The sequence below is a fragment of the Rhodospirillaceae bacterium genome (assembly GCA_018662005.1).
Lineage (GTDB): Bacteria > Pseudomonadota > Alphaproteobacteria > Rhodospirillales > JABHCV01 > JACNJU01.
Genome location: JABJHA010000022.1, coordinates 1 through 115,343, shown reverse-complemented (window position 1 = coordinate 115,343; position 115,343 = coordinate 1). Strand labels below are relative to the sequence as shown.

The following is a 115,343-nucleotide window of genomic DNA, read 5'->3' as shown; positions in this document are numbered from 1 at the left end:
CGCCACGGATCAAGTCGTTATCTGCTGCCGTTTTCAAGGCCGGTTCCAGGGCCAGACACGCCTCCACATCAAGGAGGGATCGATCAAGTCCCAGATCATTCATCATCCGCACCCGTGCGCTTGCGGCGTCAAATACCTTTTTATCACGGTAGATGTGGAGAATCCCGGTGCTCAGTTGATCATACTCAATACCGGTGTCATGGCGCAGGTCTGCCAGCAAATCGCGGCTGTACAGGGCAAGGCGCAACATTCGTTCGGTGTTGATATCGGCGCGACCCTTCGTGCAATTGACCAGAAACCTCAGGCACCAGGACCAAAGGGCGGGATCAGCTTTCAGGCGGAATTTCAGGGGAGCGTCGTCGCGGCCCAGCCATTTGATGATTTCGGGGAAATTTGACGGGCTTGCCCAGGGTTCTGTGTGGCTGGCGGAGATCTGGCCACCATTGGCGAAACTGGTCTCCAGCGCCGGGCCGGGCTGGCGGTCAATAACGACAACCTCGTGACCGGCCCGGGCCAGATAGTATGCGCTCGTGACGCCGATGACACCGGCACCGAGAACCAACGTGGTCATGCTTTCTATTCCCTTTCGATAAGCCGTAAAGGTTCTAGATCATGTTAGGCCTGAATGAAACACTGTATGATAGCTTCATGTTGAACAATGCCCTCCTGAGTGTTTCACAAATGACGATGGCCGATAACGCCGCCATTGCTGCCGGGATTGCGGGCGTCCGGTTGATGGAGGCGGCTGGTAAGGGCGCTTGTGACGCGATCACCAACCGTTGGCAACCGCGCCCCGTAATCGTCCTGTGCGGGCCAGGAAACAACGGCGGGGACGGCTTCGTCGTCGCCCGCCTGCTGGCGGCCAGTGGCTGGCCGGTGCGTCTGGCGTCACTCGGTGATGTAAAAAACCTGAAAGGGGACGCGGCGATCAACGCAGAAGCCTGGACGGGGCCTGTTTTGCCCCTTGATCCCGAACTTCTGGGTGATGACGATCTGGTTGTCGATGCCCTGTTTGGCGCCGGTTTGTCGCGGCCTCTTGAGGGGGAAGCAAAGGACGTCATCAATGCTATCAACCAGCAAGGGCTGGACTGTGTCGGCATTGATGTTCCAAGCGGTGTAGATGGTGATAGTGGAGAAATCCTCGGGAGTGCTCCCAAATGTGTCCTGTGTGTGACGTTCTTCAGACGCAAACCGGGACATTTGCTGTTGCCTGGCCGGGAATTGATGGGCGAGGTTGTGGTCGTTGATATTGGTATTCCCGAGACTGTGCTGGAACAAATCAAGCCTGACATTTTCGCAAATGGGCCGGGTTTCTGGCTTTCTCGTTTCCCGCGGCCGCAAGCCGGTGACAACAAGTATGATCGGGGTCATGCCCTGATTGTCGGTGGGGCTGAAATGACAGGGGCGGCCCGACTGGCGGCAACGGCGGCGCGCCGAATCGGCGCGGGACTTGCGACGATTGCCGCTCCCGCCGCAGCCATAGAAGCCTACGCCGCCGGTGACCCCGGTAATATTATCAGCAGTGCCGAAGGTGTTGAGGCATTTGAAGAACTTCTGTCCGACAGGCGAAAAAATGTGGTTCTGATCGGACCCGGATGCGGACGAGGCGGACGCACCCGCGATCTGGTTCTGGCCGCCCTTGGGTCGGGCAAAGCGACAGTTCTTGATGCCGATGCCTTGAGCGTTTTTAGCGACGATCCTGAAACCCTGTTTGCCGCCATTGCTACTGCCGGGATTGTTTTATTGACGCCACATGATGGAGAATTTAGGCGTATTTTCAATATTAAAGACGATAAACTTAAACAAGTACGTGAAGCATCATTGCAGAGCGGTGCGGTCGTTTTATTAAAGGGAGCTGACACCGTCATCGCCGCCCCGGATGGCCGTGCGATTATCAACGAAGGTGCGCCGCCGACATTGGCGACGGCGGGCTCCGGGGACGTTCTGGCCGGTTTTGCCACCGGTTTGCTTGCTCAGACAATGGACGCTTTCGATGCCGCCGCTGCCGCCTGCTGGCTGCATGGACAGGCGGCTATGGCCTTTGGCCCGGGCCTGATCGCCGAAGATCTGGCCGCAGCCTTGTCTGGCGTCTTGCGCGGTCTGGAAATTGATGGCAACAATCAGTCATGAGCGAAGAAAGTAAATCCGGGTTTTTAGAGCGCACGTTGAAGAATTTGCGCCATGCCTGGCAAGGAATTGCCGGGTCCGAATATGACGAATCGGCGGCCAGTCTACAGCCGGACCTACCTGAAACCGACGCCGCGCGTTTGCTTGAGCAAATGCACGCTTGTCTTGAAACCCGCGGTGGCGAGGTTTCGGCGCGGGCCCGCGCGGCGGCGCTGGGGCGCGCTTATCTGGCCCTCAATAAGACTGGAAAGGTCAGGTTTTTAACGGTTTTGGCCGAAAACTTTGACGTTGATCACGGTGCCGTCGATGCCGCCGTGCTGTCCCTGCAACAGGCATCAGATCAGGCGGCGCGCCTTCAGGCGGAAGCGGATTTGCGAAAAGTCCTGGAACCGCCCAGGTTAAAACTGCTGACCCAGTTCAACGCCTTGCCCGAAGGGGTCAAGTTCCTCGTCGATATGCGGGCCGACCTACTTGCTGCAAACGGTGGCGATTCGCTTCTCAACGGTCTTGAACAGGACTTAAAAGGGCTGCTGATAACCTGGTTTGATGTGGATTTCCTTGAACTGCGCCGTATTTCCTGGGACAGCTCATCGGCCAGCTTGCTTGAAAAACTGATCGCCTACGAAGCTGTCCACGCCATCGAAAGCTGGGATGACTTGAAAAACCGCCTCGATTCCGATCGCCGTTGTTTTGCCTATTTTCATCCCCGTATGCCCGATGAACCCTTGATATTTGTTGAAGTTGCCCTGGTTGATGGGATGTCTGACAGCATTCAGGCATTGCTGGATGGCTCGGCTCCGGTGATTGATCCGACCAGCGCCGATACGGCGATTTTCTACTCTATTTCCAATGCCCAAAAGGGACTTGCCGGCATCAGTTTCGGTAATTTTCTAATCAAGGGTGTCGTAAATTCCCTGTCCTCCGAATTCAAGAGATTGAAAACCTTTGCAACCCTTTCTCCGGTTCCCGGATTCAAAGCCTGGCTGGATAAGCGACTGGCGGCAGGTGACAACGATGCCGAACTGAAGGTGCTGCTGGACGATTCTGGCTGGCCAGATGACAAACAGGCTTCTGACGCTCTGCAAGGCCCGCTTAAACGGCTAGCAGCGCAATATCTTGCGGCTGAGAAAATGCGAAAAGGGGGTTTGCGTGCGCTTGATCCGGTGGCTCATTTTCATCTTAGCAACGGGGCCCGCATTGAACGCCTGAACTGGCTTGGCGATGTGTCGGCAAAGGGACTCGGCCAGTCGGCGGGACTGATGGTAAATTACCTTTATAAACTCAGCCACGTCGAAGCCAACCACGAGGCCTATACCTCCAGTGGTAAGGTCGCGGCTTCATCAAGTGTACGTTCCTTGTTATAAGCTGATTTCCCCCCACTTTAGGCGATTGACAGGGGGCTTGTTTTGTATAGAGTTGCGCGCCCGCGTAGAGCATCATGGTTTTTCCCTCTGAAAAGCAGCCTATATATTGGTTTTCAGAGGGAAAAACATTTTGGCGGGCGGGCGTGGTGGAATTGGTAGACACGCAGGTTTTAGGTACCTGTGACGCAAGTCGTGGAGGTTCAAGTCCTCTCGCCCGCACCAAATGCTCATTATGAACCAGTTTTAAAACCCTTTCCGATTGGGATACCGATGCAGGTCACAGAAACGAAAACCGAAGGTTTATTGCACGAATTCACGATCACCGTACCAGCGGCAGAGATCGAAACATTCGTCAACAATCGCCTTAACGAACTCAAGAAAACCGCTAATTTACCGGGCTTCCGTCCCGGAAAGGTGCCGGTTCCGCTTTTGCGCAAACAGTACGGCCCGTCGATCATGGGCGAGGTTCTGGAGCGCACCGTCGGCGAGACGTCTCAAAAAGCCATGGAAGAACGCAATTTGCGTCCTGTCATTCAGCCGAAAATTGAAGTCACCAAGTTTGAAGACGGCTCTGATCTTGAATACACCATGGCCCTTGAGGTGATGCCCGAAATCACACCCATGGATTTCTCCAAAATCAAACTGGAACGGATGGTCGTCAAGGCTGATGAGGAAGAAATCAACAAGGCGCTTGAACGTCTGGCCAGCGCCCACAAAACTTCCGAGCCGGTCTCGGGTTCGCGTAAGTCGAAAAGTGGTGACATCACCGTTATCGATTTCGTCGGCAAGGTCGATGGCGAGGAATTCCCTGGCGGTAAAGCCGAAGATTATTCACTGGAACTGGGAACCGGCAGTTTTATTCCCGGTTTTGAAGATCAGTTGATCGGCGCCAAGGTTGGCGACCATGTTGAAGTCAAAGTATCGTTCCCTAAGGAGTACGGGGCCGAAGAACTGGCTGGCAAAGATGCCGTTTTCGATGTCGACATCAAGGAATTACGGGAAACCACACCGGGCGTGATTGACGATGAACTGGCCAAAAAGGTTGGTCTCGAAGATCTCGAAACCTTGAAGGGCAACATTCGTGAAGAACACGAAAACGAGTTCAAAAATATGGCCCGTCAGCGCATGAAACGGCTGTTGCTTGATGAACTTGAAGAAAGTCATGAATTTGAAATTCCGCAAACTCTTGCTGAAAACGAGTTCGAGGGCATTTGGGCGCAGTTTGAAGAGCATCGCAAACAAGCCCTGGAGCAGGGTAGCGAAGATGACCCGAGCGAAGGCAAGACCGACGATGAACTGAAAGAAGATTATCGTGGTATCGCTGAACGCCGTGTTCGTCTGGGCCTCTTGCTGGCCGAAATTGGTCGCCTCAATAACATTGACACTTCCCAGGAAGACCTGAACCGCGCCATGATGGCCGAAGCCCAGCGTTATCAGGGCCAGGAACAGCAAGTAATGGAATACTTCCGCAGTAATCCTGAAGCGCAGCAACAACTCAGGGCGCCTCTGCTGGAAGATAAAGTCGTTGATTTCATCTTCGAGCTGGCCAAAGTAACTGAAAAGACTGTCACAATTGATGATCTGATCAAAGAGCCTGAAGAAAAAGCCCCGGCCAAGAAGAAAGCCGCGGCCAAGAAGGCACCGGCAAAAAAGAAGGCACCGGCCAAGAAAAAAGCCGACGTCAAAAAAGATAAATAAGAAAGTATAAAGGGCATTACCTGATGAACGATCCGGTTGAAACGTATATGAGCTCTTTGGTTCCCATGGTCGTCGAGACGACCAACCGGGGCGAGCGTGCCTACGACATCTTCTCAAGGCTACTGAAAGAGCGGATTATCTTTCTGACTGGCGGCGTTGACGACGGTGTCGCCAGCCTGGTCTGCGCCCAGTTGTTGTTCCTCGAATCGGAAAATCCGACCAAGGATATCTCGTTTTATATCAACTCGCCCGGCGGCATTGTTACCTCGGGCTTGGCGATTTACGACACCATGCGCTACATCCGCCCGGATGTCTCGACGGTATGTATCGGTCAGGCAGCCTCCATGGGGTCGTTCCTGCTGTGCGCCGGGGCCAAGGGCAAGCGTTACTCGTTACCCAATGCCCGGGTGATGATCCATCAGCCTTCGGGTGGCGCCCAGGGGCAGGCGACTGATATTGAAATCCAGGCCAAGGAAATTCTGTCACTGCGTTCGCGTCTGAATAATATCTACGCCGAACACACAGGCCAGCCCCTGGATGTTATCGAAGAAGCGGTGGAACGTGACCGCTTCATGTCGCCAGATGAAGCCAAGGATTTCGGTTTGATCGACGAAGTGGTGACCAGTCGTCCCATTTCCGATGATGAAGATGAGAGTGACAAAAAAGATTAATCGGGATTTATCGCCCCTTTAAGCCTGTATTAACGATCACCCTATCACTATGTCATCAGACCGAGGATGCTTCACATTGGCGTCATTAAGTGATGGTCGATGTGGTAGCGGGTTGCTGATTGTTGTATGAACAAGGATGTAAAGCGTCGATAAGAAGTTCACAAGTATTGTCTGGCCCCGCATTCATTGGGTAAGATGTCGAGACGATGCTGACTTTGGTGTGGCGCTAATTTAAACGGAGCTTCCATGAACAAGTCCACCGGCGGAGACTCGAAAAACACGCTTTACTGCTCTTTCTGTGGAAAGAGCCAGCACGAGGTCCGTAAACTGATTGCCGGCCCCACCGTGTTCATCTGTGATGAATGCGTTGAGCTGTGCATGGACATCATCCGCGAGGAACATAAAACATCGCTGGTTAAATCCGGTGACGGGGTTCCCACACCAAGTGAAATCAGTTCTGTTCTTGATGATTATGTTATTGGCCAGGGTCACGCCAAGCGCGTTTTGGCGGTGGCGGTGCATAACCATTACAAGCGTTTGAGTCATGGCAGCGGTGCCAATGACGTCGAACTTGCGAAGTCCAATATTCTTCTGGTCGGTCCGACCGGTTGCGGCAAGACCTTGCTTGCCCAGACGCTGGCGCGCATCCTTGATGTGCCCTTCACCATGGCTGACGCGACGACCCTGACCGAAGCGGGTTATGTTGGTGAAGATGTCGAAAACATTATTCTCAAGCTGTTGCAGTCTGCCGACTACAATGTCGAGCGCGCCCAGCGGGGCATCGTTTACATTGATGAAGTCGACAAGATTTCCAGGAAATCCGATAACCCGTCCATCACCCGCGATGTGTCAGGCGAGGGTGTCCAGCAAGCCTTGCTGAAGATTATGGAAGGCACTGTTGCCAGTGTTCCGCCACAAGGTGGACGAAAACATCCGCAACAGGAATTCCTGCAAGTCGATACCACCAACATACTTTTTGTTTGTGGCGGCGCGTTTTCTGGCCTGGACAAGATTATTTCCAACCGTGGCAAGGGGATGAGCATCGGCTTCGGTGCTGACGTTCGCTCACCCGAAGAGCGCAATACAGGTGAAATTCTGCGCGATGTGGAACCAGAGGATCTATTGAAGTTTGGCCTGATTCCGGAGTTTGTCGGTCGTCTGCCCGTACTTGCGACACTTGATAACCTGGATGCCGACGCGTTGGTCGAAATTCTGACACAACCGAAAAACGCCCTGGTCAAACAGTATCAGCGCCTGTTTGAAATGGAAGATGTACGCCTGACCTTTACCGAAGGCGCCTATGAAATTATTGCCGAGATGGCCGTTGAGCGTAAAACGGGTGCCCGCGGCCTGCGTTCGATCATGGAAAACATCCTTCTTGATACGATGTACGAGCTTCCGGGCCTTGATGGTGTGGAAGAGGTCGTTATCAACCGTGAAGTTGTCGATGAAAGTGCTTCACCGTTGTATATTTACTCAGATCGTAAGGAAGATGTGGGTACCAGCGCCTGATTTAGGTCGTTTAAGCGTATAAATCTTTAATATTTGACCAAATATCATCCTTCGCCCCTTGAAGGATGGGGTCAATTAGCCCACCTTTGAAACGTATTGGATTCGTTTCCCACTGCTCGGCGTCACCCCGATGGGCCACCCATTACGGCCTGTCCTCATTAATTAAGACAGAGGCATCATGACTTCTTCTCAACAAGGCGATCTCTATCCCGTTCTTCCCCTTCGCGACATTGTGGTGTTCCCGCATATGATCGTGCCGTTGTTTGTTGGCCGTGACAAATCGGTGCGCGCCCTCGAAGATGTGATGAAAGACGACAAGCAGGTTCTTCTGCTGGCCCAGAAAAATGCCGCCGAAGATGACCCGACAGTCGACGATATTTACGAAGTCGGCACGGTCGCGACAGTCCTGCAGCTTTTGAAACTGCCGGATGGGACGGTCAAGGTTTTGGTTGAGGGCGCCCAGCGTGCCCAGGTTACCGGCTACGTAGAAAATGAAAACTTTTTTGAAGCCCAGGCAGTATTGCTGGAAGAACCCGAAACCGACGATCAGGAACTTGAGGCGCTGTCTCGTTCTGTCGTTACCCAGTTCGACCAATACATCAAACTGAATAGAAAAATCCCGCCCGAGGCGCTGGTTTCGATCAATCAGATCGACGAACCCAGCAAGCTGGCCGATACCATTGCCTCGCACCTGGCGTTGAAGATTTCCGAAAAGCAGGAATTATTGGAAACAGAAACCGTCGCCGAACGTCTTGAACGTGTTTATTCCTTTATGGAATCGGAAATTGGCGTTCTTCAGGTGGAAAAGAAAATTCGTAACCGGGTCAAGCGGCAGATGGAGAAGACCCAGCGCGAGTATTATTTGAACGAACAACTTAAGGCTATTCAAAAAGAACTAGGCGAAGGCGAAGACGGCAAGGACGAAACCGCCGAAATCGAAGAACGCATCGTCAAGACCAAGCTATCCAAAGAAGCCAAGGAAAAAACCCTGGCCGAATTGAAGAAATTGAAGAACATGAGCCCGATGTCGGCCGAAGCGACGGTGGTCCGTAATTATCTGGACTGGATGCTGTCGATCCCCTGGAAAAAGCGCTCACGGGTCAACAAAGACATCAAAAAGGCCCAGGATATTCTTGATGCCGATCACTATGGCCTGAAAAAGGTCAAAGAGCGGATTCTTGAATACCTTGCCGTTCAACAGCGCACCAACAAGGTCAAGGGACCGATCCTGTGTCTGGTTGGTCCTCCTGGTGTCGGCAAAACCTCGCTCGGCAAATCCGTCGCCAATGCGACAGGTCGTAATTTCATCCGCATGTCTTTGGGTGGGGTTCGCGACGAGTCTGAAATTCGTGGTCATCGTCGTACCTATATCGGTTCGATGCCGGGCAAAATTGTCCAGGGCATGAAGAAGGCGAAATCGTCCAATCCGCTGTTCTTGCTCGATGAGGTCGACAAAATGGGCCAGGACTGGCGTGGAGATCCGGCTTCTGCCTTGCTTGAAGTGCTTGATCCTGAACAGAACTCGACCTTCAACGATCATTATCTGGAAGTTGACTATGATCTTTCGGACGTGATGTTCGTGACCACGGCCAATACCATGAACATGCCGAGCCCACTTTTGGACCGCATGGAAATCATTCGCCTGTCCGGTTATACCGAGGATGAAAAAGTCGAAATCGCCAAACGTCACCTGATCGAAAACCAGGTCAAGATTCATGGCCTTAAAAAGGAAGAATGGTCGATTTCCGATGGCGCGGTCAGGGATATCATTCGTTATTACACCCGTGAAGCCGGGGTTCGTAATCTGGAGCGCGAACTGGCCAACCTGACGCGCAAGGCGATCAAGGACATTATGATGGGCGAGAAGAAGAAAATCGCCGTCACCAGCAAGAACCTTGGCAAGTATGCGGGCATCAAACGGTTCCGTTACGGCGAGATCGAATCTGATGATCTTGTCGGTGTGACCACCGGCCTGGCCTGGACCGAAGTAGGCGGTGAGTTGCTATCCATCGAAGCGGTCATGGTGCCGGGCAAGGGAAAAATGACAATCACCGGCAAGCTTGGCGATGTCATGCAGGAATCAATCCAGGCGGCAAGGTCATTCGTGCAGTCGCGGGCACTTGATTTCGGCATTATCCCGCCAATGTTCACGACCAAGGATATCCACGTCCACGTACCCGAAGGGGCGACCCCGAAAGACGGCCCGTCGGCCGGTGTTGGCATGGTGACGTCGATCGTCTCGGTGTTGACCAGTACGGAAGTTCGCAAGGACATCGCCATGACCGGTGAAATTACGCTGCGTGGCCGGATTTTACCGATTGGTGGATTGAAGGAAAAACTTCTGGCGGCCCTGCGTGGCGGTATCAAGACCGTGCTAATCCCGGCAGAGAATGAAAAGGACCTGGCGGAAATTCCTGACAACGTTAAAAAAGGAATGACCATTATTCCTGTTTCGGATGTGGGTGAGGTTCTTGAGCACGCTCTGGTTTCCAAGCTGCAACCGGTCGAGTGGACCGAAGAGATGGAAGCCGCTTCACTAGCCTCCGCCAAGGACTCCGGTTCCAACGACGTTGTCCATTAAGATGCGAATCAGGACTTAGCGAATCGTAGCGGTTTTTCGCGGATTCTTTGGGTTTTTTGAATATTTTGCCGCCCCTTTTACGAAGGGGCGGCATATTTTTTGATTCTTTTCCAATCGTTGTTTTTCAGGGAAATCGACAAAACCCATAAGGGTTTTTTCAGAATAAGTTATTTCATTGTGAGGTTTTACAATGACTTACGCGTTAAACGGCAGAAAAAATGCATCGCTAAAGCTTAACGAGCAAGGGCGTTAAGTTTTCCGGAAGCCGCAATAAACTGTGGAAAACTGCGGCTGTTCAATTGACGCCCGCAAAATTTAACATATAAAATCCTGCATGTTTAAAAGGCTTACAGACATGCCGAACTTAAGCATTTAACTGATTTTTTTTTTACTCTCAAACAGAAGGGGGGTTTATCTTGAATAAGAATGACCTAGTAGCCGCCGTCGCAAACAGCACAGGCCTATCAAAAGCAGATGCCGCAAAAGCAGTTGATGGCGTTATCGATTCCATCTCAGGTGCGCTGGCCAATAAGTCAGAAGTCCGTCTCGTTGGCTTCGGTACTTTCAGCGTTGCTCATCGCAAAGCCTCCATGGGTCGTAACCCGCGGACCGGTGAAGCGATCCAGATTAAAGCCTCCAACCAGCCCAAGTTCAAAGCTGGTAAAGGCCTGAAGGAAGCTGTCAACTAGGCAGACCTAAAACCTTCAAAATGAATTGATGCCGGTTTCACTATAAAAAGTGCAACCGGCATCTTTCTTTTTAAGCCCGACATGTATATTAATCAGCCGTCGCTGAATGTGGGCGATTAGCTCAGTTGGTAGAGCATCTCGTTTACACCGAGAATGTCGGCGGTTCGAGCCCGTCATCGCCCACCATTATTCTTATGTCTCCTGACATAACAGGACATAAATTTTACAGGACTTCATAAAAACAACGTTCATGTCTTGACACACCCTTAGGGGGCCTTTACATGAACGCATCCTGACGAATTGAAGTCACGTTGGGGGTGTAGCTCAGTTGGTTAGAGCGCCGGCCTGTCACGCCGGAGGCCGCGGGTTCGAGTCCCGTCACTCCCGCCATTTCCCCTTGTTATTATAGAATCAGAAATTCTTTATCCCCTTTTGTTTCATATCTTGACAGATGTCATTTTCCCGTCTGCTTTTGCGTGCTAGTTGCTTCTCGCAAGAAAGTTACCAAGATTAAGAAAATAGGGTGTGCAAAGTGCGACGGATGCCGTACTTTTATGACAACGAAACCAATAATTCAGAGAGCCGTCACCTGTAATGGATGACGGGTAGGGACCACGGCCATGGATGAGATACTTTTAGAGTACCTTCCCATCCTTATTTTTTTGGGCATAGCTATCGTTATAGCCGCCATTTGTGTTGGCGGGTCCTACGTTATTGCCCAACAACGCCCTGATGTAGCAAAAACATCCGCTTACGAGTGCGGCTTCGATGCCTTCGACGATGCCCGCCGCCAGTTCGATGTGCGTTTTTATCTGGTTGCCATTCTTTTCATTATCTTTGATCTGGAAATCGCCTTCCTGTTTCCGTGGGCCATATCCCTTGGCGATATAGGGCTTTACGGATTCTGGTCGATGATGGTTTTCCTTGCCGTTCTGACAGTCGGCTTTATCTATGAATGGCGAAAAGGAGCCCTGGAATGGGAGTGATCATCGATCCCAACAAACCGCTGCCGCCGGGACCCGAACAGGATGCTGTCATAGGACAGGTAACAGGTGAGTTGACCGACAAGGGTTTTGTCATCGCCAGTCTTGATCACGTCGTCAACTGGGCCCGCACCGGATCCTTGTGGCCGATGACTTTCGGTCTGGCCTGCTGCGCCGTTGAAATGATCCACGCTTACATGCCGCGCTACGATCTTGATCGCTTTGGTGTCGTTCCAAGGCCTTCGCCCAGGCAATCCGACGTCATCATTGTCGCCGGTACACTGACCAATAAAATGGCCCCGGCTTTCCGCAAGGTTTATGACCAAATGTCCGAACCGCGTTATGTGATCTCCATGGGGTCATGCGCCAATGGTGGCGGCTATTATCATTATTCATATTCTGTGGTTCGCGGTTGTGACCGCGTTGTGCCGGTGGATGTCTATGTACCGGGTTGCCCGCCAACAGCAGAGGCGCTGATCTACGGTATCCTGCAACTACAAAAGAAAATCAGACGCACGGGAACACTGTGGCGTTAGGCTAATAACAAGACCTCATTGTAGGTCGTCGAGGAAATATGGATCTGGCACTGAAAGACTTGGGCGAACTGATCGCCACCGCTTTGCCCAACGAGGTTACCGCGACCGGGGTTGCCAACGGCGAACTTGCCGTCAGCGTGCGTAGCGACGCCATTGTCAAGGTGCTGACGTTCCTGCGTGACGACGTTAATTGTCAATTCAAGGTGCTGATGGATGTTTGCGGTGTTGATTACCCTGATCGCGAAGAGCGCTTTGATGTTGTCTATAATTTGCTGTCCATGACCCATAACCAGCGCGTTCGGGTGAAAGTCAGGACCGAAGAGAAGAAGCCGGTGCCGTCTGTAGTTTCCGTCTTCAGTTCGGCCAACTGGTGGGAGCGCGAAGCCTGGGATTTGTTGGGAGTTTATTTCTCGGGTCATCCTGACTTGCGCCGAATCATGACGGACTACGGATTTGAAGGCCATCCTTTACGCAAGGATTTCCCGCTTACGGGTTACGTTGAAATTCGCTATGACGACGAGCAAAAGCGCGTTGTCTACGAACCGGTGAAGATGGCCCAGGACTTCCGCACCTTCGATTTTGTTAGCCCCTGGGAAGCCATGGACGCGCCCCTTCCGGGGGACGAGAAAGCAGAACAAACCGATGATGCAGCCGCCGAAGGTGAAGGCTGATGTCAGAAAAACAAATCAAAAACTACAATCTGAATTTTGGTCCCCAGCATCCTTCTGCCCATGGTGTGCTGCGACTGGTGCTTGAACTTGATGGCGAGGTTATCGAGCGTGCCGACCCGCATGTGGGCTTGCTACACCGGGGAACGGAAAAGCTGATCGAACACAAAAGTTACGCCCAGGCGATGCCGTACTTTGATCGTCTTGATTATGTGTCGCCGCAAAACCAGGAACACGCCTTTGTCCTGGCGACAGAGAAACTGCTGGGCATCGAAGCCGCGCCGCGTGGGCAATATATACGCGTGCTGTTTGCCGAAATCGGCCGTGAGCTCAATCATATCTTCACGGTCTGCGCCTTCGCCATGGATATTGGCGCAATGACACCCATGTTGTGGGGTTTTGAGCATCGCGAAAAACTCATGGAATTCTGTGAGCGGGTGTCCGGTGCCCGTATGCACATGGCCTATTTCCGCACTGGCGGCGTCGCCTGGGACATGCCTGACGGGCTTGCCGATGACATTGATCAGTGGTGCGATGAATTTCCACAAATGATTGACGACATCGAAACGTTGCTGACCGAAAACCGCATCTTCAAGCAACGTACCGTCGATATCGGGGGCTTAAGCGCCGAAGAGGCTATGGATTGGGGCTTTAGCGGACCCAATCTTCGGGCTTGCGGGGTTCCCTGGGATATCCGTAAAGCCCAGCCATACGATGTTTATGACAAGATGGATTTCAATATTCCGGTCGGCAAAACTGGTGATTGTTATGATCGTTATCTGGTTCGTATCGCGGAAATGCGCGAGTCCTTGAAAATCATCAAGCAGTGCGTGGCTGATATGCCCGGTGGTCCTGTCAAAACCGACAACCACAAGATTACGCCGCCATCGCGCGCCGAAATGAAGCAATCCATGGAATCGCTGATCCATCACTTCAAACTGTTTACCGAGGGTTATCACGTTCCCGCCGGTGATACTTACACGGCGGTCGAAGCGCCGAAGGGCGAGTTTGGTGTTTACCTGGTTTCCGATGGTTCAAACAAACCCTATCGCTGCAAGATCAGGGCCCCCGGTTTCGCCCATCTGCAAGCACTTGAATTAGTCTCCAAGGGACACATGCTGGCAGATGTCGTTGCCAACATTGGCGCCCTGGATATCGTTTTTGGTGAGATCGACCGATGAATACGACTGTAGAGCAACCGGCGAATTTTGAGTTTTCTGCGGGAAACAAGAAAAAACTAAAAGGCATTTTCGCCAAGTATCCCGATGGCCGCGAGGCCAGTGCGGTGATGCCGTTGCTTGACCTTGCCCAACGCCAGCACGATGGCTGGTTGCCACGCGCCGCTATGGATCATGTCGCCGAACTGGTCGGCCTTGCACCCATGCGGGTTTACGAGGTGGCGACCTTCTACACCATGTACAATCTCGCACCTATCGGCGAGCATCATTTACAAGTCTGTACCAACCTGCCTTGCTGGTTGCGCGGATCTGACGATGTCATGGGGACCTGTAAAAAGAAGCTCGGCATCGAGGTTGGTGAGACAACAGAAGACGGCAAGTTCAGTCTCTCTGAAATGGAATGCCTGGGCGCTTGCGTCAACGCGCCGATGATGCAAATCAACGACGATTACTATGAAGACCTTGATGAAGCCTCGACGGCGGCTCTTCTCGATACCCTGCATTCAGGCGGCACGCCTACACCCGGACCACAGAATTCACGTAAGGGGTGTGAACCCGAAGGCGAATTGACGTCGCTTAAAGACAGTAAGGGGAAGGGCTGATGCTTAAAGATTCTGATCGCATCTTCCAGAACTTATATGGCTTGAAAGACACTTCCCTCGCCGGTGCAAAGGCTATCGGAGACTGGAAAGACACCAAGAAGTTGATCGCCAAAGGTCGTGAGTGGCTGGTTGATGAAGTCAAGGCTTCTGGCCTGCGGGGCCGTGGCGGCGCCGGTTTCGGTACCGGCATGAAGTGGTCTTTCATGCCCAAGGAAACCGGGGGTCGTCCTGTTTTCCTGACGATCAATGCCGATGAAGGCGAACCGGGCACCTGTAAAGACCGGGAAATTATGCGTAACGAGCCTCACAAACTGATCGAGGGGGCGCTGCTGGCAGCGGCGGCGGTTGGCGCGTGCGCTGCCTATGTTTATGTACGTGGCGAGTTCCTGCGCGAGGCCGAGGCCCTGCAACGTGCTATCGACGAGGCTTACGATGCGGGCCTGATTGGCAAGGATTCCTGTGGTGCCGGTATCGATTTTGAGATGTACGTTCATTTGGGCGCTGGCGCCTATATATGCGGCGAGGAAAGCGCGCTTATTGAAAGCCTTGAAGGCAAAAAAGGGCAACCGCGCCTGAAACCGCCATTCCCGGCCAACGTCGGCCTCTATGGCTGCCCGACGACCGTCAACAATGTTGAATCCATTGCCGTTGTGCCAGCCATCTTAAGGCGTGGCGCCAAGTGGTTTGCCTCCATCGGTCGCGAAAATAATACCGGCACCAAGCTGTTTTGCATTTCCGGTCACGTCAATAATCCGTGCACGGTCGAAGAAGCCATGGGCGTGGATATGCGCGAGTTGATCGAAACGCACGCTGGCGGTGTTCGCGGTGGCTGGAATAACCTGCTGGCTGTCATTCCCGGCGGATCGTCGGTGCCGATGATGCCCAAGGCCTTATGCGAAAACGCGATTATGGATTTTGACGGTCTGCGTGAGCATGGTAGCGGCCTTGGAACGGCTGCCGTCATGGTGATGGACAAATCAACGGACGTGGTCAAGGCGATTGCCCGGCTGTCACGTTTTTACGCCCATGAAAGTTGCGGTCAGTGTACGCCCTGTCGTGAGGGTACAGGCTGGATGTCGCGGATGATGCAACGCATGGTCACCGGTGACATGACGATTGATGAAATTGACATGCTGCAGGAAGTCACCAAACAGATAGAAGGTCAGACGATTTGCGCATTGGGCGATGCCGCCGCATGGCCTATTCAGGGCCTGATCAGGCATTTCCGACCCGAGATCGAGCGTCGTATTAACGAGCGCCAGTCCTCGGGCACGGGCCAGGCGGCTTAGGGAGAGCAGGGATGCCAAAATTAACCATCGATGGCATTGAGGTTGAAGTGGAAGCCGGACTGACCGTGCTGCAAGCCTGCGAGAGCATCGGCATTGAAATTCCGCGTTTCTGCTATCACGAACGCCTGACCATCGCCGGTAATTGCCGTATGTGTCTGGTAGAGATGGAACGCGCGCCCAAACCGGTTGCTTCTTGCGCCATGCCTGTTGGTGAAGGCATGGTCATTACGACCAACTCTCCTGCCGTCAAGCAAATGCGCCAGGGGGTGATGGAGTTGCTGCTCATTAACCATCCGCTGGATTGTCCGATTTGCGATCAGGGTGGCGAGTGTGATCTGCAGGATCAGGCCGTCGGTTACGGTCTGGACCGCAGTCGCTTCATGGAAGACAAGCGTTCAGTCAAAGACAAGACTTTCGGCCCCCTGATCCGGGCGATGATGACGCGCTGTATTCACTGCACACGTTGCATTCGTTTCTCAACCGAGATCGCCGGTGTTCCTGAAATGGGCGCTACCGGACGCGGCGAGCATTTGGAAGTCGGCACCTATATTGAAAAAGCCCTGACCTCTGAACTGTCCGGCAACATGATCGATTTGTGTCCTGTCGGCGCCTTAACGTCTAACCCTTATGCCTTCAATGCCCGTCCATGGGAATTGAAAAAAACCGAATCCATCGACGCTATGGACGCTGTCGGCTCCAACATTCGCGTCGACGCCAAGGGTCCGGAAGTCATGCGTATCCTTCCGCGCCTTAACGAGGATGTGAACGAGGAATGGATTTCAGACAAGACCCGTTTTGCCTGTGATGGCCTGAAGCGCCAGCGCCTGGATACCCCATATGTGCGTCGCGATGGCAAGTTGGAATCCGCCACCTGGGACGAAGCATTTGAGGCCATCGCCGCCAAGGTCAAAGGTATGGATGGTTCAAAGTTCGCTGCGATTACCGGCGACATGGCTTGCGCTGAATCCATGACCGCCTTGAAAGACCTGACCGAGGCCCTTGATTCAAATAATATTGAGTGCCGTCAGGATGGCGCAGAACTGGACCAGACAACACGCGCCGGTTATCTGTTCAACACCACCATAGCCGGGATTGAAGATGCCGATGCCTGCCTGATTATCGGCGCGAATACCCGCAAGGAAGCGCCCATCATCAACGCGCGCCTTCGTAAACGTTACCTGATGGGTGATTTTGAAGCTGGTATGATCGGCGAAAACGTTGATCTGACCTTCAAATGTGAAAATCTTGGTGCCGGAACGGATACGCTGAAGGAAATTGCGGATGGCTCTCACAGTTTCTCCAAGCTGCTGAAAAATGCCAAAAAGCCGATGCTGATCGTTGGTCAGGGTGCTTTGATGCGTTCCGATGGTTCCGCAGTTCTCGCCTTGGCCCGTCAAATTGCAGAAGATTACGCAATGGTCAGCGACGACTGGAACGGCTTTAACGTCCTGCACACGGCTGCGGCCCGCGTTGGCGGTCTTGATCTTGGTCTGGTATCGGGTGGCGTGGACTCCATTCTGGATGGATGCTCGTCCGGCGCGATTGACGTGGTTTATTTACTCGGTGCTGATGAAATCGATACCGACAAATTGGGGAATGCATTCGTTATTTATCAGGGCCATCACGGCGACGCCGGCGCTCATCGCGCAGATGTCATCTTGCCGGGCGCCGCCTATACTGAAAAGAACGCCACCTACGTCAACACCGAAGGTCGTGTTCAACGGACCCATCTTGCCGTGTTCCCCATTGGTGACGCGCGCGAGGATTGGACCATCATTCGTGCCTTGTCCGGTGTGCTGGAAAAAACCTTGCCCTATGACACCCTTGAGCAAGTTCGCCAGCGTATGGCTGAGATCAACCCAGTCTTTGGGGGTGACGATCAGCAAGCTGGTGGTGACTGGGGTGTGTTTGGCAAGGCAGGCTCACTGGACGGTGGCGGTTTTGCCTCGCCGATCATCAATTTCCATATGACCGATCCCATAAGCCGGGCATCTGAAACCATGGCCCAGTGCGTCGAGGCACTGCTTGGCGACAGTAAAGGGAAGACCGGCACCGATGGTTGAATTCTTTTTTTCATATATCTGGCCGGTGTTGTGGATCGTCATCAAGATTGTCACCATTGTGATGCCCGTTTTGATCGGCGTTGCCTACCTTACTTACGTGGAGCGCAAGGTTATTGGCGCCATGCAATTGCGCCGTGGTCCCAATGTGGTCGGACCGTTTGGCCTTCTGCAACCGATGGCTGATGGCCTGAAACTGTTCCTCAAGGAAACCATTGTTCCTTCCGGGGCCAACCCGGTGGTGTTCCTGCTGGCGCCGATGGTGACCTTTATTCTGGCGCTGTTCGCATGGTCGGTCATTCCCTTTGATCAGGGGATGGTTTTGGCCAATATCAACGTCGGTATATTGTTCTTGTTTGCGGTGTCTTCGCTCGGCGTTTACGGCGTTTTGATGGCCGGTTGGGCTTCCAATTCCAAGTATGCGTTTTTGGGTGCGCTTCGTTCGGCCGCCCAAATGGTGTCCTATGAAATTTCTATGGGCTTCGTCATCGTGACCGTGTTGATGTGTGTTGGATCTCTTAATCTGACCGATATCGTCATGGCCCAGAAGAACGTCTGGTTTATTGTGCCGCTGTTCCCGATGGCCGTTATCTTCCTGATTTCGATTTTGGCCGAAACCAACCGCCACCCGTTTGATCTTCCTGAAGCGGAAGCCGAATTGGTCGCCGGTTTCAACGTTGAATATTCGGCGATGGCCTTTGCGCTGTTCTTCCTTGGTGAATACGCCAACATGATACTGATGTCCGCCCTGATGGCGATCCTGTTCCTGGGTGGCTGGCTGCCGCCGCTGGACATCGCACCGTTTAATTTAATCCCGGGGCCCTTGTGGCTGGCGGCGAAGATCGCCTTCGTGTTGTTCTTCTTCTTGTGGGTGCGCGCCGCGTTCCCGCGTTATCGTTACGACCAACTGATGCGCCTTGGCTGGAAAGTTTTTCTGCCGATTTCATTAGCCGCCGTCATCATCGTCGCTGGCGTGCTGGTCGCTTTTGATCTTGCACCGGTATCAGGATAAGGGAGGGTATTAGCAAATGAGTTTTATTTATCGCGGTATTAAAACCTTCCTGCTGGCGGAACTGGTTAGTGGCCTGTCGCTGACCCTGCGCTATATGTTCCGGCCAAAAGTGACGCTGAATTACCCGTATGAAAAAGGCTACCTTAGCCCGCGTTTCAGGGGTGAACATGCGCTCAGACGCTATGCAAATGGCGAGGAACGCTGCATTTCGTGCAAGCTGTGCGAAGCCATTTGCCCGGCCCAGGCGATCACCATCGAAGGCGATGTGCGAAGCGACGGATCACGTCGCACGACCCGCTACGATATCGATATGACAAAATGCATCTACTGCGGTTTTTGCGAGGAAGCCTGCCCGGTTGATGCCATTGTCGAAGGACCGAATTTTGAGTATTCCACGGAAACCCGTGAAGAGTTGATGTATGACAAAGCCAAATTACTCGCCAACGGCGAGCGTTGGGAAACTGAAATTGCCGAGCGTTTGTCGGCAGATGCGCCGTATCGTTGATGTTTAAAAAGGACTGTAAGATCGTGTTGAGAGGGACTTTGGTCAGATGATTATTCAGGGGCTGACATTTTATATGTTTGCGTTCATCGCCATTGCCGCCGGTGTGATGGTGGTCAGTGCGAAGAATCCCGTGCACTCCGTGCTGTTCCTGATTTTGGCCTTCTTTAATTCGGCTGGTCTGTTCGTGCTGATGGGTGCTGAATTCCTGGCCATGCTGCTGGTCGTGGTTTATGTCGGCGCGGTTGCGGTGCTGTTCATGTTCGTTGTTATGATGCTCGACATTAACTTCGTCGAATTGCGTCAGGGATTCTTAAAATACCTGCCTATGGGCGTGGTGGCAGCGCTTGTTCTGGTTGTTGAATTGATTGCCGTTGTTGGCGGCTGGCATCTGACACCGGAAGCGCTAAAAACGTCCGCCTCGCCGATCCCTGAAAACATCACCAACACCCACGCCCTGGGCGCTATCCTTTATACGGATTACATCTTCCTGTTCCAGGCAGCCGGCATGGTGCTGCTGATCGCCATGATCGGCGCCATTGTGTTGACCCACCGCAAACGTTCCGGTGTGAAAAAGCAACGCATTGCTGATCAGGTGGCGCGCCGTCCGGAAGACACCCTGGAAATTCACGAAGTTGAGTCGGGGAGGGGCATCTGATGTTTGAGATCGGTCTTTCCCATTACCTGATCGTTGCCGCCATTTTGTTCTCGCTGGGTATCTTCGGTATTTTCATGAATCGCAAGAACGTCATCGTCATTCTGATGTCCGTAGAATTGATGCTGCTGGCAGTGAATATCAATTTTGTCGCGTTCTCTGTAGAGCTGGGCGATCTGGTTGGTCAGGTGTTTGCCATGTTTGTGTTAACTGTCGCCGCCGCCGAAGCAGCGATTGGGCTTGCTATTATGGTCGTCTTTTTCCGAAATCGCGGCACCATTGCCGTCGAAGATGTCAACGTGATGAAGGGGTAGGGAAAAGATGATTACCACAGCCATTTTCCTGCCGCTTATTGCCGCCATCATTGCCGGGGCCATGGCCTTTGCCAACACCGGAAATGACAAGGCAAAGAAAGCCCGCCTGGATAAAATGGCCCAGTACGTCACCTGTGGCGGCCTGCTTCTTTCAGCCGTTCTCGCCATTGTCATTTTCAAGGATGTTGCCCTTGGCGGAAATTCCCAGACAGTGCAGCTGTTCAGCTGGATTGAGTCAGGCACACTCAACGTTTCCTGGGCCTTGCGAGTCGATAGCCTGACGGCGGTTATGATGATCGTCGTTACCGTGGTTTCGGCCATGGTTCATGTCTATTCCATCGGATACATGTCCCATGATCCGGACGTGCCGCGCTTTATGGCTTACCTGAGCCTGTTCACCTTCTTCATGTTGATGCTGGTGACGGCGGATAATCTGGTGCAGATGTTCTTCGGTTGGGAAGGGGTTGGTCTGTCCTCCTACTTGCTGATCGGATTCTGGTACAACAAGCCCTCGGCCAACGCCGCCGCGATCAAGGCCTTTGTCGTCAACCGGGTTGGTGATTTTGGATTTGCGCTGGGTATTTTCACCGTCTACATGATGTTTGATTCGGTTAACTTCGACGAAATCTTTACCGCCGCCCCCATGAAGGCCAACGATACCATCAGCGTCTTCGGTGGTCAGTTCCACGGCCTGACTGTCGCCTGTCTGCTGTTGTTCGTAGGCGCCATGGGTAAATCGGCTCAGTTGGGATTGCACACCTGGCTTCCTGACGCCATGGAAGGCCCAACCCCGGTTTCAGCCCTGATCCACGCCGCCACCATGGTCACCGCTGGTGTCTTCATGGTGGCCAGACTTTCACCGTTGTTTGAATATTCCGAAGTGGCTTTGACGGTTGTTACCATTGTCGGCGCATCGACCTGTATTTTCGCCGCCACCGTCGCCTGCACCCAAACCGATATCAAACGGGTGATTGCGTATTCGACCTGCTCCCAGCTTGGTTACATGTTCTTCGCTTGTGGTGTTTCGGCATATTCCGCCGGTATCTTCCATTTAATGACTCATGGTTTTTTCAAGGCGCTGTTGTTCCTGGGCGCCGGTTCGGTCATTCACGCCATGTCTGACGAGCAGGACATGCGCAAGATGGGCGGCATCCGTAAAATGATCCCGGTCACCTACGCCCTGATGTGGGTCGGTTCGCTGGCCCTGGCCGGTATCTGGCCGTTTGCCGGTTTCTATTCCAAGGACATCATTCTGGAAGCCGCATGGGGGGCTCATACGGCAGCCGGTGGCTACGCTTTCTGGATGGGCATTCTGGCTGCTTTCCTGACCGCCTTCTATTCATGGCGTGTAATTCTGATGACTTTCCATGGAAAATCCAGGGCCGATGAAATCGTCCTGGCCCATGTTCATGAAAGCCCGAAGGTGATGTTGGTGCCGCTGATCGTGCTGGCGGCAGGGGCCTTGTTTGCCGGTTACATTGGTTACGAGAACTTCGTCGGCCAAAAAGTAGCTGAATTCTGGGGCAGTTCGATTTTGGTTCTCGATAGCCATCAGGCCCTTGAGGCAGCTCACCACGCACCGTTCTGGGTCAAGTATCTTCCCCTGGGCGTCGGCGCTGCAGGTATTGGCCTGGCTTATGTCCTGTACATGTGGAAACCAGCTATTCCTGCACTCATTGTCGGTCAAATCCGGCCGCTTTATACCTTCGTTCATAACAAATGGTACTTCGACGAAGCCTATGACTTCCTGTTTGTTAGACCGGCATTCTATATTGGTCGTAACCTGTGGAAGACCGGCGACGGGGCGCTTATTGACGGGCTTGGTCCAGACGGTATTTCGGCCGTTACCCTGAACCTTGCCAAGCGGGTGGCGCGTTTGCAGACCGGATATCTGTACCACTACGCTTTCGCCATGCTGGGCGGCATTATCGTTTTGATCACCATGTATTTGTTGCTGGGTGGGTAAGAGTATTATGAATTATTTCCCCATCCTTTCATTACTGATTTTCGCCCCCCTGGCGGGTGCGCTGTTCATCCTCGCCATCCGCGGCGATGATCAACAGGTCATTAACCGCAATGCCCGCAACGTTGCCCTGTGGGTTTCTACTCTGGTGTTCCTGCTGTCCCTGTTGTTGTGGGCGGGTTTTGATAGCACCACGGCGGATTTCCAGTTCGTCGAGCAATGGAACTGGATGCCCACCTTCAATATTGCCTACCATGTCGGCGTTGACGGTATTTCGGTGCTGTTCGTGCTGCTGACAACATTGTTGACGCCGATTTGTATCCTTGCCAGTTGGGAATCGATTCAGGAGCGGGTCAAGGAATACATGATCGCCTTCCTGGTTCTGGAAACCATGATGGTCGGTATGTTCGTGGCCCTTGATATTTTCGTCTTCTATATTTTCTTTGAAGCAGTTTTGTTGCCGATGTTCCTGATTATTGGTGTCTGGGGCGGGCCCCGGCGCGTTTACGCGGCGTTCAAATTGTTTCTGTACACCTTGCTTGGTTCTGTCCTGATGCTGGTGGCCGTTTTGGCTATGTATGTGGACGCCGGAACCGCCGATATCCCGACGCTGCTGACACACGATTTCCCGGCGACCATGCAAACGTGGCTGTGGCTGGCTTTCTTTGCCTCCTTTGCCGTCAAAATGCCCATGTGGCCGGTTCATACGTGGCTTCCTGACGCCCACGTTGAAGCGCCGACGGCCGGTTCGGTTATTCTTGCCGGTGTGTTGCTAAAATTTGGCGGTTACGGGTTCCTGCGTTTCTCATTGCCGATGTTCCCGTTGGCGACCATGGATTTCACGCCACTTATTTATACCCTTAGCATCATTGCCGTGATCTATACCTCGCTTGTCGCCCTGGCCCAGGAAGACATGAAAAAGCTGATCGCCTATTCATCCGTCGCCCATATGGGATTTGTCACCATCGGCACCTTTACCCAGACAGTGCAGGGGGTCGAGGGTGCGATCTATCAGATGCTTAGCCACGGTATTGTTTCGGCGGCCCTGTTCCTGATCGTCGGGGTCGTCTATGACCGCATCCATTCGCGCGAAATTGACATGTATGGTGGCCTTGTTCACCGAATGCCGGCCTATGCGCTGGCCTTTATGGTGTTCATGCTGGCATCGGTAGGCTTGCCCGGAACCGGCGGATTTGTCGGCGAATTTCTGGTCCTGCTAGGCGCTTTTCAGGTCAATCCCTGGGTCGCCGCACTGGCGTCAACCGGTGTAATTCTGGGCGCGGTTTATATGCTGTATCTGTACAGGCGCATTATATTTGGTCAATTGACCAAAGAGCACCTGATGAAAATCACCGACTTAAGCAAGCGCGAGATCATGATTTTTGCGCCCCTTGGAGTGCTGGTTCTGTGGATGGGGGTTTATCCGTCCTCGTTCCTGGATATCATGCATGTCTCGGTAAACAATCTGATCGACAGGGTCGAGACCGCGCAAGCGGCTTCACAGGCCTTGCTGGCCGGGAGATAAGGGAATGAATGAAATTCCAAACATGGTCCCGGCGCTTCCCGAAATTTTCGTGGCCGTTATCGGAATGGCCTTGTTGATGCTTGGCGTTTTTCAAAAGGCTGGTGACGCCGCCGCCGAAGTGAAAACGGCGCGTCTGGTTTCCCGGCTTGGCATGATTACGCTGGTGTTGGCGATGATGCTTGTCGCCACCGTTGCCGGCAGCACGTTCAATACCTTTAGCGGCATGTTTGTCAGCGATCCGTTTGCGGTTTATTTTAAAGTCCTGGTCCTGTTCGCCTCGGCCCTGACCCTGGCGATTTCACACAACTACATGGAGAATCAGGGCATCGCCCGTTTTGAGTACACGGTCCTTATTGTCTTCGCGACCCTTGGCATGATGATCATGATCTCGGCGAACAACTTGATGTCGCTGTATCTGGGGCTGGAAATGCAGTCCCTGTCCCTGTACGTGATAGCCACCTTTAACCGGGATGATGAACGCTCTACAGAAGCCGGTCTTAAATACTTTGTCCTCGGCGCTGTGGCGTCCGGCATGTTGCTGTATGGCTCATCACTGGTTTACGGGTTTTCAGGAACCACGGATTTTCAAATTCTCGGCAACATGTTCGCCACCGAGCACGGCCCCGATGCCTCCATTGGTATGATCGTCGGCATTGTCTTTATTCTTGCCGGATTGTCGTTCAAGGTTTCCGCCGTACCCTTCCACATGTGGACACCCGATGTTTATGAGGGCGCACCGACACCTGTGACGGCGTTCTTCTCCGTCGGCCCCAAGATCGCCGCTATCGCACTTTTCATTCGTGTCATGGTTGGCCCGTTTGGGGATCTGGTGCAGCATTGGCAGCAGATCATCGTCTTGATTTCCGTCGCCTCCATGCTGCTTGGCGCCTTCGCCGCCATTAACCAAACCAACATCAAACGGATGATGGCCTATAGCTCCATTGGTCATGTGGGTTACGCCCTGATCGGCCTTGTCGTCGCCAACGAGGCGGGTGTTCGTGGCATTATGATCTATATGGCGGTTTATCTGTTTATGAATATGGGTGCCTTCGCTTGCATTCTGACGATGCGCCGGGCTGGCCGGATGGTTGAAAATATCAGTGATCTTTCCGGGCTATCAAAAACCCATCCCATGGTTGCTGCTGCTCTTGCCATCTTTATGTTCTCCATGGCCGGTATCCCGCCGTTGGCTGGCTTTTTCTCCAAGCTTTATATTTTCTTTGCCGCGGTAGAGTCCGGTTTCTTCGCGCTGGCGATCATCGGTGTGATGAGCAGTGTGGTCGGCGCTTTTTATTATTTGCGCATTATCAAGGTTGTTTATTTTGACCCGCCTGATGAATCCCTTGATACCCCCATTGACCGTAATCTGGGGTATGTAATTTTCGGCACGGCGATGATTGTTGTTCTGTTCTTTGCCTTCCCCGGCATTATTATTGATGGAGCTTCCGCCGCTGCCGCTGCCTTGTTTGCGAAATGAGCGGTAGCGCCAGTCTTCCAAGCCCTTACAAACTGATTTCTCTTGATTGTATCGACAGCACCAATGAAGAGGCCAAGCGGATGGCCATGGATGGCGCGCCCGAGGGCACGGTCGTATGGGCCAGGGAGCAGACGGCAGGGCGCGGCAGACGAGGCCGAAGCTGGACCTCAGATTCCGGTAACCTCTACTGTTCCATTTTACTAAGGCCCGATTGTCATGCCTTCAAGGCCATGCAATTGAGTTTTGTCGCCGCCCTTGGCATGGCCGAAGCCGTCGCATCGGTTTTGCCCAAGGGGACGTTCGTTAATTGCAAGTGGCCTAACGACGTGCTTGTCGAGGGGCGCAAGGTTTCGGGGATCTTGCTGGAATCCCAAACCGTTCCCTTGGGCGGTATGGATTGGTTGATTATCGGGGCGGGGCTGAATATTGCCAGTTTCCCCGAAGATGTGGAATTTCCGGCAACCTCTCTGCTCCGCGAAAGGGCCAAGAACGTAACAGTTGAAATGATGCTTGAAACCTTCTGTTTGCGTTTTTTGGCCGGTTATGTGACCTGGAAAAAACTTGGTTTTCAGCCAACCAGAAAAGCGTGGTTGCGCCGCGCCGCCTGGTTTGGCAAGGAAATTACCGTACGTCTTGAAAAAGAAACCCTGATAGGGGAGTTTAAGGCCCTTGATCGTGATGGGGCGTTAATCCTGTTGCACAATGGCGACGAGCGGCGTATCACCGCTGGTGATATCTTCGTTTAGGAATTGGCAATGTTACTGGCCATCGATTCAGGAAATACCAACACGGTTTTCGCCGTTTTTGACGAGCATGGAACCGTGCTCGGTGAATGGCGTGCTTCAAGCACGCCAGAGCGGACCGCCGATGAACACGGCATTTGGCTGATACAACTGCTCGCCCTGTCGGGTATTGATCGCGCCTCTATCGAAAACGCCATTATCGCAACGGTCGTTCCATCCACCTTGTTCGCGCTGAAAACCCTGTGCAGGACATATTTCAACGCCGATCCACTTGTCGTTGGCGAGGACGGGGTTAAGCTTGGTATTGATGTTCTTCTCGACCAGCCGCAGGAAGTTGGCGCCGACAGATTGGTCAATGCGATTTCAGCCCACCAGCGCTACGGGGGGCCGTTGATCATTGTCGATTTTGGCACCGCCACGACCTTTGATGTGGTTGACGCTGATGGAAATTACGCAGGTGGCGTTATCGCACCCGGAATCAATTTATCGCAGGAAGCCTTGCATTTGGCCGCCGCCAAGTTGCCCAGGGTGGCAATTTGCAAGCCTGACCGGGTCATTGGCAAGGGCACGGTTGAAGCCATGCAATCAGGCATCTACTGGGGCTACCTTTCGATGATTGAAGGCGTTGCCCAGCGTATTGAAAAAGAATTCGGATCAACCATGAAAGTGATTGCCACGGGTGGTCTGGCACCGCTCTTCGCCCAGTCCACAGACCGCATTGAATGCGCCGACGCTGAATTGACCCTGCGCGGCCTCTACGCCATTCATCAACTCAACAAACCATGACAGATCGGGACGAGCTTCTATTCCTGCCGCTTGGCGGTGCTGGCGAGATCGGCATGAACCTCAACCTGTATGGCTACGGACTGCGTGGCTCTGAGCGTTGGATGATGATTGATCTTGGCATTACCTTCGGCGACGGGTCGCTCCCCGGGGTCGAGGTAATGATGCCTGATCCGACTTTTATCGAAGAGCGCTTGGATCAACTGGAAGCCCTGGTGCTGACCCACGCCCATGAAGATCACCTGGGCGCTGTCGCCCATTTGTGGCGTCGTCTAAAATGCCCCATCTACGCAACCCCGTTCACCGCCGACATTCTTGGTCATAAGCTGCGCGAAGCGGGTCTCGAAGGGGATGTCGATGTGACGACGATCCCGCTTGGTGGCAAATTCACCATCGGCCCGTTCGAGCTTGAACTGATTACCCTGACCCATTCCATCCCCGAACCCAACGCCATCGCCATTCGTACGCCCGTCGGGACGGTCCTGCATACCGGTGACTGGAAGTTCGACCCGGACCCGGTTGTTGGTGAGGTTTCCGATGAAGATGCCTTGCGTCAACTGGGTGAGGAGGGGACGCTGGCGATCATTTGTGATTCGACCAATGTCTTTACATCCGGAACATCCGGCTCAGAAGGTGATCTTCTGAAAAGCCTGACGGATTTGATCTCGACATTGAAAAACCGCGTCGTCGTCACCTGCTTTGCCTCAAACGTCGCCCGTCTTGAAACCATCGCCGCCGCTGCCGCCGCCAACGATCGGGATGTGGTTCTTGCCGGTCGGGCGCTTTGGCGGTTTTCGGAAGTCGGGCGGGCCAATGGCTGTCTTCAGGATACGCCTGCTTTTCTGGAGGAAGATCAAGCCGGATTCCTGCCGCGCGATAAAACGCTGATCGTTTGCACTGGTTCCCAAGGTGAACCGCGCGCCGCCCTGTCGCGTATCGCCGGGGGCAGCCATCCAAGGGTATCTGTTGAGGAAGGCGACACGGTGATCTTTTCCTCACGCATCATTCCGGGCAATGAAACATCCATTGGCCGCCTGCAAAACCAACTTGTTCGTACGGGTGTACAGGTGATGACCGAACGCGATCACTTCGTTCATGTTTCGGGACATCCGGCCCGTGATGAATTAATCCGCATGTATCAACATGTGCGACCGACGATCGCCATCCCCGTTCATGGCGAGCTGCGCCACATGGCCGAGCACGCCAGGCTGGCCCTGGATTGTCAGGTCAGCCATACCATCGTCGGTGAAAACGGCTCGATGATGCGTATTGGCCCGGGTGAGCCCTGCATCGTTGATCACGTTCATTCGGGCAGACTGGCCCTTGAAGGCAACAGGGTGGTGCCGCTTAATGGTGAATTGATCCGGGGTCGCAAGCGCGCCCTGTGGAACGGTACGGCTGTGGTTAGCGTTGTTATCGATAATATGGGCAATCTCGCCGCCGAACCGGTATTGACGACAACCGGGGTCTTTGAGGACGGTGATGAGGATTTGCACGATGCCGTGCTTGCTTGCGTCAAAAACGCTTTGAAAGATGAAGACAGCAAAGAAACCGTCAACGAAACCATTCGCATCGCCGTCAGGCGCATGTTCCGCGAACAACTGAACAAAAAACCGATCACTCAGGTGCATTTAATCGAGATTTGATTTATTTATGGAATAACCATGATTGAGAAATTAAACCACGTCGCCATTGCCGTTCCTGACCTGGATGCCGCCTGCGCCAGCTACCGCGGAATGCTCGGTGCCAAGGTGTCTGAACCCCAGGACGAACCTGATCACGGTGTCACGGTGGTGTTTGTCGAGTTGGCCAATTCCAAAATCGAACTGTTGTTCCCGTTGGGCGAGAAGTCTCCCATTAAGGGATTTTTAGATAAAAACCCTAGTGGCGGTATCCATCACCTGTGCTTCGAGGTCGACGATATTATGGTCGCCCGCGATCATCTGGTTTCCGAAGGGGCCCGGGTATTGGGTGACGGCGAGCCAAAAATTGGAGCGCACGGCAAGCCGGTTCTGTTCCTGCACCCCAAAGACTTTCAGGGAACCCTTATCGAACTGGAAGAAGCATGAGCTGGTATTGTGATTACGCGCAAGACAACCCCATTCACGGTTCATACCATGATGATGAATACGGCTTTCCGCGTCAGGATGAGGCGCTGCTCTTTGAATTGCTTTGTCTGGAGATTTTTCAGGCAGGTTTGTCATGGGAATTGATCCTGAAAAAACGCCCGACAACGTATAAGGCGTTCGACGGCTTCGATGTTGATACGGTGGCCGCTTACGGCGACAAAGATATAGAACGCCTGCTTGGCGATGCCGGTATCATCCGCAACAAGTTGAAAGTCAATTCGATCATCGAAAACGCCAAGCGAATCCAGGCCCTGCGAGAAAGCCATGGAGGCTTTGCCAGGTTTATCGAGGCCCATCATCCGATGGCAAAATCCGGCTGGGTCAAGCTGTTCAAGAAAACTTTTAAATTTACCGGCGGTGAAATCGTCAACGAATTCCTGATGAGCCTTGGCTATCTGCCCGGCGCCCACCGTGAAGATTGCCCGGCTTATGCCCGTATTGCCGCCATAAAACCGCCATGGATGAATGTTGATATCGCCATCTTTGACGACTAATCAAACTTCCTCTAAAGTCCGGCCACCTTCTCTAACACAGTATTTTAAGGCCCATCATTCATGCGACTTTCTACATACTTTCTGCCGACCCTGAAGGAAACGCCGTCAGAGGCGCAAATCGTCTCTCATCGCCTGATGCTGCGTGCCGGGATGATACGCCAGTCCAGCGCCGGAATTTATTCGTGGCTGCCGATAGGGCTTAAGGTTTTACGTAAAATCGAGAAGATCGTCCGCGAAGAGCAAGATGCCATCAATTGTCATGAAGTGCTGATGCCGACCATTCAGCCAGCCGACCTTTGGCGTCAAAGTGGCCGTTATGATGATTATGGACCAGAAATGCTGCGCATCACAGACCGCCACGACCGCGACATGCTGTACGGCCCCACCAATGAAGAGCAAATCACCGAAATTTTCGCCAATACCATTCGCAGCTATAAAGACGTGCCGAAGTTGCTCTATCACATTCAGTGGAAGTTTCGCGACGAGGTCAGGCCGCGTTTCGGCATTATGCGTGGCCGTGAATTCCTGATGAAGGACGCGTACTCCTTTGATCTGGATAAGGAAGGGGCGCGCAAGTCCTATAACAAGATGTTCGTCTCCTACCTGAAAACATACGAACGATTTGGCCTTAAGGCGATCCCCATGGCCGCTGATACCGGCCCCATTGGTGGTGATATGAGCCATGAATTCCTGATCCTGGCCGATACGGGTGAGAGCGAAATTGCTTGTCACCGTGATTTCATTGATATGTCGTGGTCCGATTACGAGGTCGATTTTGACGGCGACCTGCAGCCGGTTGTCGACCAATTCACCAATCAATATGCGGCGACCGATGAAAAGCGCGACCCGGAAGCTGAAAAGGCCCTCGGTGACAATCTGATCACGGCCCGCGGGATCGAGGTCGGCCATATTTTCTATTTCGGTGACAAATATTCTTCAAAGCTGGGAGCTGTTGTCACAGGTCCTGAAGGTCAGGATATCACTGTCGAAATGGGGTCATACGGTATTGGCGTGTCGCGTCTGGTTGGTGCGATCATCGAAGCCTCGCACGACGATAACGGTATTATCTGGCCTGAAAGCGTGGCCCCGTACAAAGTCGGCCTGATTAACCTGAAATTCGGTGACGATGCCTGCACGAAAGCCTGTGATGATATGTACGGGTCTTTGAGCGAGGCCGGAATTGATGTTCTTTACGATGATCGGGACAAGAAAGCGGGTGCCAAGTTCGCCGATATGGATCTTATTGGCCTGCCGTGGCAAATCGTCATCGGCCCGAGAGGGGTCAAGGACGGCATTGTAGAATTCAAGAACCGCAAAACCGGCGAGCGTCAGGAAATTTCACCTGAACAGGCCATTGAACGGCTGAAAGGCTAGAATAAGCGTATGTTCTCTGCCTTTGAATGGATGATGGCCATGCGCTATCTCAGGGCCCGTCGTCAGGAAGGGTTTATTTCAGTCATTGCCTGGTTCTCGTTATTGGGTATTGCCCTTGGCGTCGCCACCCTGATTATCGTGATGTCGGTGATGAACGGTTTTCGCGAGGAATTGCTGAACCGGATTCTTGGCATCAATGGCCATTTGAGCATTTACGGGCAATCCGAGAAATTGACGGATTTCGATGCCTTTGCTGACAAAATTCGTGTTCTGGATGGCGTAACTGTCGTCACCCCCATTATTGAAGGCCAGGTCATGGCCAGCTCAAAAAATGGTGCCAGCGGCGCTATCATTCGTGGTTTTCGCCCTGATGATCTTAGGTCGCGGGCGATCATTGCCGACAACATTCAGGGGGGCACCCTTGATAATTTTGATAAGGACAGTGTTGTTCTTGGCGCAAGATTGGCCAGGAAACTGGCTGTTGGCATTGGTCAGGACGTCACGCTCATTTCACCAAAAGGCAACATCACAGCCTTTGGCACCATCCCGAGAATGCGTAAATACAAGGTCGCCGCAACGTTCGATATGGGCATGTATGAATATGATTCAGGCTTCGTCTTTATGGACCTGTCGGCGGCTCAGATTTATTTCAAACTGCCAAATGCGGTCAGCAATCTGGAAGTCTCGGTTACCCATCCGGACCGGGCATTGGAAATTGGCGAAGAAATAAGAACACTTTCCAATAAATCCATTCGTGTCCACGACTGGCAACGCGCCAATGCCAGCTTCTTCAACGCCATTCAGGTTGAACGCAACGTCATGTTCCTGATCCTGACATTGATTATCGTGGTTGCCGCTTTCAACATTATTTCCTCGATGATCATGCTGGTCAAAGACAAGGGGCGCGACATCGCTATCCTGCGCACCATGGGTGCTTCAAGAGGCACAATCATGCGTATTTTCTTCCTTAGCGGCGCTTCCGTCGGTGTTATCGGAACCTTCTCCGGTGTTCTTCTCGGGCTCTCATTTGCCAACAATATTGAACAAATACGTCAATGGATACAGGGGCTTACAGGAACAGAGCTGTTTGCTGCCGAAATTTACTTCCTGTCGCAGTTGCCAGCGGTTGTTGACCTGGCTGAAGTTTTTGCCGTTGTCCTGATGGGGCTTGGTCTGTCGTTCCTGGCGACACTTTATCCTTCCTGGCGTGCCGCCCGTATCGACCCTGCGGAGGCCCTGCGATATGAGTGAGCATGTTCTTTCCTTAAGTGGCATCGAGCGGACATTCGTGCAGGGCAAAAACCGGCTGGAAGTCCTGCGGGGCATTGATCTGAATTTGAATGCTGGTGAAATCGTCGCCCTGGTTGGCCCAAGTGGTGCCGGTAAATCGACTTTGCTGCACATCGCCGGGTTACTTGAAAAACCCGACAGCGGTGCAATTTCAATCGCCGGGGATGTCTGCGCGGATATGGATGATGACAGCCGAACCCTGGTACGCCGTCATCATGTTGGCTTTGTTTATCAGTACCATCACTTATTGCCGGAATTTACGGCTATGGAAAACATCGCCATCCCGCAAATCATTTCCGGCATCAGCCGAAAGGAAGCACGAAAACGCTCAAACGAGATGCTGGACTGGCTTGGCCTGACAGACCGTTCCACGCACCGTCCTGCCCGTTTGTCGGGGGGCGAGCAGCAACGGGTCGCCATCGGTCGCGCACTGGCCAACGCGCCAAAATTGTTGTTGGCCGATGAACCGACGGGCAATCTTGATCCCCATACGGCTGGCGAAGTCTTCGACGTGCTGATCCGGCTTGCGCGCGGGGCTGGGCTTGCCGCCTTAATCGCTACCCATAACCCGGAACTGGCATCGCGCATGGACCGGATTGTCACGCTTGAAGACGGACATCTGATTTAACAGTTTGTCGAGTCAGGGCAATTGCCTTCTCTAAGTTTATTCTTATAGACAGGCCTGAGCGGTTGGAAAATGGTCACGGGTGTGGCGTTTTCCACGTATTGAACAGCATGGACGGGGGGAACTGTGATGCCCTGGAGAAAATGCGACACTTTTTCTTCAGCAAATTCCGGCCCTGCTTGATGACACACATAACCAGCTAAAAGTTGGCGGTATCGACCCATACTGTCATTACTTGATTGATGGCTTAGTTTGTGAAAATGGAAACAGCTATTTCCTTCAACCGAAAAATATTCGTACCGGGTATCACCTTTTGAGGTGTCAATTATGGCATTTCTACCGTAGGTCAGTTGTTTACCTTTCAGGGCGGTCCAGGCCTTAAGGGTTAATCTTTTTGCCTCACCTTCCACGGAAATTACCCCCATTTCGTTGGTTGTAATCAAGGCAGCGGATAGCAGGCCCTTTTGGCTTTTTGCGGAAAGAACCTCGACCTGCCTATAGCCGTTTCGCGAGATGGTTCTCTCAACAGCGGTCTCACCGATAATGTCCGGGGAAACCTGAAACGGTTGATAGTCCTTTCTTATTGTTTCCTGGCAACCGGCAAGGAGAATACAGGAGCTGATTAATATTGATGAAAACTGGATATTCATGATTAATTCCGTTTGGTGTGTACTGATCTTGTCTTTAAGGCTTGAACCGGTTCGTAATAGACGTTTGACGAGAGTTCACCCGGCAATTCCACGGAGTTGAATTTCGGCACCGTAATGGAACTTAGGAATCTGGCGACGGCGGCATCGCTCATAGTGGACGCAATGGTGTGGCAATAGTATCCGGCAACCAGTTTTGAATGCCTGCTCAGAGTATCAGAACCAGATGGTTGGTACACGCTGTGGAAAGAAAAACATGTATTGGCCTGATAAGAAAAACGCTCAAAATCTACCGTGCCCCCTGGCGTCACGGCCTGACTCTTAATGCCGAAATTGATCTCCTTGCTTTGTAGCGCCTTCCAACCCTTCATGATTAATCGTGGAAATATGGCGGCGTCACTGATAACGCCAATCCCGGATGCTTCAACAAACAAGACAGAAACCTCATGATTGGCCGTGACTGCGTGAAGGACTTCCATTTTACCGGTGCCGTTCCGGACCCGTGTGTGTTCAAAATCATCAGCTGAAAATAGCTCTGACGTTACCGCAAAGCTGTCCTCCCGGCTGTAGGGCGGTCGCTGGCAGCCTGTTAGTATGATCACGGCAACGAGTAGGCCGATCAGCGCGCGAAGACCAGTAAGAGGTATTGTTGCCGACATTGAAGGAGCTCCTTCAGACTAAGATGTGTCAATCAGAGATAGTTTTCAACTGCGCCTTGAGTTTTGTGTCTTTCTTAAGGGCAATTTCCCGGCGCAGGGCTTCGCCGTGTTCAAACGGGCCTTCGCTGTAGGCCATGGTCCAGGGACCGCGCCCGCGGGTGAATTTCGCCCCGGTGCCGTTGTTGTGTTCGTCAATGCGGCGCCCCGTATCCTTGGAAATCCCGGTATACAGGATGCCTTTGGGGTTTCGCAGAACATATACATGCCAGTCCTTCATGATCTTGGTTTTAGAGTAATCGAGCCTCATTGACGAGACTGGGGATAACTTCTTGGTGCAACTTGTTGGCGCTTATGGAATCCTTCTGGTTATGAGCGACTCCTCACACCAGCATGCCGATTTCGTCCATTTACGGGTGCATACGGCCTATTCCCTGTCAGAAGGGGCCATACGCATCAAGGAACTGGCCAAAGAGTGTCGGCAGATGCGGATGCCAGCGGTGGCCATCACCGATACCAACAATCTTTTTGGTGGCCTTGAGTTTTCAGCGGCCTGCGTAGAACAGGGGGTCCAGCCGATCATCGGTTGCCAGCTTGCCGTGCTTCGTGAAGGCAAGTCCGGTAGCCCGGGACAAGTGGTTTATGAGGCGAGCGATCCTGTCGTTCTGCTGGTTCAGAATGACCAAGGCTACCGCAATCTTTTAAAACTTCTGAGCCTTGCCTATTTGGGGCAGGGGGATGGTGATGATAAACCCGACCAGCCGTCCGTCACCCTGGCCCAATTAATGGTTCATGGGGCCGGATTGATCGCCTTGACCGGTGGTCCGGCAGGGCCCGTTGGCCATCTTCTGGCTGGTGGTCAGGACGCAGCCGCCGAAACGCTTCTTTTGGCCCTTAAAGAGGCATTTCCTGGCCAATTGTACGTGGAAATCATGCGCCACGGTCAGGACGGGGAAAAACTGACGGAAGAGAAGTTCATCGACTTGGCTTACAAGCATGATCTGCCACTGGTCGCCACCAACGAGGCTTTTTTCGCAAGCCCCGATATGTACGATGCCCACGACGCCCTGATCTGTATTGCCGCCGGGGCCTATGTGTCACAGGCCGAGCGTCGTCGCCTGACCCGCCAGCATTATTTCAAATCAGCCGAGGAAATGCGCACCCTTTTCGCCGACTTGCCGGAGGCCATCGACAACACCCTCGTCATCGCCCGGCGTTGCGCCAGCAAGATAGAAACCATTGATCCGATTCTGCCGCCCTTTGATTGTGGGGAAGGCAAAAGCGAGGAAGATGAACTGCGCGCCCTTTCGGCTGAGGGCTTGCACGAACGTCTGGAAAACCAGGTATTCACCGAAGCGATGAGCGAGGCGGAAAAGGAAAAGGCGGCCAAGCCTTATCTTGAACGTCTTGAGTACGAACTTGGCGTGATTATCGAGATGGGATTTCCCGGGTATTTCCTGATCGTTCACGATTTCATTTACTGGTCAAAACACCATAACATCCCGGTTGGTCCCGGCCGTGGCTCGGGCGCCGGTTCTGTTGTCGCCTGGGCCTTGACCATTACCGATCTGGATCCGCTGCGCTGGGGTTTGCTGTTTGAACGTTTCCTTAATCCGGAACGTGTGTCCATGCCTGACTTCGATATCGATTTTTGCCAGGATCGCCGTGATGAGGTTATCCGTTATGTGCAGGAAAAATACGGCCGCGACCGGGTTGCCCAGATCATCACCTTCGGAAAACTGCAAGCGCGCGCCGTTCTGCGCGATGTCGGCCGGGTTCAGGAAATGCCTTATGGCCAGGTCGACCGTATTTGCAAACTGGTCCCGAACAATCCGGCCAGCCCGACCACATTGGGCGAAGCCATTGAACTTGAGCCGCAATTCAGTGAGGAAATCAGGGCCGATGATGCGGTTAAACGGTTGACCGATATTGGCCTGCAGCTTGAAGGCCTCTACCGTCATGCATCGACCCACGCCGCCGGTGTCGTCATCGGGGACCGACCGCTTGATCAATTAATCCCGCTGTATCGTGATCCCCGGTCCGACATGCCGGTGACCGGCTTTAACATGAAATACGTTGAGTCGGCAGGCCTTGTTAAATTTGACTTTTTAGGCTTAAAAACCCTGACCGTTCTGGCCAAGGCCATTGAGTTGATCGGCGAGCGGGGGATCGAGGTTGATCTTTCAAGCATTCCCCTTGATGACGAAAAATCCTTCCAGATGATGAGCCGCGGCGAGACAACAGGTGTGTTCCAGTTGGAAAGTACGGGGATGCGCGATGTGCTCAGGAAACTGAAGCCCGACACCTTCGAGGATATTATCGCTGTCGTCGCCCTTTATCGTCCCGGCCCCATGGAAAATATTCCAAGCTACATCGCCAGGAAGCACGGCGAAGAAAAACCTGATTACCTGTATCCGACACTTGAGGGGATTCTTAAAGAAACCTTCGGCATCATGATTTATCAGGAACAGGTGATGCAGGTGGCCCAGGAGCTGTCGGGCTACACCCTTGGTGGTGCTGACCTTCTGCGCCGGGCCATGGGTAAGAAAATCCAGTCTGAAATGGATGAACAACGCCAGGTTTTTGTTGATGGGGCCAAGGCCAAAGGGGTGCCAGAGGCCAAGGCATCGCAAATTTTCGATCAGGTCAACATGTTCGCAGGTTACGGCTTTAACAAGTCACATGCCGCAGCTTACGCACTGGTCGCCTATCAGACGGCTTATTTCAAGGCGAACTACCCGGTTGAATTCCTCGCCGCCTCGATGACCCTGGATATTAACAATACGGACAAACTGAATTTGTTCCGGCAGGAACTGCATCGTCTGGAATTTCAGGTTCTCGGCCCTGACGTCAATGCTTCCGCCGCCGATTTCCGGGTTGAGGATGATAAGGACGGCAAGGCCGGGGTTCGTTACGCCTTGGCTGCCGTCAAGAATGTCGGCGACGCAGCCATGCAGTTGCTGGTAAACGAGCGAACGCTTAACGGACCGTATAAAGATATTGCTGATTTTGCCGAACGGGTTGATTCCAAAGCCGTCAATAAACGACTGATGGAAAATTTGGTCAGGGCAGGGGCCTTTGATCGTCTTGATGGCAACAGGCGTAAGGTTTTCTCTGGCATCGAAACGATCATGGCACAGGCTAACGCCGCCGCCCAGGACCGTGACAGCAACCAGATTGGTCTGTTCGGGGGGGACGCCGCACCCATGCCGACGATCACCCTTAGGGACGTTCCTGACTGGTCACCCATCGACCGCATGAAGGAAGAATTTGATGCCGTCGGCTTTTACCTGTCGGGCCACCCGCTTGATGCCTACGGCAAAACCCTGGACAATCTAAAAGTACGGTCCTCTGCCGATATCATACGGAGTGGCCATCCGGGACCCGTCAAAATGGCTGGAACCGTGATTGGTATGAAAGAACGCACATCAGGCAAGGGAAATCGCTACGCCTTCATCCAGCTTTCCGATGCTTCAGGCATTTACGAAATTATGGCGTTTTCCGAACTGTTGTCGGTGGCGCGGGCATTGTTCGAGGTGGGAAATTCCCTGTTCATCAAGGCGTCAGTGCAGTTTGAAGGCGAAACGCCACGCTTTACTGCTAATTCCGCCGAACCGCTTGATAAGGTTGCAGCCAAGGCGCAAAGCGGCTTGCAGGTAACGATCAGTTCCGAAGCACCGCTGGCCGCCATCAAGGAAGCCCTCAAAGACGCCAACAGTGGGCGCGGGCAGGGGGAGGTTCGGGTGGTTGCCCTTTTGGATACGGGTGAGCGGGTTGACGTAAAATTAAAAGGTGGTTTTGCGATAACCCCTGAAGTCATGCAGCAAATCCGTTCAATCGCCGGTATTGAGGAATTACAGGAACTTTAAGCCCTTTGCCTGGCTGCTTGCCCCGATACCAGTCTGATTTTTCCCGGGCTGGCCATCCAGATACAAAATATTGACGTCAGCGCTACGGCAATACAAAGCAGGAAGGCGTAGTGGTAACTGCCGGTGCTATCGAAAATATATCCGGTCAACCACGGCCCCACCCCGGCGCCAAAATTTCCGCCAAGTCCGGTGACGGCAAAAATGGTGGCAAAACGTCGACCGCCGAAAATTTCGACGCTGACCGCCCCGTAAATGGATGCCAGTCCGAAACCCAGTAAGCCCTGCATGATGACCATCAGGTAAAGCAAAAATGTTGAAGGCGTAGTGGCAATCGCGATCAGCGTCGCGTAACAGGCGATGTAGCCCGATAATGACAGTGTCCACGCCCATTCACGTCCAATACGGTCTGATATGGCGCCGATACCAATTTGCCCGGCGATTCCAAATAATCCAACCAACCCCAGTGCCGTGGCAGCGATGGCGCTATTAAAACCGCTTTCGATCAGATAGATCGTCTGATGAACAAGCACCGCATACCAGACGAACAGGGCGCAGAAATAAGCGCCAAAAATCCACCAGAATCGGGCTGTCTTCATAGCCAGTTTCAAGGTCCAGTCGGTTTCGGCCCATTTCCTGTCAACAATGGGATCAATTGCTTTGTGTGAATCCGTGTCAGAGATAGCGCCGTCGCCATCGGGCTTGAGCCCAAGATCGGCAGGTGATCTGCGCTGAAAGTATGCGGCTAGCGGGATGATGATGACAACACTCGCGGCGATGATAATACAGGCCTGTCGCCAGCCTTCAGTGTTGATGACATTTTGGAACCACGGCAGCAGGGTAATCGAACCGAAACCAACGCCTGAAAAGGCGATGCCGATAGCCAGTCCGCGTTTTCTGACAAACCAGTTGGGCAGAAACATGGAATGGGAAATATAGCTCATGGCGATGGAGCCACTGATGACGAGAACCCCCAGCGTTGCGTAGACGCCAAGCGGGTTGGTGACGGCAGTAGCCCCTAAAAGACCCGCAATAACCATAGTAGCACCCATGGGGATGACGACCCGTGGTCCCCAGCGGTCCATTATCATGCCAACAACCGGCGTAAAAAGTCCTGAAGCGACAAAACCGATGGAAAAGGCCCCGGCAATGACGCTTCTGTCCCAGTGAAATTCGGCTAGAATGGCCGGAAACAGCAGCGAAAAGGACGTTCGGGCATTAACCGCGATAGCCATGGTAACAAAGGCGACAGCGATAATAATCCAGCCGTAAAACAGCGGCAGTCTGGTAAAGTAGTTCTCGGCCTTGCTCATGGCCTGATTGTTGTCAATTGGACCGGCTGTGCAACTGCTAAATATTACACTTGATAAGTTTACCTTTGAACTGAATATATAAGTGATGAAAACGGACTATCTGATCGCCCCGAATCCCGATGATCCGCGCTTGACCCGGCGCGTTGAAGGCGTTGACCACGCGGGCCAGGAAATTGTTACTTCGGTGACTGTTGAGCGTCCGCTGACCCTGTTTCTCAATGGCCAGGAAATCGTCACCATGATGACGATTGGCGATTATCCGGAATTTCTGGCGTTGGGGTATCTGCTTAATCAGAACATGATCCACGAAGATGATCACATCACCAGCATTGATTACGACGCCGATATCGAAACCGTCGTCGTCCGCACCGCCATGAAGACCACCTTCGAGGAGAAGGTGAAAAAGAAAACCCTGACGTCGGGCTGCGCTCAAGGTACGGTCTTTGGCGATGTCATGGAAAAATTTGAAACCATTTCCTTGCCCGATGGCCATATTATTAAAACCTCGTGGCTGGCGACCCTGGTCAAAAAGATCAACACGACGCCAAGCCTGTATCTTGAGGCCGGGGCCATCCACGGCTGTGTGCTGGCCCATGAGGACCGGCCGCTTTTGTATATGGAAGATGTCGGTCGCCATAACGCAGTCGATAAAATCGCCGGTTACATGTACCAAAATGAAATGAGCGGCGCTGACAAGATTTTCTACACCACCGGCAGGCTGACCAGTGAAATGGTCATCAAGAGCGTACAGATGGGTATCCCCATTGTGGTTTCACGTTCCGGTTTTACGGCCTGGGGGGTTGAGCTTGCCAAACAGGTCGGCCTGACCCTGATCGGCCGGGCCCGTGGACAGCGCTTTGTTGCCCTGGCTGGCCAACATCGGATTGTCAGTGACCTTGATCCGTCAGATGAGGATTCCTGAAGTGGCTGATGTGGTTGGTGTTCTGCTCGCCGGGGGGATGGCGCGCCGCATGGGTGGCGGTGATAAATGCCTGCAACAATTGGGCGGTCGCTCTTTGCTGGCCTACAGTATTGACGCAGCTGTGCCGCAAGTCGGTCCCCTGATTATCAATGCTGCCGGGGAACCGTCCCGTTTCAATGATTTTGACTTGCCTGTTGTCGCCGATGTCATCGAAGGTTTCGCTGGCCCTTTGGCTGGTGTTCTGACGGGTCTTGAGTGGGCCCGCGATCATATTCCTGACGCGAGGTGGGTGGTGACCTTCCCGACCGACGCGCCGTTCTTTCCGGCCGATCTGGTAGCGCGTCTGCTCGATGAGACCAACACGCAAGGCGCTGACATGGCCTGCGCCCGCTCAAACGAGCGCACTCATCCGGTTTTCGCTTTGTGGCCTGTCCGTCTTGCCGGTGATTTACGCAGGGCAATGGAGGATGAGGAAATGCGTAAAATTGACCGCTGGACGAGCCGCTACAACATCGTTCACGTTGACTGGTCAGTAAGTCCCAACGACCCGTTCTTCAACATCAACCGCCCCGAAGACCTTGAGCAGGCAGAGGCGTTGTTGGGTAAGCCCTAAAAGACAAATCCCTTCAAGGCGTCGTAGATCTGATTGGGGCGCTCGGCCATCATCATGTGGCCGCTGCGCTCAATGACCACGACGTGACTGTCGTTGACCATTTCAGCAAGCGCCTGGCCTTTTTTCAAAGGCGTCATCTGGTCGTTGCGACCCAGCACGAACTGGGTCGGGCATTTGACCTTTTTGGCCATTGCCGCAGCATCCGTGTAAATGTTGCAGGCGTTAAGATCACTGGCCAGAATTCCGGATGCGGACAGCTTCAGTAATGTCTCATTGGCACCGTGAATCCAAAGCCCCGGCTCGGGGTGACCGCCAACCCGCGCTTTCTCGCCCAGTCCCCAATAGATAATGAGTTCAGGAGCGAGGGGCAGGTCTTGCCGGGCCGCTTCAAGCAAGTCCGGATGAACGGGCATGGTCTCGGCGACTCCCATAAGGACCAGTTTTTCGACCCGCTCTGGATAACGGGCGGCCATATCAAGGGCAATGAGTGAACCCATGGAATGACCGATCAGGATTGCCTGTTTAACATCAGCTGCATCCATAAAACGGTTTAGCCAATCGGCCATACCGGCGATGGTTTCAGGTGGCTTGCCTTCGGATTTGCCATGACCGGGCAGATCAACAGCCAGAACCCTGATTCCGCGAAATGCGATATTGCGGGACTGAAATTGCCAGACGGTGCGGTCCATGCCTGATCCGTGGATCAGGATAACGACAGGTTCTTCGGCGACCGGGTCGCGCCCGCCCGTTGCAACATGGGCTTTCAGGCCATCAACGACGATATCCATTTTCTAAACCTTCTGAGAGGCGCGTAATGCCTGTTTCAAATCGTCGATAAGATCACCGCTGTCTTCAAGGCCAACAGAAAGACGAACCATGCCTTCACCAATTCCCGCAGTGGCAAGGGCCTCGGCTGTCATCTGCTGATGGGTTGTGCTGGCCGGGTGGATCACCAAAGTCTTGGCATCCCCAATATTGGCAAGGTGGGAGGCCAGTTTGACGGATTCGATAAACTTGCTACCGGCGCTACGGCCGCCTTTCAAGCCAAAGCTGAGGACAGCGCCGCACCCTTTGGGCAGGAGCTTACGGGCCAGTTTATAATCAGTGTGGGATTTCAGTCCCGGATAGTTGACCCATTCCACTTCATCAGAGTTTTCCAGGAATTCGGCAATGGTCTGGGCGTTGGAAACATGCTTTTGCATTCGCAGGGGCAGGGTTTCGACCCCTTGCAGGATATGGAAGGCGTTGGCCGGGCTCATGCAGGCGCCGAAGTTCATCATTCCTTCGGAACGGGCCCGCATCAGGAAGGCCTGGGTGCCGAATTCGTCGGCAAAATTAAGATCGTGATAGCCGGCATACGGTTCGCTTAAATTTGGAAATTTGCCCGATGCCTTCCAGTCGAATTTGCCACTATCGACAATCGCCCCGCCAATGGCGATGCCGTGCCCGCCCAGAAATTTGGTCAGGGAGTGCATGGCAAGATCAGCGCCGTAATCAAAAGTTTTCATCAGGTACGGTGTGGTGAATGTGGCGTCGACCATCAGGGGGATGCCGGCCTCGTGGCCGATGTCTGCGATGGCCGGCAGGTTCATGACATCAATACCCGGGTTGCCCAGAGTTTCCCCGAATAACAGTTTGGTTTCCGGTCTGATGGCTTTCTTGAAGGCGTCCGGGTCACGAACATCGACAAAAGTGGTGGTGATGCCAAAACGGGGCAGGGTGAAACTGAAAAGGTTATGTGTGCCGCCGTAAAGCGATCCCGATGAAACAATATGGTCGCCCTCGTTCATCAAGGTGGCAATGGCCAGAAAAATAGCCGCCATGCCGCTGGCGGTGCAAATAGCGCCGACACCGCCTTCAAGGGCGGCAACCCGTTCCTCCAGCACCGCGACTGTCGGATTGGTCAGGCGGGTGTAGATATGGCCGGGGCGTTCAAGGTTATAAAGGGCTGCAGCATGATCCGTATCATCGAACATATAGGATGTGGTTTGGTATATTGGCACCGCCCTTGCGCCTGTTGTCGGGTCAGGCTGCTGACCTGCATGTAGGGAAAGGGTATCGAATTTAAGGAATTTTGGCGTGACCATGGGAAGCTCCGGATAATGAAACTAGGGAAAGCTTGCATGGTTTTATCATTAATTCAATGATTGGCGGATGATGGGTAAAACGAATCCTGTATATCGGCTCAAAGGAGCCATTTTTGGTCTTCTGCTGGCCGTGCTTTGCCATGGCCCGGTATCGGCACAATCCGGTCCCATTATCGCTGTCGCCTCGAACCTGCGTTTTGTGATCGAGGAAGTGGCGCGCTCTTTTCATGATGAGAGTGGTATGAGTGTTCGCTTCTCCTTCGGATCATCAGGCAATCTGGCGCGGCAAATTATTCAGGGTGCGCCGTTCGAGATGTTTATGTCTGCCGATGAAGGCTATGTCTTTCGTGTATCAGAGGCAGGGGCCAGCGTTGATCAGGGGAAAATATATGCGGTGGGCAGAATAGCCGTCTACGCACCTAAGGGGTCACCTTTACAACAAATGGCGTTTCCTGCGGACTATGGCGGAATATTAAACAAACAAACGGCGCAACGTTTTGCGATCGCCAATCCCGACCTTGCCCCTTACGGGCGGGCAGCAAAACAGGCCCTTGAACATGCTGGCCTTTGGCAAGCTGTCCGGCCCCGCCTGATTTACGGCGAAAACATTTCCCAGACAGCCCAGTTTATTCTTTCGGGGTCGACGCTTGGCGGCATCATTGCCTACGCACAGGCGCTGGCCTCACCTTTTAAGGATAACGGCGATCACCAGTTGATCCCCGCCTCGTGGCACCAACCGATTGCCCAGCGTATGGTGTTGCTGGCCCGGGCCGGAGAAACAACAAGACGGTTTTACGCTTATTTAGGTGAGAGCAAAGCCGTTGCCATCTTCCGCAAGTACGGGTTCACTGTGCAATGAACTGGATGGCCCTTGAACTCTCTTTGAAACTGGCAGCATGGACGACGGTGCTGTTACTGCCCATCGGCATCCTGGTCGGACGATTTCTGGCCTGGCGCACATTCAGGGGCAAGGTCTTTGTCGAGGCCGGGCTGGCCCTGCCTTTGGTTTTGCCACCCACGGTGCTTGGCTTTTATATGCTTGTCGCATTCAGCGCCACCTCGCCCTTTGGACAGTTTTACCAGTCGCTGGTCGGGCACTCGCTGGCCTTTTCTTTCGACGGATTGGTCGTTGCGTCGGTGATTTTTAATTTGCCGTTCGCCATTCAACCCATGCAGCGCGCCTTTGAGGGAATTTCTGCTGAGGTTCGCGAGGCGGCGGCCTGTTGCGGTATGTCACGGGCACGTATCCTATGGCGCATTGAACTGCCGCTGGCCTGGCCCGGCATCCTGTCGGCCCTGGTGCTGACCTTTGCCCATACCATAGGTGAGTTTGGCATCGTCTTGATGGTTGGCGGCAATATACCCGGCGAAACCCAAACCATCGCCATTGCCATTTATGACCGGGTGCAGATATTCGATAACGCCTCAGCCGGGTTGATGTCGGTTGTCTTGCTGTTGATTTCCATGGTCGCCATCAGTGCCACCTACCTGAGCGCATCATTTGTGGGGCGTCGCCATGACTGATGTCGCCATGACTGATAGCGCAGGACTGAACGTCAACCTGATAGATGATGGCAATATTCCGCTGGATGCCCAAATCAGTTGCCAGCCAGGAGAGCTTTTGGCCCTTGTTGGCCCGTCCGGCAGTGGCAAATCAACAATTCTGCGTACCATCGCCGGGCTCAACAAGCCGCGTCAGGGTGTTATTCATTGCAATGGTGATATCTGGCTTGATACGGACAAGGGCGTTGATGTCTCGACCCGCCAACGCCACGTCGGCATGGTCTTTCAAAACTACGCCCTGTTTCCCCATTTGAACGCCCGTGAGAACATTATCGAGGGACTTGGCCATGTGGCTTCTTCTGAACGTTCGGGCCGGGCCAAAGAACTGCTGACCCTTGTTCACCTGTCAGGACTTGGTGAGCGCAAGCCTGCCGCCTTGTCCGGTGGTCAACAACAACGGGTCGCCGTTGCCCGCGCCCTGGCCCGCGATCCAAAGGTATTGCTGCTTGATGAACCTTTCTCAGCGGTCGATCAGGCGACCCGGCAAAGGCTTTACAGGGAACTGGTGGAGTTGCGTCAGCAATTTGGTATGCCGATGGTTCTGGTTACCCATGACCTGGATGAAGCAACCATGTTGGCTGATCGCTTGTGTATTCTTCGTCATGGTCGGACCTTGCAAAGCGGCCCGCCGTTTGATGTGCTGGCCAAGCCTGCAAATAAGGAAGTTGCACGGCTTGTCGATCAAAAAAATATTTTTCAGGGAACGGTCATCGGCCATGAGGCGGATATGGGAATAACCACCATTTCATGGGGTGATTTTACCCTGTCGGCCAGCTACCAGCCCGACTTCCAGGTCGGCAAGGTCGTTGACTGGGTGATCCCTACCTCGCATGTGGGCGTGGTGTTTGACGATGAAAATGTTGTTTCGGGTGTGGTGTCGGGAATTGTCAGGCTTGGTGACATGGTGACCGTGTCCGTCACGATCAAGGAAGCTTCAAGCCATCCCTTGTTCATGTCGGTTCCTGTGCTGGAAGCAAAGCAGCGCAATCTTAAGGCCGGAGAGACAATCTCCGTTTCATTAATCAGCGAAGGCATTCACTTGATGACGCCATTAGCCTGATCGCGCAGCACGTATTTCTGGATTTTACCTGTCGATGTTTTTGGCAGTGGCCCAAACACCACCCTGGTTGGTGTTTTGAAATGGGCCATGTTGTTGTGGCACCAGTCGATGACATCGCTTTCGCTTAAAGTGTCTTCACTGCCCGGTGTCGGGGTGACGAAGGCGCAGGGGGTTTCTCCCCATTTCTCATCACTCATGGCGACAACGGCGGCCTCCATGATGTGCTCGTGTTTATACAGGCAGTCCTCGATTTCAAGGGACGAGATGTTTTCTCCACCTGAAATAATGATGTCCTTGGAGCGGTCCTTGATTTCCACATAGCCATCGCTGTGCATGACGCCCAGATCGCCGGTATGAAACCAGCCACCGGCAAAGGCGGCTTGCGTTGCGGTCGGGTTTTTAAGATAGCCCTTCATCACCGTGTTGGAGCAAAGCATCAACTCGCCAATGGTTTCCCCGTCACCTGGAACCGGCTCCATGGTATCGGGGTTGAGCACGCTTTGGGCAAACAGGGTTGGAAAACGCACGCCCTGACGGGACATTTTTGCCGCCCTTTGTTCCATATCCATATCGGCCCATTCATCTTGCCAGGCACACAGAGTCGATGGGCCATAAGATTCGGTCAGGCCATATTGATGGGACACCGTGAACCCCATCTTTTCCATTGTCGCGATGACCGCGCTTGGTGGCGCCGCCCCGCCAGTGGCGACCACGACGTTTTGTTGAAAGGCGACTTTTTGTTCGTCCGGGGCATGGGCCATCATGTTAAGGACAATGGGGGCACCGCACATGTGGGTAACGTTATGATCTTTAATAGCCGGGAAGATTTTGGCAGGATCAGTCTGGCGCAGGCAAACATGGGTGCCGCCAACGGACGTCACCGCCCAGGTATAGGACCAGCCGTTACAGTGGAACATGGGCAGGGTCCACAAATAGACGGATCGATGGTTTAAGCCGATCACCAAAGCATTGCCCATGGCGTTAAGGAAAGCCCCGCGATGATGATAGACGACACCCTTGGGATTGCCTGTTGTTCCTGATGTGTAATTCAGGGCAATGGCCTGCCATTCATCGTCAGGCGGTTGCCATTCAAATTCCGGGTCGCCTTCCTTAAGGAAAGTCTCGTAATCCATTTCACCAATAAGCTCGCCACCTTCGGCAAGCGGGTCGTCAATATCGATAACCGTGACCGGTTTTTTTAAGAGCGACAGGGCTTCCTTGATAACGGGAGAGAATTCCCGGTCCGTCAGCAGAACCTTCGCTTCACCGTGCTCAAGAATAAAAGCGATAGTTGGCCCATCGAGACGGAAATTAAGGGCGTTGAGGACAGCCCCGCTCATGGGCACCCCGTAATGGGCTTCAAGCATGGCCGGGGCGTTGGGGGACATCACGGATACGCAATCACCAAGACCGACGCCACGCTTGTTCAGGGTGCTGGCAAGACGTTTGCAGCGTTCATTGAACTGGGACCAGGTATAGCGGTGTGGTCCATGAATGACGGCGGTTTTATCGGGGTAAACGTGGGCTGACCAGTCAAGAAAACTGATCGGCGACAGGGGACGAAAATTGGCCGGGCGCTGCTCGAGGCCTTTCTCAAAAATATTCTCTTGATCCACCACTTTTCGTTCTCCCATTTTGCTTTATGATTGAGCATTAACACTCTTGAGAATAAATGGAAATTTGAAAATGCGCGCCGTCCTTTGTCATCAATGGGGAGAACCCGACAGTTTAAGCGTTGGCGAGGCCGTTAATCCCGAACCCGGGCCGGATCAGGTGAAAATCCGGGTTCGCGCCGCAGCCCTTAATTTCGCAGATATCCTGATGGTTGGCGGCACCTATCAGGAAAAACCACCGTTTCCTTTCAGTCCCGGCCTTGAGGTCGCAGGTGAAATCATGGAAACCGGCGAGCGGGTCATGGCGGTGCTGAACTGGGGTGGCTTTGCTGAATATGCTGTCGCCCATACAAAGGATGTAATGGCTATTCCTGATACCATGTCCTTCACCGCAGCCGCTGCCATTCCCATCGCATACGGCACCGCCCACATGGCGCTTGTCGACAAGGCTCGGCTTGGGGAAGGGGAGTCACTGATCGTCCATGGCGCTTCCGGGGGTGTCGGCCTGGCCGCTATCGATGTGGGTAAGGCAATTGGCGCGAACGTCATTGCCGTGTCATCGGGGGCTGATAAAATAACCGCTGTACTTAAGCAAGGCGCCGATCATGTTATTGATTACAAGGATGGTGATGTAAAGGATCAGATCAAGGCGTTGTTGCCCGGTGGTGGCGATGTTTATTTCGATCCTGTCGGGGGCTCTTCCTTTGATGCTTCCCTGCGTTCGGCAGCACCCGGCGCACGAATTCTGGTGGTTGGCTTTGCCGGTGGTAACGTGCCGCAAATCCCCGCTAATATCCTGATGGTCAAGAACGTTACGGCCATTGGCTTTTATTGGGGTGCGCACCGTAAATTTGCCCCGGACAGTGTGACCCGGTCATTTAAGGAAATTCTCGACTGGATAGAGCAGGGACGTCTCAATCCGCTTGCTGTTATGACTTTCAATCTGGACGCTGCCAGTGAAGCCATGAATACTATGAAATCACGCCGCTCCATCGGCAAAATCGTTTTACAGGATACAGACCAATGACAGGAAAACTCTCGGCCGATTTAAGCGGCCGCACCGCATTGGTAACCGGCGCTTCGGGTGGCCTTGGGCGACATTTTTCTATTCTTCTTGCCGCGTCCGGTGCACGGGTTGTCGCAGCGGCGCGCAATATGGACAAACTGGCCCAAACAGTGGACATCATCACTTCCAGTGGCGACGAAGCCCTGGCTGTGTCGCTGGATGTCAAAGACGAGGCCAGTATAGCCGCCGCTACCCAGGCCAGTGGCGCCATTGATATTCTGGTTAATAACGCCGGTATAGCTTCATCCAAACGGGTTCTGGATTGGCAGGGTGCGGACTGGGATGATGTCATGGAAACGAACCTGCGTGGTGCCTGGATGGTCGCCGCGGCCGTTGCAAGCCAAATGAGGGAGCGTGATGCTTCGGGTAGCATTATCAATATTGCGTCCATTTTGGGTGAACGGGTCGGGAGCGGGGTCATGCCTTACGCGGTTTCCAAAGCCGGTCTTGTTCAAATGACCAAGGCCATGGCCCTTGAACTCGCCGGCAAGGGAATCCGGGTTAATGCCCTGGCCCCGGGATACATCAAGACGGACATCAACAGGGATTTTTTGCAAAGCGAGGGCGGGCTTCGCTTGCTGAAGCGCATTCCCCAGGGTCGATTCGGCGAACCTGATGATCTGGACGGGGCTTTGCTGCTGCTGGCCAGTGATGGTTCTAAATTTATCAACGGGGCGGTCATTGCTGTAGATGGCGGCCACCTCGTCAGTTCTCTTTAAAGGAAACACAGATCATGGATTTCAGCCTGTCACCCGAGATTGAGGACTTCCGTATTCGCATTCGCGACTTTGTTGCAACCCACGTGATACCGCTTGAGGGTGATTCTGAAAATTTCGATGAGCACGAAATGCTGCTTGAGGGGCCGGTCAGGGTGCTTCGGGAAAAGGCCCGCGCACAAGGACTGTGGTGTTTGCAAATGCCAAAAGCCCGGGGTGGTCAGGAATTGGGCCTCGTTGGCATGGCCGCTTGTTATGAGGAAATGTCGCGCTCGCCATTCGGCCCACTGGCCTTTAATTCCATGGCCCCGGATGATGGCACCATGATGGTGCTGGAAAAGGTGTTGCCTAACGAGGACATGAAACAAAAATGGCTACAGCCGCTTGTCGACGGAGAAGCCCGTTCGGCCTTCGCCATGACCGAACCTCACCCAGGGGGTGGTTCTGATCCTTCAATGATGCTGACGACCGCCGAAAAGAAGGGCGATAAATGGGTAATCCGCGGGCGTAAGCATTTCATTACCGGCGCCGAAGGGGCAAAGCACCTGATCGTCATCGCCAAAACCTCTGACGATCCGCGCAAGGGCCTGACGGCTTTCATCCATCACGCCGATGATCCGGGCTGGCATATCGAACGGCGCATTCCGATCATGGGGCCTCAGGAACACGGCGGGCATTGCGAAGTCATTTATGACGGCCTTGAAATTCCCGATGATCAGCGCCTGCTGGAAGTTGGGGATGGCCTGAAAGTCACGCAAATCCGGCTTGGCCCGGCGCGCCTGACCCACTGTATGCGTTGGTTGGGACAGGCCAAACGAGCCCTGGAAATCGCCGCTGAGTACACCGCCAAGCGTGAAAGTTTCGGCATCAAGCTGGACGAGCATGAAGGTGTTCAGTGGATGATGGGTGAAGCCGCCATGGATATCCAGATCGGTCGCATGTTGACCATGCACGCGGCCTGGATGATTGATCAGGGCGACTTCGCCAAAAAGGAAATCTCAATGGCCAAGGTGCAAGTCGCCGATACCCTGCACAAAGCCATCGATACCGCGATCCAGCTTTGTGGTGCCCATGGCTATTCCAAGGATACCCTGCTTGAGTGGATGTATCGTTACGCCAGACAGGCGCGGCTTGTGGACGGCGCTTCGGAAATTCACAAGATGGTGTTATCGCGTCAACACAAGGCAGAAGGCATCGACTTCTGGTCCTGGGGAGTCTGAATTTCGTGCGTCCTGATGAAATTCAATCAAGGCTGGAACCTTGGCTGGCACAAGTTTCTGGTGCGAACAGCGTTAGTTTATTTGATATTGAAAAACTTTCCGGCGGCGCTATTCAGGAAAACTGGGCTTTGTCCGTGACGTTTTCCTCTGGGTCTCTCGCAGGGATGCAGAAACTGGTGCTCAGGACCGATGCACCTTCCATTGTCTCGGCCAGCCTGAACAGGTCGCAAGAATATGCTCTATTGAAAACAGCTTTTGAAGCCGGGGTCTGCGTTCCCGAACCCTTGTGGGTATGCGATGATATGGATGTGCTGGGACGAAATTTTTTTATGATGCGTCGGGTTGGAGGCTTCGCGGCGGGTCATAAACTGGTCAGGGATCAATCCCTTGGTGCTGATCTTCTTAAACAGTTGGGGCAGCAACTGGCAACGATTCACATGATCACCCCGCCCAGTGATGAGCTGTCCTTCCTAAAGGTTCCGGATGACGCCCCGGCCCTTCGTGATATTGTCCAATATCGCGGTTGGCTGGATGAATTCTCGGCTCCATACCCTGTTCTTGAATGGGGATTGAGTTGGCTGCAGCGCAACGCCCCTGCAAACACGGAAATTGTTCTCAATCACCGGGATTTTCGTACCGGTAACTATATGGTCCATGATGGAGATTTAAGTGGAATTCTTGATTGGGAATTCGCTGCCTGGGGCGATCCAATGGCCGATATTGGCTGGTTTTGCGCCAAGTGCTGGCGCTTTGGTGCGACAACCAACGAAGCAGGGGGTATTGGCGACAGGTCGGATTTCTACAGCGCCTATGAAGCGGCAAGTGGCAGAACCATCGACGAGAGCGCGGTTACATATTGGGAAGTCATGGCCCATGTGCGCTGGGCTATTATCGCCGTTCAACAAGGCAATCGATTTTTCATAGACGGTGAGGAAAACCTGGAGGCGGCGCTGACCGCCCATGTTTTACCGGAACTTGAATTGGAAATCATGCGCATGACGGGGAATGGGACATGAAGGACAGCGGTAAACTTCTTGAATTGGCCCGGCGCGCTCAGCAGGGCGATGGGGCAAATGATAAATACACCACATTGATGATCGCCAACGCCTTGGCCATCGTCGCCCGGCAAAATGAACGAACGGAAGATGAAGATATTGAGGAAACCCGCGGCTTGGCCCGGGATATTCGCGCCGGAAACGTTGGCTTAAATTCAACACGCTACGATTCCGTCTATCAGCTATTATGTGATCAGGCGCGACAGAACGTTCTGATCAGCAATCCGGGATACCTTGATAAATGACAGCCTTTCAAAACCCAGGTCGTTCCGCCGTCTACGGTGACACCCACATGGCGGCTACCTCCCACCCGGCGGCTTCGGCGGCGGCCTATTCAATTCTGGAAGCCGGTGGCAACGCCGTCGATGCGGCACTGGCCGCCAACACCGTCCTGTGCGTGGCCGAACCCCACATGACCGGTATTGGTGGTGACTGTTTCGTACTTTATGCCCCTGCGGGCGGTGGTGTGGTGGCCCTAAATGGTTCGGGGCGTTCTGCGCAAGGCGCCAGTGCGGCATCTCTACGCGATCAGGGCGTCAGTGAAATTGCTGATACGAATGCCCACGCCATGACCGTTCCGGGAGCCGTTGACGCCTGGTGTCGTTTGCACGGGGATTACGGAACGTTACCGCTTGAACAATTGCTGGCCCCGGCGATCACTTTGGCCGAAAATGGTAGCATCATCACGCCCCGTGTTGCTTATGACTGGCAAAGCTGCCATGAGAAGTTGTCGGACAGCGCCTCGGCCCGTGGTGTCTTCCTGAATGATGGCGAACCTTTCAAGGCTGGTGATCGTTTTGCCAATCCGGCCCTTGGCAAAACTTTGGGACGTATCGCCAAGGAAGGCCGCAGCGCTTTTTATGAAGGCGAAGTGGCCGAGGAAATTGTCGGTTTGCTAAACAACCTTGGCGGAACCCACACCCTTGATGATTTCGCAAACCAAACCAGCGACTATGTCGATCCCATCAGCACAACCTACAAATCCCACGAAATTTTTGAATGCCCCCCCAATGGGCAAGGCATCATCGCTCTTATGATCCTCAACATCCTTGAGCAATTTAATGGAGACTACTCGGAAGCCGATCACGTTCATCTGTTGGCGGAGGCGACCAAATTAGCTTACGGACACAGGGATTTTTATCTGGCCGACCCGGCCAAGGCAGCTGTCCCCATCGATATGCTTTTATCGCAAGGTACGGCCCGCCAGATTGCCGTCGACATTGACATGAACCAATCCCAACCCCATACGCCGTATAAGGAAGTTGAACACAAGGACACGATCTATCTTTGCGTTGTTGATAAGGACGGCAATGCGATCTCTTTTATCAACTCATTATTCAATTTCTTTGGTTCCACCCTGTTTGCTAAAGGAAGTGGCGCATTGCTGCACAGCCGGGGGACCGGTTTCAGTCTTGAAGAAGGGCACTTCAACGAACTGATGCCCGGAAAAAGGCCCCTTCACACGATCATCCCCGGCATGGTTATGAAAGACGATAAAGTGGTCGCCCCCTTTGGCGTTATGGGGGGGCAATACCAGGCGACCGGCCATGCCAATTTTATTAGCCGGGTTTTGGACAGGGGCATGGATCTTCAGGAAGCACTCGATCAGCCCCGCAGTTTCGCATACGGTGGGCCGTTGGGTCTTGAGGCCGGATACGATGAAGCCATGGTTGTCGAAATGACCGCCAGGGGGCATCAGGTGATCCGCCCGCCAAGCCCCTTCGGTGGTGGGCAGGTGGTCTGGATTGACCGCAAGCGCGGTGTCCTGATCGGCGCTTCGGACCCCCGCAAAGACGGTTTCGCTATTGGAAGGTAAGACACCTTGATGAATTCCGAAATTCTTCAGCAAGCCCTCGACTGGTTAGAGCAGGGGCATACCCTTGCCATGGCAACAGTCGTCAGTACCTGGGGATCATCACCGCGCCCGGTTGGCGCGCAGTTAATCATCAATGACAAAGGCGATTTTGCCGGTTCTGTTTCAGGCGGTTGTATCGAAAGTTTCGTTGTTTCCGAAGCCATTGACATCATTGCCGATGGCGGTGTGCTTAATCTTGAGTACGGTGTCAGCGATGAGATGGCGCGTGAAGTGCGACTTGCTTGCGGTGGCGACATAAAAGTTTTTGTCGAGCGCTGCCCGGAGCGGGCAATGCTGGAAAAACTACGAGACAGCCAACCCATTGCCCGCGTTGTCGATACACAAAGCGGGAAGACGGCACTGCTTGATCACGATAACCTTGAGGGTGATCTTGACGATCAAAAACTTTCAGATGCCCGTCTTCTTCTTAAGCACGGAACCAGTGGTTCGATTGGCAGCAAGTTTGTGAAAGTTTACGCACGACCCCGAAACCTTGTCATCGTCGGGGCCGTTCATATAGCACAGACCCTGGCCCCCATGGCCGCAGCTATCGGCTTTCATGTTTCGGTTATTGATCCACGGCCTAAATTCGCGACACCGGAACGTCTGCCCGGCGTCACCATCATCACCGACCGCCCGGCAATGGCTGTTGATCACATCGCCCTTGATAACTGGGCAGCCGTCGTCGCCCTGGCTCACGATCCCTTGCTTGATGATCCGGTGTTGGTGGCGGCATTGAAGTCAGACGCTTACTACATTGGCTGCCTTGGCAGCAGGAAAACCCACGCGGCAAGACTGCAAAGATTGCGCTCGCAAGGGTTTGCCGAGGTAGATTTTGAACGTCTGCACGGTCCTGTCGGGCTGGATATTGGTGGAAAGTCACCCGGAGAAATTGCCGTTTCGATCCTGGCTGAAATCATCGCCGTCGGTAACGGTAAACATGAGTAGCCCTGTCACCGCCATTATTCTGGCGGGTGGCACCTCACGCAGGATGGGGGCGGTTAATAAACTGCTTATGGAGTGGCGTGGTCAACCAGTGATTTGCCACGTTGCCCAGACAGCAGTTGCGAGCAGGGCAGGGCGAACAATTGTTGTAACAGGTTATGATAACGACGCCATTTCAAATGCCCTTGAGGGGATCGATGTCAAAATCGTTCACAATCGGTATTTTGAAGATGGATTATCGACATCTCTCGTAGCGGGCATCACAGCACTTGATGAACAGACAGCCGGTGCGGCCATTTTACTTGCCGATATGCCGATGCTCCATGCTGATACCCTTAACGCCCTGATTGATGCCTTTGTGGACGCTCGGGGCCGCATGATTTGCGTGCCGGTTTGTCAGGGGCGCAGGGGCAATCCGGTACTCTGGCCGCGCTCTTGTTTTTCCGATATTCTGCAATTATCCGGGGACAGGGGCGCCAGGGATTTGATGACAACATTTAAAGATCAGGTGTACGAAGTCAGCTGCACAGATGAAGGTGTTCTGAGGGATTTTGATAGCCCTGACGATATAACTTGATTGGACCGTCAATACGGTTGAAAAGCATCTAGAAGATTGACGGTTATTTAGGATGACAAGATGACGGAATGGAAAAAGACTTCAGAAACATTTGATTTCGTCATCGTTGGTGCCGGTTCCGCCGGTTGCGTCCTTGCTAATCGGTTAAGTAAAGAACCTGAAAACAGAGTGCTTTTGCTGGAAGCCGGCGGTGGCGACCGTTCCATCTTCATCCAGATGCCGACGGCCCTTTCGATCCCCATGAATACGGAAAAATATAACTGGGGATTCCATAGCGAGCCGGAGCCTCATCTGGGCGGACGACGATTGCATTGTCCGCGCGGCAAGGTTTTGGGAGGATCATCCTCAATAAATGGCATGGTCTATGTCAGGGGCAATGCCCTGGATTATGACGGTTGGGCAGCAGATGGCGCTGACGGATGGTCCTATGCCGATGTGTTGCCTTACTTTCAAAAATCTGAAACCAGCAATCGTGGTGAAAATGCTTACCGGGGAAATTCAGGGCCGCTTCACACGACGACGGGTCACCTGAAAAACCCACTCTATCAGGCGTTCGTGGACGCCGGGGTGGAGGCAGGTTACAGCCGCACCGAAGATCCTAATGGTTTCCAGCAAGAAGGCTTCGGCCCGATGGATATGACGGTACGTAAAGGGGTGCGCAGCAGTACCTCCAACGCATATCTGAAACCGGCGATTTCCAGGCATAACCTTCATGTCAGCGCTGGCACCATCGTGTCACGTATCCTGTTTGAAGACGGCCGCGCAGTCGGTGTTGAGTACAAGCAAGGCAGCAACGTATACCGGGTCAATGTGCGCCGTGACGTGATCTTGTCGGGTGGGCCAATTGCCTCGCCGCAACTGTTGATGCTTTCAGGCGTTGGGGATCAAAAGGAACTGTCGGATATCGGCATTGACGTTGTTCACCATCTTCCCGGTGTCGGCAAAAACTTGCAAGATCATCTGGAACTATACGTGCAACAAGAATGCACACAGCCGATCAGTCTTTATAGTTCACTCAATCCCATGGCCAAGGCGATGATCGGCATTCGCTGGATTTTGACCCGTGGCGGCCTGGGCGCCACAAACCATTTTGAATCCGGTGCTTTTATTCGCAGCAGGGAGGGGATTGCCTGGCCTGATATTCAATATCACTTCCTGCCAGCCGCCATGTCATATGATGGTAATTCGGTCGCCGAGGGGCACGGCTTCCAGGCCCACGTTGGGCCGATGCGATCGAAAAGTCGTGGCCGTGTGTGGTTGACGTCGTCTGAGGTGTACGATGATCCGAAGATTCTTTTCAATTACATGTCCCAAGAAGAAGATTGGCAGGAAATGCGGCAAAGTGTGCGTCTGACCAGAGAGATTTTTACGCAAAAGTCCTTCGATCCCTACAGAGGCAAGGAACTTGCCCCGGGGGACGATGTTCAAAGTGATGATCAAATCGACGCCTTTGTTCGCGAGACGGTGCAGAGCGCCTACCATCCTTGCGGCACATGCCGTATGGGTGTTGGCACAGACGCTGTCGTTGATCCGCAAACAAAAGTTCACGGCGTTGAAGGCTTGCGTGTGGTTGACTCATCAATTATGCCGACAATCACCACCGGTAATCTCAATGCGCCAACCATCATGATCGCCGAAAAAGCCGCCGATATGATTCTGGAGCATCCTGCATTGGCTAAATCAAAGGCCCCGTTCTTCAAGGCTGACAATTATGAATCATCACAACGTTAAAGCCCGCCAGCCGGTGCGTGGTATTCTGTTCGACAAGGACGGAACGTTGCTTGATTTCACCCCGACCTGGCTTCCTGCCTATCAGGCCGGCGCACTGTTCGCCGCCGGTGGTGACGAAGCCAAGGCCCGGCACATGATGGTGTCGACCGGCCTGGATGAGCAAACAGATGATTTTGCCCATGGCTCCTTGCTGGCGTCGGCGACAACCGACCAGATTGCCGAAGCATGGATTGCGCTTGGCGCTGATCATTCAGCTGCCCAGTTGACGTCGTTGCTTGACGGGATTTTTGCTGAACAAACCGCCATCTCCTCCGCACCATTTCCGGGTTTGTATGAATTGATTTTTGAGCTTTCAGAAAAAGACATCGTCCTGGGTCTTGGCACCAATGACGGTGAAGGCAGCGCAAAGGAATTCCTGAAAACCGCCAACATCGATCCCTTTTTCTCGTTTGTCGCCGGTTACGACAGTGGCCATGGCGGCAAGCCTGCGCCGGGTATGATCCTGGCGTTTTGTGACGCCCATGATCTGGAGCCGGGGTCGGTTATGGTGGTTGGTGACAATCACTGCGATCTTGAAATGGGCCGCGCCGCCGATGCGGGTTTCGTGGTCGGTGTGCTAAGCGGCAATGGCACCCACGACGAACTGGCACCCTTTGCCGACGTCATCATTAGCGGCATTGAAGAGTTTTCACTTCTGGATTTTGATTAGTGGATCTGACGATTACGATGATGGTGCTTGTTTCGGCTGCCCTGCATCCGTTATGGAATGCGCTGATCAAACGCCAACAACGGGCCGACGGTGCCTACATTGGCCTGGTTTTCATGTTGATGACCTTGTCGTTCCTTCATGCCATGGTGCAGGGGTATGACCTGACAAGTGCCGCCAAGGTGTGGCCGTTGATCGCTATATCGGTGATGGGGCAACTTTTATATGGTTCGTCGTTGACCATCACCCTTCGCCGTGGCGACCTATCCAGTTATTACCCGATTGTCCGTTCCTCGCCGTTGGTTATTGTCACCATCGGCGTCTTGTTTCTTGACCAAAGTTATTCCTGGACCTTGCTGGCCGGGATCGCGTGTGTGCTCATTGGCGCATTCGCTCTGCAATACCGGCGTGGTTCACATTTGCTGGATGATCCCAGAACCTTGATGTTTGCGGTTTTGGCGATGATTGGAACCGGTATTTATTCAATTGTCGATTCACGGGCCATGCAAAGTGTTGAAGCGCCGGTGTTGTTTTTCTGGATCGAGGTTTTTAGCCTGCCTTGCTACCTGATCCTGTTTCGATTATTCAACACGCCGGGAACCGGTTATAGCGAACTGTTTCAGTGGGCAAGAAACCCTGTCCAGTTTATCGGTATCGGCTGTATTTGCTACCTTTCCTATATTTTGATCTTAACGGCCTACGGCATGGGCGGCGATGTGGCGGCGGTGACGTCAATCCGCCAGGCCTCTATCCCCATCAGCGTCATTTTAGGTGGCCTGATGTTTCGGGAAGGAAGCATGATCCGACGCTTTGTGGCTTCCTGCCTGCTTGCTTTTGGTATCGTCGTCATCGTCGTCATGGGGTAGGGTTAGCCTATGGGTAAAGATATTCTTCATCCCAGCGAAGGGGACAGCAATTTAAGTCCCGGACGGGCAGAATGGTCGCGTAGCGTAGCTGATGGAAAATCGGCAAAGCTGCTTGCTGAAGATGCCGATCATTTCCTGCGTCAATCCCTCTCGACTCCCTGTCTGGCCGCCATCACCAAGGCCGATGGCATTTGGCTTGAGGACGCCGATGGTAACCGCTACATGGATTTTCATGGCAATAATGTCCACCACATTGGTTATGGAAACAAACGCCTGATCGCGGCCCTTAAAGATCAGATGGACGACCTATCCTTTGCTCCCCGGCGTTTTACCAATCAGACGGCAGTCGACCTTGCCGCCAAATTGACAAGCATTGCGCCAAAGGGATTAAGCAAGGTGTTGTTCTCGACAGGTGGGTCGGACGCTAATGAAATGGCCCTGAAACTAGCCCGCGCCGCAACCGGTCGCCACAAGACCATTTCGTTCTGGGATGCTTTTCACGGGGCCGGTTTTGGGGGAGCCAGTGTTGGCGGCGAGTCCTTGTTCCGTTCAGGTCCCGCCGGACCTCTGCTTTCAGGGACAGAGCATGTCGCGCCGTTTTCCTGTTACCGCTGCCCTTATGGCTACGCAGGGCCCGATCTGTCGGTCTGCAAGATGACCTGCGCCGAAATGGTTCGTTACGTTCTGGAGAAGGAAGGCGATGTTGCAGCCGTTATCGCCGAACCTGTACGCTCTGTACCCTACCTGCCTCCGCCGGGATTTTGGAAGTCCGTTCGCGAGGCTTGCAATGACCATGGCGCATTGTTGATTTTTGACGATATACCAAATGGCCTTGGTAAAACCGGGCGGATGTTTTCCTCTGATCATTTTGATGCTGTTCCCGATATTCTGACCCTTGGCAAATCGCTCGGTGGCGGCATTCTGCCCATTGCGGCGATGATCACCCGGCCTGAACTGGATGTCCTTGAAGATCGCGCCCTTGGTCACTACACCCACGAGAAAAACCCTGTGACCTGCCGGGCGGCGCTAACGACCATTGACATTATTGAAGACGAGGGCCTTGTCGAAAATGCGGCCAGGGTTGGCGCTCATGCATTGGAGCGTCTGAACGACATGAAAAATCGCCATCCCGTCATCGGCGATGTGCGCGGTATAGGATTGGTGATGGGGCTTGATCTGGTTGAAGACGTTGAAGCCAAGGCCCCAGCCATGGCCGCCGCCGACCGCATCCTCTATCGCGCTCTGAAAAAGGGCCTGAACTTTAAAACCACCATGGGCAGCGTCCTGACCCTGACGCCACCGTTGATCATAACCACCCAGGAAATGGACCAGGCGCTGGATATTCTCGAAGCTTGCATCGCCGAAGAGGCATAAGAGCAAGCCAATGGGCATTGTCTTCGAGATTCTTTTGCCGGTTTTTGCACTCGTGGGCCTGGGCTTGTTGTTGCGCAAGCGCGATATCGTTCCGCAGGATAAGTGGCCAGGTATTGAACAGGTTTGTTTCTGGCTTTTTTTTTCCGGCAATTATGGCAGAAACCCTGATCAAGGCGGACTTAAGCAGTGTCCCGCTTTCAGGTGTCGTGGCGACCATGTTGCTTGCCGTCCTGACCATGCTGATGGTGATGCTTGTCCTCAAACCTGTGCTCTACCGGTTTTGGAACATGCAGGGGCCTGCGTACACGTCCATCTTTCAGGTCAGCACCCGTTGGAACGGGTTTATTGCGCTGGCGATTATCCTGAAGCTGTTCGGTGGTACGGGCGTCGCCATTGTCGCCGTCGCCCTTGCGGTGATGGTGCCTATTATTAATTTTGAAAATGTTCTGGTTCTTGCCACTTTTGCCTCGTCAGAGCGCCCACCCTTGAAGAGGGTCGCCAGGCTGGTTTTGTTTAATCCGCTGATCTGGGGGTGTGTTAGCGGCCTGTTGATCAACGTGCTGGGAATTCCTGTGTGGGAGCCGATCATGACCCTGCTCGACCTGCTGGGATGGGCTGCACTGGGGGCCGGGTTGTTGTGCGTTGGGGCGGGGCTCAGGGTTCGTCATGCCCTGAAACCTTCCCGCGATGTGCTTTTGGGTGTGGTCATGAAACTTTTCGCCATGCCTGTTTTTGTCACCATCTGGGCGGTGGTTTTCGGCGTCACCGGGATGGCGTTTCAGACCGTTATCGTCTGCGCTGCGGTGCCGACGGCGATGAATGGATTTTTGCTGGCCCGCCAGATGGGTGGCGACGCGGAACTCTACGCGGCTACCGTCACCGTGCAGACGGCGCTTTCATTCTTAAGCATTCCATTGCTGTTGTATCTGGCCAGCCAGTTTTCACCTCTTTAATTGTAAGGCGGCACGTCAAGAACAAGCTTGCCGGTGTGTGCTTTGTCCAGAAAATCCTTTTGGGCCGTGACGATATCCCGCAGGAGATAGGTTTTCGCAACAACTGGCTTGATTTCTCCACGTTCGATATAACCGATAAGATTAGCGAAGACGCCCGGTTCCAGGATGGTGCAGCCAAAAAAGCTGAGGTCCTTCAGGTAAAGGGTGCGCACATCAAGCTCCACCATTGGCCCTGCGATGGCGCCGGAAACCGCGTATCTGCCACCGGGTTTCATAATCTCCAGCAACTGTGACCAGTCTGGCCCGGCAACAATGTCGACGACTGCGTCAACCTGATCGGTGCCAAGGGCTTTGGTAAGATCGTCGCCCCTGGGAATGATCATATCGGCCCCCAGCGCCCTGACCTCACCCGCCTTGGCGGGGCCGGAAACGGCGATGATCCGTGCGCCGCGCCTTTTTGCCAGTTGAACAGCCGCCGAACCGACACCGCCTGAAGCGCCGGTTATCAAAACCGTCTCGCCTTCTTTAAGTGACAGGCGGGTTAGCATGTTTTCAGCGGTTGAATAGGAACATGGAAAGCTTGCCAACTCGACGTCACCTAGTGGGCTGTCAATCCTATGAGCATGGACCGCAGGAGCCGTGGTGAATTGTGAAAACCCGCCATCGCATTCTGAACCAAAAAAGCGGGCCGTGTAGGCCCCGTCCTGATCCACATCGCGTAAACAGGGTTCGATGAGGACTCGCTCGCCGATTCTTGCGGGGACGACACCTTGCCCGACGGCGGTAATACGTCCGCACACATCAATGCCCTGAATGCGCGGGAAGGTGAGCGGGTCACCGCCCCAGGTGGCGTCCTGTTCAACGTCTCCTGTGCCATCGCTGGCTGCCGTCTCAACGCTTACAGATTTTGAATACCAGCCAATGCGGGTATTGATGTCGGTGTTATTGACGGCGGCTGCGCCAACCGCGACAAGCACCTCGCCCGGTCCTGCTACGGGAATGCTGATGTCTTCACGATATTCAAGTTGTTCAAAGCCGCCGTGGCCGTTCAACAGAACGCCGCACATTTTTTTTGTCTGCATTGCATTTCCACCTTAACTTTGAACGGATGCAGCTAGCTTTGTCGCAGAATTTCAAGGCTAAGGCCATAAATGAAAAGGGCGGCTCTGGATAGAACCGCCCTTATCGGGTCAGAAGGTTTGACGACGCCTAAGGTCGTTCGCCCCGGGCCAGACGCTTGTTGATGTCGTCAATGACTTTCGGCAATTCGGCAATGCTGTCGACGACGTAGTGAGCGCCAGCTTGTTGCAGAATTTCCTTGGTCAGGTTATTGCGACGGGCAATTTCCTTTTTCGGCATCTTCTTGGCTTCGGCCAGTGAGTTGATGTTCATGTAGTTACTGTAAAGCGACACGCCGACGCCCCAGCAACCGGCTTCAAGCGCTTCACCGACGCCTGACGTGGTGTCATCAACCTTGACGATGGACTGCACCGGGTGGACGTCCATCAGGTCCATGTTTTTAAAGACCATAAACGGTTTTGGCCTGGCGCCGTGTTCAACATCGTCACCGGCGACGGTGGCATCGATAACAAAGCCTTGTTTTCTGGCGTCCTTGGCGAGGATTTCGACCATGGCCCTAAGGAAGCCGGTCGAGCTGCCAATCATGATGCCGCGTTTTTTTAGCTCCTTGGAGCACTTGGCCGCACCGGGAAGCAGGGTGGTGTACTTCTTCAGGACTTTAAGCTGCATGGGCACGAAATCGGCGAACATGCGGTCAACGTCCTTCTGGTTTGGTGCTTTGCCGTGAATTTTCTTCCAGCGTTCGCTAATCACCGGGTCCTGGCTCATCGCCTTGATGTGCAGGTCCTTGCGCAGACCCATGGGGCCGCGTGCTTCGAGCATGGAAACATCAACACCCTGATTTTTAAAGGCTTCGACGAAGACGACGGCGGGGGCCAGAACATAGGCATCGGCAATGGTGCCGCTCCAGTCAAGGACGACACCCTTGACCTTGCCTCGGTAACCGCGCTGGTAAACGTAATTTGGATCGTAAGACATTGGTAAAACTCCTGTTGGTTTAAGCAGGGGCGCCGGTTGTGACGCCCATTTCGGTTAGGGTCTCGCGCACGGCTTCCAGTGCGCCTTTCATTTCTGTTTCGCCAAGTTGGCCGATGCAGCCCATTCGGAAACTGTCAGCAACGGTCAATTTGCCGGGATAGATAACGTAATCCTTGTCTTTTAGTTTGTTGTAGAATGTCTGGAAGTCGAATTTCGGATCGGCAGGCATGTGGAAGGTAACGATGATCGGGGCTTGCAGATTGCCTGATAAAAGGGTCTTGAAGCCCATTTCGGCCATCCCATCGATAAGAATGCAGCAGTTGTCCCGGTAGCGTCCGCCGCGTCCGGCAAGTCCACCTTCGGCTTCATAGAGGTCGAGGGCTTTGTCAAAAGCGCAAATGACATGTGTCGGCGGGGTGAAACGCCACTGGCTGGTTTTTTCCATGGCTTGCCATTGATCGTAAAGGTCCAAGCTCAGGGAATGGGCATTGCCTTTGGCCTTTTCCAGCGCCTGCCTGGAAATGATGGCAAAACCCATGCCCGGCACACCTTCCAGGCATTTGTTGGACGATGCCATGGCGGCCTCGAAGGGGATTTTCTTAACATCAAGTTCAATGGCGCCAAAGGCGCTCATGGCGTCGATAATCAGGGCGCGGCCACGGTTGGCGACGACAGCGGCTATTTCCTCGACCGGGTTTAGGATGCCCGATGTGGTTTCACAGTGAACCATGATGACGTGGCCGATGTCGCTGTTTCCAGCAAGAATGACATCCACATCATCTGCATTGGGCGGCGTGTCTTCCGGCGTTTCAAGGATTTGATAGTCGCGCCCGGTGATATCAAGAATCTTGGCCATGCGATGACCGTATGCTCCATTGACCAGCAACAGGGATTTACCCTGCTTGGGGATCAGGGTTCCAAGGGTCGCCTCGACGGCAAAAGTGCCACTGCCTTGCACCGGTACGCAAACATGGCTGTCCGCGGCATTGGCAATAGCGACGATGCGACTGAGTACCCGTGCATTGGTTTCAATAAAACCGGCATCACGAGATCCCCAGTCGTGCAACATGGCTTGCTTGGTTTCTGGTGCGGTTGTCAGGGGGCCTGGGGTGAGCAGGAACGGATCACCTGTTGGACTGGGCATACGGAAGCTCCTGTTATGAGTCGCCGCAGTATCGGTCAGAAACGGTCAAAAGACCACAATTAAATTCATATGCCGGATGTTTTTTTGTAGCCTTAACGTTGTCGCCAAAGCTGTGATCGACGCGCCATGCCACGGGTGAAAATAGCGTGGAAGATACGCACCGTTGCTGAAACAAAGACGATCATTACACACATGGCAGCCGCAGGGGCGACATCACCGGCATCATCCATGTTCAGCGCGGCAACGGATGCCAGATTGGTCTCTGTGGAATATAGGAAAATCACCGCCGAGACCGTCGTCATGGCGTTGACGAACAGGTAGATCGAGATATCCAGAATGGCCGGCAGGCAAACCGGCACCGTGACCTGGATAAAAGTCTTGAAGAACGGCACCTTCAGGGATGCAGACACGGCTTCAAATTCCGGGTCCATTTGTTTAAGGGCCGTCATCGCGGTCATGTGCGAGACCGTATAAAAGTGGGAAATGGTACAGATCACCAGGATCGCCATGGTCCCGTAGATGAAGTTCAACGGATTGTCCGGGTGGTTAAAGAAGAAAATATAAGCCAACCCCAAAACCATGCCCGGAACCGCCATGGGCAGAATGCACAGAAACTGGATAGAACCACGCACCGCCCCAAACCCCTTGGCCTTTTCAACCATATAGGCACCGGTAAAGATAATGGTGGTGCCGATAACGGCCGTATAAAGAGCCATGGTGATCGAGTTGGAGAACGAATCCCAGCCCCCGCCATCCATCACATCAAAATCATAATTGGTCAGCGAAAAGGCCATGTTGTAGGGCCAGAAGGTGACGAACGAGGCATAGATCGCCATGCCCAGGATGGACACAATAAGGAAGCCAATGAAGGCGCAATAAACGAACATGAACGTGTCGAAAGCACGTGCCGGTTTGGCTTCGTAAGGAACGGCGCGGGCGGTCAACAGGGCGACTTGTTTGCGTTGCACGATACGATCGACGATGAAGGCAAGGATGGCCGGGATCAACAGGACAACGCTGACGACAGCGCCCATTTCAAAGTTTTGTTGGCCGATAACCTGCTTATAGATATCGGTGGCCAGAACATTGAATTGGCCGCCGATGACCTTGGGAATACCGAAGTCGGTAATAACCAGAGTGAAGACAACGAAGATGGCACTGATCAGGCCGTATTTGATACCGGGCAGGGTAACGGTGAAGAAAATCTTCATACGGCTGGCGCGCAAGGAAAGCGCTGCTTCATACAGGCGCCCGTCAGCGGTGGAAAGGGCGGTAATCAATATCATCAGGGCGTGCGGGAAGGTGTAAAAAACCTCGCCCATGATAATGCCGATGGGACCGTAGATTTCGTTGCCGAACAGTAACCCCTTGATCACACCTTGCTGACCGAAAAAATAGACGAATGAAATCGCCGGCAGCAGTGAAGGGGCCAGAATAGGAATCAAGGCGATGGTTTTAAAAAAACCTTTACCCCACATCGTGCTGCGGGTCAGGGCATAAGCGAACTGGAAGGCAAGAGTAATGGTAATGAGCGTTGAAACGATGGCGATAAAGAAACTGTTTTCGATGGAATAGAATAATGCCGGGGTCGAAAAATATTCCTGGAAATTGGCGAGGCCGATAAAATCACCATCATGGTTTTCGGTGCTTTTCGACAGCATGAAATACAGTGGCAAAAGCACGGCGACCACCATCCACACCCCGACCATGACGATAAAGCCACGCATGATCCTGTCGTCACGGCTCAGCTTGGGTTTGATGGCGGCAATGCTTGCTAGCGCCACGTCACTCATTGCGCGGCCTCGCTGTCAGTAAACACCCTCAGTCGGCTGGCGGGCAGGCGAACCTGTATCGCTTTGCCTTCTTCAATGCCAATATCGCGGACCAGGTTGATCGAGAAATCGGCCAGCAATATGGAGCCTTCCTCATCATTGAGCTTCAGCATCGCCCGGTAAAAGGAGCCTAAAAACTCCAGGTCAACAACAATGGTTTCGATAATGTTATCGGCCCCGCTTTCGATGTCACGGGTGATGACGTCCTCGGGGCGGATGCTGACTGTGACAGATGAACCGATTGGCGGATCTTCCATCGGGGTTCCCAGACGAACATCAACGTCGCCGATCCGGATTTTGTCGATTGCCTTGACGCTGGCTTTAAGGAAATTCATGGTGCCGACAAAATCAGCAACGAAAGGACTTGTCGGGCGACGATAAATTTCCAGCGGGCTTCCTACCTGATCAATGGAGCCTTCATTCATTACGACGATGCGGTCGGCCATGGTCAGGGCTTCTTCCTGATCATGGGTAACCATAATCGTCGTCACCCCAAGTTTATGCTGAAGCTGTTTAATTTCGTGGCGCAGATGAACGCGGACCTTGGCGTCCAGGGCGCTTAAAGGTTCATCAAGGAGTAACAGTCCGGGTTTGGTTGCCAGGGCCCGGGCCAGGGCGACGCGCTGTTGCTGACCACCTGAAAGCTGGGCCGGGTATTTTTGGCCCTGTTCAGGCATACCGACCAGTTCCAGAAGTTCGCTGACACGCGCGCTGATTTCAGCTTTCGGGGCCTTTCGGTTTTCAAGCCCGTACCCAACATTGCGGCTAATGCTGAGATTGGGGAAAAGCGCGTAAGACTGGAAGACAATACCGAAATCCCGCTCCGAAGGTGGCAGATTGGAAATGTCCTTTCCGCCTTGCTCAACCGAACCCGATGTCTGAATATCAAGACCTGCTATGGCGCGCAGAAGGGTCGTTTTGCCACAACCCGAAGGCCCCAGAAAGCAAACAAATTCGCCCTCAAAAATTTCCAGTGAGACATTCTTAAGGGCGGTAAATTCCCCGAACATCTTGGTGACGTCACGAATTTGTAAATATGGCTCGGTAGACTCAGACAAGACATCCCCCTTACGCTGATTTTTATTGACCTACCCTAAAACAAAAGAAGGACCGGGGATACACCCGGTCCTTCATATTTGTTTCTGCTCGCAAGTAAGACTTTACTTGGGATCAGATTTTGAATCGTAGCGACCCTGCCATTCGGCCAGGATGCGCTTGCGGTTCTTGGCAGCCCATGCGAAGTCGTTGTCGATCATCTTGGTGGCGACTTCAGGTGGGAAGAATTCGACCGCTTTGGCGACACCAGGCATACCAACAACAGCGTAGCCTTCGTTGTACATTTCATTGGCTTTTCTGGAAATGGACCAGTCGGCCAAAGTCTTGGCAGCACTCATCTTTTTGGTGCCCTTGATGATGGCGGTTGCTTCCATATCCCAACCAATTCCTTCTTCGGGAATAACGATATCCAGCGGAGCGCCTTTGGCTTTCGACTTTGCGCCACGGAAGGCGAATGAAATACCAATGGGAATTTCACCAGCCGCCGCCAGTTTGCAAGGCTTGGAACCGGAATGAGTATAACGGGCGATGTTTGCATGTAGGCCGTCCATAAAGGTCCAGCCGCCGCCTTCACCAAACAATTGCAGCCATGATGAAACGTCAAGGAAGCCGGTACCAGATGAATTCGGGTTCGGCATAATGACATGGCCTTTGTAGACCGGGTTCAGCAGATCACGCCATTTAGTCGGTGTTGGCAGGCTGTACTTGGCGGCTTCAACCGTATTAACGCAAATTGAGGCAACCCAGGCATCCATGCCGGTCCAGCTTGTCGGATTGGCTGAATCGCGGAATTTGGGATCAAGTTTTTCAACGCCTTTTGGAGAATAAGGCTCCAGCATTCCTTCGTTACCGAGTAGCATCAGGCTGGTCGCGGCAAGGCCCCAAACGATGTCAGCTTTTGGGTTATTCTTTTCGGCAAGCAACTTGGCTGTCACGATACCGGTGGAATCACGGACCCATTTGATCTCGATGCTGGGGTGCTCTTCATTAAAGCGTTTGGCGTATTTTTTCAGATCCTCAGCCTCAACCGCCGTGTAGACGGTCAGGGTTTCCGCATGGGCCTTGAATCCGACACTTGCTACGAAAGCGAGGGCAGCCGTTGTCGCAATCAGTTTTGAAATTTTAAATGACTTCATCTTTATAAACATGGAATTGAGATTCCATCTCCCTGTTGTTTCAGCACTTTGTGAATTAGCCGTTATTCTTATTGTTTCTTGGCTTTATTCTTTCACAGACAAACGGGATTTGCCAACGTGTTTTTGAAATAGTGGTATTTTGACCGTTTTTGACCTATTTTGAGATTCAGTCCAATAACACAGGAATTCAGTAGCCATTATGCTTGCCGAACAGCGACGCACATTAATTCTTGAAATTACCAACCGTAAGGGCTCGGTCTCGATCACCGAACTGCATCAGCGGCTTGACGTTTCGCGCGAAACCCTGCGTCGCGACATCACCAGATTAGCTGAAGAAGGCAGGTTGACAAAAATCCATGGCGGCGCACTTTCAAGTAGCTCCCTGGAACCGGCATTTACCGAACGTATGAGCCAGAACATTGAAGGCAAAAGGGCAATTGGACGTCTTGCGGCCGAATTGATACCGGATGGCGTATCTGTGATCCTAGATAGCGGGACAACAACACTTTGCATGGCAGATTACCTGATGGAGCGACGGGGGCTGACAATTTACACCAATGATCTGCAAATCGCCGCCAAACTGGCAGGACTGAATGAAAACCGGATTTTGATCCTTGGCGGTGAAGTTCAGGGGACGGATGGTGCCATTTTTGGACCTGACGCAAGCCAGATGCTTGAAAATTATCATGCCGGTTTTGCCGTCGTTGGAATCAGTGCATTTTCGCCCGAACGGGGCCTGACCGACTATTCACGCGAAGCGGCTGAACTGCGAGGTCAGATGCTCAACCATGCCCGGGTCAGTATCCTGCTCGCTGATCATACAAAGTTCGAGCGCCAGGCCCCGGTCAATATGACCGGTTTTGAACAACTGGATAATCTGGTTACAGATTTAAAGCCGGGACAAAATACGTCCAAGGCCATAAAAAAACTGTTCCGTAAAGTTCATGTTGCCGGGAAAAATGCAGGATAGGGCTATTCGCCGTCACCATATTCATCGGTAATTTCAACATTGGAAGCATTGTCCAATTCCCCGGCGTTTTCAAGCACCGGGTATGAAATGGCGACGATGTGGGAATGAATGCGTTTCAGATCGCGCAGGATATCCATATGAAGGGCGCTGGTTTCAATACTTTCCAGACGACCCTCTCGCAGTCTGTCCATGTGTTTTTCGGCACCAGCCCGTTCCATTGCCTTGACCACGCCTTTTTCAGCAAGAAGTTGATGGGCCAACTTGACGTCGTCGGAAATGAAGGCTCCCAGGGCCAGTTTCAGGTTGTCGGCAACTTTCAGATGAATGGCCAGAATTTCAGCGAAGCCGTCTGGTGAAAACTGCATATTCTTTTTGATTTTCTTGGCCGTAATTTCCATCAGGTTTTCAACGATGTCGCCGATATGCTCCAGATCGGTGGTGAAGGTCAGGATGTTTGTCGCACGCCTGCTGTCTTCATCATCAAGAAGTTCACGGCTGGCCTCTGTGACATATAATTTGATCGCTTCGTGCAACTTGTCGACGGCGTTATCCATCTTGATGACAGATTTGGTCAGTTGTTGATCATCATTTTGTAACGCTTTCATGCTGTCACGCAGCATGCTCTCGACAATATCGCCCATGCGGACGGTCTCGCGCGCCGCACTGGCCAGGGCCACCGATGGTTGGTCAATGTATGCCCGGTCAAGATACCTTGGCGTTCCCGGGTCTTCCGATAACGGGGCGGCGGGAAGCGCCTCGTCGGCAACTTTGGCGACTATGTCGGTGGTGAAAATGAAGATGACGGCAATGGAAAGATTGAACAGGGTGTGGAAGTTTACAATCTGACGGGCGCTATCTTGTTCGATCATCGCCATATAGGGGGCGATGATATCAATCAAGGGAAGCAGGATCAGGCACCCCATGGCCTTGAAGAAGGCATTTCCCAAGGGCACCCGGCGGGCATCAGGTCCTTTTGCCCAGTTCGCCATTACCGGTGGCATGGCCCCACCCAAATTAGCGCCGACGACAAGAACAAATCCCAATGACAGCGAGACAACGCCGCCTGCGGTCAATGACATCACCAACAACACCACAGCAAGGCTGGAATGGGCCATCCATGTCAGTAAGGCAATGAGAAGCACCGCCAACATGCGCTCATCGCCTAATGATGCGAAGACTTCCTGCAAGACGCTGGAATCGCGCATCGGTGTTGAGGTTTGAACAATCAACCCTAAGGCCAATAACATAATGCCAAGGCCGATGCCGGTACGGCCCAGTTGCTTGTTTAAGGTCTTGTTGGAACCAAAATGGGCGACGACGCCGATCAGGATAACTGTCGGGGCGAGCCAGCTAATATCAAACGACAATATCTGGGCGACTAGGGTCGTGCCAACATCAGCACCGAGCATGACGGCCAGTGCCGGTGCGGTTTCCATCAATCCACGCCCGGCGAAGGATGCGATAATCAGGCCCGTAGCGGTGCTGCTTTGCAGGATGCCGGTGACGCCAATGCCAATGAAAAAGGCCTTAAAGCGATTGGAGACGCTAAGCCCGATAGCATGACGCAAGCTCGAGCCAAAGGCGCGCGTCACGCCCGTGCGCACCATACGCATACCCCATAATAACAGTGCCACGGCACCGATCAGGTTAATCAGTAATTGTGTTGCGGAAATGGGATTTGCCTTTCTTGATTTGGCCGTAGGGTATGACAACCAAACCGGATATGGCAAGTCAGCTACGCAAAAACAAACTGATGATAAACGATATTGATGTGGTAAATATGGAATATCGCGGGTTGGGACAGGGTTTTAAGCTATGTCAGATCAGGCAGCTTTGAGGGCGGCGAATTTAAGTTGTTGGTCGGGGCCGGTCAAGCCCAGCCCCTTAAGCGGCGGCATCACCAATACCAATTTTATTATCGAGGACGCGGGCCAAAAATATGTGGTCAGGATCGGCGAGGATATTCCTGTCCATGGCATCATGCGTTTCAACGAACGGGCCGCCAGCAATGCCGCCCATCAGGCCGGATTATCACCGAAAGTCATCCACTGGGAGCAGGGGGTTCTGGTTCTCCAGTACATCGAAAGTAAAACTCTTGAGGCGGCTGACATTCGCAATCCGGAAATGCTCGGGCGGATTATCGCTCTTGTTAAAAAAGTTCATCACGACATCCCCCGGCATCTTGAAGGGGCCAGTCTTGTATTTTGGGTGTTTCAGGTGTTTCGCAATTACGCGCGCGTTCTGCAAAGTGACGGCAGTCGTATGGTTGCAACTTTGCCGCGGCTACTGGAAATTGCCGACGAATTGGAAAAGGCGGTAGGGCCGGTTGAAATGGTATTTGGCCATAATGATTTGTTATCGGCCAACTTCCTTGATGACGGATCGCGCCTGTGGATCATTGATTGGGATTATGCGGGTTTTAACTCCCCCTTGTTCGATCTGGCCAATCTGGCCTCGAACAATGAATTTGATGAGGATCTTGAGCGCGGGATGCTGGAAAGTTATTTCGGTTCACCAGCCGATGGGACATTGTGGCACTCTTACCGGGCGATGAAATGCGCTTCCTTGCTGCGCGAAACGATGTGGAGCATGGTCTCGGAAATTCATTCAGAGCTTGATTTCGATTATGTCAGCTATACAAGCGACTACATGCAACGTTTCGAGCAAGCTTTAGAAACCTTCAGGAGCGATACTTCAAAATGACCTCACTTCCTTCCCATGCCCGCGCGGTAATTATCGGTGGCGGTATCGTCGGTTGTTCTACCGCTTATCATCTTGGCAAACTGGGCTGGAAGGATGTGGTCGTTCTTGAAAAACATAAACTGACCAGCGGCTCGACCTTCCACGCTGCCGGTCTTGTCGGGCAGTTGCGCTCGAACGCCAACATCACCCAGTTGCTAAAATACAGTGTTGAACTTTATGACACGCTGGAAGAAGAAACCGGTCTTGCGACAGGGTGGAAGATGAATGGTGGTTTGCGGCTGGCCTGTAACAAGGAGCGGATGATCGAAATCGAGCGTCAGGCGACAACGGCGCAAAGTTTTGGCCTTGAGATGCAAATGCTCTCTGCCAAGCAAGCCCAGGACTTGTGGCCGCTAATGGATGTGTCCGATGTCATGGGTGCGGCGTTCCTGCCGACTGACGGTCAGGCCAATCCGTCGGACATTACCCAGGCCCTGTCAAAAGGGGCCAGAATGAATGATGTAAAATTTATCGAGGATTGCACCGTCACGGCTATAAACGTCAACGATGGCCGGGTCGGTGGTGTCACAACAAATCTGGGTGATATTGCTTGCGACGTTGTCGTAAATTGCGGTGGCCAGTGGGCCCGCGAACTTGGCCAGATGGCCGGAGTCAATGTGCCGCTGTGTTCGGTCGAACATCAGTACATGATTACAGAACCCTTTGAAGGTGTGCCAAAAAACCTGCCAACCTTGCGCGACCCGGACCGACTGACTTATTTCAAGGAAGAAGTTGGTGGATTGGTGATGGGCGGATACGAGCCCAACCCGATCCCCTGGGCCGAGGACGGCATTCCCGAAGGCTTTAATTTTTCCTTGCTTGACTCCGACTGGGATCACTTTGAGCAATTGATGGAACATGCCTTGTTCCGGGTGCCTGCCCTTGAGCACGCCGGAGTGCGCTCCTTAACCAATGGTCCGGAATCCTTTACACCGGACGGTAATTTTATTTTGGGTGAGGCCCCCGAAGTCGCCAACTTCTTTGTTGGTGCCGGATTCAACGCCTTTGGTATTGCCGCAGGTGGGGGCGCTGGCAAGGCGCTTGCGGAATGGATTGATGGTGGTGAGCCAAGTCTTGACCTTTGGCCTGTTGATATCAGGCGTTTTGGTGTTCACCACCGGGATGCGGACTGGGTCCGCACCCGTACTTTAGAGCTTTACGGCAAGCACTACACAATCGGCTGGCCGTTCGAGGAACACAAAAGCGCCCGCCCGGTCCGCACCTCGGCCCTGTATGAACGGTTGAAGGAAAGTGGCGGTTGTTTCGGTGAGAAAATGGGATGGGAGCGACCAAACTGGTTCGCCCCTGAAGGTGCTCGGGCGGAGGATGTTTATTCATTCGGGCGGCAGAACTGGTTTGACCATGTTGGTGCCGAGCATCAGGCAACCCGCGAACGGGTCACCGTGTTCGATCAAAGCTCCTTCGCCAAATTCATGGTCAGCGGTCCTGATGCAGAAGCTGCGTTGAACTGGATCTGCGCCAACGACGTCAGCAAGGCTCCCGGCGCTTTGACCTACACGCAAATGCTCAACAGTCGTGGCGGTATCGAGTGCGATCTGACCGTTGCCCGGTTGGCCGAAGATCAATTCTATATTGTCACCGGCACCGGCTACCGGACCCATGATTTTGACTGGATCAAGCGTAACATCAAAGACGATATGGATGTCACGTTGGAGGATATCACCGATCATCACTGCACACTGTCACTGATGGGCCCCAAAGCACGTGACGTGCTGGCCCAGGTCACAGACAGTGATGTTTCCAACGATGCCTTTGCTTTCGGGACATGTCAGGAAGTGATCATCGCGGGAGCCACCGTCAAGGCGCTCAGGGTGACCTATGTTGGGGAGTTGGGGTGGGAACTACATTTTCCCATCGAGCACGCTTTGACACTTTACGATGCCCTGATGAAGGCTGGTGAGTCGTTCGGCATTGGTAACGCCGGATACCGGGCCATTGAATCCCTGCGCCTGGAAAAAGGCTACCGCGCCTGGGCCAGTGATATTGGCCCGGATTATTCCCCCCTTGAAGCGGGCATGGGCTGGGCGGTTAAAATGAAATCCAACATGCCGTTTATGGGCCGCGAAGCGATTGCCGAACAACAAGAGCGGGGATTAAGCAAGCGTCTCGCCTGTTTCGTTGTTGATGATCCTTCCATCGTCCTGCTGGGCCGGGAAACCATCTACAGAAATGGCGAGCGCGTTGGTTGGTTAAGTAGTGGCGGCTGGGGATACACGGTTGGCGAAAATATCGGCTACGGTTATGTGCGCAACCCGGATGGTGTTTCCATGGATTATCTGAAATCAGGATCCTACGAGCTCGACATCGCCACCAGTCGTGTGCCCTGCCGCATTCAGTTCGGGGCGCTGGTCGATGCCAAAATGGAGAAAATAAAATGTTGATGCGCCATGTCTGAACCCAACCATGCCCAGCATCTTATTATCGGCGGGGGTATTATTGGCTGCTCGATTGCCTATCACCTGACGGCTATGGGGGCCAAGGATGTGGTGATTTTGGAAAAGGCCGACCTGACCCACGGCGCCACATGGCACGCCGCAGGTTTGGTCGGGCAATTACGCTCTTCGCGCAACACCACCCGCATGTTGAAAATGTCAGTCGAGCTTTATGACAAGCTTGAGGAGGAAACCGGTCAGGCCGTAGATTGGAAAAAATCAGGCTCACTTCGTCTCGCCAGTTCTCCTGAGCGGGTTCGCGAGGTTGAGCAATTGGCGACGACGGCGAAAAGTTTTGGTCTTGAGATGGAAATCATTTCAGCAAGCGAAGCGCAAAAACTTTTTCCCTTAATGACGACAAAAGGCGTCCTCGCCGCCGCTTACTTGCCCAGTGATGGCCAAATCGATCCCAGCAGCGTTACTCAGGCACTGGCAAAGGGGGCGCGCGACCGTGGCGCCAGGATTGTCCGGGCCCAGCGGGTCATCGACATCATATCCAAAGGGCGGCGGGTGACCGAGGTTATGACCGAAGATGATAGCTGGACTTGTGAGACCCTGATCAATGCATCGGGCATGTGGTCACGCGAACTGGGTCGTCTTTCAAACGTGCGCATTCCGGCCTGCGCCCTTGAGCACCAATACATCATCACCGAAACGATCCCTGATATGCCAAAAGACATGCCCAGTATGCGTGATCCTGACCGGCTGGTTTATTACAAGCCGGAAGTCAGCGGCATGGTCATCGGCGGGTATGAACCCAACACGGTGCCCTTTGGTAACAACGGCATTCCCCATGATTTTGGTCGTGAACTTTTGGCCGAAAACTTTGATCGTTTCGAGCAGTTGGCGCAGCTGGCGGCGGAAATTACGCCGTTCGTCAATGAGGTCGGCATTCGAGAAGTCATCAACGGACCGATCCCCTACTCGGCGGACGGGGATTTCGTCATGGGCAAGGTCCCCGAGATGGATAACTATTTTGTTGCCAGCGGTTTCCTGTACGGCATCGCAGCTGGCGGCGGGGCCGGACGGATGATGGCGGAATGGATATTGGATGGCCAGCCCAGCCTTGATCTGTGGCCGCTTGATGTGCGCCGCTTCATGCCCCATCACAACACCAAGTATTTCATGTACGGACGCGCCATCGATCACTATGGCCATCACTACAAACTTCATTTTCCAGGCAATGAAACGCAGGCAGTCCGGGGCATCCGTAGAAGCCCGCTTTATTATCCCTTAAAGCAAAAAGGGGCCGTCTTTGGTGCTCGTGCCGGTTGGGAGAGGCCAAACTGGTTTGCCCCCGAAGGTGTCGAGCCGGTTGATGAGTTGTCGTTCGAGCGCTCTGAATGTAACTGGTTCGCCCCCGCCAGCGAAGAACACAAGGCTGTTCGCGAACGGGTGGCGCTGATCGATCAAAGCTCGTTCGCCAAAATGGAACTGTCCGGACCCGGCGTGCTTGCCACGTTACAAAAACTTGCGGTTTCCAATATGGACAAACCAGTCGGCAGCGTCATTTACACCCAACTTTGTAATGAAGGTGGCGGTGTGGAGTGTGATCTGACGATTTCCCGTATTGCCGAGGACAGGTTCTACGTTGTTACAGGTAGTGGCTTTGGCGTTCACGACTTCAACTGGATTGAGCGTCATTTACCAGACGATGGATCGCTCACCATGCAGGAAGTGACATCAGCTTACGCCGTTATCAACATTTGCGGCCCCAGGTCCCGCGAGGTTCTGGCAAAAGTCTGCGATGCGGATTTATCCAGTGAGGCCTTCGCGTTTTCCACCTGTCAGTATATTGAGCTTGGAGCGGCTCGGGTTTTAGCTCAGCGTATCGGCTATGTGGGCGAGTTGGGATGGGAGCTTCACATCCCTTGTGAATTCGCGCCTCATGTCTATGAGTTACTTTGGCAGGCGGGAGAGGAATTCGCTATCGTCGACGCCGGTTACCGGGCTATCGATTCCTTAAGGATGGAAAAGGGTTATGTTTACTGGAGTGCCGATGTCACACCTGACTACAGCCCTTATGAAGCCGGTCTCGGGTTTCGTGTCCACTTGCAAAGCAAGGGTGATTTTATTGGTCGCAAGGCACTTGAGAAAATCAAGAAGGATGGCCTTGCCCAGAAACTCTGTACGTTCACCATTGACGAGGCCGTGTCATTGTATGGCGGGGAAACCATTTACCGGGACGGTGACTATGTCAGCCTGACGACCAGCGGTAATTTTGGTCACAGTGTTGGCAAGTCCATCGCCTTTGGATACCTGTCCGGCGATGATGCAGATCACGAAGATTTTGAAATTGAGGCATTTGGTAAACGTTACCCGGCTAAGCGCCACAGTACCTGTTTATATGATCCTGACATGAAGCGTCTGAAAGCCTGATTTACAAATCATTGCGCGGACTGTATTGAACATTTGTGAACAAACAATAAGGAACAACACTGATGACAATTCGGGCCGTAACATTCGATCTTTGGGACACCATTGTCGATGATGATTCAGATGAAGCGCACCGCAGCGCCAAGGGTATGCGCTCAAAACGCGATGAACGTCGTCATCTGATGTGGCAGGCTTTGAACGGGGTTCAGGAAATCGACCTGGAAATGGTCGTTCAGGCTTACGATGTAGCGGACGCGGCGTTCAATGTTGTTTGGAAGGAAAACCACATCAACTGGAGCGTTGATCAGCGTATGCGGGTTATCGCCACCGGCCTGGGTCGAACCCTGCCCGATGATGTGATGGCTAAACTGATTGATGATACCGGTCGTATGGAAGTCGATATGCCGCCAAATGCCATTGATGGTATTGGTCAGGCATTAGCCGAACTGGCGACCCGCTATAAACTGAGCATAGTTTCAGACTCTATCGTCACACCGGGGACGGGGCTTAGAAAAATTCTGGAAAATCATGGTCTTATCGACCATTTCTCAGGCTTTGCGTTTTCTGATGAAGTTGGCCATTCCAAACCGCACCGCTCGATGTTCGATAGCGCAGCCAAGCAACTTGACGTCGATGTGACGGAAATCGTCCACATTGGTGATCGCGATCACAATGATATCAAAGGCCCCCACGCCATTGGCGCCAAGGCGGTCCTGTTCACGGCGACACGGGCAGATGACCGCGATATCACAACAGCCGACGCGATTTGTGATCACCCACGCGATCTGCCGGGGATTATCGACGAACTGGCAGCCAAGGAGTCATTGATTAATGAGTAACAAGGTTCGGTTTCTGGTCCTCGACGGATATTCAAAAGAGGGCCGCGAGGATTTGCAGGCTGGCGGGGCCTCAACGGCGGGTTCCCTTTACGAGCGGATGTTGAAACGCTGCCACCCGGGTTGCGCGGTCGATATTCTTTATCCGGGCGATCCGGACGCAAGCCTTCCCAAGGGTGCCGCCATTGAACAATATGACGGCATCGCCTGGACTGGTTCCAGCCTGACCATTCACAAGCCGGATCCAAAAGTGACGCCACAAATAGAATTCGCCCGTGCCGCCTTCGACGCCGGTGTTCCCAGCTTCGGCACTTGCTGGGCTGCCCAAATCGCCGTTGTTGCCGCTGGCGGGTTGTGCGCCGAAAACCCCAAGGGCCGCGAAATGGGTATCGCTCGCAAGATCGAACTAACGGCTGCGGGACGCGCCCACCCCATGTATATCGGCAAGCGTTCCGTCTTTGACGCTTTCATCAGCCATGATGACGAGATCACCCACTTGCCACCCGGTGGCGTGGTGTTATCTTCAAACACCTTTACCGCTGTTCAGTCTGTCGCCGTCACCCATAACGGTGGCGCCTTCTGGAGCCTGCAATATCACCCCGAATACGACCTGCATGAGCTTTCAAGACTATGCTATTGCCGAAAGCAAAAACTTACTGAAAAGGGTTTTTTCCTGAACGTCGATGACGCCCAGGTCTTTGTCGATCAACTTGAGGCCTTGTTCCAGGACCCTTTGCGAAAGGACATTTCCTGGCTTCTGGGCATCGACGAGGACGTTATCAACGACGACTTGCGTTTACGCGAAGTCTATAACTGGATCGAACAACTGGTTCTACCGACAAAGGCCCGTCGCGGTTAATCTTTTGCGGCGACGATGATCACTTCGACCAGATAATCCGGGGTTGCTAGTTTTGACTCACCGGCGGCGCGGGTCGGGGCTTCTCCGGGTTCAACCCAGGCATCCCAGACGGCATTCATCTCGGCAAAATCATCCATTGATGCCATCCAGATGGTTGCCTGCAGGATTTTTGATTTGTGGCTGCCGGTATCGGCAAGCAATTTATCAATTTTCGTCAGAATGGTTGTTGTTTGTTCGGCGACACTTTCACCGGGAATTCCAACCTGACCGGCCAGATAGATTGTATCGTTGTGGACGACGGCCTGACTCATGCGCGGGCCGGTTTCAAATCGTTGAATGGTCATGATGTTTTGTTCCTGTAAAAATTAGCCCCAAAGAGCGGGCAGGGGTGGCAATATCTGGCTTCCATTATATGTCAAACCGGGCTTGCGATCTTCGGACAGCAACAACGGACCATCAAGGTCAACGAAGCTTGCCAACTGGGCGATAATCATGCCCGGCGCCATGGCAAGTGAAGTACCGACATTGCAGCCGATCATAATTCCAAAGCCCAGGGATTTTGCATGACCCGCAAGGGCCAGCGCCTCGGTCAGGCCACCGGTCTTGTCGAGTTTGATGTTAACGAATTCATATTTACCGACAAGCCATTCAAGAGAATCCCGATCAAGGCAGGATTCGTCAGCCGCCAGCGGGATCGGGCTTTCATAATTTTCCAGCATGGCATCCTCCCCCGGCAGGAAAGGTTGTTCGACAAGCTCAACACCAAGGGCGGCAAGTTTTGGCATGTAGTCGATCAGTTGCGCTTCACTCCATCCGGTATTGGCATCAACTGAAATGCGGGCATCGGGGGACGCTTCACGAACTGCGGCAACCCTTTCAGGATCACCATCACGACCAATTTTCAGTTTCAGGACCGGGCGGTGGATGTTGGCTTTGGCGTCAGCGCCCATTTTCTCAGGTGTATCGAGGGAAATCGTAAAGACTGTCGTCACCGGTTTCATAGGGCCATCAAGGCCGACCAGTTCGGAAACCGGTGTGCCTGTCATTTTTGCTTCAAGATCCCATAAAGCGCAATCGATGGCGCTGCGACCGGGTCCTGCGGCCAGGACGTTTTGAAGTTCATCACGATCCAGGCCCGCTTCAATCTTGTCCCGGATTGACTCGATTTCATCGACAACGGCGGCCCGTCCCTTAAAGAATGAATCGGCGCGTTCTCCTTCGCCGCGACCAATTTTACCGTCCTGTTCAATTTCAACAACAACGACTTCGCCGTGCAGCTGGGTCAGGCGCGAAATGACAAAGGGTTCATGAAGGGGCCATTGTTCAGATGTGACCGTTAAACGTCTCATGTATTTTGCTCCAGAAAATCAACAAGTCTTGCAACGCCGGTACGAACAGGATCGACGACGGGAACTTGATGAATGTCTTCAAGTTCGGCCATGGTTTTCAATGCCTCCTCTTCACCCAGGTTGGAGGAATTAACCGACAGGCCGACCAGTTTGACATCCTTGTTGGTGCGCTTAGCTAAGCTCAAGTTCACGGTAATAGCTTCATCGAGTGGCGGGATCGGGAAGTCTGCGTAATCTCCATCGACGCTCATGCGTCCCAATTCATGGCACAGGACAAGCACATCGGCTTGCGCACCGTGCAAGAGCCCAAGGCTGACACCGGCATAGGCCGGATGGAAAAGCGAACCCTGGCCCTCAATCACATCCCAATGATCATCGCTGTTTTCAGGTGCCAGAACTTCGGTGGCCCCAGAGAGAAAATCAGAGACCACGGCGTCAACGGCAATGCCGCCCCCTTGAATGAGGATGCCGGTTTGGCCTGTTGCGCGGAACGTTGAATTCATGCCGCGCCTCCGCATTTCGGCGTCAATGGCCAGGGTTGAATACATCTTGCCGACGCAGCAATCCGTGCCAACGCTAAGCAACCGCTTGCCGGTACGCTTTTGGCCGGTGCCGCAAGGCAGTCCTTCAGGCGGTGTGCGAACATCAACAACACGGCCCCCGGTGCGTTCTGCCGCCGCTGCAATATCCGGAATTTCACCGATCCGGGTGTGCAGGCCGCTGGCGATATCCATTCCAGCTTCCAGGACCTCGACACAAATGGACACCCAGCTACCCGGAAACCCGCCGCCAACCGGGGCCAGGCCAACAATGAAAGTTCCACAGCCCGCCTCGGCGGCTTCCTTGACGCTCATATCAGCAATGTTGAGGTTGACGGTGTTCTCATCGATCCGAAACTGGCCAAGGCAATCATCAGGTCGCCAGTAGGCAATGCCGGCTGCTGTCTTGGCGTCCGTTGCCTTTTGGGCGTCTCCCAGAAAAAGCAGATAGGGCTTTCGTATTGTGGTCAGTTTCGTCATCGGCTGTGTCCTGGGATGGTATGGGAGTTCGTGGCCTTTGGGCCATCTTGGTTTATTTCAGTGCATCTAGATACTGTTGAATAAAATCACAGTCGACCATCTCAACATAGGCGTCAATCAGGCGTTGGGTAACAGGACCGTAAGCAGCGCCATCCCCAACCATCGCACCGTTAATGCTGGTTACCGGACAAATGCACAGGCTGGTGGAGGTTATAAAGGCTTCATCGGCGTTATAGCCGTCAAACAGATCGATGTCTGTTTGTTTGCAGGGAATTCCCAGTTCACCGGCTAAATCGATAACTGTCTGGCGGCTGATGCCTGGCAGGACAAATTGTTCCCTTGGTGTTAGCAGAACGCCATCGCGAACAATAAAGATATTACTGCCCATGCCTTCACACAGATTGCCGTTGTGGTCGAGCAGCACGGCCCAGTTGTTAGGGTCATGGGCCTTCACTTCAAGTTCGGCGACGATCATGTTCAGATAATTGTGGGTCTTGGCACGCGGGGTTAGTGCGTCAGGCGGGGTTCGTCGTACCGAAGGAATGACCACCGGTACGCCGTCGCGATAATAATGGGCGCGCTCCTTGATGGGCATAGGCACACACTCAACGATCACCGTAGGCCCGTAATGATTCCAGTTGTCACCATCAACCTTATTAACGCCGCGTGTCACCCGCTGCCCAACCCAGTAGTCTTCGTCAGCATCAAGCAGGTGCATATTCTTTTCGACGACGATGTGGGTTATTTCGGTTATTTCCTCGGCCGAAATTCCGGCGTCAAGGCGCAGCGCCTTCATTGAATAATACAGGCGCTCAATGTGTTCATCGAGTTTGAAAATGGTGTGATTAAACGTCCGCGTCAGGTCGAAGGCGCCATCACCAAAAATAAAACTGCGCTCCCGGTAAGGGACAAGCGCCTGGCTTTCGGGGATGTACTCACCGTTAAAATAAACAATCCGCTCATTGGCGAATTCGCTCATTGATCAACCAACCCAGAAGGCTTTTTCAAGATCTTCGAATTCAGAAGTTGGCCCTTCCAGTTTATTGCGGCCAAGTTCCAAAACGTATACGTAATCGGCAATTTTCAGGGCCTGGCGAATTTCCTGATCAACAATCAGGATGGTCAGGTCATGGTTTGACGTTAAAGCCGTAAGCATCTCGTATACTTCTGCGGCCAGCATTTTTGACAGGCCGGCGGTGGGTTCATCAATCAGCAACATTTTCGGCTCGGCCATCAAGGTGCGACCGATTTCGACCATCCGTTGCTGGCCGCCGGATAATTCACCGGTTACTTGTTTGCGTTTGTCGCGCAGCACAGGAAAGCGCTCGTAATTGGCTTCGATTTTTTGACGGACCTGTTGCTTGTCACTGCGGAATGTCCAACCGCCAAGCTCAAGGTTTTCCTCGACGGTCATGTCCTTAAAAACACCCGGTTGCTGGGGGATATAGGCCAAACCCTTTAGAATTCTGTGGTGGGTGGGCACATCCATAATGTCCTCGCCGTCGAGTAATATGGTTCCGGCGTTGGGCCTGAGAAAACCGAAGATGGCTTTCAAGGCCGTCGACTTGCCGACGCCGTTAGCGCCAAGGATGGCCGTTATCTGGTTTTTTCGGGCCTTGATGTTCAGTTCCTGCAAGATATTCAGGTCTTTATAATAGCCAACGTCGAGGCCGATGGTTTCGAGAACCGCGGGGGCGTCAGTAATTTCAGACATTAATCTGCCTCCTCTTCATCGATTCCCAGATAGGCCTCGATCACGGCCGGGTCGTTTTTAACGTCATCCGGTATCCCATCGGCGATCAGGTCGCCGTAGTTTAAGACCAACAGACGTTTACACAGCGAGAAAATAGAATCCATCTGATGACTGATCAGGATGATCGCCGAACCGGACTGGTTAACCCTTTCGATATACTTGTAGATGATTTTCATCAGCTTGGGATGAACACCGGCAAAAGGCTCATCCAGAATGATCACTTCCGGGTTGAGCATCAGCAAGCGGCCAAGTTCGAGCAGTTTTTGCTGTCCACCTGACAGGGCCTGGGCATACTCGTTGCGCAGATGATCCATGGTCAGAAATTCAAGAACCTCCATGGACTTTTCATGGATTTCGGCCTTGGTAAGATCAGTCCCCAAAGCCTGTGCGGGCACATAAAGATTTTCAAGAACCGTCATACGCCTGAAGGATCTGGTGACCTGAAAGGTGCGGCCCAGGCCGACCTTGGCGACTTCAAAGGGTTGCATTTGATCAATGCGGTGATGGTTCAGATAGACGGTTCCACTGTTGGGTTTAATGGCGCCATCAAGGACATTGGTCATTGTCGTCTTGCCAGCGCCATTGGGGCCGATCAGTCCAACCAGTTCGGCACCCTTGATTTCAAAGGAAACATCCTTGAGGACATGCAAACCCCCAAAGCGTTTGTTCAGTTTTTTGACGATAAGTTCTGTCAATTTACTGTCTCCGAACCGGGTTCATCATCTGGTTTTTGTTGCTCTCTTTTGGCCACCGTCTCTTTGGCGATATGACCCCGCGTGAAGTAATCTATGAAGGGCACAAGCAAACCTTTGGGCGAGAACCGCAACGTCAGCATCAACAGGATGCCGAAGATGACAAGCCGCCAGACCGTCATATCAACTTCAACAGGCCCGATCTGGAAACTGTTACGTAGCATTTCCAAAAGAAACTCAAGCAGGATGGCCCCGACCGCTGCGGCGACAATGTTTTCGACGCCGCCAATAACCGCCATGGCGACAATCAGGCTCATTTGCAAAATCACCAGATTATTCGGTGAAATAATAGTCACGTAGTGAGCCATGGTCGCTCCCCCGCACGCCGCAATCATTGAAGTGATGACAAAAACCATCACCTTGTAGCGGGTGGTATTAACGCCAAGGGCGGCGGCCGCGTCCTGATCTTCCCTGAGCGCCCGGACAAACAAACCGAACTTTGATTTGGCCAGCAAGCCCAATAATCCAAGGCAGATGAGCAACAGGAAGAACATGACAAAGTAAGGAGGCAACTTGTCAGTCTTGTCGTAATGATGTCCAAATATGGTGACGCCATCCTGAAACAGGGCGGGCAGTTCGATGCCAGCCTGGCCACGGGTTACGGCGATTTCAGCGCTAATTGCGGCGCGAAGGATTTCAGAAAATCCGAGTGTGAACAAGGCCAGATAGGCGGCCCGTAAAGGCAGCACGAGCGTTCCGATCAAAAACCCGAAAATGCCGCCCATGAGCGTCCCCAGGGTAATGCCCAGCCAAACAGGCATGGGCGTGACCTGAACCCCGTCGCCCCACACATCCATAGCTTGACGCAGGCAATCCTGCTTCAGGGTGGAAGAGGTCACGCCGATGGGATCAAGAATAATCAGGTACCCGTCGCCAAAGACGAATTCGGTGCAAAAGTTCGTCGGTTCCGGCGTCAGATAGATGTAGTGACTGAACAAGGCCGTGGTATAGGCGCCTACCGCCATGAAGCCCATATGACCAAACGAGAACTGCCCGGCGTAACCAGCCAGCATGGTCCAGCTTGATGCCAGGATGGCATAGAAAAACCCAGTAATCAGGATGTGCATGATGTAGGGGTAGTCGTTGGCCGTGTAGACGAACGGGAAGGCCATGAAGAAGGCGATCAGGAGGACGCCAGCAAAGTGTGGTGCATGGGTTTTATTCATTACATTTTCCCGTGCGTGCCACTTGCGAACTTACGGCCAAGCAGGCCTGTTGGTCGCAGCAGTAGGGTCATTGTCAACACGATCATGCCGTAGGCGGGGATATATGACGCCGCTTTTTGGGCATCGGGAATACAACCGGTGCCAGCGGCTTCAACAAGGCCAACAATGACACCGCCAAGAAATGCCCCGGGGATAGAGCCCAGTCCACCAAGAACAACAATAACGAATGATCTCATCGCCGGTATGGCGCCGACCTGTGGCAACCACGAAAACGCCTGAACCAGCATCGCTCCGGCCAGGGCGGCGATCATGCTTCCCAATGCAAAGGCCAGCATGTTCATCTTGTTAGGGTTGATGCCGGCGATGGCCGCTGCGTCCCGATCAAGGCTGACGGCGCGTAGCGCCTTGCCTGTCCAGGTTTTTCGCAGGAAATACATCAGGGCGAAAAACACCAGGATGCACATCACCGCAGCAGTAAAACGCGGGTTGGAAATGGAAATGGTGTCAAACAGTTCCATGTTGCCGCGGCTGGTTTTGATCAGCCAGGGGTCTTCAGCTGAAGGTAGGCGAAGCTTGGGAAAATCAATGAACCGCTTCGCTTTGACAGGGTTGGCGCCAACGGTGGCCTGAACGAAATATTGCAGGGTGAAGGCCAATCCGAAGGTGATCAGGATGCCGTATTCAACCGGGCGATCAACCTTTCCGGTGTACATGGGGGTGAGAAAAATTCTTTCAAAAACAGCGCCAAGAACAAATGTGCTCAGGCAGGCCGCCGCGATGCCGACAATCGGATTTATGCTGGGGAACCACACGGTCGTTACAAAATAAGTAATCATACCGCCAATCATGTAAAATTCGCCGTGGGCGAAACTGACGACACCTAAAATGGAAAAAATCAAAGTCAGGCCAAGGGCCATAAAGCCGTATATAATACCGATGATAATGCCGTTGGAAATTTGTGAAGCGACAAATGAGCCATTGGTAACGCAAAGATTTCCAGGGTCAGCGAGGGAAAAGACCAACATGAAAACCCCGACCGTAGCAAGCGAGGGCACCAGCATCAGGCGGGTGGTGATTTCCGGGGTTTTCATCCACAAGAAGGCCAAGCCGACGGGCCCGGTGGCGGCGCCCAGCATAGAGCCGACAAGCCCGGTGTTGGATGTATCGAGATCCCTTTGAAGGTAAACGCGGCGACTAACGATGCTTCCGGTAACACCCCAGAAGATCATCCAGCCAATCGCACCCCAAAAGAAGTTAGAAAATTCCATTTCAACGATCCCGCTTTCGTCAAATTAGCAAAAAAAACACAACTTGAGTTCAGCCGACGGCAATCAATATAAAATTGCCGTCGGCATCCCTCTATATTCAGGCGTTAATTACCTGTTATTTGACGTAGATCGCGTCGCCACTTTTGTAAGCGTCGGGCCAAACGATCGGTGAGTCCGTCGAATCCTGGCCTTCTTTTTGGTATTGGATCATGGTCATCGCGGGATCGGGCCACTGATGCCACCATTCGTTACCCTTGCCGTCAGAGATCGGGTCTTTCTTGGTGCCATAGGGGAAGTAGATCCGGCCAAGTGTGCCATCATGATCGATGCCTTCAAGGGCGGCAACGACCGCGTCACCATCTGTCGATTTGGCTTCGTTGATAGCCTGGGCGATGATGGCGATGGAGTCATAGGCTTCAAGCGCGTAGCTTTCGATAGCGCCTTTACCTGTCTGGGCCTTGTAGTCTTCGTTCAGCTTGATGGCCTTGGCGTTCCATGTGGAAACCGGGGTGCCAATGCGCTGTACGAAAGCCATGTTGCCGTCGGGAACATTTTCCCACCAGGCTTTGCTTTCAAGAGCAACCTGACCAGCCTGGAAAGGAATGTCCTGCGGGCCGATGCCGGCGTCTGCGGCTTGCTGGGCAAAGTTGTAGCCAGCTTCACCGGTGTTCAAGACGATGATGTAGCCAGGTTTTTCGGCTTTGACACGTTCAATAATGCCAGAGAAATCCTGGGTGCCGATATCGACGCCGAAGGTCACGGCTTTGACGCCGCCACTTTCCAGCCCCTTGGTGGTTTCTTCAGCAGCCGGAATGCCATAATCCGTATTCTCGGTGATAATGGCGACTTTCTTGATGCCTGGAACTTTCAAGGCGGCTTTCCAAAGCGTCGCAGATGCCCAAGAACTTAAGGGCGCAATACGGAAAATGTATTTCTGCTTGTCACCGGTAATGGTGTCATTCCATGTTTCGGCGAAAACCACCGGAATTTTGCGAGCGTTGGCGATATCCTTGGAGGCAACGCCAACCGAGCTATGATAACCACCGCCAACGGCAACGACACCGTCCTGGGTAATCAGCTTTTCCATAATACCGGCAGCCTTTTCGGGCAGCCCTTCGGTATCGGCGATGACGACTTTGATTTTGCAACCCAGTACACCGCCAGCAGCGTTGATGTCGCGTTCGGCGAAGATCATTGCGTCACGCATGGCTTCACCGCCGCCAACAGCGCCGGGTGCGGAAAGCGGGGCTAGGCCGCCAATTTTAATAGGACAACTAGCGGCGTTAGCCGAAGTTGCCGAAAGTGAAAGTGTGATAGCGGCAGCAATGCCCACTACCGAAACGATTTTCTTCATTTGTAGATCTCCCTGGTTTCGCAGTTTGTTGCGTCTTATTGATTATTGTCGTCCGTGCGTATGTTTACGTTCATCAGACTATTTCCAAGCTTGTAAGCTTAGCAATACACTTAAGTTTAATACCAGTATCACGATGAAAAATTTTCTTAAACGGTAAAAACTTTTTACTTTCAAATAAATTGAAGATTAACGCCCCGAATTGGCATTATTAAAACATCACATTATTTATATATCTTTCTACACGGTTGTTTTTATTCGTTATTTTACAAGTAAGTAAAGTTAGAACAATTCAAGAATAGTTACGCTTGTTAATTATCATTCCCCATCTTGATTTTTAAGTGATATGAAAATTCCAGATTTCTTGGATAACGAAAAACTTTGTGGATGAAAAATGGACCATTGTGATGTCCTCATTATAGGTGCCGGAATAGCGGGCGTTTCCGCGGCATATGAATTGTCGCAATCTCGCCAGGTCGTTGTTCTGGAGCGCGAAAGTCAGCCGGGGTATCACACAACCGGACGCTCGGCCGCGATTTACACCAAAAACTATGGCAGCCCCGCAATCCGTGCACTGACAAGGGCAAGTTACCGGTTCTTTACCGAGGCACAGCCGGAATTCGCTGACCAACCGCTTTTAACGCCCCGGGGCGCTTTGTTTGTCGCCCGTGAGGATCAGCTGGACGTTCTTGATGCCGCCTTCGCGGGTACCCAGTCCCTTGTTCCAACGATCCGCCGTATTGATGCCGCCGAAACAATTCGGATCAATCCTGCACTCAATCCTGAATTTGTCGGCGGCGCTATTTTTGAGCCAGAGGCCAGCGATATTGATGTGCACGCCCTGCATGGCGGGTTCCTGAAAGGATTGCGCAAACGTGGTGGCACAATTGTGACCAATGCAGACGTTACGACAACCAGCCGCGTAGGTGATAAATGGATTGTTGAAAGTGGCGCTGGAAATTATTCGGCGGATGTCGTTATCAACGCGGCGGGTGCTTGGTGTGATGTCATTGCCGAACTGGCCGGTGTTCGCCCCATTGGGCTGCAACCAAAAAGGCGCACGGTTTTTACTTTCGATCCGCCGCCGGAGCTCGATATTTCATCCTGGCCGCTGACCATTGATCTTGATGAGACGTTTTATTTCAAACCGGACGCCGGAAAAATTCTCTGTTCGCCGGCTGATGAAACTCCTTCCGCTCCATGCGATGCCCAACCCGAGGAAATTGACGTGGCCATTGCCATTGATCGCTTGCAAACCGTGACAAACCTGCGGGTGCAAACGATTGCCAGCAAGTGGGCGGGTTTGCGCAGCTTCGTTGCCGACAAGACCCCGGTCATCGGAATGGATGACGAAGTGGAGGGCTTCTTCTGGTTGGCAGCCCAGGGTGGATACGGCATTCAGTCTTCGCCAGCAGCAGGGCGGGTGACGGCATCACTTGTTATTGACGGTGTATTGCCGGGTGACATTCTTGAAACGGGATTGCAGGAGGCCGATTTGGCGCCGCGACGAAAGCAATCGGGAGCACCATGATGAACGAAAGTAAATTATTCTATCAGTCGCGTTTGCGACGGCCGGTCCTGGAGCGGGCCGAAGGTGTTTATATGTGGGATACGACGGGCAAGCGCTATCTTGATGGCTCGTCCGGGGCGATGGTTTGTAATATTGGCCATTCAAATGCCAATGTTCTGGAGGCCATGCGCAAGCAAATGGAAAAATCCACATTTGGCTACCGGCTGCATTTTGAAACAGAACCGGCTGAACATCTGGCCGAAAAAACCGCTTCCCTGACTCCGCCGGGACTGGACCGGGTATTTTTTGTCTCTGGCGGGTCAGAGGCTGTGGAAAGCGCCTTCAAGCTGGCGCGCCAGTACGCATTGGCAATCGGTCAGGCGCAGCGCTGGAAAGTGATTTCGCGCCATCCCAGTTATCATGGCTGCACACTGGGGGCCCTGGCCTTGACCAGCTACGCCCCGTTGACAGCACCCTTCGATGCGATGATGCGCCCGATGCCAAAAATACCGGCGCCACGGGCTTATCTCGACGGCCTGGATTTGGACGACCCGGCAACCGGCCTTCACTACGCCAATATGCTGGAGGACAGAATTCTTGCCGAAGGACCAGAAACGGTTCTGGCGTTCATCGTTGAACCCATTGGCGGGGCTTCAACAGGGGCACTGGTTCCACCGGCCGGATACATGGAACGTATTCGCGAAATCTGTGACACCTACGGCGTGCTTCTGATCCATGATGAGGTGATGAGCGGTGGCGGACGAAGCGGTCGGTTTTTTGGTAGTGAACACTGGAACGGTGCGCCCGATATCATCGCCATATCAAAAGGCTTCGGTGGTGGATATGTGCCCCTCGGTGCGACCATTGCCCATCAGCGTATTGTCGAGGCCGTGCTGGAGGCGGGTGGCTTCGCCCACGGCTTCACCTACGCCGGTAATCCGCTTGCCTGTTCAGCCGGTCTGGCTGTCATAAACGAGATTGAATCCCAGAACATGATTGGCAACGCCGCCGACATGGGAGCCATTTTAAAAGACCGTCTGACGGGTCTGATGGATCGTTATCCGTTTATTGGTGACGTCAGGGGGCTGGGACTGTTCCTGGCTTTTGAACTTGTTTCGGACAGGCACACCATGACGCCATTACCACGCGATCTGAACGCCCATGAACGGCTGGTCGATATCGCCTATGAAAAGGGTCTCATTATCTATTCGCGGCGCACCCGTGGTGGTTATGATGGTGACCACTTCCTGGTCTGTCCGCCGATGATCGTTACAGACGAGCATATTGAAGAAATCATCAGCGGGCTGGTCACATCACTTGATCAATTTGCCGCAGAAAACAAACTTCCAGTATCGAGGGCCGCATGAGCAAAATTATCATTACCTGTGCCGTAACGGGTTCCATTCACACCCCGTCCATGACACCGCACTTGCCGATCACTGCTGAGGAAATAACCGATGAAGCGGTAGCCGCAGCGCAAGCCGGGGCTTCTGTCCTTCATCTCCATGCCCGCGACCCCATCAATGGTCGACCAACGGCGCTGGCTGAACATTTCATGGCCTTCCTGCCGCGCATCAAGCAAGCCAGTGATGCGGTGGTCAATATCACCACCGGCGGCAGTGCGACGATGACCCTTGATGATCGCCTGGCCGCGCCGATGGTTGCCGAACCTGAAATGTGTTCACTGAACATGGGTTCCATGAACTTTGCCCTGTATCCCGCCGCTCAGAAAATTTCAGATTGGAAATACGATTGGGAAAAGCCGTTTCTTGAAGGTTCCGAAGATCTGGTGTTCAAGAACACCCCGCGTGACATTGCCTATGTTGTCACCGAAATGGGGGAAAAGCGCGGGGCCCGGTTTGAATTTGAATGTTATGATTTAAGCCATCTTTACATGCTGCGGCATTTCGCCGACCGCGGTCTGGTCAAGCCGCCATACTTTATTCAGTTTGTCTTTGGAGTCCTAGGCGGCATGGGTGCCGATCCAGAAAACCTGACCCATATGAAACGTATCGCTGAAAAGTTGTTCGGTGATGATTTTCAGTGGTCGGTACTGGCTGCCGGGCGTCATCAAATACCATTCACAACCATGGCCGCCGCCATGGGCGGTCATGTCCGAGTCGGCCTTGAGGACAGCATCTACATTGGCAAGGGAGAACTGGCCAAATCAAACGCCGATCAGGTCACCCGCATTCGTGAAATTGTTGAACGCCTGGGACGCGAAGTTGCGAACCCTGCAGAAGCAAGGTCCATGTTGGGTCTGAAGGGCTCCGACAGGACGGCTTTCTAAAGGCTATGGATATAAAAATCAGGCTCGCACGAAGCGAAGATGCTGCGGCCATAACGACAATGCTCAAACAACTGGCGGACGAGATCGGGGACAGTGATGCATTCTCGTGTGACGTCGAGGCGATCCGGCGTCATGGCTTTGGCGATAAACCAATTTTGCAAAGTCTGATTGCCGAATCTGCTGGACAGAATGTGGGGTTGGCCTTGTTTTTCCCGATCTTCTCAACAACCCGTGGAAAATCCGGTGTTTATGTTCAGGATCTATGGGTCGCGGGTCAGGCTCGCGGGCAGGGGCTCGGTGTCAATCTTTTGGTTGCGGCGATTAAGCACGCGGCTCATGAGTGGCAAGCCGAATTTTTGAAACTGACCGTCTATGCCGATAATTCGACAGCCACAGAATTTTATCGACGCTTGGGTTTCGAGGGTGACGACAGGGAACGTCCTGTGGCATTAGAAGGTGCTGCATTTACGAAATTAAGGGATCAGGTATGAAAATTATCTTTCACGAAGACCAGCGCCTCCACGACCCGAAGCATTTTCTTTCAAGCGGCGCGCTGCGGGCAAATCCTGAAGTCCCCGGGCGCATTGACGCCTTGCTTGCCGGCGGGGCTGAATTGGGGCTTGAGGTCCTCTCGCCTGTCGATAACAAAATGGCACCTATTGCAGCCATTCACTCAAGTGAATACCTGACGTTCCTGAAAAATATTTATGTGCGCTGGCAGCGTATCGAGGGCGGTTCTGAAGAAGTTATTCCCAATATTCACCCGGATCGTCGCAACGCCGGTTATCCTAAATCTGCCGTTGGTCAGGCGGGCTATCACATGACCGATACGTCCTGTCCGATTTCCGATCAAACCTGGCACTCCGCCTACTGGGCCGCCCAGAGCGCGGTGACGGCGGCCGATCAGATTATCAAGGGCGATACATCTGCCTATGCGTTGTGCCGTCCGCCGGGCCACCATGCCTTTCCTGACATGGCGGGGGGATTTTGCTTTTTGAACAATACGGCCATCGCCGCCCAGCGTTGCTTGAGCACAGGTCTGCGTCCGGCGATTGTCGATGTTGATCTGCACCATGGAAACGGCACCCAGGGCGTTTTCTATAACCGCAGTGATGTCTTGACCGTTTCTGTGCACGCCGACCCGGAACGCTACTATCCGTTCTTTTGGGGACATGCCCAGGAACGCGGAGCCGGGGACGGGCAGGGCAGCAATCTTAATGTGCCAATTCCGCGTGGCTCTGGTGACGATGTTTTTCAGAAGGCGCTTTCAGTTGGCCTTCAACGGGTTTGTGATTTCGGGGCGGATGTGCTGGTTGTGGCGCTTGGCCTTGATGCCTTTGAGGGTGATCCCTTTGGCGGCCTGGCTGTGACCACGCCCGGTTTTTCGCAAATCGCTACGGCATGTGCCGGGCTTGGCCTGCCAACCATTATTGTTCAGGAGGGTGGTTATCTTTGTCCGGAACTTGGCGAAAATCTAAAAAGTTTCCTTGGCGGGTTTCTTGATGCCCACAAAGTTGTAAACAGCTAAAGCACCTTACCGGCTCGAACCGGTCAACTGGCGCGCACAAACAATCAGCATGGCGATAGCGACGGCCAGCATTCCTGGTCTGGGGTGTGTGGTTGCGTATGTCACGTTCATTTATCCTTTTTTTGCATCTAACTTCCATGGGCTTAGGGGTATAGACGCAGGGGATAAGGAAAAAGTTCCATGACGCAGCAAAAAACTCCGAATGGGAGCTTTTAACCCAGGTTTTCGCTAATTTGAATGGCCGGGCTGACGTCTGTAAAGTTTGGGATATCACCAAGAACTTCATCGCCATGCTCAGCGATAAGGGCTTGTAAGTCTTCAACACTTTCAAGTTCAAGGATCGCGACCACCTGATTTGGGGCCGGTGTATCGGGGTCGGGTGTGCCTATTCCCTTGATGGCGCGGGCGCTTAATAATTTATGGCCCCACAATTTACCGACCAAATCGAAGTGGGCACCCAGATAGTAATCCATATCAAAGCGGGAACCGGGCGTATTGGGGTATGAAACTGTTACGGTAATAGCCATTTACTCATCCTCTCTGTTGAAAGTTATATTGATGCTTTTATGACACATCATTATTTTATTCGACGAATGCAAGCGCGGCGCGTCTGCGCGTGATCGTAACGTATAGGGATGTCACGATAATCAGGTTGATAACACCGGCAAAAGCCGCGTTGGCATAAGTCAGTGTGTAATCGCCGCTTATATCGAAGAAGTAACCACCTTGATAGCCGCCTATGGCGTGACCAAGCCAGCCAAACAGGGTGACAATGCCAAGGGCCGAAGCGCGGCGCGCAAGCGGTGTCAAAACACGCACACAAATCAGAACTCCGGTCATAACGCCAGCGTATCCAAAGCCGTAAATAACAGCGTAAATGTAAAAGCTGTCGAGGGATTCAATCTGGATGAAGCCAAAGACCATGACGGTTTGCCAGCACGAGGCAATCCAATAAGCCCTGATTGCCCCGATCATGTCGGCCAGTTTGCCAAAGGCCACCCGGCCCAGGATTGCCACCACCATCATCACAAAGACTACACTGCCTGCTTCTTCCAGTGAAAATCCGCGATCATGGATCAGCGGCAACAAGTGCATCAATGGCACCGACATGCAGATACAGCAAAACAGCACCGCCAGACCGAGCCATGCAACAACCGCGTTGGCAGGTAAGGGAACAGGTGACTGATCGTCGGTTGTGTCAGCGCCTGGGTTTATCTGTTGTGGAGTTTTGGGTGGCTGCCTGATCAGTATGGCCAAAGGAATGAGCACAGCCAGCGTGATCATCCCCATGGTCATCAAGGCATCCCGCCATCCCATGTTGCTAATCAGGATGGCGATACCAAAGGGGACAGCGCCTTGTCCCAAAGCCTGACCGGCTGAGGCAATGCCGATGGCCAACCCTGCGCCGGTTTTAAACCAGTTTCCGGTATTGGCGATCAGTGGCGTGAATAGAGAACCCGCACCCAGGAAGCCGGCAAGGAAAAACAGCAGATAAAATTGCCACAACTCCTGTGCTTGCGAGGCGGCAACGACAGACAGCCCCATAACGACTGCGCCAAGCAGACAAACACGGCGTGTTGATGTGCGATCAGCAATCCGGCCCATGACAATACCGCCCAGCGCCAATCCCATCAGGCCAGCCAGGTTAATCAACGAAACCGAACCGCGTTGCCAGCCGAATTCATCATTTAAGGGGATCAGGAATGCCGAAAAACCGTTGACCATCATACCCATGCTGACAGCCAACATAATGGCCGAGGCAAAAACAATCACCCATCGGTAAACCGGTTCTGTTTCAGGGGTATTCATAAAAAAACTGTTTCCGCCCCATTAAAAGAAGTTGAGAACTATTATCATATACGCTGACGATTTAATATTGAAAGCTGATATCTTGTTTATCCGCTATCAACGATGTTAGCGTTGGCTATACATGTTCAGGGGATGACAGATGGGCGAGAAAATATTTATTACGGCTCAGCAATTGCTGGATGATTCTTTCTTGCTCGGCCACAGGATTATCGAGTCAGGATTTCATCCAAACTATATCATTGGTATTTGGCGCGGCGGCACCCCGGTCGGCATAGCCGTACAGGAGTTGCTCAAATACAAGGGCTTTCCATCGGATCATATTTCCATCCGTACTTCCTCCTACGACGGGATCGAAGATCAGCGCGATGAGGTTCGCGTCCATGGCCTTCACTATATTATCGAGAACGTCAACGCCGAGGACTCACTGCTGATCGTTGATGATGTCTTTGATTCCGGTCGTAGTATCCAGGCAGTGATGGACAGGATTGCTGTAGATTCAAGACGTAACGCCCCGCAAACGATCCGTACCGCTACAGTCTATTACAAACCGGGCAAGCGGGTCGTCGACTGCGTTCCCGATTACTTCATTCACGAAACAGAAGAGTGGCTCGTTTTCCCGCACGAACTGCAGGGCCTGACTGAAGCGGAAGTGGCCGCCAGCAAACCGGTGGCCCTTAAAGACGGATCCAGCTGAAACTCAGGGCCTGGCTTCATACCACGCGACAATCTGGGCGCGTTCTTCGGCTTCAAGCTCGATGACGCTTCCCGGGGGCATGGCCGTGGAGCGGCCTGCCTGTAGATAGATCAACTGCGCCTGACGCTCGATATCTTCTGGTGTTTCCAGAACGATACCATTTGGTGGTCCCGCCATGCCGTCCCATCCGGGTTCAGCCGCGTGGCACATGGCGCAGCGCTCCATAACCAGTTCATAGACGGCTTCACTGTCACTGTTGCTTTGCTCAATTTCATCGGCCGGTGAAAACGACGAAAGCCAGATAATCACGACAAAACAGACAGCCGCCACAATCAGGCTCCACCACGGGCGATCCTTATGGGCGTGCATTGTGTTAAAGAAATGCCTGATCAAGGCCCCCGCAGCCAAAACAAAAGCAACGATGACCCAGTTCCACTGACTTGCGAAAGCAAGCGGGTTGTGGCTCGACAGCATCATGAACAACACCGGCAAGGTCAGATAATTGTTATGGGTTGAACGCTGCTTGGCCTGTTTTCCCAGATTTGGGTCCGGGGTCTTGCCAGCCAGTAAATCGGCGACGACTTTTTTCTGATTGGGAATAATGATGAAAAACACGTTGCCGGTCATGATTGACGCAATCAGGGCGCCAATGTGGACGAAGGCGCCACGCCCTGAAAAGGCTTGTGTAAATGCCCATCCGGCGGCGACGACAAAGACAAACAGCACGGCCAGCAACAGCATGTCTTTTTGGCCAAGGGCTGACCGGCACAACAGATCGTAAACCAGCCAGCCACCGGCGAGCCCGGCCAGGCCGATGACGCTGGCCTGAAGGACTGAAATATCCAAAACAGATGAATCGATTAAAAACAGCTCCGCCCCGACGTAATAGACCATGAAAAGCAGGAAAAAACCTGAAAGCCAGGTCATGTAGGATTCCCATTTGAACCAGGTCAGGTCTGCGGGCATGGAGTCAGGGGCGGTCATGTATTTTTGAATAAAGTAAAAGCCGCCGCCATGAACTTGCCAGGCTTCACCGCCGACGCCTTCGACCATTCCATCTCGTTTGCGAAGGCCCAAATCCATGGCAATGAAATAGAATGACGAGCCAATCCAGGCAATTCCGGTGATGACGTGGACAAAGCGAACGGCGTAGCTCAACCAGTCCCAGATGATCACGTCCATTCACTTAAACTCCCAAGTTTTTCAGATTTGTATATTTCAGCATATTAGCCGGGAAAAGATTTTCAATGAACTACTGCTCTTTTCGTATTACCTTCAAAAAAATCCGAAAGATCAATTTTGTTTATTCGGGCTATTACAGATGTCTTTGCTGAAAAAAATCAATGTATTTGTTCGTGTTATTGAACTGGGCAGTTTATCGGCTGCGGGTAGGGATTTGCGCATTTCCGCGGCCGTCGCGAGCCACCGCATCAAGGAGCTGGAAAAGCATCTAGGGGTCAGGCTTTTTAACCGCACGACCCGAAGGTTGCAGCCAACAGAGCACGGAACCTTGTATTACGAAGGCTGTCAGGGTGTTCTGCGCGCCCTTGAAGAGGCCGAGGCAAGCGTCGTCGAAGCAGGCGCCAGGCCAAGAGGGTCGCTCAGGGTTACAGCGCCGCTTGGGCTAGGCAGGCGTATTTTGTCCAAATCGATTCCCAGATTTCACGATGCTTTTCCTGAAATTACGATCTGGCTCAGGCTTTCTGATCATCGACTTGACCTGATGAAGGAAGGCGTCGATGTCGCCATCCGGCTTTCAGGGATGCGGGATTCAAGCCTGACCATGCGTAAAATTCTCAACTGCCAGCGTCTTGTCTGCGCATCGCCTGAATATCTGGAAAAAAAGGGCAAACCATCCAAGCCTGAAGATTTGCTCGATCATGAATGCCTGCTGTTAAGATTTTCCGGTGAATATCAATCCAAGTGGGTTCTTGGTAAATCCAAATTGCCGGTCAGTGGATCATTCGATGCCGACGATGGTGACCTGTTGACTGCCTGGGCGCTTGACGGCATGGGCATTGTTTTGAAGCCACTGTTTGAAGTGGCAGAGCACCTGCGTTCCGGCGCTCTTGTTCCATTGTTGCTGGATACTCCGCCCGAACCTGTGGACCTGGCCGTCCTGTACCCCCATCGCCGGTTACTGGCCTCGAAGGTAAAGGTGTTCTCGGAATTCATGATTGAGGAATGCAAGACCGGAATTCTCGACGCCCTTGGCGGCCTCACTCTTGATCAACTGCCCCGGTAAGTCGAAAAGGCGTAAGGGGAAATCAACAGCGGCACGTGATAATGTGAGGTTGGATCGGAAATTCCGAAGCGCAAGGGCACCACATCCAGGAATGCCGGTTCGCCAAGATCAACATTGTTGGCCCGAAAATAGTCGCCAGCGTGAAATTCAAGCTGGTAGCCGCCGGCACGAAAAGCCTCGCCTTCAAGCAACGGGGCGTCGCAGCGTCCATCGGTGTTTGTCACTGTATCGGCAAGAAGGGGAGCATTTAACTGTTCAGTGCTGCGCAAGGTAATTCGTACACCCTGGGCCGGTTGACCGGACATGGTGTCCAGGACATGTGTCGTCAGGAAACCATCGGCGGACTTGGCATCGTTCATGGTGCACGCTCCAAAATGATAAAAACACTTTCAAAAAAACAAAGGCTATGGAGAAGCCGGATTTTATGTCTACTTCTTGTTAGCGTTTCTAAGGTAAGGCATTCAAGGCAAATAAATGAGCGATAATTATCCCCGTGACATGATCGGCTATGGTTCCACGCCGCCGGTTGCCGCATGGCCCGGTGACGCCCGTATCGCCGTGCAGTTTGTCATTAACTACGAAGAAGGCGGGGAAAATAATATCCTGCACGGTGACCAGGGTTCAGAGGCTTTCCTGTCGGAAATCGTCGGCGCATCATCGTGGCCGGGACAACGCCATATGAATATGGAAAGCATTTACGAATACGGCAGTCGTGCCGGATTCTGGCGCCTGGCAAGGATGTTTAATGAGCGTTCCATTCCGGTAACCGTGTTTGCGGTTGCCAGCGCCCTTGAAAAGAACGCTGATGTCGTCACCGCCATGCAAACGTCCGGTTGGGAAATTGCCAGCCATGGCCTGAAATGGATCGACTACAAGGATTTTGATAAAGAAGATGAGCGCAGTCACATGGTTGACGCCCTGCGCATCCATGAAAACCTTACCGGCGCTCAACCATTTGGTTGGTATACGGGCCGCAGTTCAGAAAACACGCTTGATTTGGTGATGGAGCAGGGTGGCCTGTTGTATTCGGCGGATTCCTATGCCGACGATTTGCCTTACTGGGTAGATGGTCCAAAGGGTCCGCATCTGATCGTTCCCTATACCCTGGACGCCAATGATATGCGCTTCGCCACACCGCAGGGTTTTAATTCAGGCGATCAGTTCTTTAACTATCTGAAGGATACCTTCGACGTACTTTACGATGAAGGTGAAGCCGGGCAGCCCAAAATGATGTCCATTGGCCTGCATTGCCGTCTTGCCGGAAGGCCCGGACGGGCAGCCGCACTGGCCCGCTTCCTTGACTATGTAGAGAGCCATGAAAAAGTCTGGCTGGCCCGCCGCTGCGACATTGCCCGTCATTGGCTCGTAAATCACGCCCCAAAGAACCTGACGCCTGAGAGCATGTCAGAAGTTCAGTTCGTGCAATGTTTTGCCGATATATTTGAGCATTCGCCGTGGATCTCCCAGCGCGCCTACGCCACCGGATTGAGCGCAAGCGCCAACACAGCGGGCGGCATTATGGATGCTTTCAGCGCCGTTCTGGACAGCGCCAGTGAAGATGAAAAACTGGCCCTGATTAACGCCCACCCCGATCTGGCCGGCAAGTTGGCAATGGCCAAAGCCTTAACTCCGGATTCTACCAATGAACAGGCATCGGCAGGTCTTGACCATTTAAGTGATAAGGAAGTTGCCCGGTTTACCGAGCTTAACGACGCCTACAAGGCGCGATTCAATTTCCCTTTCATCATGGCGATCAAGGGGGCGCACAAGGATGACATTCTCGCGGCCTTTGAAAGCCGCCTGCAAAACGATCAGAAAGCCGAATATAAAATGGCGATTGAACAAATCAAAAAAATAGCCAGCCTTCGTCTTGCAGATCGTTTGCCATAAACGTTTTGATTCTGAATTTCACGAGCCGCCACTTTCTTCCGAAGGAGCAGTTATCATGACAAACCCCAGTTATCACGCCCCGGTTGGTGGACTGCCGCCACAAACGCAACTGTTGTCGGGCCGTGCGGCCTTCACGACCGCCTACGTGGTGATCCCCGGAGACGTGATGACCGATATCGTAACGAGTAAGTTGCCTTTCTGGTCCGATTCCCGTTTCTGGGTGATATCGCGACCGCTGTCAGGTTTTGCCGAAACGTTCTCTCAATACATATGTGAGGTTATGCCCGGTGGCGGCAGTGAACGACCAGAAGCCGAAGCACAGGCGCAGGCTGTTCTCTTTGTTATCAAAGGGACATTGTCCCTCACACTTGATGGGAATACTCACAACCTCGAACCTGGCGGGTATGCCTATATTGCCCCGGGTAGCGATTGGTCCGTTTTGAACAATTCATCATCGCCGGTGGTATTCCATTGGGTCCGTAAAATTTATGAACACGTTGATGGCATCGATGCCCCTCAATCATTTGTAACCAATGAAAAGGATATTGCGCCAACCGCCATGCCGGACACTGATGGGAAATGGGCGACGACCCGTTTTGTCGATACAGACGATCTCCGTCATGACATGAACGTCAATATTGTCACTCTTGAGCCGGGAGCTGTTATTCCTTTCACAGAGACCCATGTCATGGAACATGGACTTTATGTGCTGGAGGGAAAAGCCGTTTATCGATTGAACCAGGATTGGCTTGAGGTGGAAGCTGGGGACTATATGTGGCTTCGGGCCTTTTGCCCGCAGGCTTGTTATGCCGGGGGGCCGGGCAAGTTCAGGTATTTGCTCTATAAGAACGTTAATCGCCACATGCCTCTAGGGATAAACAAGTGACTATGGAACTTGAACTCAGGGAACTGACGCGTCAATCCTTTGCTCCGTACGGGGATGTCATCCAGACGGACGGTGCTGACAATTATCTGATCAATGATGATCTGTGTAGGCGTTTTCATGACCTCGCCAAAATCGATGTTGCGGGTCAAGGCGGACGCCCTTTGATCAATATTTTTCGCACCCGCATGTGGCCGATGCCTTTGCAGGTCAAGCGGCTGGAATATCATGCTTTGTCGAGCCAGCTTTTCATGCCGCTGGGCGACACGCGGTTTCTGATTATTGTCGCCTTGCCCGGTGATCCGCTGGATCCTGCGACCATGCGGGCTTTTGTCAGTGACGGGGCGCAAGGCGTCAATTTTCACCGCCGTGTCTGGCACCACCCGCTTGTAGCTCTTGCCGATAATACTGACTTTCTGGTTATTGACCGGGGCGGGGAGGGCGAGGACTGCGTTGAGCATCACTTTGCCGAAGCCGATTGGAAAACCGTCAACGCTTGATACCTTTAATCCGCCAGCGGTTTCCTGCCCCCATGAAGGATTGGCATGATATCGAAGTAAGGGCGGATGTAGGGAGATTTGGATTTCTCGAATTCTTCCAATGGACCATCGAAGAAGATTTCACCCTCGTGCATCATCACCGTTCGCGGGCGCATACGGTTGAGAAGATCCTTGTCATGGGTGATGATCAACGTCGTTCGGTTGTGTCCATTATCCATGAACTGTTCATGGGTTGTGACGATCAGGTCGTGGACCTGGGCCGCGCTGGTCGGGTCCAGTCCGGTGGTCGGTTCGTCATAGAAGATGACTTGCGGGTTCATCGCCAGCGCCCTCGCCAGCGCCAATCGCTTGGCCATGCCACCGGACAGGTCATGGACGTCGAGGTTGAGGAAATCTTTATCCGATGACAGGGATACGGCGTCCAGCACCTTGCGGGCGATTGGCTCAATCTCCTCGATTTCCATGTTTCTGGTCTCGCTCAGCCAGAGCGCGATGTTGTCGTAGACGCTGCCCGAAAACAGGGCATTGTTCTGGAACACCACCCCCCAGTGCATATGGATGTTAGCCATCTGGTTTTCGTCCAGATCGGCCAAGTCAACCAGGGGTTCCCCATCCTGATCGTGATCGCTGACCTGGACGCGCCCTTGGTCGGGCTCCAGAAGTCCCAGGATATGATTAAGCAGGACTGTCTTGCCGCATCCCGAGCCACCGACAATAGCGACGATTGAGTTGCGGCGAATGTCGAGGTCGATGCCTCTCAAGACATGCTTGCCGTCGAACGATTTGTGCAGGCCATCGATAAGGATTTCGATAGCAGGATCACCGTTCTTGATCTCTTTGACACCGGTTTTCTTTGCGCTCATTAGGTCATTCCTGGCTCAAACCGAGGTGTGAAAACACTTCAATCATGACCACCTTCCCGTACTTTGCGAACATTTAACTTAAAGGTATCGCGCTTTCGTCCTTCTGCACCTGATAAGTCGCCGACAGGTCATCATAGATGCTTTTGATACGATCCACCTGGTCACGCAACCGCGCCCCTTCATCACCGCTGCACTGTCCGACCATGTGGATCAGTTCATGGCACTGCCAAAAACTGTTTTGGCGCGCATAGTCACCGTTTTCGACCTTGAAGACTTCTTTCAGGATTTTCAGGTCATGGGGAATATTGAAGGTGTCGCGGGTGTCTTCATATCCAAAGAAATAATAGAAATTATCGAAACCGGACCAGGTGATCGCCGACAGGCATAACGAGCAGGGCTCGTGAGTGGCCAGGAACAGGCAATCTTTTGTATCAGGGCGATCTTGGTCGGGAATTTCATAAAAAGCCTGCAAAGTTGAAATTTCACCATGCAAAAGCGGGTTGCTGGTTTCTGCGTTGGTTCCTGCAATAACCAGCGAAAGGTCACTTTTAAGCAAAATAGCTGCCCCGAAAACCTTGTTGCCAACGCTGACTCCGGTACGGGTTTTGGTGGCAATGTCGTGCTCCATTACATCGAGCATTCGGGTCGTTATTTTGCGTTGTTGCACATCCATTTTCGATTCCAAATTGAAACTGACTCAAAAAAATCAGTGGTAATGACCATCTTTAATGATGTGTATAGTTAAGCACGTCGGGGGAAACGCGCAAATGCCAAAACTGCAAATCATTTCACAGATTACCTTCGTCCTGAACGGGGATGCGTGCACGGTTTCTGATATCGATCCCACGACGACCCTTCTGCAATATTTGCGAAATAACAAGCTGCTCACCGGATCAAAAGAAGGTTGCGGGGAAGGGGATTGCGGCGCCTGTACGGTTGTTGTCGGCGCTCTGGAAAGTGATGGCATGCACTATAGCGCCATCAATGCCTGCATTCAGTTTGTCGCCATGCTGCACGGAAAGGCGGTATGGACGGTCGAAGGTGTGAAGGGTACGGGGACGGACCTGCATCCTGTTCAGGAAGCCTTCGTCAAAACCCACGCCACCCAGTGCGGATTTTGCACGCCGGGCTTCGTGATGTCGCTGTTCGCTGCATACCTGAATGGCGAGGCCCCGGACGGTGAGGCCGCGAATGATCTGTTCGCCGGAAACTTATGCCGTTGTACGGGCTATGGCTCAATCGTCAATGCCGCTGAAAAAATGAAAGATCAAAAGCCGACCAGCGATGATATCGCCAGAACCAACCGTGATCTTGAATTGCTCAAATCCCTGCAAGATGGCAAAACCGTCGCTTTGGAAACGCCTGACAAGATCTTTTACAGCCCGGCGACTGTTGATGATCTGGCCAGTTTGTACGAACAAAACCCGGATGCCACCGTGGTTGCGGGTGCAACGGATGTCGGCTTGTGGGTGACAAAACTTCATCGCACGCTTCCAGTTGTTATCCATCTTGGGCGGGTCGAAGATTTGCGACAGATCAGCGAAGATGACGGGAACATCGTTATCGGTGCCGGTGTCACTCATAGCGAAGCCTTGCCGGTCCTGGCTCAACATATTCCTGATTTTGGTGAGTTACTGCGCCGTCTTGGTGCGATCCAGGTGCGAAACACGGGCACACTCGTTGGCAATATCGCCAATGGCTCGCCGATTGGTGACACGCCGCCGGCGTTGATGGTTTTGGGTGCGCGTCTGAACTTACGCAAAGGTGATGCGCGCCGCCAGATAGACCTGGATGACTTCTTCATCTCCTATGGCAAGCAGGACCGGCAACCGGGCGAGTTCGTTGAAAGTGTCGAGGTGCAAATACCCCAAGACCCGCAATCGGCCCGTTTCTACAAAATATCAAAACGCTTCGATCAGGATATCTCCGCTCTTTGCGGCTGTTTCAATTCGCGTATTGAAGACAATGTCGTGAAATCCATCAGCATCGCTTTTGGCGGTATGGCGGCGACACCTTTACACGCCCGTGCTGTGGAGAAGGCGCTCGAAGGTCAGCCCTGGACAGAGGAAACGATCAATCACGCCGTGGCCGGGTTCGAGACGGACTTCACACCCCTTACAGATATGCGGGCATCGGCAAATTATCGTATGCGGGTCGCAGGGAACCTTCTTCGCCGTTACTTCATCGAAACTGAACAACCGCAGGTGCAAACGCGGATGGTCGGCTCCGTATGACCAAGCAGAATGAAATCATTGGCGGTGTTCATCGCTCGTTGCGTCACGATAGCGGCCACAAGCATGTTACTGGCGAGGCGCTCTATATTGCCGATATAGCCGAACCACCGGGCACCTTGCAAGTTTACATCGCAACCTCGACCCACGCCCACGCCGTTGTCACCGCAATGGATTTAAGCGCCGTTCGCAGTGCCCCCGGCGTTGCCTGTGTGCTCAGCGCTGAAGACATTCCGGGACACAATGATGTCAGCCCCGTTGCCGGTGATGATCCGATGTTCGCCGATGGTCTGGTTGAATATTACGGCCAGTCCCTGTTCGCTGTTGCCGCCTCTTCCTGGAGTGAGGCACGCGCCGCCGCCGATCTGGCAATCATCGACTATCAGGACAAGCCCGCTATCCTGACCATCGATCAGGCAATGCAAGCCAAAAACCTGCTTATGGACCCTTACGTTATGCAATGCGGTGATGCGGCCAAGGCTTTGGCTGGGGCAAAAAACCGCCTTGAAGGGCGTATCAATCTGGGCGGGCAGGAGCATTTTTATCTTGAATGTCAGGCCGCTTTCGCCGTGCCGGGTGAAGATCAGGACGTTACCGTCCACGCGTCCTCACAGCACCCAAGCGAAATCCAGCACAAAATCGCCCATGTTCTTGGCATTCCCCAGAACGCCGTTACGGTAGAGGTTCGCCGTATGGGCGGGGCATTCGGCGGTAAGGAAAGCCAGGGTAATCTTCTTGCCGCGACGGCAGCCCTGGTCGCCAGCAAAACCGGTCAGGCAGCCAAGGTGATTTATGATCGTGACGACGACATGACAATCACCGGCAAGCGCCATGATTTCCGAATTGATTACCGGGTTGGTTTTGATGAGCATGGGGTTATTTCAGGTATTGAGTTTGATCATGCCGTCCGTTGCGGCATGTCATGGGACCTGTCGCAGCCAATCTGTGACCGGGCGATGTTCCATGCCGATAATTGCTATTTTTTAAAGAACGCCACCATCACCTCATACCGTTGCAAGACAAATACTCAATCAAATACGGCGTTTCGCGGGTTTGGCGGGCCTCAGGGCATGGCCGCTATTGAGCGTGTCATTGAAGACATCGCCAGCTCACTTGGCATGGACGCCTTGAATGTCCGCAAAAACAATTTTTATGATCATGTCAGTGAGAGCACGGGCAAGCGCCAACTGACCCCCTACGGTATGAAAGTGGAAGACTGTGTCATTCAGGATATCGTTGAAGAACTTGAAGCCAGTTCAGATTACACCGCTCGTCGCGATGAAATTGAAAAATGGAACCGGGATAGTCCCGTCTTAAAGCGCGGTATTGCCCTGACGCCGGTGAAGTTTGGCATCTCGTTTACCAAAACCTTCCTCAATCAGGCCGGTGCGCTGGTCCATATCTATACGGACGGGTCGATCCATCTTAACCACGGCGGCACGGAAATGGGGCAGGGGCTGTTCACCAAGATTGCCCAGGTCGTCGCCGAAGAATTCCAGGTCGATGTGGAGCGGGTTAAGATCACCGCCACCAACACATCGAAGGTTCCAAATACATCGGCCACAGCTGCCTCCTCCGGTGCTGATATCAATGGGATGGCGGCACAAAACGCCGCCAGAAAAATCAAAGATCGTTTGACCGGGTTCCTTGCCGAACGCTATCAAACGGCACCTGAAAACGTTCAGTTTCTTCCCGGGCGTGTTCGCATTGGTGAGGAGGAAATGGCCTTTGATGATGTCGTCATGCAGGCTTACTTCGCGCGTGTCCAACTTTCGGCGACCGGGTTTTATACAACGCCGAAAATCAGTTGGGATGCGGATAAGGCGCAGGGCCGCCCCTTCTACTATTTCGCCTACGGGGCCAGTGTGTCGGAAGTCATCGTCGATACATTAACCGGCGAGAACCGTATCTTGCGTGCCGACATTCTGCACGACGCCGGTAAATCATTAAATCCGGTGCTCGACATTGGCCAGGTCGAAGGCGGGTTTGTCCAGGGGGCAGGTTGGCTGACCATGGAAGAACTGGTCTGGGACGAAAGCGGCAAACTGACAACCCACGCCCCGTCAACCTATAAAATCCCCGCTTGCTCCGACCGCCCCGTCGATTTTCGGGTCAACCTGTTCGAGCGCGGCGAAAACGTTGAAGACACCATCTACAAGTCAAAGGCTGTCGGCGAGCCGCCGCTGATGCATGGTATTTCCGTCCTTATGGCATTGAACGACGCCGTGGGTTCCACTGGAAATGAAGGCAAGTTGGCAGATCTTGACGCTCCGGCGACGCCTGAACGCTTGCTTCTGGCCATAGACCGTTTGCGCGGGGAGGCTTAAGGGAATGGTTCTTGACGATATTCTTGAAACCACCGCACGTTGGGACGAGGTCGTCCGGGTGACGGTCACCCACGGTCTCGGTTCGACCCCTCGTGAGGCCGGCGCCGACATGATCGTTTCCGCTGATGATTTCACGGGCAGTATTGGTGGTGGCAAGCTGGAATATCTGGTTTTGGAAAAAGCCCGCACGTGGATGCAAAACGGGGCAGGGGACGAAGGGCTGTGGCCCCGGCAAACGGAAAATTTTGTCCTTGGAACCGAACTACGGCAATGCTGTGGCGGCGTCGTTTGGTTGCTGCTTGAATATTTTGATGCGAGCCATAGCCAAGCCTTGCAACAACAACGGCTGCACATGCAGGCGGACACCCTGCTGATCCACGACATCAATGCCTCAACACCTCTTCTCGATACAACACAACATCTTGATATCATTAGAAAAACACCCCTGTTGGCTGATGCCATTAAAGCCGTGCCGACACAGGCGACGATGTTGAAGGACGAGCATGGTCGGGCGGTCTGGTTTGTTGAGCCGGCAGCACGGCCAGCGGCAGAACTGGTGATTTATGGCGCAGGTCATGTAGGTCGCGCTGTGATCAGGGTTCTTGAAGGAACGCCGTTTAATATTTCCTGGGTTGATATCAATACGGATCGCTTCCCCACGGTTGTCAGGGGTGACGTGAAAAAAATCATTTCACCCAATCCCGCAGACCACGTAAACGCCGTTCCGGCCGGAGCCTTTCATGTTGTGATGACCCATTCTCACGAAATTGATCTGGATATTTGCCGAACCGTACTGGAAAGGGAAGATGCCCGTTTCCTTGGCCTGATAGGTTCTGAAACCAAAAAAACAAAATTTTTAAACCGTTTGCGCAAAGATGGTGTTCCCGACTCCGCCCTAAACGTGTTTCACTGCCCTGTCGGTCTGGGCGACTGGTCGAGCAAGCTGCCGTCGGTGATTGCTATTTCGGTTGCAGCGCAATTGGTTGATGTCTATGAGGCGGGGCTGGCTGAATTGAATCCCCGAAATCTCAAGCAGATACGCGCAGTGGGGGGGAACGAATGAGTTCAGAAATTCTGCTGGAACTGGAAGGTATTACCAAGGCCTTTCCCGGCGTCATCGCCAACGATGATGTGTCGTTTAAAATTGGCCACGGGGAAATTCATGCACTCCTGGGAGAGAATGGCGCTGGCAAGTCAACGCTGGTGAAAATGATCTATGGCGTTTTGAAATCTGACTCTGGCGTCATGCATATGCACGGGGAACATTACAACCCGTCAAAACCGGCCGAAGCCCGCGCCCACGGTGTCGGTATGGTGTTCCAGCATTTCTCGCTGTTTGAAGCTCTCAGTGTCGCTGACAATATCGCCCTTGGCATATCGCCGGAATTGGCGAAGGGCGATCTACCGGAACGGATTATTGAAATTTCCAAATATTACGGCCTTGAGCTTGACCCCAAACGGACCATTGGCGATCTTTCCGTGGGAATTCGCCAGCGCGTCGAAATCGTCCGCTGTCTGCTGCAAAACCCGAAACTGATTATTATGGATGAGCCGACATCGGTGTTGACGCCCGGTGAAGTGCAAACCCTGTTCAAGGTGTTGCGCAGACTGACCGATGAAGGTTGTTCGATCCTTTATATATCGCACAAACTGGAAGAAATTCGCGACCTGTGTCACCACGCCACCATTTTGCGCGGCGGCAAAGTCATCGGCACGTGCACGCCCAGCGAAGAATCCGCAAAAAGCCTTGCTGAAATGATGATCGGTGAAACCCTGACCCCGCCCAAGCGCCTGGATAAGGACTATGGCCCGGTCCGCTTGAAAGTCAGCAATCTGACCACCGAGTCCGTAGGCGTTGGCGATCACAGCATCACCCTTAAAGATATCAGCTTTAGCGTTCGTTCGGGTGAAATCGTCGGGGTCGCAGGGGTTGCCGGTAATGGCCAACGTCGCCTGATGTCAGCCCTGATCGGTGATAAAAAATGCAACAGAGCGGAGGCCGTCATTATCGACGAGACGCCGTGCGGATTGCTTGACCCCGACGAGCGGCGAGCCATTGGCCTTTGTTGCGTGCCCGAAGAACGGTTGGGCCACGCTGCCGTTCCCGATATGACGCTGGTTGAAAACACCATCCTCAGTGCGCGGGTCCGCATGAACCTGTGTGAAAGAGGGTTCCTTAACATTCCGGCGGCACGGAAGATGGCTGAAGATGTGGTCGAGACCTTCAAGGTGAAGACCGCCGGCACCGAGCATGTAGCGCGGAGTTTGTCCGGCGGTAATTTACAAAAATTCATCATGGGCCGTGAAATCATGCAAACCCCGGATGTCTTCATTGCCTCCCAGCCGACCTGGGGCGTTGATGCCGGGGCGGCTTCGGAAATTCACGAAGCGATCATTCAGCTGGCCAAAAACGGTACCGCCGTGCTGATGATTTCCCAGGACCTGGATGAACTGTTTGCCATCGCAGACAGCATTGCCGTGATCGCCGATGGCCGCCTGTCGAAACCGACTGTTGTGGAAGACCTGACAACGGAACAGATCGGCCGGGAAATGGGTGGCCAGTCTGAAGTCGCAAGCGAGGGTGCAGATGCTGACCTTTAGAATTGAAAAGCGCAACGAACCCTCGCAAACCATGGTTTATGCGACGCCGTTTCTGGCTGTTGTTTTGACCATTATTGCCGGGTTTTTCCTGTTTTCCTTCATGGGTAAAAACCCGGTACAGGCCATAACCCTGATTTTCATCGAACCACTAACGACCATTTACAGCATTTCAGAGCTTCTTGTTAAAGCGACGCCGCTTATTTTGATTGCCATTGGCCTGTCCATGGGGTTCAAGGCCGGTGTCTGGAATATTGGCGCCGAAGGTCAGTTTACCATGGGGGCCGTCGCCGGTAGCGCCGTCGCCCTGTATTTTTATGAAGTGGACGGGTTTTACGTAATGCCTTTGATGGCCTTGGCCGGAATGCTGGGGGGGATGGCGTGGGCCGCTATCCCGGCGTTCCTTAAAACCCGCTTCAACACCAATGAAATCCTCGTCAGCCTGATGCTGGTTTATGTCGCGACGCTGGTTTTGAATGTGCTGGTGCATGGTCCCATGCGTGATCCCGATGGCTTCAATTTTCCCGAGAGCCGCCTTTTCAGTGACTCGGCGGTGCTGCCGCTGATTATGGAGCAAGGTCGCGCCCACGCCGGGTTTCTTGTCGCTCTGGTTATTGTGGCTGCTGCATGGGTGCTTCAGGCGCGTCATATTCTGGGTTTTCAAATCAGGGTCGCAGGGGAAGCCGAAGAAGCCGCTGGTTATGCCGGCTTTACCAAAAAACGGCTGGTCTGGGTGACCTTCATGATTTCGGGCGGCCTTGCTGGTCTTGCCGGTTTGTTTGAAGCTGCCGGTCCTGTTGGCCAACTGGTTCCGGCGCTTCCCGTCGGCTACGGGTTCACCGCCATCATTGTCGCCTTTCTTGGACGCCTGAACCCGGTTGGCATCCTGCTTGGCGGCTTGCTTCTGGCGTTGACCTATATCGGCGGTGAGTCGGCGCAAATTTCCATGAGCCTGCCCAAAGCGACAACCAGCGTCTTTCAGGGCATGTTGTTGTTCTTCCTGCTGGCGGTTGATATCCTGATTAACTACCGGGTCAAGTTGCTGAATGAACCGGTTTCAGCGGGGGTGAAATAGCTATGGATTTATTCATCAATATCTTCGTTGGCGTGATCGTCGCCGCTACACCCCTGATCTTTGCCGCCATTGGCGAAGTCGTGGTCGAAAAATCCGGCGTTCTTAATCTTGGTGTCGAAGGCATGATGGTTATTGGCGCGCTGTCAGGTTTCGCCGTCACCCTGCAAACCGGGAGCTTCACCCTGGGGATACTGGCAGCCATGATCGGCGGCGCCTTGATGGCATTGCTGTTTGCCTTTATGACCCAGTCCCTGATGGCCAATCAGGTGGCCACCGGTTTGGCCCTGACCTTGTTTGGTCTAGGCTTGAGCGCCTTGCTGGGGCAGGGGTTCTCCGGCCAGTCGGTACCAAACCTGCCGGGTCTAGATATTCCGCTACTGTCCGATATTCCGGTTATCGGGGCGATGTTCTTTCAGTTTGATATTCTGGTCTACGGCTCGATGGTTCTGGTTGCGGTGACGACATGGTTCTTTGCAAAAACCCGCACCGGCCTGATTATCAAGGCCATTGGCGATAACCATGACGCGGCCCATTCAATAGGCTACAACGTTGTCGCTTTTCGTTACATGACACTGATGTTTGGCGGCGCTTGCGCAGGCGTCGGTGGCGCCTATCTGTCGCTCGCTCAAACCCCGCTTTGGGTTGAAAACATGACGGCCGGTCGGGGCTGGATTGCCCTGGCGTTGGTCGTTTTTGGCACGTGGCATCCGGCTCGCGCCATGATGGGAGCCTATTTGTTTGGCGGCATCACCATTTTGCAACTTCATTCACAGGGAATGGGTATTGCCATTGATCCGCAAATCCTGTCCATGTTGCCCTACCTTGCGACGATCGCCGTTCTCGTCGCTATCTCGCGAAACCAGGGCAAGGGAAAGATGAACGCCCCGGCACAACTTGGGGTGCCGTTCTATGCAGCCAGTTAATTTCAATAAAAAAACAGAGGAGGTACGTTATGACGTTTAAGAAAATTCTAACCCTGGCAGGACTTGCCGTATGCGCCAGCGTGGTGCTGGGCATGTCCGTTCAGGCCGCGGAAAAGACGAAAGCCGCATTTGTTTATGTGGGCCCCATTGGCGATCATGGCTGGTCGTACCAGCATCATGAGGGCCTGAAAGCCGTTGAGAAGGCATTCGGCGACAAGATCGAGACAACATATGTTGAAAGTGTCTCCGAAGGTCCAGACGCTGAACGTGTGATCCGTCAACTGGCTCAGAATGGCAATCAAATCATTTTCACCACGTCGTTCGGTTACATGAACCCGACCCTTAAAGTGGCCAAGGCTTTCCCAAAGGTGAAGTTTGAACATTCCACCGGCTTCAAACGTTCGGCTAATGTCGCCACCTACAACGCCCGTTTCTATGAAGGCCGCTATGTGGCCGGTCTCGTCGCCGGTAAAATGACCAAATCCAACACCATTGGCTACATCGCCTCGTTCCCGATCCCCGAGGTGGTAATGGGTATCAACGCCACCTATCTGGGTGCAAAGTCTGTCAATCCGAATGTAAAAATGAAGGTTGTCTGGGTCAGCACCTGGTTTGATCCCGGCAAGGAAGCCGATGCCGCCAAAGCCCTGCGCGATCAGGGCGCCGACATTCTTTTCCAGCATACGGATTCCCCGGCAGCCATGAAAATAGCTGAGCAAGAAGGCGTCTTCGCCGTTGGTCAGGCTTCCGACATGCACACCTTTGGTCCGAAAGCCCAGCTCACAGCCATTGTCAATAATTGGGCGCCGTATTATGTCAAGCGTATCAAGGAAGTGATGGACGGCACCTGGAAATCCGGTGACGTCTGGGGCGGTTTCGGATCGGGTATGCTTCTGCTGGCTGACTGGAATAAGGCAGTTCCCGCCGATGTTGTCGCCCAGGCAAACAAGGTCAGGGATGAAATCATTGCCGGTAGCTTTCATCCATTCACCGGCCCGCTTAACAAACAGGATGGCACAGCCTTCCTGAAAGCCGGGGAAGTTATTGATGATGGTGCGCTTTCGGGTATGAACTTCTATGTCGAAGGCGTCACCGGAAAGTTACCCTAGATAAAACACGAAAAGCCTTAAATGACCCCCAATGGACACGCCTCGACCGTCATCCATTGGGGGCATTATTTTGAAAACCTGTACCTATGAATTCAGCATCAGCAAGCCATAAGAAGAAGGCCATCAGGGGGCAGACGCTGACCTTTGTCGGCGACCCCTTCCAGGTTCAACCGAATGAAAGCATCTCGTATGAAGCAGATGGCGCGGTGGTGATAGAGGGCGGCGTTATTGTTGATGTCGGTGCGGCTGGCGACATCCTCAAACGTCATCCACAGGCGAGCGTTGACCACTATCCCGATTGCCTGATCATGGCGGGCTTCATCGACGCCCACGTGCATTACCCGCAAACCGAAATTATTGCCGCTTATGGCGAGCAGTTGCTTGAATGGTTGAACAATTACACCTTCCCGGTGGAATCCCGCTTTGACGACAAGGCCTATGCCGACGCGGCGGCGACATTTTTCCTTGAAGAATGCTTGCGTAACGGCATCACCACATCTTCGGTTTACTGTACGGTGCATCCGCAATCGGTGACCTCCCTGTTTGAAAAGGCGACAAAGCTGGGTATGCGGGTCGTTGCCGGCAAGGTGATGATGGATCGCAACGCCCCTGATCATCTGCTTGACACGCCCCAGCTCGCCTATGATCAATCAGAAGACCTGATCAGGCAGTGGCATGGCACCGGGCGTTGCAGCTACGCCATTACACCGCGATTTGCCCCGACCTCAAGCCCGCAACAGCTGGAAGCAGCGGGTGCCTTGTGGGCGAAGTATCCGGATACCCTGATGCAGACACACATCAGCGAAAATCATGATGAAATTGCCTGGGTAAAAGAGTTGTTCCCGGGAGCCCGCGACTATCTGGATGTTTATGAAACGTTTGGCCTGGTCAAAAGCGGCGCAAACTTCGGCCACGCCCTGCATTTAACCGAGCGCGAAATTGACAGTTTCAGGCAATCGGGGGCCGGCATTTCTCACTGTCCCACATCTAATACTTTTATTGGTTCGGGTTTGTTCAAGATGGCCGATTTACGTGATAACCCGCAACCGATTGCGGTCGGGCTGGCCACGGATATCGGCGGTGGTACGTCTTTTTCAATGTTCGATACCATGAAGTCGGCCTATGAAATCGCCCAACTGCAAGGCTACAGCCTGCACCCGGCAAAAGCCTTTTACCTGGCCACCATGGGCAGTGCAAAATTGTTGCAACTGGACGGTGTGATAGGAAATCTGGCAGCGGGCTACGAGGCGGATATCCAGATCATAGACCTGAAATCCCGCCCCCTTATCAGCGAACGCATGAGCCACGCCCGCGATATTTGGGACGTACTGTTCGCACAGATGATCATGGCCGACGACCGCGCGGTTCGCTGCGTCTATTCAGGCGGCGCCTTAATTTACGAGCGCGATAAATAAGAAAAATGGCGAATGGGGTTGTCCGCTATTCGGCAGTAAGCGGACATCATTTTGCGTACCGTTTACCTTTGCTTTTGACCCAAACCGGACATATTCAAAATCAGAGTCTTTGAATTACTTCGGTAGAATTTTATACTTCTGCTTGAGTTCTTTCAATCTGCCCTTGTTCACTAAATTTCGGACAACTTGAGAAAAACGCCTAGACTCTTCGGAATGAATGAAGGATTTTCCACCCACCAGCCAAACGGACTCGCTGTTTATAACATCTCCAGAAACTATCTTCACTATGCTGCCGTTGGCTGAAAAGGATTCCATTTTTTCCGGACGTACCGTAAACCACGCGTCGGCACGTCCGTGAGCTAACATTCGGATTAATGATTCTGTTTTGCCGACCGCCAATAGATTCGAAAATCCTTTGCTACGTAAAAATATTTCCATGCTAGAGCCTTCCCAAACCAATATCCGTTTTAGCTTTTTGGCCTGAGATAAGGAATTAATTGGTGTGTCACGGGACAAGAATACAATCTCATCGGTGTCTAATGGCACTAACCATTTATAACGAGCTTCACGCTCCGGTAACCGCGTTAGCGGGAACGTTAAGAGGTGTTCTGACTGTTCCACTTCACGAAAAGCTCTACCCCACGGAACAAATCGAAATGTGATGCTTGTATTGGAAATGGCGGCAGCTTCATAAAAAAGATCAGGATACACACCAACACCTCTGGTGCCTTCAATTTTCACCAAACCGCCGGGGATCTCAGCAGCGAGAAGCGTTATCTTGTCAACCTTTCGCTCGACTTGCGCTGCAGATGGGATACTGCCTCCGACAAAAATCATAAAGGCAGCACAAAGAATTATTAAGGTGTGTGTATTCTTGAGTTTCATTTTGCTTTTTTTGCACCTCGATCGGATCAACGTTTTCAAAAATAATAACACAACTACGCCTTTATGTAGATCGTGATCAATTGAGAATTGTCCGCTGTTGGCTACACACGGACTGTATAACCCCCATTAACAAACGTCATTTTTCAGGAGATAATCTTGACATAATTTTTTGTTATCTACATTAACGAAAATCACATACAGGGTGAAATAGGTAGGCCTTTGAAAGGCTAGTTATAATGCCTTGAACGACTTATCCCGCCGGCACGCTAATAACAGACTATTTCAACGTCTATCGCAAACGTCCGCTGCTAGGGTGTAAAGCGGACATTAAATTGGTTTATTATCAGCATTATGCTTTGAGCTTAACCGTGGAGGAAAACGATAGGAACCCGGTACCCGTAACAGACCCGTCCTGCCTTTCGAGCAGGGGAGGTGTCCCGAAAGGGACCCGTTAGTCGTTTGTGATACTTTAGGCGAACGCCAGCGGTGAGTTGCGAACAGTATGATCTGCGCACCACCACAACAATAACAACGAGTTTGTAATATATTTATGAATGGTAAAGTTCGTCTATGAATAGGAAAATGGCGGATGGGGTGGGATAAGCCTACGTCCATCAAAAAACGGCTGATTTCTGCGCTGTTTCTAGCTTCAACCTTAAGCCAAGTGTACCAGTTTGGTGTACCGCCTTCAATACTTATGGAAATTCTATAGTTGTTTTATTGGGGGGGGCATTTAAAAGTACAAAAAAGACCTCGTATTCATTTTCCGGTACCCTTCCCCTAAGACAGGTTCTTAACGCGCTTCTACGACGCGGGAAACCCCACTATTCAGGGGTTGGCGAACATCCTAATGCCGAGAGCAGGGTGTATCTAGGCTTACATGGGGGCGTTAACAATGGCGATGTGTCAAATCTCATTAATCCCCTTATCAAGGTAATGAAGTTTCCGCAAACCGTCATTAGCATTATTTCCACATCCTGCACAAACTTGAACAAAAATTATCTTGCACACGATTTGCAACGGAATGCGTATATCGAACTTCAATGATGCGGGCGGGCGTCAAAAACAACCTCACTAAGAGGCGGGAGGTCTAACCGACTGCTCTAGCTACTTCAGCTATACGTGCCGTAGTAGCCGGGGTAATTCCAAATTTATTTTTTCCCGAAGCCCTCATACGCGCCCGCGCGTGGGGGTACCCCCACGCAGATAGTACAGATATCCAATATTATGGGTATCAAATAAATTTAACTCCCTCGCATGCGCGTTATATGCATCCGACGGCTTTGATGATCAGCTTTCTGAGTATCGATATTTCCATGACAGCGGACCCTCAGAAATCTGAGCATCTATATTCAGGACATGCGAACATCACGCCTTGACCCTCTTCTTCGCTGGCGATGCTCTGTCGCTGTAACATTCTCTACATTTTGAAGAACTAAGCGGTAGCTGTTGGGACCTCCACCGTCGCGGGTGGTCTCTAATAAACCGATTCTTCTTAATTCTTTAATTGCCGTTGAAACCGTAGACATTCCCATGTTGTTAAGCTTTGCGGCTAATTCCTCAACAGAAATAACGTCAGTCCATTCCGATCTGCCCTCGGCAATTGTCAGTCGAAATATCAAAAGAGCGAGCTTGATTTCTGATGGCTTAAAACCATCCTCAAGTATCGTATCTATCAATTCCTTTGTGACATTCTGTATGGTTGGCATAGGTAAAATATACCTAATTTTGGGGTTTCGAGTTCACGATTTTTACATTGCAAACACGTGCAACGTTCAGGATTTGGTCACATATTGAAAATTCGTCTCCTCGCGGGTGTTCGTGTTATTATATAACTAACGAAATCCTGTTGTGGTTTTACCTATGTAAAGCCTTAAAGCAAACAACACCCTATGCCATGAATGTCAGATTGATCTAGAAAGTGCAGCAAAGGACAAGCTTGATAGTGTGTAATTGATTATCTCACCCAAGAGGAGGTCACGTTATGGCGATTGATCCAAACAAAGTTAAATTCGCAGAATCCGCTGCTACTTCTTTTAAAGCCCTGTATGAGGATTTGAGTAAATTAAACGCTAACACGGATGAGACCGCCGGAGCAATAATCCACCACTGAAGCGGCCAGATTGCCTGGTTGTTGGCCGGAGTAATAATCCGCCAGTGGTAAGCTTTCTGCTTTTGCGGAGGGCGGGGATGAAGCAAG

General features: G+C 53.0%; 104 protein-coding genes and 3 tRNA genes (1 of these 107 running past the window's edge). 75 read left to right on the top strand and 32 right to left on the bottom strand.

From position 1 onward, the window contains the following. Positions 1 to 571, bottom strand: the start of a protein-coding gene (locus HOL66_11035) for a D-amino acid dehydrogenase (GenBank protein ID MBT5244771.1). 692 nt of this gene lie to the left of the window's left edge; the window shows 571 of its 1,263 coding nt (coding positions 1-571); the start codon lies at positions 569 to 571; its stop codon lies beyond the left edge, outside the window. Between the two features lie 77 nt (positions 572 to 648). Between HOL66_11035 and HOL66_11030 the strand changes: the two genes are divergently transcribed. The 32 genes from HOL66_11030 (at position 649) to HOL66_10875 (ending at position 32,847) form a co-directional block, all read left to right on the top strand. Then, positions 649 to 2,130, top strand: coding sequence for an NAD(P)H-hydrate dehydratase (locus tag HOL66_11030; GenBank protein MBT5244770.1), 1,482 nt, complete (start codon positions 649 to 651; stop codon positions 2,128 to 2,130). Next, on the top strand, positions 2,127 to 3,491 hold the full coding sequence (locus tag HOL66_11025) for a malonyl-CoA decarboxylase (GenBank protein ID MBT5244769.1): 1,365 nt from the start codon (positions 2,127 to 2,129) through the stop codon (positions 3,489 to 3,491). The genes HOL66_11030 and HOL66_11025 overlap by 4 nt, the downstream gene beginning before the upstream one ends. 137 nt (positions 3,492 to 3,628) lie before the next feature. After that, positions 3,629 to 3,713, top strand: a tRNA-Leu gene (locus HOL66_11020). Positions 3,714 to 3,761: 48 nt separating this feature from the next. Further along, a complete protein-coding gene (locus HOL66_11015; GenBank protein ID MBT5244768.1) occupies positions 3,762 to 5,189 on the top strand; it encodes a trigger factor in 1,428 nt (475 codons plus the stop codon). A gap of 23 nt (positions 5,190 to 5,212) precedes the next feature. Continuing rightward, a complete protein-coding gene (clpP, locus tag HOL66_11010; GenBank protein MBT5244767.1) occupies positions 5,213 to 5,860 on the top strand; it encodes an ATP-dependent Clp endopeptidase proteolytic subunit ClpP in 648 nt (215 codons plus the stop codon). Between the two features lie 246 nt (positions 5,861 to 6,106). Beyond that, entirely contained in the window at positions 6,107 to 7,372 is a 1,266-nt protein-coding gene (clpX, locus tag HOL66_11005) for an ATP-dependent Clp protease ATP-binding subunit ClpX (GenBank protein MBT5244766.1), read from the top strand. Positions 7,373 to 7,550: 178 nt separating this feature from the next. Then, positions 7,551 to 9,953, top strand: a complete 2,403-nt coding sequence (lon, locus tag HOL66_11000) for an endopeptidase La (GenBank protein MBT5244765.1) — start codon at positions 7,551 to 7,553, stop codon at positions 9,951 to 9,953. Between the two features lie 416 nt (positions 9,954 to 10,369). Continuing rightward, positions 10,370 to 10,642 carry an HU family DNA-binding protein gene (locus HOL66_10995; GenBank protein MBT5244764.1) on the top strand — a complete coding sequence of 91 codons (273 nt, stop codon included), beginning with the start codon at positions 10,370 to 10,372 and terminating at the stop codon, positions 10,640 to 10,642. A gap of 110 nt (positions 10,643 to 10,752) precedes the next feature. After that, positions 10,753 to 10,828 (top strand) — tRNA-Val (locus HOL66_10990). A gap of 127 nt (positions 10,829 to 10,955) precedes the next feature. Further along, positions 10,956 to 11,032: transfer RNA gene (locus HOL66_10985), tRNA-Asp, on the top strand. A 230-nt stretch (positions 11,033 to 11,262) separates the two neighbouring features. Continuing rightward, on the top strand, positions 11,263 to 11,628 hold the full coding sequence (locus tag HOL66_10980; GenBank protein MBT5244763.1) for an NADH-quinone oxidoreductase subunit A: 366 nt from the start codon (positions 11,263 to 11,265) through the stop codon (positions 11,626 to 11,628). After that, positions 11,598 to 12,161, top strand: a complete 564-nt coding sequence (locus tag HOL66_10975) for an NADH-quinone oxidoreductase subunit B (protein ID MBT5244762.1) — start codon at positions 11,598 to 11,600, stop codon at positions 12,159 to 12,161. Before HOL66_10980 ends, HOL66_10975 begins: the two co-directional genes overlap by 31 nt. A gap of 38 nt (positions 12,162 to 12,199) precedes the next feature. Next, positions 12,200 to 12,832 (top strand): NADH-quinone oxidoreductase subunit C, encoded by a 633-nt coding sequence (locus HOL66_10970; GenBank protein ID MBT5244761.1) that lies wholly within the window; start codon positions 12,200 to 12,202, stop codon positions 12,830 to 12,832. After that, a complete protein-coding gene (locus HOL66_10965) occupies positions 12,832 to 14,010 on the top strand; it encodes an NADH-quinone oxidoreductase subunit D (protein MBT5244760.1) in 1,179 nt (392 codons plus the stop codon). The genes HOL66_10970 and HOL66_10965 overlap by 1 nt, the downstream gene beginning before the upstream one ends. Then, entirely contained in the window at positions 14,007 to 14,609 is a 603-nt protein-coding gene (nuoE, locus tag HOL66_10960) for an NADH-quinone oxidoreductase subunit NuoE (protein ID MBT5244759.1), read from the top strand. The genes HOL66_10965 and nuoE overlap by 4 nt, the downstream gene beginning before the upstream one ends. Further along, positions 14,609 to 15,898: an NADH-quinone oxidoreductase subunit NuoF gene (nuoF, locus tag HOL66_10955; GenBank protein ID MBT5244758.1), complete on the top strand. Its 1,290-nt coding sequence runs from the start codon at positions 14,609 to 14,611 to the stop codon at positions 15,896 to 15,898. Before nuoE ends, nuoF begins: the two co-directional genes overlap by 1 nt. Positions 15,899 to 15,909: 11 nt before the next feature. Further along, positions 15,910 to 17,961 (top strand): NADH-quinone oxidoreductase subunit G, encoded by a 2,052-nt coding sequence (locus tag HOL66_10950; protein MBT5244757.1) that lies wholly within the window; start codon positions 15,910 to 15,912, stop codon positions 17,959 to 17,961. Next, on the top strand, positions 17,954 to 18,970 hold the full coding sequence (nuoH, locus tag HOL66_10945) for an NADH-quinone oxidoreductase subunit NuoH (GenBank protein ID MBT5244756.1): 1,017 nt from the start codon (positions 17,954 to 17,956) through the stop codon (positions 18,968 to 18,970). Before HOL66_10950 ends, nuoH begins: the two co-directional genes overlap by 8 nt. A 16-nt stretch (positions 18,971 to 18,986) precedes the next feature. After that, positions 18,987 to 19,475, top strand: a complete 489-nt coding sequence (gene nuoI / locus HOL66_10940; protein ID MBT5244755.1) for an NADH-quinone oxidoreductase subunit NuoI — start codon at positions 18,987 to 18,989, stop codon at positions 19,473 to 19,475. A gap of 46 nt (positions 19,476 to 19,521) precedes the next feature. Beyond that, positions 19,522 to 20,130, top strand: a complete 609-nt coding sequence (locus tag HOL66_10935) for an NADH-quinone oxidoreductase subunit J (protein ID MBT5244754.1) — start codon at positions 19,522 to 19,524, stop codon at positions 20,128 to 20,130. After that, the gene (gene nuoK / locus HOL66_10930; protein MBT5244753.1) at positions 20,130 to 20,441 is read left to right on the top strand and encodes an NADH-quinone oxidoreductase subunit NuoK; all 312 of its coding nucleotides are present in this window, start codon (positions 20,130 to 20,132) and stop codon (positions 20,439 to 20,441) included. The genes HOL66_10935 and nuoK overlap by 1 nt, the downstream gene beginning before the upstream one ends. Positions 20,442 to 20,448: 7 nt before the next feature. Next, positions 20,449 to 22,407: an NADH-quinone oxidoreductase subunit L gene (nuoL, locus tag HOL66_10925; protein MBT5244752.1), complete on the top strand. Its 1,959-nt coding sequence runs from the start codon at positions 20,449 to 20,451 to the stop codon at positions 22,405 to 22,407. A 7-nt stretch (positions 22,408 to 22,414) separates the two neighbouring features. Then, positions 22,415 to 23,929 carry an NADH-quinone oxidoreductase subunit M gene (locus HOL66_10920; GenBank protein MBT5244751.1) on the top strand — a complete coding sequence of 505 codons (1,515 nt, stop codon included), beginning with the start codon at positions 22,415 to 22,417 and terminating at the stop codon, positions 23,927 to 23,929. A 4-nt stretch (positions 23,930 to 23,933) separates the two neighbouring features. Further along, on the top strand, positions 23,934 to 25,406 hold the full coding sequence (gene nuoN / locus HOL66_10915) for an NADH-quinone oxidoreductase subunit NuoN (GenBank protein ID MBT5244750.1): 1,473 nt from the start codon (positions 23,934 to 23,936) through the stop codon (positions 25,404 to 25,406). Beyond that, positions 25,403 to 26,152, top strand: coding sequence for a biotin--[acetyl-CoA-carboxylase] ligase (locus tag HOL66_10910; GenBank protein MBT5244749.1), 750 nt, complete (start codon positions 25,403 to 25,405; stop codon positions 26,150 to 26,152). Before nuoN ends, HOL66_10910 begins: the two co-directional genes overlap by 4 nt. Positions 26,153 to 26,161: 9 nt before the next feature. After that, positions 26,162 to 26,935, top strand: coding sequence for a type III pantothenate kinase (locus HOL66_10905; protein MBT5244748.1), 774 nt, complete (start codon positions 26,162 to 26,164; stop codon positions 26,933 to 26,935). Next, the gene (locus HOL66_10900) at positions 26,932 to 28,578 is read left to right on the top strand and encodes a ribonuclease J (protein ID MBT5244747.1); all 1,647 of its coding nucleotides are present in this window, start codon (positions 26,932 to 26,934) and stop codon (positions 28,576 to 28,578) included. Before HOL66_10905 ends, HOL66_10900 begins: the two co-directional genes overlap by 4 nt. 18 nt (positions 28,579 to 28,596) lie before the next feature. Continuing rightward, entirely contained in the window at positions 28,597 to 29,001 is a 405-nt protein-coding gene (gene mce, locus HOL66_10895; protein ID MBT5244746.1) for a methylmalonyl-CoA epimerase, read from the top strand. After that, positions 28,998 to 29,555, top strand: a complete 558-nt coding sequence (locus tag HOL66_10890; GenBank protein MBT5244745.1) for a DNA-3-methyladenine glycosylase I — start codon at positions 28,998 to 29,000, stop codon at positions 29,553 to 29,555. The genes mce and HOL66_10890 overlap by 4 nt, the downstream gene beginning before the upstream one ends. Before the next feature lie 60 nt (positions 29,556 to 29,615). Further along, positions 29,616 to 30,929: a proline--tRNA ligase gene (locus HOL66_10885; protein ID MBT5244744.1), complete on the top strand. Its 1,314-nt coding sequence runs from the start codon at positions 29,616 to 29,618 to the stop codon at positions 30,927 to 30,929. 9 nt (positions 30,930 to 30,938) lie between these two features. Then, on the top strand, positions 30,939 to 32,180 hold the full coding sequence (locus HOL66_10880) for a lipoprotein-releasing ABC transporter permease subunit (protein MBT5244743.1): 1,242 nt from the start codon (positions 30,939 to 30,941) through the stop codon (positions 32,178 to 32,180). Next, complete coding sequence (locus HOL66_10875) at positions 32,173 to 32,847, top strand: ABC transporter ATP-binding protein (GenBank protein ID MBT5244742.1); 675 nt, start codon at positions 32,173 to 32,175, stop codon at positions 32,845 to 32,847. The genes HOL66_10880 and HOL66_10875 overlap by 8 nt, the downstream gene beginning before the upstream one ends. Here HOL66_10875 and HOL66_10870 read toward each other — a convergent pair. From HOL66_10870 to HOL66_10860, 3 genes are read right to left on the bottom strand one after another with little or no spacing between them, the layout of a single operon-like run. After that, positions 32,844 to 33,494 (bottom strand): hypothetical protein, encoded by a 651-nt coding sequence (locus HOL66_10870; protein MBT5244741.1) that lies wholly within the window; start codon positions 33,492 to 33,494, stop codon positions 32,844 to 32,846. The genes HOL66_10875 and HOL66_10870 overlap by 4 nt on opposite strands. A 2-nt stretch (positions 33,495 to 33,496) precedes the next feature. Then, positions 33,497 to 34,150, bottom strand: a complete 654-nt coding sequence (locus HOL66_10865) for a hypothetical protein (protein MBT5244740.1) — start codon at positions 34,148 to 34,150, stop codon at positions 33,497 to 33,499. A gap of 28 nt (positions 34,151 to 34,178) precedes the next feature. Next, positions 34,179 to 34,427 (bottom strand): GIY-YIG nuclease family protein, encoded by a 249-nt coding sequence (locus HOL66_10860; GenBank protein ID MBT5244739.1) that lies wholly within the window; start codon positions 34,425 to 34,427, stop codon positions 34,179 to 34,181. Between the two features lie 91 nt (positions 34,428 to 34,518). Here HOL66_10860 and dnaE point away from each other — a divergent pair, with 91 nt between their 5' ends. Next, entirely contained in the window at positions 34,519 to 38,016 is a 3,498-nt protein-coding gene (gene dnaE, locus HOL66_10855; GenBank protein MBT5244738.1) for a DNA polymerase III subunit alpha, read from the top strand. Here the strand turns inward: dnaE and HOL66_10850 are convergent. Beyond that, on the bottom strand, positions 38,013 to 39,326 hold the full coding sequence (locus HOL66_10850; protein ID MBT5244737.1) for an MFS transporter: 1,314 nt from the start codon (positions 39,324 to 39,326) through the stop codon (positions 38,013 to 38,015). The two genes, dnaE and HOL66_10850, sit on opposite strands and share 4 nt — an antisense overlap. Before the next feature lie 82 nt (positions 39,327 to 39,408). Between HOL66_10850 and fdhD the strand changes: the two genes are divergently transcribed. Both fdhD and mobA read left to right on the top strand, forming a co-directional pair. After that, positions 39,409 to 40,248 carry a formate dehydrogenase accessory sulfurtransferase FdhD gene (gene fdhD / locus HOL66_10845; GenBank protein ID MBT5244736.1) on the top strand — a complete coding sequence of 280 codons (840 nt, stop codon included), beginning with the start codon at positions 39,409 to 39,411 and terminating at the stop codon, positions 40,246 to 40,248. After that, entirely contained in the window at positions 40,235 to 40,861 is a 627-nt protein-coding gene (mobA, locus tag HOL66_10840; protein ID MBT5244735.1) for a molybdenum cofactor guanylyltransferase MobA, read from the top strand. The genes fdhD and mobA overlap by 14 nt, the downstream gene beginning before the upstream one ends. On the opposite strand, the gene HOL66_10835 is transcribed toward mobA, so the two are convergent. Beyond that, a complete protein-coding gene (locus HOL66_10835) occupies positions 40,858 to 41,649 on the bottom strand; it encodes an alpha/beta hydrolase (protein MBT5244734.1) in 792 nt (263 codons plus the stop codon). The two genes, mobA and HOL66_10835, sit on opposite strands and share 4 nt — an antisense overlap. A 3-nt stretch (positions 41,650 to 41,652) precedes the next feature. After that, the gene (locus HOL66_10830) at positions 41,653 to 42,948 is read right to left on the bottom strand and encodes an O-acetylhomoserine aminocarboxypropyltransferase (GenBank protein MBT5244733.1); all 1,296 of its coding nucleotides are present in this window, start codon (positions 42,946 to 42,948) and stop codon (positions 41,653 to 41,655) included. Between the two features lie 70 nt (positions 42,949 to 43,018). Here HOL66_10830 and modA point away from each other — a divergent pair, with 70 nt between their 5' ends. The 3 genes from modA to HOL66_10815 are packed head-to-tail and all read left to right on the top strand — an operon-like array spanning position 43,019 to position 45,571. After that, complete coding sequence (modA, locus tag HOL66_10825; protein ID MBT5244732.1) at positions 43,019 to 43,807, top strand: molybdate ABC transporter substrate-binding protein; 789 nt, start codon at positions 43,019 to 43,021, stop codon at positions 43,805 to 43,807. After that, positions 43,804 to 44,472: a molybdate ABC transporter permease subunit gene (modB, locus tag HOL66_10820; GenBank protein MBT5244731.1), complete on the top strand. Its 669-nt coding sequence runs from the start codon at positions 43,804 to 43,806 to the stop codon at positions 44,470 to 44,472. Before modA ends, modB begins: the two co-directional genes overlap by 4 nt. Before the next feature lie 7 nt (positions 44,473 to 44,479). Beyond that, positions 44,480 to 45,571 (top strand): ABC transporter ATP-binding protein, encoded by a 1,092-nt coding sequence (locus HOL66_10815; GenBank protein ID MBT5244730.1) that lies wholly within the window; start codon positions 44,480 to 44,482, stop codon positions 45,569 to 45,571. On the opposite strand, the gene HOL66_10810 is transcribed toward HOL66_10815, so the two are convergent. After that, entirely contained in the window at positions 45,547 to 47,205 is a 1,659-nt protein-coding gene (locus HOL66_10810; protein ID MBT5244729.1) for an acyl-CoA synthetase, read from the bottom strand. The genes HOL66_10815 and HOL66_10810 overlap by 25 nt on opposite strands. 52 nt (positions 47,206 to 47,257) lie before the next feature. Between HOL66_10810 and HOL66_10805 the strand changes: the two genes are divergently transcribed. The 13 genes from HOL66_10805 to HOL66_10745 all read left to right on the top strand — a co-directional run bounded on the left by HOL66_10805 (position 47,258) and on the right by HOL66_10745 (position 60,248). Next, positions 47,258 to 48,211, top strand: a complete 954-nt coding sequence (locus tag HOL66_10805) for an NADPH:quinone oxidoreductase family protein (protein MBT5244728.1) — start codon at positions 47,258 to 47,260, stop codon at positions 48,209 to 48,211. Then, the gene (locus tag HOL66_10800; GenBank protein MBT5244727.1) at positions 48,208 to 48,969 is read left to right on the top strand and encodes an SDR family oxidoreductase; all 762 of its coding nucleotides are present in this window, start codon (positions 48,208 to 48,210) and stop codon (positions 48,967 to 48,969) included. Before HOL66_10805 ends, HOL66_10800 begins: the two co-directional genes overlap by 4 nt. A 14-nt stretch (positions 48,970 to 48,983) precedes the next feature. Continuing rightward, positions 48,984 to 50,186: an acyl-CoA dehydrogenase gene (locus HOL66_10795; protein ID MBT5244726.1), complete on the top strand. Its 1,203-nt coding sequence runs from the start codon at positions 48,984 to 48,986 to the stop codon at positions 50,184 to 50,186. Positions 50,187 to 50,191: 5 nt separating this feature from the next. Continuing rightward, a complete protein-coding gene (locus HOL66_10790) occupies positions 50,192 to 51,202 on the top strand; it encodes a phosphotransferase family protein (GenBank protein ID MBT5244725.1) in 1,011 nt (336 codons plus the stop codon). Then, positions 51,199 to 51,486, top strand: coding sequence for a hypothetical protein (locus HOL66_10785; GenBank protein MBT5244724.1), 288 nt, complete (start codon positions 51,199 to 51,201; stop codon positions 51,484 to 51,486). The genes HOL66_10790 and HOL66_10785 overlap by 4 nt, the downstream gene beginning before the upstream one ends. Then, positions 51,483 to 53,057, top strand: coding sequence for a gamma-glutamyltransferase (ggt, locus tag HOL66_10780; protein MBT5244723.1), 1,575 nt, complete (start codon positions 51,483 to 51,485; stop codon positions 53,055 to 53,057). The genes HOL66_10785 and ggt overlap by 4 nt, the downstream gene beginning before the upstream one ends. Before the next feature lie 9 nt (positions 53,058 to 53,066). After that, positions 53,067 to 54,044 (top strand): XdhC family protein, encoded by a 978-nt coding sequence (locus HOL66_10775; protein MBT5244722.1) that lies wholly within the window; start codon positions 53,067 to 53,069, stop codon positions 54,042 to 54,044. Further along, a complete protein-coding gene (locus tag HOL66_10770; GenBank protein MBT5244721.1) occupies positions 54,037 to 54,618 on the top strand; it encodes a nucleotidyltransferase family protein in 582 nt (193 codons plus the stop codon). Before HOL66_10775 ends, HOL66_10770 begins: the two co-directional genes overlap by 8 nt. Positions 54,619 to 54,678: 60 nt before the next feature. Beyond that, positions 54,679 to 56,349 (top strand): choline dehydrogenase, encoded by a 1,671-nt coding sequence (gene betA, locus HOL66_10765; protein MBT5244720.1) that lies wholly within the window; start codon positions 54,679 to 54,681, stop codon positions 56,347 to 56,349. Beyond that, complete coding sequence (locus HOL66_10760; protein ID MBT5244719.1) at positions 56,330 to 57,058, top strand: HAD family hydrolase; 729 nt, start codon at positions 56,330 to 56,332, stop codon at positions 57,056 to 57,058. Before betA ends, HOL66_10760 begins: the two co-directional genes overlap by 20 nt. Then, on the top strand, positions 57,058 to 57,921 hold the full coding sequence (locus tag HOL66_10755; protein ID MBT5244718.1) for a hypothetical protein: 864 nt from the start codon (positions 57,058 to 57,060) through the stop codon (positions 57,919 to 57,921). The genes HOL66_10760 and HOL66_10755 overlap by 1 nt, the downstream gene beginning before the upstream one ends. A 9-nt stretch (positions 57,922 to 57,930) precedes the next feature. Further along, complete coding sequence (locus HOL66_10750; GenBank protein MBT5244717.1) at positions 57,931 to 59,295, top strand: aspartate aminotransferase family protein; 1,365 nt, start codon at positions 57,931 to 57,933, stop codon at positions 59,293 to 59,295. 152 nt (positions 59,296 to 59,447) lie between these two features. Continuing rightward, the gene (locus HOL66_10745; protein MBT5244716.1) at positions 59,448 to 60,248 is read left to right on the top strand and encodes an AEC family transporter; all 801 of its coding nucleotides are present in this window, start codon (positions 59,448 to 59,450) and stop codon (positions 60,246 to 60,248) included. Here the strand turns inward: HOL66_10745 and HOL66_10740 are convergent. The 6 genes from HOL66_10740 to HOL66_10715 all read right to left on the bottom strand — a co-directional run bounded on the left by HOL66_10740 (position 60,245) and on the right by HOL66_10715 (position 67,474). Beyond that, positions 60,245 to 61,330: a zinc-binding dehydrogenase gene (locus HOL66_10740; protein ID MBT5244715.1), complete on the bottom strand. Its 1,086-nt coding sequence runs from the start codon at positions 61,328 to 61,330 to the stop codon at positions 60,245 to 60,247. The genes HOL66_10745 and HOL66_10740 overlap by 4 nt on opposite strands. A gap of 127 nt (positions 61,331 to 61,457) precedes the next feature. Further along, a complete protein-coding gene (locus HOL66_10735; protein MBT5244714.1) occupies positions 61,458 to 62,306 on the bottom strand; it encodes a phosphonoacetaldehyde hydrolase in 849 nt (282 codons plus the stop codon). A 19-nt stretch (positions 62,307 to 62,325) separates the two neighbouring features. Beyond that, positions 62,326 to 63,450, bottom strand: a complete 1,125-nt coding sequence (locus tag HOL66_10730; protein ID MBT5244713.1) for a 2-aminoethylphosphonate--pyruvate transaminase — start codon at positions 63,448 to 63,450, stop codon at positions 62,326 to 62,328. A gap of 92 nt (positions 63,451 to 63,542) precedes the next feature. Then, on the bottom strand, positions 63,543 to 65,243 hold the full coding sequence (locus HOL66_10725; protein MBT5244712.1) for a putative 2-aminoethylphosphonate ABC transporter permease subunit: 1,701 nt from the start codon (positions 65,241 to 65,243) through the stop codon (positions 63,543 to 63,545). Then, positions 65,240 to 66,340, bottom strand: a complete 1,101-nt coding sequence (locus HOL66_10720) for a putative 2-aminoethylphosphonate ABC transporter ATP-binding protein (GenBank protein MBT5244711.1) — start codon at positions 66,338 to 66,340, stop codon at positions 65,240 to 65,242. The genes HOL66_10725 and HOL66_10720 overlap by 4 nt, the downstream gene beginning before the upstream one ends. 102 nt (positions 66,341 to 66,442) lie before the next feature. Next, positions 66,443 to 67,474, bottom strand: a complete 1,032-nt coding sequence (locus HOL66_10715; GenBank protein ID MBT5244710.1) for a putative 2-aminoethylphosphonate ABC transporter substrate-binding protein — start codon at positions 67,472 to 67,474, stop codon at positions 66,443 to 66,445. Positions 67,475 to 67,673: 199 nt separating this feature from the next. On the opposite strand from HOL66_10715, the gene HOL66_10710 reads away from it, so the two are divergent. Continuing rightward, a complete protein-coding gene (locus tag HOL66_10710) occupies positions 67,674 to 68,444 on the top strand; it encodes a DeoR/GlpR transcriptional regulator (protein MBT5244709.1) in 771 nt (256 codons plus the stop codon). Between the two features lie 2 nt (positions 68,445 to 68,446). On the opposite strand, the gene HOL66_10705 is transcribed toward HOL66_10710, so the two are convergent. Continuing rightward, positions 68,447 to 70,117 (bottom strand): Na/Pi cotransporter family protein, encoded by a 1,671-nt coding sequence (locus HOL66_10705; protein ID MBT5244708.1) that lies wholly within the window; start codon positions 70,115 to 70,117, stop codon positions 68,447 to 68,449. A 142-nt stretch (positions 70,118 to 70,259) separates the two neighbouring features. Here HOL66_10705 and HOL66_10700 point away from each other — a divergent pair, with 142 nt between their 5' ends. The 5 genes from HOL66_10700 (at position 70,260) to HOL66_10680 (ending at position 77,710) form a co-directional block, all read left to right on the top strand. Next, entirely contained in the window at positions 70,260 to 71,147 is an 888-nt protein-coding gene (locus HOL66_10700; protein ID MBT5244707.1) for a phosphotransferase family protein, read from the top strand. Then, on the top strand, positions 71,144 to 73,588 hold the full coding sequence (locus tag HOL66_10695; GenBank protein ID MBT5244706.1) for a GcvT family protein: 2,445 nt from the start codon (positions 71,144 to 71,146) through the stop codon (positions 73,586 to 73,588). Before HOL66_10700 ends, HOL66_10695 begins: the two co-directional genes overlap by 4 nt. A 6-nt stretch (positions 73,589 to 73,594) precedes the next feature. Then, the gene (locus HOL66_10690) at positions 73,595 to 76,018 is read left to right on the top strand and encodes an FAD-dependent oxidoreductase (GenBank protein ID MBT5244705.1); all 2,424 of its coding nucleotides are present in this window, start codon (positions 73,595 to 73,597) and stop codon (positions 76,016 to 76,018) included. A 62-nt stretch (positions 76,019 to 76,080) separates the two neighbouring features. Further along, entirely contained in the window at positions 76,081 to 76,854 is a 774-nt protein-coding gene (locus HOL66_10685) for an HAD family hydrolase (GenBank protein MBT5244704.1), read from the top strand. Beyond that, a complete protein-coding gene (locus HOL66_10680) occupies positions 76,847 to 77,710 on the top strand; it encodes a type 1 glutamine amidotransferase (GenBank protein ID MBT5244703.1) in 864 nt (287 codons plus the stop codon). Before HOL66_10685 ends, HOL66_10680 begins: the two co-directional genes overlap by 8 nt. On the opposite strand, the gene HOL66_10675 is transcribed toward HOL66_10680, so the two are convergent. The 9 genes from HOL66_10675 to HOL66_10635 all read right to left on the bottom strand — a co-directional run bounded on the left by HOL66_10675 (position 77,707) and on the right by HOL66_10635 (position 86,371). Beyond that, on the bottom strand, positions 77,707 to 78,054 hold the full coding sequence (locus HOL66_10675; protein MBT5244702.1) for a RidA family protein: 348 nt from the start codon (positions 78,052 to 78,054) through the stop codon (positions 77,707 to 77,709). The two genes, HOL66_10680 and HOL66_10675, sit on opposite strands and share 4 nt — an antisense overlap. Positions 78,055 to 78,075: 21 nt before the next feature. Continuing rightward, on the bottom strand, positions 78,076 to 79,059 hold the full coding sequence (locus HOL66_10670) for a dipeptide epimerase (GenBank protein ID MBT5244701.1): 984 nt from the start codon (positions 79,057 to 79,059) through the stop codon (positions 78,076 to 78,078). Then, entirely contained in the window at positions 79,056 to 80,078 is a 1,023-nt protein-coding gene (locus HOL66_10665; protein ID MBT5244700.1) for a DUF1611 domain-containing protein, read from the bottom strand. Before HOL66_10665 ends, HOL66_10670 begins: the two co-directional genes overlap by 4 nt. A 52-nt stretch (positions 80,079 to 80,130) precedes the next feature. Continuing rightward, positions 80,131 to 81,057: a hypothetical protein gene (locus tag HOL66_10660; protein MBT5244699.1), complete on the bottom strand. Its 927-nt coding sequence runs from the start codon at positions 81,055 to 81,057 to the stop codon at positions 80,131 to 80,133. A 3-nt stretch (positions 81,058 to 81,060) separates the two neighbouring features. Then, positions 81,061 to 81,792, bottom strand: a complete 732-nt coding sequence (locus HOL66_10655; protein ID MBT5244698.1) for an ABC transporter ATP-binding protein — start codon at positions 81,790 to 81,792, stop codon at positions 81,061 to 81,063. Continuing rightward, positions 81,792 to 82,526, bottom strand: a complete 735-nt coding sequence (locus tag HOL66_10650) for an ABC transporter ATP-binding protein (protein MBT5244697.1) — start codon at positions 82,524 to 82,526, stop codon at positions 81,792 to 81,794. Before HOL66_10650 ends, HOL66_10655 begins: the two co-directional genes overlap by 1 nt. Beyond that, entirely contained in the window at positions 82,523 to 83,749 is a 1,227-nt protein-coding gene (locus HOL66_10645) for a branched-chain amino acid ABC transporter permease (protein MBT5244696.1), read from the bottom strand. The genes HOL66_10650 and HOL66_10645 overlap by 4 nt, the downstream gene beginning before the upstream one ends. Then, the gene (locus tag HOL66_10640; GenBank protein ID MBT5244695.1) at positions 83,749 to 85,017 is read right to left on the bottom strand and encodes a branched-chain amino acid ABC transporter permease; all 1,269 of its coding nucleotides are present in this window, start codon (positions 85,015 to 85,017) and stop codon (positions 83,749 to 83,751) included. The genes HOL66_10645 and HOL66_10640 overlap by 1 nt, the downstream gene beginning before the upstream one ends. 115 nt (positions 85,018 to 85,132) lie before the next feature. Next, complete coding sequence (locus tag HOL66_10635) at positions 85,133 to 86,371, bottom strand: ABC transporter substrate-binding protein (protein MBT5244694.1); 1,239 nt, start codon at positions 86,369 to 86,371, stop codon at positions 85,133 to 85,135. A 391-nt stretch (positions 86,372 to 86,762) separates the two neighbouring features. Between HOL66_10635 and HOL66_10630 the strand changes: the two genes are divergently transcribed. Genes HOL66_10630 through HOL66_10610 form a run of 5 tightly spaced genes read left to right on the top strand, consistent with a single transcriptional unit; the run spans position 86,763 to position 91,696 of the window. Further along, positions 86,763 to 87,899: an FAD-binding oxidoreductase gene (locus tag HOL66_10630; GenBank protein MBT5244693.1), complete on the top strand. Its 1,137-nt coding sequence runs from the start codon at positions 86,763 to 86,765 to the stop codon at positions 87,897 to 87,899. Continuing rightward, positions 87,899 to 89,245, top strand: coding sequence for an aspartate aminotransferase family protein (locus HOL66_10625; protein MBT5244692.1), 1,347 nt, complete (start codon positions 87,899 to 87,901; stop codon positions 89,243 to 89,245). The genes HOL66_10630 and HOL66_10625 overlap by 1 nt, the downstream gene beginning before the upstream one ends. Beyond that, entirely contained in the window at positions 89,242 to 90,168 is a 927-nt protein-coding gene (locus HOL66_10620; GenBank protein MBT5244691.1) for a 3-keto-5-aminohexanoate cleavage protein, read from the top strand. Before HOL66_10625 ends, HOL66_10620 begins: the two co-directional genes overlap by 4 nt. Before the next feature lie 5 nt (positions 90,169 to 90,173). Continuing rightward, positions 90,174 to 90,659, top strand: a complete 486-nt coding sequence (locus tag HOL66_10615; protein MBT5244690.1) for a GNAT family N-acetyltransferase — start codon at positions 90,174 to 90,176, stop codon at positions 90,657 to 90,659. Further along, positions 90,656 to 91,696 (top strand): histone deacetylase family protein, encoded by a 1,041-nt coding sequence (locus HOL66_10610; GenBank protein MBT5244689.1) that lies wholly within the window; start codon positions 90,656 to 90,658, stop codon positions 91,694 to 91,696. Before HOL66_10615 ends, HOL66_10610 begins: the two co-directional genes overlap by 4 nt. Before the next feature lie 212 nt (positions 91,697 to 91,908). Here HOL66_10610 and HOL66_10605 read toward each other — a convergent pair whose 3' ends face one another. Further along, positions 91,909 to 92,223 carry an EthD family reductase gene (locus tag HOL66_10605; protein ID MBT5244688.1) on the bottom strand — a complete coding sequence of 105 codons (315 nt, stop codon included), beginning with the start codon at positions 92,221 to 92,223 and terminating at the stop codon, positions 91,909 to 91,911. 55 nt (positions 92,224 to 92,278) lie between these two features. Next, positions 92,279 to 93,505, bottom strand: a complete 1,227-nt coding sequence (locus tag HOL66_10600; GenBank protein MBT5244687.1) for an MFS transporter — start codon at positions 93,503 to 93,505, stop codon at positions 92,279 to 92,281. Positions 93,506 to 93,644: 139 nt separating this feature from the next. Here HOL66_10600 and HOL66_10595 point away from each other — a divergent pair, with 139 nt between their 5' ends. Then, positions 93,645 to 94,199 (top strand): hypoxanthine phosphoribosyltransferase, encoded by a 555-nt coding sequence (locus HOL66_10595; GenBank protein ID MBT5244686.1) that lies wholly within the window; start codon positions 93,645 to 93,647, stop codon positions 94,197 to 94,199. A 3-nt stretch (positions 94,200 to 94,202) separates the two neighbouring features. Here HOL66_10595 and HOL66_10590 read toward each other — a convergent pair whose 3' ends face one another. Further along, positions 94,203 to 95,381: a urate hydroxylase PuuD gene (locus HOL66_10590; GenBank protein ID MBT5244685.1), complete on the bottom strand. Its 1,179-nt coding sequence runs from the start codon at positions 95,379 to 95,381 to the stop codon at positions 94,203 to 94,205. A 139-nt stretch (positions 95,382 to 95,520) separates the two neighbouring features. Between HOL66_10590 and HOL66_10585 the strand changes: the two genes are divergently transcribed. Next, entirely contained in the window at positions 95,521 to 96,444 is a 924-nt protein-coding gene (locus tag HOL66_10585; GenBank protein ID MBT5244684.1) for a LysR family transcriptional regulator, read from the top strand. Here the strand turns inward: HOL66_10585 and uraH are convergent. Then, complete coding sequence (gene uraH / locus HOL66_10580) at positions 96,429 to 96,803, bottom strand: hydroxyisourate hydrolase (protein MBT5244683.1); 375 nt, start codon at positions 96,801 to 96,803, stop codon at positions 96,429 to 96,431. The two genes, HOL66_10585 and uraH, sit on opposite strands and share 16 nt — an antisense overlap. A gap of 115 nt (positions 96,804 to 96,918) precedes the next feature. Here uraH and puuE point away from each other — a divergent pair, with 115 nt between their 5' ends. The 3 genes from puuE to HOL66_10565 are packed head-to-tail and all read left to right on the top strand — an operon-like array spanning position 96,919 to position 99,717. Next, positions 96,919 to 98,334 (top strand): allantoinase PuuE, encoded by a 1,416-nt coding sequence (gene puuE / locus HOL66_10575; GenBank protein ID MBT5244682.1) that lies wholly within the window; start codon positions 96,919 to 96,921, stop codon positions 98,332 to 98,334. A gap of 55 nt (positions 98,335 to 98,389) precedes the next feature. Further along, positions 98,390 to 99,220 carry a (S)-ureidoglycine aminohydrolase gene (locus HOL66_10570; protein MBT5244681.1) on the top strand — a complete coding sequence of 277 codons (831 nt, stop codon included), beginning with the start codon at positions 98,390 to 98,392 and terminating at the stop codon, positions 99,218 to 99,220. Positions 99,221 to 99,222: 2 nt separating this feature from the next. Then, positions 99,223 to 99,717 carry an ureidoglycolate lyase gene (locus HOL66_10565; GenBank protein MBT5244680.1) on the top strand — a complete coding sequence of 165 codons (495 nt, stop codon included), beginning with the start codon at positions 99,223 to 99,225 and terminating at the stop codon, positions 99,715 to 99,717. Positions 99,718 to 99,722: 5 nt separating this feature from the next. On the opposite strand, the gene HOL66_10560 is transcribed toward HOL66_10565, so the two are convergent. After that, positions 99,723 to 100,580, bottom strand: a complete 858-nt coding sequence (locus HOL66_10560) for an ATP-binding cassette domain-containing protein (GenBank protein ID MBT5244679.1) — start codon at positions 100,578 to 100,580, stop codon at positions 99,723 to 99,725. Positions 100,581 to 100,653: 73 nt separating this feature from the next. After that, positions 100,654 to 101,253, bottom strand: a complete 600-nt coding sequence (locus HOL66_10555) for a nucleoside deaminase (protein ID MBT5244678.1) — start codon at positions 101,251 to 101,253, stop codon at positions 100,654 to 100,656. Positions 101,254 to 101,347: 94 nt separating this feature from the next. Here HOL66_10555 and xdhA point away from each other — a divergent pair, with 94 nt between their 5' ends. From xdhA to guaD, 8 genes are all read left to right on the top strand, one after another. After that, positions 101,348 to 102,814 carry a xanthine dehydrogenase small subunit gene (xdhA, locus tag HOL66_10550; protein MBT5244677.1) on the top strand — a complete coding sequence of 489 codons (1,467 nt, stop codon included), beginning with the start codon at positions 101,348 to 101,350 and terminating at the stop codon, positions 102,812 to 102,814. Next, positions 102,811 to 105,138, top strand: a complete 2,328-nt coding sequence (gene xdhB, locus HOL66_10545; GenBank protein MBT5244676.1) for a xanthine dehydrogenase molybdopterin binding subunit — start codon at positions 102,811 to 102,813, stop codon at positions 105,136 to 105,138. The genes xdhA and xdhB overlap by 4 nt, the downstream gene beginning before the upstream one ends. 4 nt (positions 105,139 to 105,142) lie before the next feature. Then, positions 105,143 to 106,201 carry a xanthine dehydrogenase accessory protein XdhC gene (gene xdhC / locus HOL66_10540; protein ID MBT5244675.1) on the top strand — a complete coding sequence of 353 codons (1,059 nt, stop codon included), beginning with the start codon at positions 105,143 to 105,145 and terminating at the stop codon, positions 106,199 to 106,201. Further along, positions 106,198 to 107,739 carry an ABC transporter ATP-binding protein gene (locus HOL66_10535; protein ID MBT5244674.1) on the top strand — a complete coding sequence of 514 codons (1,542 nt, stop codon included), beginning with the start codon at positions 106,198 to 106,200 and terminating at the stop codon, positions 107,737 to 107,739. Before xdhC ends, HOL66_10535 begins: the two co-directional genes overlap by 4 nt. Beyond that, positions 107,726 to 108,811, top strand: coding sequence for an ABC transporter permease (locus HOL66_10530; protein MBT5244673.1), 1,086 nt, complete (start codon positions 107,726 to 107,728; stop codon positions 108,809 to 108,811). The genes HOL66_10535 and HOL66_10530 overlap by 14 nt, the downstream gene beginning before the upstream one ends. Before the next feature lie 2 nt (positions 108,812 to 108,813). Then, positions 108,814 to 109,734, top strand: a complete 921-nt coding sequence (locus tag HOL66_10525) for an ABC transporter permease (protein MBT5244672.1) — start codon at positions 108,814 to 108,816, stop codon at positions 109,732 to 109,734. A 29-nt stretch (positions 109,735 to 109,763) separates the two neighbouring features. After that, entirely contained in the window at positions 109,764 to 110,843 is a 1,080-nt protein-coding gene (locus tag HOL66_10520; protein ID MBT5244671.1) for a BMP family ABC transporter substrate-binding protein, read from the top strand. A gap of 86 nt (positions 110,844 to 110,929) precedes the next feature. Then, the gene (gene guaD, locus HOL66_10515) at positions 110,930 to 112,258 is read left to right on the top strand and encodes a guanine deaminase (protein ID MBT5244670.1); all 1,329 of its coding nucleotides are present in this window, start codon (positions 110,930 to 110,932) and stop codon (positions 112,256 to 112,258) included. A gap of 114 nt (positions 112,259 to 112,372) precedes the next feature. On the opposite strand, the gene HOL66_10510 is transcribed toward guaD, so the two are convergent. Beyond that, positions 112,373 to 113,143 carry a transporter substrate-binding domain-containing protein gene (locus tag HOL66_10510; protein MBT5244669.1) on the bottom strand — a complete coding sequence of 257 codons (771 nt, stop codon included), beginning with the start codon at positions 113,141 to 113,143 and terminating at the stop codon, positions 112,373 to 112,375. A 1,352-nt stretch (positions 113,144 to 114,495) separates the two neighbouring features. Beyond that, the gene (locus HOL66_10505; GenBank protein MBT5244668.1) at positions 114,496 to 114,852 is read right to left on the bottom strand and encodes a hypothetical protein; all 357 of its coding nucleotides are present in this window, start codon (positions 114,850 to 114,852) and stop codon (positions 114,496 to 114,498) included. Between the last annotated feature and the right edge of the window lie 491 nt (positions 114,853 to 115,343).

Bases quoted from the DNA above. Each gene is read 5' to 3' on its own strand.
- clpX (MBT5244766.1), top strand. From the start codon at position 6,107: ATGAACAAGTCCACCGGCGGAGACTCGAAAAACACGCTTTACTGCTCT.
- nuoK (MBT5244753.1), top strand. From the start codon at position 20,130: ATGTTTGAGATCGGTCTTTCCCATTACCTGATCGTTGCCGCCATTTTG.
- HOL66_10935 (MBT5244754.1), top strand. From the start codon at position 19,522: ATGATTATTCAGGGGCTGACATTTTATATGTTTGCGTTCATCGCCATT.
- HOL66_10565 (MBT5244680.1), top strand. From the start codon at position 99,223: ATGGAACTTGAACTCAGGGAACTGACGCGTCAATCCTTTGCTCCGTAC.
- HOL66_10900 (MBT5244747.1), top strand. From the start codon at position 26,932: ATGACAGATCGGGACGAGCTTCTATTCCTGCCGCTTGGCGGTGCTGGC.
- HOL66_10670 (MBT5244701.1), bottom strand. From the start codon at position 79,059: ATGAGACGTTTAACGGTCACATCTGAACAATGGCCCCTTCATGAACCC.
- xdhC (MBT5244675.1), top strand. From the start codon at position 105,143: ATGGTTCTTGACGATATTCTTGAAACCACCGCACGTTGGGACGAGGTC.
- nuoH (MBT5244756.1), top strand. From the start codon at position 17,954: ATGGTTGAATTCTTTTTTTCATATATCTGGCCGGTGTTGTGGATCGTC.
- modA (MBT5244732.1), top strand. From the start codon at position 43,019: ATGGGTAAAACGAATCCTGTATATCGGCTCAAAGGAGCCATTTTTGGT.
- HOL66_10595 (MBT5244686.1), top strand. From the start codon at position 93,645: ATGGGCGAGAAAATATTTATTACGGCTCAGCAATTGCTGGATGATTCT.
- HOL66_10970 (MBT5244761.1), top strand. From the start codon at position 12,200: ATGGATCTGGCACTGAAAGACTTGGGCGAACTGATCGCCACCGCTTTG.
- HOL66_10685 (MBT5244704.1), top strand. From the start codon at position 76,081: ATGACAATTCGGGCCGTAACATTCGATCTTTGGGACACCATTGTCGAT.
- HOL66_10645 (MBT5244696.1), bottom strand. From the start codon at position 83,749: ATGAATAAAACCCATGCACCACACTTTGCTGGCGTCCTCCTGATCGCC.
- HOL66_10805 (MBT5244728.1), top strand. From the start codon at position 47,258: ATGCGCGCCGTCCTTTGTCATCAATGGGGAGAACCCGACAGTTTAAGC.
- mobA (MBT5244735.1), top strand. From the start codon at position 40,235: ATGAGGATTCCTGAAGTGGCTGATGTGGTTGGTGTTCTGCTCGCCGGG.
- HOL66_10620 (MBT5244691.1), top strand. From the start codon at position 89,242: ATGAGCAAAATTATCATTACCTGTGCCGTAACGGGTTCCATTCACACC.
- HOL66_10660 (MBT5244699.1), bottom strand. From the start codon at position 81,057: ATGAGCGAATTCGCCAATGAGCGGATTGTTTATTTTAACGGTGAGTAC.
- HOL66_10770 (MBT5244721.1), top strand. From the start codon at position 54,037: ATGAGTAGCCCTGTCACCGCCATTATTCTGGCGGGTGGCACCTCACGC.
- HOL66_10800 (MBT5244727.1), top strand. From the start codon at position 48,208: ATGACAGGAAAACTCTCGGCCGATTTAAGCGGCCGCACCGCATTGGTA.
- HOL66_10975 (MBT5244762.1), top strand. From the start codon at position 11,598: ATGGCGAAAAGGAGCCCTGGAATGGGAGTGATCATCGATCCCAACAAA.
- nuoI (MBT5244755.1), top strand. From the start codon at position 18,987: ATGAGTTTTATTTATCGCGGTATTAAAACCTTCCTGCTGGCGGAACTG.
- HOL66_10710 (MBT5244709.1), top strand. From the start codon at position 67,674: ATGCTTGCCGAACAGCGACGCACATTAATTCTTGAAATTACCAACCGT.
- HOL66_10810 (MBT5244729.1), bottom strand. From the start codon at position 47,205: ATGGGAGAACGAAAAGTGGTGGATCAAGAGAATATTTTTGAGAAAGGC.
- HOL66_10640 (MBT5244695.1), bottom strand. From the start codon at position 85,017: ATGGAATTTTCTAACTTCTTTTGGGGTGCGATTGGCTGGATGATCTTC.
- uraH (MBT5244683.1), bottom strand. From the start codon at position 96,803: ATGAACGATGCCAAGTCCGCCGATGGTTTCCTGACGACACATGTCCTG.
- HOL66_10615 (MBT5244690.1), top strand. From the start codon at position 90,174: ATGGATATAAAAATCAGGCTCGCACGAAGCGAAGATGCTGCGGCCATA.
- HOL66_10965 (MBT5244760.1), top strand. From the start codon at position 12,832: ATGTCAGAAAAACAAATCAAAAACTACAATCTGAATTTTGGTCCCCAG.
- HOL66_10555 (MBT5244678.1), bottom strand. From the start codon at position 101,253: ATGGATGTGCAACAACGCAAAATAACGACCCGAATGCTCGATGTAATG.
- HOL66_10885 (MBT5244744.1), top strand. From the start codon at position 29,616: ATGCGACTTTCTACATACTTTCTGCCGACCCTGAAGGAAACGCCGTCA.
- HOL66_10630 (MBT5244693.1), top strand. From the start codon at position 86,763: ATGGACCATTGTGATGTCCTCATTATAGGTGCCGGAATAGCGGGCGTT.
- HOL66_10870 (MBT5244741.1), bottom strand. From the start codon at position 33,494: ATGAATATCCAGTTTTCATCAATATTAATCAGCTCCTGTATTCTCCTT.
- HOL66_10785 (MBT5244724.1), top strand. From the start codon at position 51,199: ATGAAGGACAGCGGTAAACTTCTTGAATTGGCCCGGCGCGCTCAGCAG.
- HOL66_10525 (MBT5244672.1), top strand. From the start codon at position 108,814: ATGGATTTATTCATCAATATCTTCGTTGGCGTGATCGTCGCCGCTACA.
- HOL66_10605 (MBT5244688.1), bottom strand. From the start codon at position 92,223: ATGGCTATTACCGTAACAGTTTCATACCCCAATACGCCCGGTTCCCGC.
- HOL66_10760 (MBT5244719.1), top strand. From the start codon at position 56,330: ATGAATCATCACAACGTTAAAGCCCGCCAGCCGGTGCGTGGTATTCTG.
- HOL66_10680 (MBT5244703.1), top strand. From the start codon at position 76,847: ATGAGTAACAAGGTTCGGTTTCTGGTCCTCGACGGATATTCAAAAGAG.
- mce (MBT5244746.1), top strand. From the start codon at position 28,597: ATGATTGAGAAATTAAACCACGTCGCCATTGCCGTTCCTGACCTGGAT.
- modB (MBT5244731.1), top strand. From the start codon at position 43,804: ATGAACTGGATGGCCCTTGAACTCTCTTTGAAACTGGCAGCATGGACG.
- HOL66_10775 (MBT5244722.1), top strand. From the start codon at position 53,067: ATGAATTCCGAAATTCTTCAGCAAGCCCTCGACTGGTTAGAGCAGGGG.
- HOL66_10665 (MBT5244700.1), bottom strand. From the start codon at position 80,078: ATGACGAAACTGACCACAATACGAAAGCCCTATCTGCTTTTTCTGGGA.
- HOL66_10600 (MBT5244687.1), bottom strand. From the start codon at position 93,505: ATGAATACCCCTGAAACAGAACCGGTTTACCGATGGGTGATTGTTTTT.
- HOL66_10690 (MBT5244705.1), top strand. From the start codon at position 73,595: ATGTCTGAACCCAACCATGCCCAGCATCTTATTATCGGCGGGGGTATT.
- HOL66_10695 (MBT5244706.1), top strand. From the start codon at position 71,144: ATGACCTCACTTCCTTCCCATGCCCGCGCGGTAATTATCGGTGGCGGT.
- xdhA (MBT5244677.1), top strand. From the start codon at position 101,348: ATGCCAAAACTGCAAATCATTTCACAGATTACCTTCGTCCTGAACGGG.
- HOL66_10585 (MBT5244684.1), top strand. From the start codon at position 95,521: ATGTCTTTGCTGAAAAAAATCAATGTATTTGTTCGTGTTATTGAACTG.
- HOL66_10795 (MBT5244726.1), top strand. From the start codon at position 48,984: ATGGATTTCAGCCTGTCACCCGAGATTGAGGACTTCCGTATTCGCATT.
- HOL66_10715 (MBT5244710.1), bottom strand. From the start codon at position 67,474: ATGAAGTCATTTAAAATTTCAAAACTGATTGCGACAACGGCTGCCCTC.
- ggt (MBT5244723.1), top strand. From the start codon at position 51,483: ATGACAGCCTTTCAAAACCCAGGTCGTTCCGCCGTCTACGGTGACACC.
- nuoL (MBT5244752.1), top strand. From the start codon at position 20,449: ATGATTACCACAGCCATTTTCCTGCCGCTTATTGCCGCCATCATTGCC.
- puuE (MBT5244682.1), top strand. From the start codon at position 96,919: ATGAGCGATAATTATCCCCGTGACATGATCGGCTATGGTTCCACGCCG.
- HOL66_10910 (MBT5244749.1), top strand. From the start codon at position 25,403: ATGAGCGGTAGCGCCAGTCTTCCAAGCCCTTACAAACTGATTTCTCTT.
- HOL66_10835 (MBT5244734.1), bottom strand. From the start codon at position 41,649: ATGGATATCGTCGTTGATGGCCTGAAAGCCCATGTTGCAACGGGCGGG.
- HOL66_10530 (MBT5244673.1), top strand. From the start codon at position 107,726: ATGCTGACCTTTAGAATTGAAAAGCGCAACGAACCCTCGCAAACCATG.
- HOL66_10590 (MBT5244685.1), bottom strand. From the start codon at position 95,381: ATGGACGTGATCATCTGGGACTGGTTGAGCTACGCCGTTCGCTTTGTC.
- dnaE (MBT5244738.1), top strand. From the start codon at position 34,519: ATGAGCGACTCCTCACACCAGCATGCCGATTTCGTCCATTTACGGGTG.
- HOL66_10520 (MBT5244671.1), top strand. From the start codon at position 109,764: ATGACGTTTAAGAAAATTCTAACCCTGGCAGGACTTGCCGTATGCGCC.
- HOL66_10730 (MBT5244713.1), bottom strand. From the start codon at position 63,450: ATGCCCAGTCCAACAGGTGATCCGTTCCTGCTCACCCCAGGCCCCCTG.
- HOL66_10505 (MBT5244668.1), bottom strand. From the start codon at position 114,852: ATGCCAACCATACAGAATGTCACAAAGGAATTGATAGATACGATACTT.
- HOL66_10875 (MBT5244742.1), top strand. From the start codon at position 32,173: ATGAGTGAGCATGTTCTTTCCTTAAGTGGCATCGAGCGGACATTCGTG.
- HOL66_10635 (MBT5244694.1), bottom strand. From the start codon at position 86,371: ATGAAGAAAATCGTTTCGGTAGTGGGCATTGCTGCCGCTATCACACTT.
- clpP (MBT5244767.1), top strand. From the start codon at position 5,213: ATGAACGATCCGGTTGAAACGTATATGAGCTCTTTGGTTCCCATGGTC.
- HOL66_10750 (MBT5244717.1), top strand. From the start codon at position 57,931: ATGGGTAAAGATATTCTTCATCCCAGCGAAGGGGACAGCAATTTAAGT.
- HOL66_11025 (MBT5244769.1), top strand. From the start codon at position 2,127: ATGAGCGAAGAAAGTAAATCCGGGTTTTTAGAGCGCACGTTGAAGAAT.
- HOL66_10860 (MBT5244739.1), bottom strand. From the start codon at position 34,427: ATGAAGGACTGGCATGTATATGTTCTGCGAAACCCCAAAGGCATCCTG.
- HOL66_10890 (MBT5244745.1), top strand. From the start codon at position 28,998: ATGAGCTGGTATTGTGATTACGCGCAAGACAACCCCATTCACGGTTCA.
- HOL66_10815 (MBT5244730.1), top strand. From the start codon at position 44,480: ATGACTGATAGCGCAGGACTGAACGTCAACCTGATAGATGATGGCAAT.
- HOL66_10880 (MBT5244743.1), top strand. From the start codon at position 30,939: ATGTTCTCTGCCTTTGAATGGATGATGGCCATGCGCTATCTCAGGGCC.
- nuoF (MBT5244758.1), top strand. From the start codon at position 14,609: ATGCTTAAAGATTCTGATCGCATCTTCCAGAACTTATATGGCTTGAAA.
- guaD (MBT5244670.1), top strand. From the start codon at position 110,930: ATGAATTCAGCATCAGCAAGCCATAAGAAGAAGGCCATCAGGGGGCAG.
- HOL66_10535 (MBT5244674.1), top strand. From the start codon at position 106,198: ATGAGTTCAGAAATTCTGCTGGAACTGGAAGGTATTACCAAGGCCTTT.
- HOL66_10740 (MBT5244715.1), bottom strand. From the start codon at position 61,330: ATGCAGACAAAAAAAATGTGCGGCGTTCTGTTGAACGGCCACGGCGGC.
- HOL66_10735 (MBT5244714.1), bottom strand. From the start codon at position 62,306: ATGTCTTACGATCCAAATTACGTTTACCAGCGCGGTTACCGAGGCAAG.
- HOL66_10675 (MBT5244702.1), bottom strand. From the start codon at position 78,054: ATGACCATTCAACGATTTGAAACCGGCCCGCGCATGAGTCAGGCCGTC.
- HOL66_10865 (MBT5244740.1), bottom strand. From the start codon at position 34,150: ATGTCGGCAACAATACCTCTTACTGGTCTTCGCGCGCTGATCGGCCTA.
- HOL66_10950 (MBT5244757.1), top strand. From the start codon at position 15,910: ATGCCAAAATTAACCATCGATGGCATTGAGGTTGAAGTGGAAGCCGGA.
- HOL66_11030 (MBT5244770.1), top strand. From the start codon at position 649: ATGTTGAACAATGCCCTCCTGAGTGTTTCACAAATGACGATGGCCGAT.
- HOL66_10625 (MBT5244692.1), top strand. From the start codon at position 87,899: ATGAACGAAAGTAAATTATTCTATCAGTCGCGTTTGCGACGGCCGGTC.
- HOL66_10510 (MBT5244669.1), bottom strand. From the start codon at position 113,143: ATGAAACTCAAGAATACACACACCTTAATAATTCTTTGTGCTGCCTTT.
- betA (MBT5244720.1), top strand. From the start codon at position 54,679: ATGACGGAATGGAAAAAGACTTCAGAAACATTTGATTTCGTCATCGTT.
- HOL66_10830 (MBT5244733.1), bottom strand. From the start codon at position 42,948: ATGGTCACGCCAAAATTCCTTAAATTCGATACCCTTTCCCTACATGCA.
- HOL66_10920 (MBT5244751.1), top strand. From the start codon at position 22,415: ATGAATTATTTCCCCATCCTTTCATTACTGATTTTCGCCCCCCTGGCG.
- HOL66_10570 (MBT5244681.1), top strand. From the start codon at position 98,390: ATGACAAACCCCAGTTATCACGCCCCGGTTGGTGGACTGCCGCCACAA.
- HOL66_10905 (MBT5244748.1), top strand. From the start codon at position 26,162: ATGTTACTGGCCATCGATTCAGGAAATACCAACACGGTTTTCGCCGTT.
- HOL66_10700 (MBT5244707.1), top strand. From the start codon at position 70,260: ATGTCAGATCAGGCAGCTTTGAGGGCGGCGAATTTAAGTTGTTGGTCG.
- nuoN (MBT5244750.1), top strand. From the start codon at position 23,934: ATGAATGAAATTCCAAACATGGTCCCGGCGCTTCCCGAAATTTTCGTG.
- HOL66_10725 (MBT5244712.1), bottom strand. From the start codon at position 65,243: ATGAGTGACGTGGCGCTAGCAAGCATTGCCGCCATCAAACCCAAGCTG.
- lon (MBT5244765.1), top strand. From the start codon at position 7,551: ATGACTTCTTCTCAACAAGGCGATCTCTATCCCGTTCTTCCCCTTCGC.
- HOL66_10745 (MBT5244716.1), top strand. From the start codon at position 59,448: ATGGCAGAAACCCTGATCAAGGCGGACTTAAGCAGTGTCCCGCTTTCA.
- xdhB (MBT5244676.1), top strand. From the start codon at position 102,811: ATGACCAAGCAGAATGAAATCATTGGCGGTGTTCATCGCTCGTTGCGT.
- nuoE (MBT5244759.1), top strand. From the start codon at position 14,007: ATGAATACGACTGTAGAGCAACCGGCGAATTTTGAGTTTTCTGCGGGA.
- HOL66_10610 (MBT5244689.1), top strand. From the start codon at position 90,656: ATGAAAATTATCTTTCACGAAGACCAGCGCCTCCACGACCCGAAGCAT.
- HOL66_11015 (MBT5244768.1), top strand. From the start codon at position 3,762: ATGCAGGTCACAGAAACGAAAACCGAAGGTTTATTGCACGAATTCACG.
- HOL66_10980 (MBT5244763.1), top strand. From the start codon at position 11,263: ATGGATGAGATACTTTTAGAGTACCTTCCCATCCTTATTTTTTTGGGC.
- HOL66_10850 (MBT5244737.1), bottom strand. From the start codon at position 39,326: ATGAGCAAGGCCGAGAACTACTTTACCAGACTGCCGCTGTTTTACGGC.
- HOL66_10655 (MBT5244698.1), bottom strand. From the start codon at position 81,792: ATGTCTGAAATTACTGACGCCCCCGCGGTTCTCGAAACCATCGGCCTC.
- HOL66_10560 (MBT5244679.1), bottom strand. From the start codon at position 100,580: ATGAGCGCAAAGAAAACCGGTGTCAAAGAGATCAAGAACGGTGATCCT.